This window comes from Pseudomonas sp. S2_H01 (assembly GCF_054668305.1).
Genome location: NZ_CP162756.1, coordinates 5,400,310 through 5,515,652, shown reverse-complemented (window position 1 = coordinate 5,515,652; position 115,343 = coordinate 5,400,310). Strand labels below are relative to the sequence as shown.

At 60.7% G+C, this 115,343-nt stretch carries 96 protein-coding genes and 1 tRNA gene (1 of these 97 running past the window's edge); 44 read left to right on the top strand and 53 right to left on the bottom strand.

Annotation, left to right across the window (positions count from 1 at the left end):
• The 3 genes from AB4N84_RS24525 to AB4N84_RS24515 form a co-directional block, all read right to left on the bottom strand.
• Nucleotides 1–2,171 carry the 5' portion of a translocation/assembly module TamB domain-containing protein gene (locus tag AB4N84_RS24525; protein WP_460047126.1) on the bottom strand. The gene continues 1,459 nt to the left of window position 1, outside the view, so 2,171 of the gene's 3,630 nt are visible here — the first part of the coding sequence; it begins with the start codon at nucleotides 2,169–2,171; the stop codon falls past the left edge of the window.
• Between the two features lie 59 nt (nucleotides 2,172–2,230).
• Entirely contained in the window at nucleotides 2,231–3,961 is a 1,731-nt protein-coding gene (locus AB4N84_RS24520; protein ID WP_460043614.1) for an autotransporter assembly complex protein TamA, read from the bottom strand.
• A gap of 67 nt (nucleotides 3,962–4,028) precedes the next feature.
• Entirely contained in the window at nucleotides 4,029–4,679 is a 651-nt protein-coding gene (locus AB4N84_RS24515; protein ID WP_460043613.1) for a GNAT family N-acetyltransferase, read from the bottom strand.
• 210 nt (nucleotides 4,680–4,889) lie between these two features.
• Here AB4N84_RS24515 and xthA point away from each other — a divergent pair, with 210 nt between their 5' ends.
• Both xthA and AB4N84_RS24505 read left to right on the top strand, forming a co-directional pair.
• Nucleotides 4,890–5,702 carry an exodeoxyribonuclease III gene (gene xthA / locus AB4N84_RS24510; protein ID WP_460043612.1) on the top strand — a complete coding sequence of 271 codons (813 nt, stop codon included), beginning with the start codon at nucleotides 4,890–4,892 and terminating at the stop codon, nucleotides 5,700–5,702.
• A 157-nt stretch (nucleotides 5,703–5,859) separates the two neighbouring features.
• Nucleotides 5,860–7,185 carry a substrate-binding domain-containing protein gene (locus AB4N84_RS24505; protein ID WP_460047124.1) on the top strand — a complete coding sequence of 442 codons (1,326 nt, stop codon included), beginning with the start codon at nucleotides 5,860–5,862 and terminating at the stop codon, nucleotides 7,183–7,185.
• 140 nt (nucleotides 7,186–7,325) lie between these two features.
• On the opposite strand, the gene AB4N84_RS24500 is transcribed toward AB4N84_RS24505, so the two are convergent.
• A complete protein-coding gene (locus AB4N84_RS24500) occupies nucleotides 7,326–8,558 on the bottom strand; it encodes an acyl-CoA dehydrogenase (RefSeq protein WP_460043611.1) in 1,233 nt (410 codons plus the stop codon).
• A 193-nt stretch (nucleotides 8,559–8,751) separates the two neighbouring features.
• On the opposite strand from AB4N84_RS24500, the gene AB4N84_RS24495 reads away from it, so the two are divergent.
• From AB4N84_RS24495 to AB4N84_RS24465, 7 genes are all read left to right on the top strand, one after another.
• Nucleotides 8,752–9,699, top strand: a complete 948-nt coding sequence (locus AB4N84_RS24495; RefSeq protein WP_074751172.1) for a LysR family transcriptional regulator — start codon at nucleotides 8,752–8,754, stop codon at nucleotides 9,697–9,699.
• A gap of 226 nt (nucleotides 9,700–9,925) precedes the next feature.
• Nucleotides 9,926–10,306: a MerR family transcriptional regulator gene (locus AB4N84_RS24490; protein WP_074751174.1), complete on the top strand. Its 381-nt coding sequence runs from the start codon at nucleotides 9,926–9,928 to the stop codon at nucleotides 10,304–10,306.
• Between the two features lie 54 nt (nucleotides 10,307–10,360).
• Complete coding sequence (locus AB4N84_RS24485; RefSeq protein ID WP_460043610.1) at nucleotides 10,361–11,260, top strand: hydroxymethylglutaryl-CoA lyase; 900 nt, start codon at nucleotides 10,361–10,363, stop codon at nucleotides 11,258–11,260.
• Between the two features lie 736 nt (nucleotides 11,261–11,996).
• On the top strand, nucleotides 11,997–13,160 hold the full coding sequence (locus tag AB4N84_RS24480; RefSeq protein ID WP_460043609.1) for an isovaleryl-CoA dehydrogenase: 1,164 nt from the start codon (nucleotides 11,997–11,999) through the stop codon (nucleotides 13,158–13,160).
• 16 nt (nucleotides 13,161–13,176) lie between these two features.
• Nucleotides 13,177–14,784 (top strand): carboxyl transferase domain-containing protein, encoded by a 1,608-nt coding sequence (locus tag AB4N84_RS24475; protein ID WP_460043608.1) that lies wholly within the window; start codon nucleotides 13,177–13,179, stop codon nucleotides 14,782–14,784.
• An 18-nt stretch (nucleotides 14,785–14,802) separates the two neighbouring features.
• Nucleotides 14,803–15,627, top strand: coding sequence for a gamma-carboxygeranoyl-CoA hydratase (locus tag AB4N84_RS24470; protein WP_460043607.1), 825 nt, complete (start codon nucleotides 14,803–14,805; stop codon nucleotides 15,625–15,627).
• Nucleotides 15,627–17,615: an acetyl/propionyl/methylcrotonyl-CoA carboxylase subunit alpha gene (locus AB4N84_RS24465; RefSeq protein WP_460043605.1), complete on the top strand. Its 1,989-nt coding sequence runs from the start codon at nucleotides 15,627–15,629 to the stop codon at nucleotides 17,613–17,615. Before AB4N84_RS24470 ends, AB4N84_RS24465 begins: the two co-directional genes overlap by 1 nt.
• 123 nt (nucleotides 17,616–17,738) lie before the next feature.
• On the opposite strand, the gene AB4N84_RS24460 is transcribed toward AB4N84_RS24465, so the two are convergent.
• A complete protein-coding gene (locus AB4N84_RS24460; protein ID WP_460043604.1) occupies nucleotides 17,739–21,224 on the bottom strand; it encodes an indolepyruvate ferredoxin oxidoreductase family protein in 3,486 nt (1,161 codons plus the stop codon).
• A 224-nt stretch (nucleotides 21,225–21,448) separates the two neighbouring features.
• Between AB4N84_RS24460 and AB4N84_RS24455 the strand changes: the two genes are divergently transcribed.
• The 3 genes from AB4N84_RS24455 to AB4N84_RS24445 all read left to right on the top strand — a co-directional run bounded on the left by AB4N84_RS24455 (nucleotide 21,449) and on the right by AB4N84_RS24445 (nucleotide 24,238).
• Nucleotides 21,449–21,916 carry an Lrp/AsnC family transcriptional regulator gene (locus AB4N84_RS24455; RefSeq protein ID WP_074751186.1) on the top strand — a complete coding sequence of 156 codons (468 nt, stop codon included), beginning with the start codon at nucleotides 21,449–21,451 and terminating at the stop codon, nucleotides 21,914–21,916.
• Nucleotides 21,917–22,389: 473 nt separating this feature from the next.
• On the top strand, nucleotides 22,390–22,929 hold the full coding sequence (locus tag AB4N84_RS24450; RefSeq protein WP_460043603.1) for a FecR/PupR family sigma factor regulator: 540 nt from the start codon (nucleotides 22,390–22,392) through the stop codon (nucleotides 22,927–22,929).
• Between the two features lie 166 nt (nucleotides 22,930–23,095).
• Entirely contained in the window at nucleotides 23,096–24,238 is a 1,143-nt protein-coding gene (locus AB4N84_RS24445) for a M14 family metallopeptidase (RefSeq protein WP_460043602.1), read from the top strand.
• Nucleotides 24,239–24,339: 101 nt separating this feature from the next.
• Here AB4N84_RS24445 and AB4N84_RS24440 read toward each other — a convergent pair whose 3' ends face one another.
• Both AB4N84_RS24440 and AB4N84_RS24435 read right to left on the bottom strand, forming a co-directional pair.
• On the bottom strand, nucleotides 24,340–24,876 hold the full coding sequence (locus AB4N84_RS24440; protein WP_074751192.1) for a cytochrome b: 537 nt from the start codon (nucleotides 24,874–24,876) through the stop codon (nucleotides 24,340–24,342).
• Nucleotides 24,873–25,958, bottom strand: a complete 1,086-nt coding sequence (locus AB4N84_RS24435; RefSeq protein WP_460043600.1) for a catalase family peroxidase — start codon at nucleotides 25,956–25,958, stop codon at nucleotides 24,873–24,875. Before AB4N84_RS24435 ends, AB4N84_RS24440 begins: the two co-directional genes overlap by 4 nt.
• Before the next feature lie 188 nt (nucleotides 25,959–26,146).
• On the opposite strand from AB4N84_RS24435, the gene AB4N84_RS24430 reads away from it, so the two are divergent.
• Together AB4N84_RS24430 and AB4N84_RS24425 are read left to right on the top strand one after the other, a co-directional pair.
• Nucleotides 26,147–26,659: an RNA polymerase sigma factor gene (locus tag AB4N84_RS24430; protein WP_460043598.1), complete on the top strand. Its 513-nt coding sequence runs from the start codon at nucleotides 26,147–26,149 to the stop codon at nucleotides 26,657–26,659.
• Complete coding sequence (locus AB4N84_RS24425; RefSeq protein ID WP_460043596.1) at nucleotides 26,656–27,414, top strand: anti-sigma factor family protein; 759 nt, start codon at nucleotides 26,656–26,658, stop codon at nucleotides 27,412–27,414. Before AB4N84_RS24430 ends, AB4N84_RS24425 begins: the two co-directional genes overlap by 4 nt.
• Before the next feature lie 581 nt (nucleotides 27,415–27,995).
• Here AB4N84_RS24425 and AB4N84_RS24420 read toward each other — a convergent pair.
• The 3 genes from AB4N84_RS24420 to AB4N84_RS24410 all read right to left on the bottom strand — a co-directional run bounded on the left by AB4N84_RS24420 (nucleotide 27,996) and on the right by AB4N84_RS24410 (nucleotide 32,937).
• Complete coding sequence (locus AB4N84_RS24420; protein ID WP_460043594.1) at nucleotides 27,996–29,594, bottom strand: lactate dehydrogenase; 1,599 nt, start codon at nucleotides 29,592–29,594, stop codon at nucleotides 27,996–27,998.
• Nucleotides 29,595–29,722: 128 nt separating this feature from the next.
• Entirely contained in the window at nucleotides 29,723–31,624 is a 1,902-nt protein-coding gene (locus AB4N84_RS24415) for a propionyl-CoA synthetase (RefSeq protein WP_460043593.1), read from the bottom strand.
• 107 nt (nucleotides 31,625–31,731) lie between these two features.
• Nucleotides 31,732–32,937, bottom strand: a complete 1,206-nt coding sequence (locus AB4N84_RS24410) for an MFS transporter (RefSeq protein WP_460043592.1) — start codon at nucleotides 32,935–32,937, stop codon at nucleotides 31,732–31,734.
• Nucleotides 32,938–33,043: 106 nt separating this feature from the next.
• Between AB4N84_RS24410 and AB4N84_RS24405 the strand changes: the two genes are divergently transcribed.
• Together AB4N84_RS24405 and AB4N84_RS24400 are read left to right on the top strand one after the other, a co-directional pair.
• The gene (locus tag AB4N84_RS24405) at nucleotides 33,044–33,592 is read left to right on the top strand and encodes a TetR/AcrR family transcriptional regulator (protein ID WP_074751204.1); all 549 of its coding nucleotides are present in this window, start codon (nucleotides 33,044–33,046) and stop codon (nucleotides 33,590–33,592) included.
• 59 nt (nucleotides 33,593–33,651) lie between these two features.
• Nucleotides 33,652–34,938 (top strand): leucine-rich repeat-containing protein kinase family protein, encoded by a 1,287-nt coding sequence (locus AB4N84_RS24400; protein WP_460043591.1) that lies wholly within the window; start codon nucleotides 33,652–33,654, stop codon nucleotides 34,936–34,938.
• Between the two features lie 150 nt (nucleotides 34,939–35,088).
• On the opposite strand, the gene AB4N84_RS24395 is transcribed toward AB4N84_RS24400, so the two are convergent.
• Nucleotides 35,089–35,790, bottom strand: a complete 702-nt coding sequence (locus AB4N84_RS24395; protein ID WP_460043590.1) for a YebC/PmpR family DNA-binding transcriptional regulator — start codon at nucleotides 35,788–35,790, stop codon at nucleotides 35,089–35,091.
• Between the two features lie 348 nt (nucleotides 35,791–36,138).
• Between AB4N84_RS24395 and AB4N84_RS24390 the strand changes: the two genes are divergently transcribed.
• On the top strand, nucleotides 36,139–38,061 hold the full coding sequence (locus AB4N84_RS24390) for a type VI secretion system Vgr family protein (RefSeq protein WP_460043588.1): 1,923 nt from the start codon (nucleotides 36,139–36,141) through the stop codon (nucleotides 38,059–38,061).
• Between the two features lie 41 nt (nucleotides 38,062–38,102).
• On the opposite strand, the gene AB4N84_RS24385 is transcribed toward AB4N84_RS24390, so the two are convergent.
• The 4 genes from AB4N84_RS24385 to AB4N84_RS24370 form a co-directional block, all read right to left on the bottom strand.
• Entirely contained in the window at nucleotides 38,103–38,876 is a 774-nt protein-coding gene (locus AB4N84_RS24385; RefSeq protein ID WP_460043587.1) for an enoyl-CoA hydratase, read from the bottom strand.
• 92 nt (nucleotides 38,877–38,968) lie between these two features.
• Nucleotides 38,969–40,150, bottom strand: coding sequence for an acetyl-CoA C-acyltransferase (locus AB4N84_RS24380; RefSeq protein WP_460047123.1), 1,182 nt, complete (start codon nucleotides 40,148–40,150; stop codon nucleotides 38,969–38,971).
• 42 nt (nucleotides 40,151–40,192) lie between these two features.
• Entirely contained in the window at nucleotides 40,193–40,960 is a 768-nt protein-coding gene (locus AB4N84_RS24375) for an SDR family NAD(P)-dependent oxidoreductase (protein ID WP_460043586.1), read from the bottom strand.
• Nucleotides 40,961–41,094: 134 nt separating this feature from the next.
• Nucleotides 41,095–42,489: a DHA2 family efflux MFS transporter permease subunit gene (locus AB4N84_RS24370; RefSeq protein WP_460043585.1), complete on the bottom strand. Its 1,395-nt coding sequence runs from the start codon at nucleotides 42,487–42,489 to the stop codon at nucleotides 41,095–41,097.
• A 243-nt stretch (nucleotides 42,490–42,732) separates the two neighbouring features.
• Here AB4N84_RS24370 and AB4N84_RS24365 point away from each other — a divergent pair, with 243 nt between their 5' ends.
• Nucleotides 42,733–43,596, top strand: a complete 864-nt coding sequence (locus tag AB4N84_RS24365; protein WP_460043584.1) for a shikimate dehydrogenase — start codon at nucleotides 42,733–42,735, stop codon at nucleotides 43,594–43,596.
• 31 nt (nucleotides 43,597–43,627) lie between these two features.
• Here the strand turns inward: AB4N84_RS24365 and AB4N84_RS24360 are convergent, their stop codons facing one another.
• Together AB4N84_RS24360 and quiC are read right to left on the bottom strand one after the other, a co-directional pair.
• Nucleotides 43,628–44,299: a TetR/AcrR family transcriptional regulator gene (locus AB4N84_RS24360; RefSeq protein WP_074751222.1), complete on the bottom strand. Its 672-nt coding sequence runs from the start codon at nucleotides 44,297–44,299 to the stop codon at nucleotides 43,628–43,630.
• A 90-nt stretch (nucleotides 44,300–44,389) separates the two neighbouring features.
• Nucleotides 44,390–46,297 carry a 3-dehydroshikimate dehydratase QuiC gene (quiC, locus tag AB4N84_RS24355; protein WP_460043583.1) on the bottom strand — a complete coding sequence of 636 codons (1,908 nt, stop codon included), beginning with the start codon at nucleotides 46,295–46,297 and terminating at the stop codon, nucleotides 44,390–44,392.
• 358 nt (nucleotides 46,298–46,655) lie between these two features.
• On the opposite strand from quiC, the gene AB4N84_RS24350 reads away from it, so the two are divergent.
• Nucleotides 46,656–47,945 carry an MFS transporter gene (locus AB4N84_RS24350; RefSeq protein WP_460043582.1) on the top strand — a complete coding sequence of 430 codons (1,290 nt, stop codon included), beginning with the start codon at nucleotides 46,656–46,658 and terminating at the stop codon, nucleotides 47,943–47,945.
• Between the two features lie 854 nt (nucleotides 47,946–48,799).
• Here the strand turns inward: AB4N84_RS24350 and AB4N84_RS24345 are convergent.
• From AB4N84_RS24345 to AB4N84_RS24300, 10 genes are all read right to left on the bottom strand, one after another.
• Nucleotides 48,800–49,687 carry a DMT family transporter gene (locus AB4N84_RS24345; RefSeq protein ID WP_074751226.1) on the bottom strand — a complete coding sequence of 296 codons (888 nt, stop codon included), beginning with the start codon at nucleotides 49,685–49,687 and terminating at the stop codon, nucleotides 48,800–48,802.
• 249 nt (nucleotides 49,688–49,936) lie between these two features.
• Nucleotides 49,937–50,332: a 4-carboxymuconolactone decarboxylase gene (gene pcaC, locus AB4N84_RS24340; RefSeq protein WP_460043580.1), complete on the bottom strand. Its 396-nt coding sequence runs from the start codon at nucleotides 50,330–50,332 to the stop codon at nucleotides 49,937–49,939.
• Nucleotides 50,333–50,348: 16 nt separating this feature from the next.
• The gene (locus tag AB4N84_RS24335) at nucleotides 50,349–51,662 is read right to left on the bottom strand and encodes a 3-carboxy-cis,cis-muconate cycloisomerase (RefSeq protein WP_460047122.1); all 1,314 of its coding nucleotides are present in this window, start codon (nucleotides 51,660–51,662) and stop codon (nucleotides 50,349–50,351) included.
• Between the two features lie 97 nt (nucleotides 51,663–51,759).
• Nucleotides 51,760–52,362, bottom strand: a complete 603-nt coding sequence (gene pcaG / locus AB4N84_RS24330; protein WP_074751232.1) for a protocatechuate 3,4-dioxygenase subunit alpha — start codon at nucleotides 52,360–52,362, stop codon at nucleotides 51,760–51,762.
• 12 nt (nucleotides 52,363–52,374) lie between these two features.
• On the bottom strand, nucleotides 52,375–53,094 hold the full coding sequence (gene pcaH, locus AB4N84_RS24325; RefSeq protein WP_460043579.1) for a protocatechuate 3,4-dioxygenase subunit beta: 720 nt from the start codon (nucleotides 53,092–53,094) through the stop codon (nucleotides 52,375–52,377).
• Nucleotides 53,095–53,239: 145 nt separating this feature from the next.
• A complete protein-coding gene (gene pcaQ, locus AB4N84_RS24320) occupies nucleotides 53,240–54,169 on the bottom strand; it encodes a pca operon transcription factor PcaQ (protein WP_460043577.1) in 930 nt (309 codons plus the stop codon).
• Nucleotides 54,166–56,385: an ATP-binding protein gene (locus AB4N84_RS24315; protein ID WP_460043575.1), complete on the bottom strand. Its 2,220-nt coding sequence runs from the start codon at nucleotides 56,383–56,385 to the stop codon at nucleotides 54,166–54,168. The genes pcaQ and AB4N84_RS24315 overlap by 4 nt, the downstream gene beginning before the upstream one ends.
• On the bottom strand, nucleotides 56,382–56,942 hold the full coding sequence (locus tag AB4N84_RS24310) for a biliverdin-producing heme oxygenase (RefSeq protein ID WP_074751415.1): 561 nt from the start codon (nucleotides 56,940–56,942) through the stop codon (nucleotides 56,382–56,384). The genes AB4N84_RS24315 and AB4N84_RS24310 overlap by 4 nt, the downstream gene beginning before the upstream one ends.
• Nucleotides 56,943–57,125: 183 nt before the next feature.
• Nucleotides 57,126–58,751: an NADP-dependent glyceraldehyde-3-phosphate dehydrogenase gene (locus AB4N84_RS24305; RefSeq protein ID WP_460043573.1), complete on the bottom strand. Its 1,626-nt coding sequence runs from the start codon at nucleotides 58,749–58,751 to the stop codon at nucleotides 57,126–57,128.
• Nucleotides 58,752–59,205: 454 nt separating this feature from the next.
• Nucleotides 59,206–60,360: a GGDEF domain-containing protein gene (locus AB4N84_RS24300; protein WP_460043572.1), complete on the bottom strand. Its 1,155-nt coding sequence runs from the start codon at nucleotides 60,358–60,360 to the stop codon at nucleotides 59,206–59,208.
• A gap of 328 nt (nucleotides 60,361–60,688) precedes the next feature.
• Here AB4N84_RS24300 and msrA point away from each other — a divergent pair, with 328 nt between their 5' ends.
• From msrA to AB4N84_RS24275, 5 genes are all read left to right on the top strand, one after another.
• A complete protein-coding gene (msrA, locus tag AB4N84_RS24295) occupies nucleotides 60,689–61,195 on the top strand; it encodes a peptide-methionine (S)-S-oxide reductase MsrA (RefSeq protein ID WP_460043570.1) in 507 nt (168 codons plus the stop codon).
• A gap of 384 nt (nucleotides 61,196–61,579) precedes the next feature.
• Nucleotides 61,580–62,557, top strand: a complete 978-nt coding sequence (locus AB4N84_RS24290) for a sensor histidine kinase (RefSeq protein WP_460043569.1) — start codon at nucleotides 61,580–61,582, stop codon at nucleotides 62,555–62,557.
• A gap of 580 nt (nucleotides 62,558–63,137) precedes the next feature.
• Nucleotides 63,138–64,112, top strand: coding sequence for a GlxA family transcriptional regulator (locus tag AB4N84_RS24285; protein ID WP_460043568.1), 975 nt, complete (start codon nucleotides 63,138–63,140; stop codon nucleotides 64,110–64,112).
• Between the two features lie 170 nt (nucleotides 64,113–64,282).
• Nucleotides 64,283–65,326 (top strand): alpha/beta fold hydrolase, encoded by a 1,044-nt coding sequence (locus AB4N84_RS24280; protein WP_074751248.1) that lies wholly within the window; start codon nucleotides 64,283–64,285, stop codon nucleotides 65,324–65,326.
• A gap of 213 nt (nucleotides 65,327–65,539) precedes the next feature.
• Nucleotides 65,540–66,502 (top strand): 3-hydroxyacyl-CoA dehydrogenase, encoded by a 963-nt coding sequence (locus AB4N84_RS24275; RefSeq protein ID WP_460043567.1) that lies wholly within the window; start codon nucleotides 65,540–65,542, stop codon nucleotides 66,500–66,502.
• A 46-nt stretch (nucleotides 66,503–66,548) separates the two neighbouring features.
• Here the strand turns inward: AB4N84_RS24275 and AB4N84_RS24270 are convergent, their stop codons facing one another.
• Together AB4N84_RS24270 and AB4N84_RS24265 are read right to left on the bottom strand one after the other, a co-directional pair.
• A complete protein-coding gene (locus tag AB4N84_RS24270; protein WP_460043566.1) occupies nucleotides 66,549–67,331 on the bottom strand; it encodes an SDR family NAD(P)-dependent oxidoreductase in 783 nt (260 codons plus the stop codon).
• A gap of 184 nt (nucleotides 67,332–67,515) precedes the next feature.
• Complete coding sequence (locus AB4N84_RS24265) at nucleotides 67,516–68,472, bottom strand: threonine dehydratase (RefSeq protein ID WP_460043565.1); 957 nt, start codon at nucleotides 68,470–68,472, stop codon at nucleotides 67,516–67,518.
• A 108-nt stretch (nucleotides 68,473–68,580) separates the two neighbouring features.
• Here AB4N84_RS24265 and AB4N84_RS24260 point away from each other — a divergent pair, with 108 nt between their 5' ends.
• A complete protein-coding gene (locus AB4N84_RS24260; protein ID WP_460043563.1) occupies nucleotides 68,581–69,378 on the top strand; it encodes an AraC family transcriptional regulator in 798 nt (265 codons plus the stop codon).
• 60 nt (nucleotides 69,379–69,438) lie between these two features.
• Here AB4N84_RS24260 and AB4N84_RS24255 read toward each other — a convergent pair whose 3' ends face one another.
• Together AB4N84_RS24255 and ydiJ are read right to left on the bottom strand one after the other, a co-directional pair.
• A complete protein-coding gene (locus AB4N84_RS24255; protein WP_460043562.1) occupies nucleotides 69,439–69,984 on the bottom strand; it encodes a GNAT family N-acetyltransferase in 546 nt (181 codons plus the stop codon).
• A 220-nt stretch (nucleotides 69,985–70,204) separates the two neighbouring features.
• Nucleotides 70,205–73,228, bottom strand: a complete 3,024-nt coding sequence (gene ydiJ, locus AB4N84_RS24250; RefSeq protein ID WP_460043561.1) for a D-2-hydroxyglutarate dehydrogenase YdiJ — start codon at nucleotides 73,226–73,228, stop codon at nucleotides 70,205–70,207.
• 158 nt (nucleotides 73,229–73,386) lie between these two features.
• Between ydiJ and AB4N84_RS24245 the strand changes: the two genes are divergently transcribed.
• Entirely contained in the window at nucleotides 73,387–74,271 is an 885-nt protein-coding gene (locus AB4N84_RS24245; RefSeq protein ID WP_460043560.1) for a LysR substrate-binding domain-containing protein, read from the top strand.
• 79 nt (nucleotides 74,272–74,350) lie between these two features.
• On the opposite strand, the gene cynS is transcribed toward AB4N84_RS24245, so the two are convergent.
• The 12 genes from cynS to AB4N84_RS24185 all read right to left on the bottom strand — a co-directional run bounded on the left by cynS (nucleotide 74,351) and on the right by AB4N84_RS24185 (nucleotide 86,451).
• The gene (gene cynS, locus AB4N84_RS24240; protein ID WP_074751263.1) at nucleotides 74,351–74,800 is read right to left on the bottom strand and encodes a cyanase; all 450 of its coding nucleotides are present in this window, start codon (nucleotides 74,798–74,800) and stop codon (nucleotides 74,351–74,353) included.
• Between the two features lie 47 nt (nucleotides 74,801–74,847).
• Entirely contained in the window at nucleotides 74,848–75,771 is a 924-nt protein-coding gene (locus AB4N84_RS24235) for an ABC transporter ATP-binding protein (protein ID WP_074751265.1), read from the bottom strand.
• A complete protein-coding gene (gene ntrB, locus AB4N84_RS24230) occupies nucleotides 75,761–76,612 on the bottom strand; it encodes a nitrate ABC transporter permease (RefSeq protein ID WP_460043559.1) in 852 nt (283 codons plus the stop codon). The genes AB4N84_RS24235 and ntrB overlap by 11 nt, the downstream gene beginning before the upstream one ends.
• 12 nt (nucleotides 76,613–76,624) lie before the next feature.
• Nucleotides 76,625–78,022 (bottom strand): CmpA/NrtA family ABC transporter substrate-binding protein, encoded by a 1,398-nt coding sequence (locus tag AB4N84_RS24225; protein WP_460043558.1) that lies wholly within the window; start codon nucleotides 78,020–78,022, stop codon nucleotides 76,625–76,627.
• 27 nt (nucleotides 78,023–78,049) lie between these two features.
• The gene (locus AB4N84_RS24220) at nucleotides 78,050–79,381 is read right to left on the bottom strand and encodes an FAD-dependent oxidoreductase (protein ID WP_460043557.1); all 1,332 of its coding nucleotides are present in this window, start codon (nucleotides 79,379–79,381) and stop codon (nucleotides 78,050–78,052) included.
• The gene (locus AB4N84_RS24215) at nucleotides 79,378–80,523 is read right to left on the bottom strand and encodes an acyl-CoA dehydrogenase (RefSeq protein ID WP_460043556.1); all 1,146 of its coding nucleotides are present in this window, start codon (nucleotides 80,521–80,523) and stop codon (nucleotides 79,378–79,380) included. The genes AB4N84_RS24220 and AB4N84_RS24215 overlap by 4 nt, the downstream gene beginning before the upstream one ends.
• A 60-nt stretch (nucleotides 80,524–80,583) precedes the next feature.
• Nucleotides 80,584–81,132, bottom strand: coding sequence for an OsmC family protein (locus AB4N84_RS24210; protein WP_460043554.1), 549 nt, complete (start codon nucleotides 81,130–81,132; stop codon nucleotides 80,584–80,586).
• Between the two features lie 251 nt (nucleotides 81,133–81,383).
• On the bottom strand, nucleotides 81,384–82,973 hold the full coding sequence (locus AB4N84_RS24205; protein ID WP_074751277.1) for a sigma-54 interaction domain-containing protein: 1,590 nt from the start codon (nucleotides 82,971–82,973) through the stop codon (nucleotides 81,384–81,386).
• Between the two features lie 196 nt (nucleotides 82,974–83,169).
• On the bottom strand, nucleotides 83,170–83,991 hold the full coding sequence (locus AB4N84_RS24200; RefSeq protein WP_460047120.1) for an alpha/beta fold hydrolase: 822 nt from the start codon (nucleotides 83,989–83,991) through the stop codon (nucleotides 83,170–83,172).
• A 207-nt stretch (nucleotides 83,992–84,198) separates the two neighbouring features.
• On the bottom strand, nucleotides 84,199–84,546 hold the full coding sequence (locus AB4N84_RS24195) for a hypothetical protein (protein WP_460043553.1): 348 nt from the start codon (nucleotides 84,544–84,546) through the stop codon (nucleotides 84,199–84,201).
• A gap of 280 nt (nucleotides 84,547–84,826) precedes the next feature.
• Nucleotides 84,827–84,902: transfer RNA gene (locus tag AB4N84_RS24190), tRNA-Asn, on the bottom strand.
• 157 nt (nucleotides 84,903–85,059) lie between these two features.
• Nucleotides 85,060–86,451 carry an aldehyde dehydrogenase family protein gene (locus tag AB4N84_RS24185; protein WP_460043552.1) on the bottom strand — a complete coding sequence of 464 codons (1,392 nt, stop codon included), beginning with the start codon at nucleotides 86,449–86,451 and terminating at the stop codon, nucleotides 85,060–85,062.
• Between the two features lie 152 nt (nucleotides 86,452–86,603).
• Here AB4N84_RS24185 and ptrR point away from each other — a divergent pair, with 152 nt between their 5' ends.
• Nucleotides 86,604–87,503, top strand: a complete 900-nt coding sequence (ptrR, locus tag AB4N84_RS24180) for a putrescine utilization regulator PtrR (protein ID WP_074751284.1) — start codon at nucleotides 86,604–86,606, stop codon at nucleotides 87,501–87,503.
• Between the two features lie 10 nt (nucleotides 87,504–87,513).
• Here the strand turns inward: ptrR and AB4N84_RS24175 are convergent, their stop codons facing one another.
• Nucleotides 87,514–87,714 (bottom strand): YbdD/YjiX family protein, encoded by a 201-nt coding sequence (locus AB4N84_RS24175; RefSeq protein WP_074751286.1) that lies wholly within the window; start codon nucleotides 87,712–87,714, stop codon nucleotides 87,514–87,516.
• A 236-nt stretch (nucleotides 87,715–87,950) separates the two neighbouring features.
• Here AB4N84_RS24175 and AB4N84_RS24170 point away from each other — a divergent pair, with 236 nt between their 5' ends.
• The gene (locus AB4N84_RS24170) at nucleotides 87,951–88,676 is read left to right on the top strand and encodes a ribonuclease T2 family protein (RefSeq protein ID WP_460043551.1); all 726 of its coding nucleotides are present in this window, start codon (nucleotides 87,951–87,953) and stop codon (nucleotides 88,674–88,676) included.
• 157 nt (nucleotides 88,677–88,833) lie between these two features.
• Here the strand turns inward: AB4N84_RS24170 and AB4N84_RS24165 are convergent, their stop codons facing one another.
• On the bottom strand, nucleotides 88,834–89,112 hold the full coding sequence (locus AB4N84_RS24165) for a DUF2790 domain-containing protein (protein WP_074751291.1): 279 nt from the start codon (nucleotides 89,110–89,112) through the stop codon (nucleotides 88,834–88,836).
• A 374-nt stretch (nucleotides 89,113–89,486) separates the two neighbouring features.
• On the opposite strand from AB4N84_RS24165, the gene AB4N84_RS24160 reads away from it, so the two are divergent.
• Nucleotides 89,487–90,413, top strand: coding sequence for a hypothetical protein (locus AB4N84_RS24160; protein WP_460043550.1), 927 nt, complete (start codon nucleotides 89,487–89,489; stop codon nucleotides 90,411–90,413).
• An 882-nt stretch (nucleotides 90,414–91,295) separates the two neighbouring features.
• Here AB4N84_RS24160 and AB4N84_RS24155 read toward each other — a convergent pair.
• From AB4N84_RS24155 to AB4N84_RS24145, 3 genes are all read right to left on the bottom strand, one after another.
• Complete coding sequence (locus tag AB4N84_RS24155; protein WP_460043548.1) at nucleotides 91,296–92,189, bottom strand: lytic transglycosylase domain-containing protein; 894 nt, start codon at nucleotides 92,187–92,189, stop codon at nucleotides 91,296–91,298.
• 124 nt (nucleotides 92,190–92,313) lie between these two features.
• Nucleotides 92,314–94,674 (bottom strand): type III effector HrpK domain-containing protein, encoded by a 2,361-nt coding sequence (locus tag AB4N84_RS24150; RefSeq protein WP_460043547.1) that lies wholly within the window; start codon nucleotides 94,672–94,674, stop codon nucleotides 92,314–92,316.
• A 437-nt stretch (nucleotides 94,675–95,111) separates the two neighbouring features.
• On the bottom strand, nucleotides 95,112–95,666 hold the full coding sequence (locus tag AB4N84_RS24145; protein WP_460043546.1) for an RNA polymerase sigma factor: 555 nt from the start codon (nucleotides 95,664–95,666) through the stop codon (nucleotides 95,112–95,114).
• 244 nt (nucleotides 95,667–95,910) lie between these two features.
• Between AB4N84_RS24145 and sctW the strand changes: the two genes are divergently transcribed.
• Genes sctW through sctU form a run of 12 tightly spaced genes read left to right on the top strand, consistent with a single transcriptional unit; the run spans nucleotide 95,911 to nucleotide 106,415 of the window.
• A complete protein-coding gene (gene sctW / locus AB4N84_RS24140) occupies nucleotides 95,911–97,023 on the top strand; it encodes a type III secretion system gatekeeper subunit SctW (protein ID WP_460043544.1) in 1,113 nt (370 codons plus the stop codon).
• Complete coding sequence (gene sctV / locus AB4N84_RS24135) at nucleotides 97,023–99,128, top strand: type III secretion system export apparatus subunit SctV (RefSeq protein WP_460043542.1); 2,106 nt, start codon at nucleotides 97,023–97,025, stop codon at nucleotides 99,126–99,128. The genes sctW and sctV overlap by 1 nt, the downstream gene beginning before the upstream one ends.
• Before the next feature lie 18 nt (nucleotides 99,129–99,146).
• The gene (sctD, locus tag AB4N84_RS24130) at nucleotides 99,147–100,103 is read left to right on the top strand and encodes a type III secretion system inner membrane ring subunit SctD (RefSeq protein WP_460043540.1); all 957 of its coding nucleotides are present in this window, start codon (nucleotides 99,147–99,149) and stop codon (nucleotides 100,101–100,103) included.
• Entirely contained in the window at nucleotides 100,100–101,449 is a 1,350-nt protein-coding gene (locus AB4N84_RS24125) for a FliI/YscN family ATPase (protein ID WP_074751301.1), read from the top strand. The genes sctD and AB4N84_RS24125 overlap by 4 nt, the downstream gene beginning before the upstream one ends.
• A 4-nt stretch (nucleotides 101,450–101,453) precedes the next feature.
• The gene (sctO, locus tag AB4N84_RS24120) at nucleotides 101,454–101,900 is read left to right on the top strand and encodes a type III secretion system stalk subunit SctO (RefSeq protein WP_460043539.1); all 447 of its coding nucleotides are present in this window, start codon (nucleotides 101,454–101,456) and stop codon (nucleotides 101,898–101,900) included.
• 22 nt (nucleotides 101,901–101,922) lie between these two features.
• The gene (locus AB4N84_RS24115; protein WP_460043538.1) at nucleotides 101,923–102,471 is read left to right on the top strand and encodes a type III secretion system HrpP C-terminal domain-containing protein; all 549 of its coding nucleotides are present in this window, start codon (nucleotides 101,923–101,925) and stop codon (nucleotides 102,469–102,471) included.
• The gene (locus AB4N84_RS24110; protein WP_460043537.1) at nucleotides 102,468–103,190 is read left to right on the top strand and encodes a type III secretion system protein; all 723 of its coding nucleotides are present in this window, start codon (nucleotides 102,468–102,470) and stop codon (nucleotides 103,188–103,190) included. Before AB4N84_RS24115 ends, AB4N84_RS24110 begins: the two co-directional genes overlap by 4 nt.
• Before the next feature lie 25 nt (nucleotides 103,191–103,215).
• Nucleotides 103,216–103,623, top strand: coding sequence for a FliM/FliN family flagellar motor switch protein (locus AB4N84_RS24105; RefSeq protein ID WP_460047118.1), 408 nt, complete (start codon nucleotides 103,216–103,218; stop codon nucleotides 103,621–103,623).
• Nucleotides 103,620–104,273 (top strand): type III secretion system export apparatus subunit SctR, encoded by a 654-nt coding sequence (gene sctR / locus AB4N84_RS24100; RefSeq protein ID WP_074751309.1) that lies wholly within the window; start codon nucleotides 103,620–103,622, stop codon nucleotides 104,271–104,273. The genes AB4N84_RS24105 and sctR overlap by 4 nt, the downstream gene beginning before the upstream one ends.
• A 7-nt stretch (nucleotides 104,274–104,280) precedes the next feature.
• Nucleotides 104,281–104,547 (top strand): type III secretion system export apparatus subunit SctS, encoded by a 267-nt coding sequence (gene sctS, locus AB4N84_RS24095; protein ID WP_062381833.1) that lies wholly within the window; start codon nucleotides 104,281–104,283, stop codon nucleotides 104,545–104,547.
• Entirely contained in the window at nucleotides 104,548–105,342 is a 795-nt protein-coding gene (gene sctT / locus AB4N84_RS24090; protein ID WP_460043536.1) for a type III secretion system export apparatus subunit SctT, read from the top strand.
• Entirely contained in the window at nucleotides 105,339–106,415 is a 1,077-nt protein-coding gene (sctU, locus tag AB4N84_RS24085; RefSeq protein WP_074751313.1) for a type III secretion system export apparatus subunit SctU, read from the top strand. The genes sctT and sctU overlap by 4 nt, the downstream gene beginning before the upstream one ends.
• A gap of 194 nt (nucleotides 106,416–106,609) precedes the next feature.
• On the opposite strand, the gene AB4N84_RS24080 is transcribed toward sctU, so the two are convergent.
• Nucleotides 106,610–107,530 carry a LysR family transcriptional regulator gene (locus AB4N84_RS24080; protein ID WP_074751315.1) on the bottom strand — a complete coding sequence of 307 codons (921 nt, stop codon included), beginning with the start codon at nucleotides 107,528–107,530 and terminating at the stop codon, nucleotides 106,610–106,612.
• A 251-nt stretch (nucleotides 107,531–107,781) separates the two neighbouring features.
• Here AB4N84_RS24080 and AB4N84_RS24075 point away from each other — a divergent pair, with 251 nt between their 5' ends.
• Nucleotides 107,782–109,104 carry an OprD family porin gene (locus AB4N84_RS24075; protein ID WP_460043535.1) on the top strand — a complete coding sequence of 441 codons (1,323 nt, stop codon included), beginning with the start codon at nucleotides 107,782–107,784 and terminating at the stop codon, nucleotides 109,102–109,104.
• A 92-nt stretch (nucleotides 109,105–109,196) separates the two neighbouring features.
• Here AB4N84_RS24075 and AB4N84_RS24070 read toward each other — a convergent pair whose 3' ends face one another.
• Nucleotides 109,197–109,709: a helix-turn-helix domain-containing protein gene (locus AB4N84_RS24070; RefSeq protein ID WP_460043533.1), complete on the bottom strand. Its 513-nt coding sequence runs from the start codon at nucleotides 109,707–109,709 to the stop codon at nucleotides 109,197–109,199.
• Between the two features lie 225 nt (nucleotides 109,710–109,934).
• Here AB4N84_RS24070 and AB4N84_RS24065 point away from each other — a divergent pair, with 225 nt between their 5' ends.
• A complete protein-coding gene (locus AB4N84_RS24065) occupies nucleotides 109,935–110,579 on the top strand; it encodes a phosphohydrolase (RefSeq protein ID WP_143024315.1) in 645 nt (214 codons plus the stop codon).
• 18 nt (nucleotides 110,580–110,597) lie between these two features.
• On the opposite strand, the gene AB4N84_RS24060 is transcribed toward AB4N84_RS24065, so the two are convergent.
• The gene (locus tag AB4N84_RS24060; protein ID WP_074751319.1) at nucleotides 110,598–112,880 is read right to left on the bottom strand and encodes an ATP-binding protein; all 2,283 of its coding nucleotides are present in this window, start codon (nucleotides 112,878–112,880) and stop codon (nucleotides 110,598–110,600) included.
• 11 nt (nucleotides 112,881–112,891) lie between these two features.
• On the opposite strand from AB4N84_RS24060, the gene AB4N84_RS24055 reads away from it, so the two are divergent.
• Nucleotides 112,892–113,092 (top strand): hypothetical protein, encoded by a 201-nt coding sequence (locus tag AB4N84_RS24055; RefSeq protein WP_074751321.1) that lies wholly within the window; start codon nucleotides 112,892–112,894, stop codon nucleotides 113,090–113,092.
• Here AB4N84_RS24055 and AB4N84_RS24050 read toward each other — a convergent pair.
• Together AB4N84_RS24050 and AB4N84_RS24045 are read right to left on the bottom strand one after the other, a co-directional pair.
• Complete coding sequence (locus AB4N84_RS24050; RefSeq protein ID WP_074751322.1) at nucleotides 113,086–113,703, bottom strand: response regulator transcription factor; 618 nt, start codon at nucleotides 113,701–113,703, stop codon at nucleotides 113,086–113,088. The two genes, AB4N84_RS24055 and AB4N84_RS24050, sit on opposite strands and share 7 nt — an antisense overlap.
• 16 nt (nucleotides 113,704–113,719) lie before the next feature.
• On the bottom strand, nucleotides 113,720–115,255 hold the full coding sequence (locus AB4N84_RS24045; protein WP_460047117.1) for an ATP-binding protein: 1,536 nt from the start codon (nucleotides 115,253–115,255) through the stop codon (nucleotides 113,720–113,722).
• Nucleotides 115,256–115,343 lie beyond the last annotated feature (88 nt).

Genomic DNA, 115,343 nt, shown 5'->3' with positions numbered 1-115,343 from the left:
AGGTCCAGTTGGACATCGGCGTTCAAGGCACCTTTCCACGCAAAGTCCTTGGGCAACCACTGCGCCAGACTGTCCAGCGGGAACTGTTTGAGGTGATAGCGCAAGCGCGGATCAGGCATCAGGCGCTGATCTTCGCCACAGAGGCTGGCAGGGCCCGACAGCCAGCAATGCGCACCAAAATTGATTTTGCCGTCAGCCAGACGCTCAAGTTTCGCCGGTTGCTGGAGCTTCCAGTCCTGCCCGCCCGTTTGCACATCACCACTGGCAAGGCGACCCCGCCAATTGCCTTTGTCGAGCGTGCCGTCCAGCCCCAGCGCCAGCTTGAGCAATGGCCCTTGCAGGTCAAGCTTGACCTGTTGACGCTTGATGTCGCCCTGGCCGTTCACAACGAGCGTGCCCAGTGCGGTGTCACCCACCTGAATGCCACTGGTTTTCACATCGAGGGTCGCGCGTTGCGCAGCGTCCAGCTTCGCCGACAGGTTCAGGCTTTGCAGCTTGTTATCCTCGTACGCCAGTTGCGTACCTTGCAAACCCAGTTGGCCCTGCGGCGCCTGTAGCGTGCCAGCCAGATCGACCCGGCCCTTGACCTGCCCCTGCAGCCGCGGCCAGAGCTGACCGAGACGCGGCAGGTTCAGGTCCAGTTTCGCGCTCAGCTTCTGTTGCAGGCTACCGGTGCCCTGAATACGGTTGTCACCCAGGCGAATGTCCAACGCGCTGACGTTCCACCTGTCCCCTGCTCCGTCCGCCTTGGCCTGCATCACCGCAGGCTGCCCGCGCAGGCGCCCTTTGAGGTCAAGGTCGGCATTCAGATTCAGCCGCTCATCCTTGAAGGATCCCTTGCTGCGCAGCGGACCCGCCAGGGATCCCGGCAGCTCCGCCACCCAGAACGAAGGGTCGATGGCGCTCAAATCGAGAGCCGTGTCCCAGGCGACTCCGTCGGCGAACTGCACGTCAAGGTGACCACTGGCCTTGCCTTGCCCCGCCACCAATTCAAGCTGCGGCAGGAAAATCTGCTGTAGATCACCGCTGAACGGACTTTTCAGGCTGAAAGGACCCGCCGGGCCTTTGAAGTCACCGACGAAGTTGCCCAGGTACTTGCCGTCGGTGTAGGAAATCTCGCCATTAAAGGTATGAACACTGACTTGTGGCTCGTCGATCACCGGATACAGGCGGTGCCAGGGGAAATCCAGCCAGTCGACCTTCGCGTCTGCACTCAAGCCCTTCTGCCAATCCAGCGATCCGCTGAGCTTCAGCCGCTGCTCGTCACTGGCAGTCAGGTCCAGGGTATTGATTTGCGCACCTTTGGCATCGACCCGTCCCTGCAACGCCAGCGTCACCGGCCCCTGCTCGGCAGGCAGGCTCGCATTGCCGACAATGGCGTACCCCTGCGCCAGATCACCCTTGGCGTTGAGCGTCACCTGGTTGAGTTGCAGCGTATCGGGCAAATCTTTGCTGGCTTTGAAACCGTCACTGGTGATCGCCACGTCCGCCGGCAGATTCTCCACCAGCGGTTGCAATTGCCCCACCAGCTTCGCCTCGATGTAGCCGCTCGTCTGGGCGTTCACATTGAGCGTTTTGAGCAGGTCGCCGGCCACATTCAACGCCAACGACAGTGGCTGACCACTGACAGCAGGCAGCTTGACCTGGCCTTGTGCAGTCAGCGGCCAGTCACCCACGGGTTTCAGCAACCCCGTGAGGTCCAGCACGATGTCGTCGCGCTGCGCGTGCATGGAATCGATCTTCAGACCGTCTGCCGTCCAATGGGCGGCGAGCTGGACGTCGCGCACCTGCTCGGTGCCGTCCAGGTGCAGGCTGCCGATTTGAACCTCGCCCAGTTCGATGGCCATCGGCAACTTGAGCGCAGGCAGCGTAATCGGGCCGCCGCTGCCTTCATCGGGGGAAGGTGCAAAGTGCAGGCGGATATCCGCTGTCTTCAGGGTGTCGATGCACAAGGTCATTCGCATCAGACACGACGGCGACCAGTCGAACGCCGGCGCGTCGACCTCGACCTTGCTCTCGCCTTGCTGCCAGACCAGCGAGTCGGCCTGCCACGCGCCACCCAGGTGGCCGGAGAAATGCTGGACCTGCAAGCCCGGCACCCACGTCAACACCCAACGACTTCCGGCTTGTGTCCCAAGCAACAGCCCCAATGCGCTCACGACCAGAACCATCAGGGTCAGAACACTTGCCACGAAAATAAGTGAAACACGCTTCAACAGTGCCGCCTTTGTCACAGTTCAGGCCCCATCGAGAAATGCAGGCGAATGCCGCCGTCATCATCCAGCGCGTGCGCGAGATCCAGACGCAGCGGTCCTACCGGTGAAACCCAACGAATACCGATACCGACACCGGTTTTGAGGCTCGGTAAATCCAGCGAGTTGAACGAGTTGCCCTGGTCGACAAAGGCCGCAATGCGCCACTTTTCAGCGATGGAGTACTGGTATTCGGCACTGCCGGCAATCATGTAGCGGCCGCCGATCTTGTCGCCGTCGGAGTTTTCCGGGGACAGTGACTGATAGTCGTAACCCCGAACGCTCTGGTCGCCACCGGCAAAGAATCGCAACGAAGGCGGAATGGACTTGTAACCGTTGGTGGCTGTACCGCCCACTTGTACGCGGCCCAAAAATCGGTGGTTCTGCGCAACCGTGGTCAGCCCTTTGATCAGTGCCGTGCCGTGCAGCACGTTGGCGTCCGAGCCCAGGCCTTCCTTCGCCACCTCGGTTTCGAACTGCAGACGGTAACCGTTGTGCGGGTCAATCCGGTTATCGCTGCGCAGATAGGAATAGCTGATGCCGGGCATCAACAACGTGCTCAATCCCTCATCGTTGCCCAGACGGTACTCTTCACGCTGCCATTTGAGGGAAATGACCCGTTCCCAGCCGCTGGGCAATTTGCTGTGCCACTCAGGACCTACCGTCAGCAGTTTGCTGAGGCTGTCGGTGTCGGCGATTTCTTCGTATTGATAGCCGCCCGCGAACCGCAGTTTATCGGTCAGCGGCGGGTCCAGCGGGATGTCATAAAACAGGCCGACGTTCTGGCGTGGCGCCGACAATTCGGATTCGAAGCCGTAGCTGTGGCCCTGCGCATTGGCCCAGTGACGTGTCCAGTTGGTTTTTACCCGAGGCCCGACGTCAGTCGAATAGCCCACACCCAGCCCCAGGGTGCGAGGCTTGCGGGTCTGCAACTGGACATCGACCGGGATCACCCGACCTTGTGCATCGGTGGGTGAAGCATCGACACGAACGCCTTCGAAGTATCCGCTCGATTGCATGGCCTGGTTGAGCTCGGCGATCAACTCGGAATCGTACGGCGTGTCCTCCTTGAAGGGCACCATGCGTTTGAGCAGGTCTTCATCGAACGGCGCATCACCGCTGAACGTCACTTTACCCAGCGAGAACCGGGGTCCGCTGTCGTAAACCAGCTCGATGTCGGCAACACCCGCCCGCGGGTCAACGGACAGGCGTTGAACCACAAATCGCCCCTTGAAAAAACCGTAACGGGCGGCCTGATTCTGGATCAGACGCTTGGCGTCTTCGTAACGACCATGGTTGAGCACGGCCCCCGACCTGAGCGCTTCGCTCTTGGGCACTTTGAAGGCCTTGAGCTGACGCGCGTCGCCTTCGATCCGAACCGTGACGTTACGCAAGTGCACCGGCTCGCCGGGCTCTACCGTGAGAACAAGGTGCAGGTCCTTATCGGTCCGCTTGACCTCGGTGTCGATCTGCGCCTGGTAATAACCCAGCGCCTGGGCCGCTTTCTGCGCCTGCTCGACAGCGCCCACGCTGAACCGCTCGAGCGCCTGTTCATCACGCTCGCCGAGGCTGCCCACGTACCCTTCAATGTTGGATTTGAGCTCGGAATTGGACGGTTTGATCCGCACATCCAGCTGAGCATCGGCGAACGCCGCACAGCTGGAAAACATCAGGATAAAACCACTGGTGAATCGACCGGGAAACTTCATAGGCGCGGATGCTAACACGAGCGGCGGGTGCTTCTGGAACCCGCAGGGGTGAACAAAAGATCCGCGGTCAAACCATGGAACCCATTGAAACCTGAGGACTTGGGTGAAAAAAGACGTGCTCTCGGATGGGTCCTACAGCCACCTCTCCAATCTCCTCATAACCCTGTCGTTTATAGAACTCCAGATAATGCTCATTGCCGGTGTCCAGCACGATGCCTTTTGAATGATCGTCCACGGCGCACCAGTCGTGCAGCGCTTGCAGCAACTGCTCACCGTAGTGTTTGCCCTGAAAATCGGGATGGATGCCCAGCAGCGGAAGGACGTGGACTTGATCGGAAGGCAGGCACGCCAATACGGCCTGGTAATACTCCAGATACCGTTGGGTACAACGAAGTCCGGTGCTCATCACCATGCGCAACCGCCACGCCCAGCTTTCGGTAATGCCCAAACGCCGTTGCGGCGGCGCGATAAGGGCAACGCCCACCAGCCGGTCCTCGACAAACAGCCCAAGCGCCGGCATGTCTTGCAGGAAGTGCTGCTTCACTAGTTCGCGAACCGTTGCGCGTACTCGATGCTCATAACCGGACCGGCCCGACTCGAACAAATAGCCGAAGCTCGGCTCATGCCGATACGCCTGGTACAGCAACGACCGAGCTTCGCGGGAGTAACCGCTGTCCAGTTGACGGATGTCGGCCGGTGCATTCGCTGAATCAGGCATGTGATCGTGTCCCTTTCGATAACCCGACTCGTTCGGACGGGTTGATGGTGTCAAGCGTTCGAGTGGCGGGCCTTGACGACAGTTCCGATGAGTTTCCCAAGCATTTCCCACAGCGTAGCAGCCGGTCGATGACCGAGATTGCCCTTGAGGCTGGCCGTTGGCAGGAAGGTCGGCTAGCATCGCGGTTTGTTTTTGCCAGGACTGCCGTCTATGAAAATTGTGTCTTTCAACATCAACGGCCTGCGCGCCCGCCCGCATCAATTGGCGGCGCTGATTGAAAAACACCAGCCTGACGTCATCGGCCTTCAGGAAACCAAGGTCTCGGACGAACAGTTCCCGCAGGCTGAAATCGAAGCGCTGGGCTATCACGTGCACTTCCACGGGCAGAAAGGTCACTACGGCGTTGCCCTGCTCTCTCGCCAGGCACCACTTTCGCTGCACAAAGGCTTTGACAGCGACGACGAAGAGGCTCAGCGGCGGTTTATCTGGGGCACCTTTGCCGACCGCAATGGCCTGCCGGTCACGATCATGAACGGCTACTTCCCGCAAGGCGAAAGTCGTGACCACCCCACCAAATTCCCGGCCAAAACCAAGTTCTACGCCGACCTTCAGCAACTGTTGGAAACCCGGTTCTCCAACGACCAGCCGTTGGTGATCATGGGCGACGTCAACATTTCGCCGGAAGACAGCGACATCGGCATCGGTCCGGACAACGCCAAGCGCTGGCTGAAAACCGGCAAGTGCAGCTTCCTTCCGGAAGAGCGCGAGTGGATGGCCAAACTCAAGAACTGGGGGCTGGTGGACAGCTTCCGTCATCTGTACCCGGAAGTGGTTGATCAGTTCAGCTGGTTCGATTACCGCAGCCGCGGCTTCGAAGACCAGCCCAAACGCGGCCTGCGCATCGACCTGATCCTGACCTCCCATGGTCTGCAGCCACGCATCCTCGCTGCGGGCGTGGATTACGATCTGCGCGGGATGGAAAAGCCCTCGGATCACGCGCCGATCTGGCTTGAATTGAGCTGATCCACGGCGGCTGCGCTGCCGCCAGCTGCCATTGTGAACAGCCACTGACGAACCCCTGTGGCTGTCACATCGCCGTCATGCATCTGTCTTATTCTCCGGCATCTCTCGCCCATAAGAAGATGCCGCACATGCAGCGCACTCGCTTTTTTTACACGCCATCGCGGTCTGCCTGCTGCCAGCGCTTGTGCTCCACGCGCGCGCGTCCACCCTGCCCGTCCCTGCAGATGGCACGCCCGCGCTGCGCATTCAGGGCTCCAACACCATCGGCGCGCAACTGGGCCCTGCGTTGGTCATCGGGCTGCTCAACCAGCAAGGCGCGCAGGCCATCCAGCAGCAACCCGGGATCAGACCCAACGAATCGCGGATTGTCGGCCAACTGCCTTCAGGCCAGGCGGTCGCTATTGATATCGCTGCTCATGGCTCAAGCACGGGATTCACCGCTCTCAAAAACGGTCAGGCGGACCTCGCCGCTTCCTCACGTCCCATCAAGGACGCTGAATTCAACGAGCTGTCCGGCCTCGGCGATCTGCGCAGTCATGATGCCGAACAGGTGATCGCCATCGACGGCGTTGCGGTCATACTGCACCCGGCCAATCCGTTGCGCGAACTGAGCACTGCGCAACTGGCGAAAGTCTTCTCCGGCGAGATTCATGACTGGGAGCAACTGGGCAGCACCGGCGGCCCCATCCATGTGTACGCCCGAGACCAGCAATCCGGCACCTTCGATACCTTCAATGAGCTGATACTGGCGAAATTCGGTAAGACACTGGCGCGTGACACCCGGCGTTTCGAATTCAGCGAAGCGCTGTCCGACGAGGTCAGTCATGACCGGCAAGGGATCGGCTTTATCGGCCTGCCTTATGTCCGGCAGGCCAAGGTGGTGGCGATCAGCGACGGGACGTCGAAGCCCATGCTGCCCAGCATCAGTCTGATCGCGACCGAGGACTACCCGTTGTCACGCCGGTTGTATTTCTACCTGCCGCCCGACGCCAGGCAGCGATGGGCCAAAGCGCTGGTGCGTTTCGCTCAAAGTCCGCAGGGGCAGTCCATCGTCGCGCAGAACGGTTTTGTCGCGCAGACTGTGCAGGCGGTGAAAGTACGGGCCACTTCGGAAATGCCCGCGGAGTACCAGAATTTGACCCGTGAAGCGGAACGGCTGTCGGTTAATTTCCGCTTCGCGCAGGGCAGCGCGACCCTCGACAACAAGGCTCGCCTGGACCTGAAACGGGTCGCCGACTACCTGAAAGTCCACGACCTGCTCAACCAGAAGGTCACGCTGGTCGGGTTTGGCGACGCGAAGAGCGACCCGGTACGGGCCCAGTTGCTCTCCAGACTCAGGGCCATGGCAGTGCGCCGGGAGTTGCTGAAAAGCGGCGTGATTCTGCGCGATGTGCGCGGTTTCGGCGACGAAATGCCCGTCGCTGCGAATGACGCCGATGAAGGCCGGATCAAGAACCGCCGCGTTGAGGTGTGGGTCGAGTGAACCGATCCTGAGGCAGGATGCCTGGATCACCACGCAAGCCGATGCTTGCGCAGGTTCCATGGAGAGGATCGGGTGCACCGCAGCCTTGGCGAACAGGCTGCTGGTGCTCAAGTGCTCCCTGGGTCATCGAGTCTGAACACTCAGCGCTGCTCGCTGCGCATCATCTCTTTGGGCACGTACTTGCCCACTTCGTATTTGCCGATGGCTGCGCGGTGCACTTCATCCGGGCCGTCGGCCAATCGCAGGGTGCGCTGCATCGCGTACATGTAGGCCAGCGGGAAATCGCCGGAAACCCCTGCTCCGCCGTGGATCTGGATCGCCCGATCGATGACCCGCAACGCCACGTTCGGCGCGACCACCTTGATCTGCGCGATTTCGCTTTTGGCCACCTTATTGCCGACCGTGTCCATCATGTACGCCGCTTTCAGCGTCAGCAGGCGTGCCATGTCGATTTCCATGCGCGAGTCGGCAATTTTGTCGATGTTACCGCCCAGGCGCGCCAAAGGTCGGCCGAACGCAGTGCGCTGTACCGAACGCTTGCACATCAGCTCCAGCGCACGCTCCGCCATCCCGATCGAACGCATGCAGTGGTGGATACGGCCAGGGCCAAGACGCCCTTGCGCGATCTCGAAACCACGGCCTTCGCCCAGGAGTACGTTTTCGTAGGGCACGCGTACGTTATCGAACAGCACTTCAGCGTGACCGTGAGGGGCATCGTCGTAGCCAAATACCGGCAGCGGCCGCACGATCTTAACGCCGGGCGCGTCGGTCGGCACCAGGATCATTGAGTGCTGTTGGTGACGCGGTCCGTCAGGGTTGCTCAAGCCCATGAAGATCATGATTTTGCAGCGCGGGTCACAGGCGCCTGACGTCCACCATTTGCGGCCATTGATGACCCACTCATCGCCGTCGCGCACCGCACGGGCAGCCATGTTGGTGGCGTCCGATGAGGCGACGTCCGGCTCGGTCATCGCGAAGGCAGAACGGATTTCGCCGCGCAGCAAAGGCTCCAGCCATTGCTGCTTCTGCGCTTCGCTGGCATAGCGCACCAACACTTCCATGTTGCCGGTATCGGGCGCCGAACAGTTGAACGGCTCCGGCCCTAACAAGGAGCGGCCCATGATTTCCGCCAGCGGCGCGTATTCGAGGTTGGTCAGGCCGGCGCCGAGCTCCGATTCGGGCAGAAACAGGTTCCACAACCCCTCGGCTTTGGCCCGCGCCTTGAGTTCCTCCATGATCGCCGTCGGCTGCCAACGATCCCCCTCTGCCACCTGCCGCTCAAACACGGGTTCGGCCGGGTACACGTAAGCATCCATGAACGCGGTCACGCGCTCGCGCAGTTCCTGGACCTTGGGGGAGTAAGCGAAATCCATGGGCAGCTACCTTCTGATGAGGTGGTTTCAAGTCATGGCACGATGCTAGAACAGGCCTTTCCATTTATCTAACCTATTCTCGGCGTGTATTAACATTCATAACCGATATATGATCAGGCCAGTTCCTGAACGACAGTACCAAGTCGGGCCGGACAACAGCCCTAATAACAAAAGCAGCGTGAGGCGCACAGCAATGAACCTGAGCAAGGTCGATCTCAATCTCTTTATTGTGTTTGACGCCATCTACACGGAAGCCAACCTGACCCGCGCCGGTCAGATCGTCGGCATCACCCAACCTGCGGTCTCCAACGCGCTGGCCCGTCTGCGGGAAACCTTCAACGACCCGCTGTTTGTCCGCACGGCTCAAGGCATGGTGCCCACGCCGATGGCGCAGAACATCATCGGCCCGGTGCGTAACGCACTCTCGCTGTTGCGCGTCTCGGTGCAGGAGAGTCGGATTTTCAACCCGCTCCAGGCCAACAAGAACTACCGCATCAGCATGACCGACCTGACCGAGGCCATTATTTTGCCCGCGCTGTTTCAACGGCTTCGCCGACTGGCGCCGGCAGTGACCATCGAAAGCTTCCTGTCCAAACGCAGGGAAACCACTAAAGAGCTGGCCGCTGGGCGGCTTGATTTTGCCGTGGACGCGCCGCTCAACACCGACCCTCAAGTGCGGCACGTGAAGTTGATGGAAGACAACTACGTGTGCGCCATGCGCCGGGGCCATCCGCTCGCCAACAAAGCCGCCATCAGCCTGGACGACTATTTGTCAGTGGCCCACATTCATATCTCCAGCCGCCGCAGCGGCTTGGGTTATGTGGACCTGGCGCTGGGGAAAATGGGCATTCAACGCAAAATCGCCCTGCGCTCGCAGCATTACCTGATGGCTTCACAAGTGCTGCAGCAGACCGACATGGTCATGACCGTTCCGGAACGCTTCGCGCGCCGCAACGACCTGCATTTCGTGTACCTGCCTGTCAACGATGTCCCCACCGTGGAGACCCACCTGTATTGGCATGAAAGCACCGACCAGGATCCAGCCAATCGCTGGATGCGCGAGCAGATCATTGAGCTCTGCCAACTGGTCACCGCTCAAGAACGCAAACTTGAGAAAGAACTTGAAGCGGCGGTTAAGTAATACAGATCAATAGGTTGTAACCCGTCATTAAGGCCGATTCGAGAAGATTGACGGTGGGAATTGCCTGGCTCGCGAATGCGTCGGATCAGTGAGGTCAACGTTCCAGACCTGACGCCTGCGCCAGCCAGTCGGCTCCTGCAGATCGAAGCGCGTCGCTCAGGCCAGCTTGACGTTTACGTCAAGGTCGCCGTACGTTAGCTCGACGCCTTCTCGCACGAGCCTTTTCATGACGAATCCGACTTACAGTATTTCCGACCTCGCACGCGAGCTGGACATCACCACGCGCACCATCCGCTTTTACGAAGAGCAAGGCATGCTGTGTCCTGAGCGTCGCGGCCTGGAGCGTGTCTATTCGGCCCGGGACAAAGTCACCCTCAAGCTGATCCTGCGCGGCAAGCGCATCGGCTTTTCCTTGGCTGAGTGCCGGGACTTGATCGGCCTTTACGACCCGACCGGTGATAACCAGAAACAACTCACCACGATGCTTACGAAGATTGCAGAGCGCCGCGCGCAGCTCGATCAACAGTTGCTGGACATCGAGCAAATGCAACTGGAGCTCGATACGGCTGAAGAGCGTTGCAAGGCTGCGCTGAGCAAATCCCTTTGATGACAGTGTGTTAAACGCTGTTTCTAGAAACTCGTTGATACAGGAATGCCTGCCATGTCCCTCCCCCAACGCGTACGCCTGGTAGAAGTCGGCCCACGAGACGGCCTGCAGAACGAAGCCCGCCCGATTGACGTTGCCGATAAAATCCGCCTGGTGGATGACTTGACCCACGCTGGCTTGGGTTACATCGAGGTCGGCAGCTTCGTCTCCCCCAAATGGGTGCCGCAAATGGCAGGTTCGGCAGAAGTGTTCGCCGGCATCCAGCGTAAGAAGGGTGTCACCTACGCGGCACTCGCGCCGAACCTTCGCGGTTTTGAAGACGCCTTGACCGCCGGGGTCAAGGAGGTCGCGGTGTTCGCCGCCGCTTCAGAATCGTTTTCCCAACGCAATATCAATTGCTCGATCAGCGAGAGCCTTGACCGGTTCCTGCCGATCATGGAGGCCGCTCGCCTGCACGGCATCCAGGTGCGCGGGTATGTCTCCTGTGTGCTGGGTTGCCCGTATGAAGGCGCGGTGTCGCCCAAACAGGTGGCGGCAGTGGCCAATGAACTGTTCGCCATGGGCTGTTACGAAGTGTCACTCGGCGACACCATCGGCACGGGCACGCCTGGCGCGACGCGCGAATTGTTCAATGAGGTGGCTGGCCAGATACCGCGCAGCAAACTGGCCGGGCACTTCCACGACACCTACGGCCAGGCGTTGGCCAATATCTATGCGGGCCTGCTGGAAGGCATCCAGGTCTTCGACAGCTCGGTCGCCGGGCTGGGTGGCTGCCCTTATGCCAAAGGCGCGACGGGCAATGTCGCCACTGAAGATGTGCTCTACATGCTGATGGGCCTGGGCATCGACACCGGCGTGGATCTGGACGCGTTGATTGCCGCCGGGCAACGCATCAGCGATGTGCTCGGCCGGGCCAACGGCTCGCGAGTGGCAAAAGCACGTTTGTCGGGCTAATGTGCGACAACTTGTCACACAGTGTTACCCTCACCGGCATTGAGACACAGAAAACGGGTAACACGGAAACACCGAGTCACGATTTTCATGACCCCTTGTTTTCAAGCTTTTCTGCGAAGCCCCGTTTTTCGGGGGCCTGCGCAAGATTCGAAAAAGTTGGCATGGCTTCTGCTATGTCTTACGTACAACAAAAATAACAAATAGCAGCAAACCAATAAAAACAAGACGTAACGGCTCTGACATAACAAGAACAACACGGACAGAGGCGTAGCTAACTGATTTTTTTGGAGTGGATCGCTTTGTGAGGCTTGTCCTCTCGACCGTACAGAGAACAATAAAACTACCTTCAGGTAGCGACCGAACGGGTTGAATCGCAAGATCGAAGCAGTATCAGCGCTCAAAAAAATACGTTTGCTCTTGACCCCGTATGGGGGTCGCTCAAAAAAGCAAAAAAGGTCTGGCCACCAAAAACAACAACAGGCCGCCTAAAAACAAAAAAGAGCATGCAACTGAACTTGGAGGGGAGCCTAGGCTCCCCTTCGTGCTGTCTGGCGTTTGAAAAACGCCCTGCCCCCTATCTCGCTAAAGCTCCTACTGAAACCTGAAGCCCGTCATCAGCCGCGTTGACATCGGCCTACCCAGAGGTTTACGTTAACGTAAAGGTGATACTGAATATTGCTATCTGACAGCCCCTCCAAAGACAGCCCCTCCAAAAACAATAAGGGAACGCAGGCTCATGAATTACCCCACGCTCAATTTCGGCCACGGCGAGACGCTGGACACGCTGCGCGATCAGGTGCAGGCATTCGTTGCCGCAGAACTCTCGCCTCGCGCCGCCCAGATCGACAAAGACAACCTGTTCCCGGCCGACATGTGGCGCAAGTTCGGAGACATGGGCCTGCTCGGCATCACCGTCGATGAACAGTACGGCGGCGCCGGACTGGGTTACCTGGCTCACGTCATTGCCATGGAAGAAATCAGCCGCGGCTCTGCGTCCGTCGCTCTTTCCTACGGCGCGCATTCGAATCTGTGCGTCAATCAGATCAATCGCAACGGCAATTCCGAACAGAAGGCCCGTTATCTTCCCAAGCTGATCAGCGGCGAACACATCGGCGCGCTCGCAATGAGCGAGCCCAACGCCGGTTCTGATGTGGTGTCGATGAAGCTGCGTGCCGACAAACGCGGCGATCGCTTCGTGCTCAACGGCAGCAAGACCTGGATCACCAACGGTCCGGACGCCAGCACGTACGTGATCTACGCCAAGACCGACCTTGAGAAAGGTGCGCATGGCATCAGCGCCTTCATCGTCGAGCGCGACTGGAAAGGTTTCTCTCGCAGCAACAAGTTCGACAAATTGGGCATGCGCGGCTCGAACACCTGCGAGCTGTTCTTCGACGACGTAGAAGTACCGGAAGAAAACCTGCTGGGTGCACTGAACGGTGGCGTCAAAGTGCTCATGAGCGGACTGGATTACGAGCGCGTCGTGCTCTCCGGCGGCCCGACAGGGATCATGCAGGCGTGCATGGATGTGGTGCTGCCTTACATCCATGACCGCAAACAGTTTGGCCAGAGCATCGGCGAGTTCCAGTTGATTCAAGGCAAGGTCGCCGATATGTACACCCAACTCAACGCCAGCCGCGCGTACCTGTACGCCGTGGCCCAGGCGTGTGAACGCGGGGAAACCACGCGCAAGGACGCTGCCGGGGTGATTCTCTACAGCGCGGAGCGCGCCACACAGATGGCGCTGGACACGATTCAGATCCTCGGGGGGAACGGCTACATCAACGAATTCCCCGCCGGTCGCCTGCTGCGTGACGCCAAGCTGTACGAAATCGGCGCCGGGACCAGCGAGATCCGTCGAATGCTGATCGGTCGCGAATTGTTCAACGAAACCCGCTGACAGCGCCGGAGGCAGCATGGCAATCCTGCACACCCGCATCAATCCGCGCTCGGCAGAGTTTTCCGCTAACCGCACGAGCCTGCAAAAACAGGTCGACGACTTGCGCCAGTTGCTGGCGCAGGTCCACGAAGGCGGTGGCGCCAAAGCGCAAGAGCGTCATACCTCACGGGGCAAGCTGTTGCCCCGCGACCGCATCGACCGACTGCTGGACACCGGCTCGGCGTTTCTTGAGATCAGCCAACTGGCCGCGTACGACGTCTACGGCGAAGAGGTGCCTTGCGCAGGCGTGATCGCTGGCATCGGCCGTGTCGAAGGCGTCGAGTGCATGATCATCGCCAACGACGCGACGGTCAAAGGCGGCTCGTACTACCCGCTGACCGTCAAAAAACACCTGCGAGCACAGTCCATCGCCCAGCAGAACCGTTTGCCGTGCATCTACCTGGTCGATTCCGGTGGCGCCAACCTGCCCCGCCAGGACGAAGTGTTTCCGGACCGAGAGCATTTCGGCCGCATCTTCTTCAATCAGGCCAACATGAGCGCCCAGGGAATCCCGCAGATCGCGGTGGTCATGGGCTCCTGTACCGCCGGCGGCGCGTACGTACCCGCCATGGCCGATGAAGCCATCATGGTTCGCCAACAGGCGACCATCTTTCTGGCGGGACCACCGCTGGTGAAAGCGGCCACCGGCGAAGTGGTGAGCGCCGAGGACCTAGGCGGTGCCGACGTGCACTGCAAGGTCTCCGGCGTCGCGGATCACTATGCCGACAGCGATGAACACGCGCTGGAACTGGCGCGCCGCAGCATCGCTCACCTCAACTGGCGCAAACAGGGTGACCTGCAACGGCAAACGCCACTGGCGCCGCTGTATGCCGGTGACGAACTGTACGGCGTGATTTCCGCCGATCCCAAACAGCCATTCGACGTGCGTGAAGTGATCGCCAGACTGGTCGACGGCTCGGTGTTCGATGAGTTCAAGGCCCTGTTCGGCACCACGCTGGTCTGTGGTTTCGCACACTTGAATGGCTACCCGATCGCGATTCTTGCCAACAACGGCATTCTGTTCGCCGAAGCGGCGCAGAAAGGCGCGCACTTCATCGAACTGGCCTGCCAACGCGGCATTCCCCTGCTCTTCCTGCAGAACATCACCGGATTCATGGTCGGCCAGAAATACGAAGCGGGCGGCATCGCCAAGCACGGGGCCAAGCTGGTCACGGCAGTAGCGTGCGCCAGGGTCCCCAAGTTCACCGTCATCATCGGCGGCAGCTTCGGCGCCGGGAACTACGGCATGTGCGGTCGTGCCTACGACCCGCGTTTCCTGTGGATGTGGCCCAACGCGCGGATCGGCGTCATGGGTGGCGAACAGGCCGCGGGCGTCCTGGTGCAGGTCAAGCGAGAGCAGGCGCAGCGCAGTGGCCAGACGTTCAGCGCCGAGCAGGAAGCCGAGTTGAAACAACCGATTCTTGACCAGTACGAACATCAGGGACACCCCTACTACTCCAGCGCCCGACTGTGGGACGACGGCGTGATCGATCCGGCGCAAACCCGCGAGATTCTGGCCCTGGCGATCAGCGCTGCACTCAACGCACCCATCGAGGCCACACGCTTCGGCGTGTTCCGCATGTGACGGAGGATGACGCCTTCCATGAACGTCAATGATTTCGACACGCTGGAACTTGAATTCGACCCCCGGGGTTTCGCCACGCTGTGGCTCAATCGGCCGGAAAAGAACAATGCCTTTAACGCGCAGATGATTCGCGAGCTGATCATCGCGCTCGAGCGGGTGCAGGGTGATGCCAGCGTGCGCTTCCTGGTGCTGCGGGCGCGGGGCAAACACTTCAGCGCCGGGGCTGACCTTGCCTGGATGCAGGAATCCGCCAACCTGGACTACAACACCAACCTGGGGGACGCCCGCGAACTCGGCGAGCTGATGTACAGCCTGGCCAAGTTGAAACTGCCGTCGTTGGCCGTGGTGCAAGGCTCAGCCTATGGTGGGGCCCTGGGCCTGATCAGTTGCTGTGACATGGCAATCGGTGCCGATGATGCCCAGTTTTGCCTGTCGGAAGTGAAAATCGGCCTGGCGCCTGCGGTCATCAGCCCATTCGTGATTCAAGCCATCGGTGAACGCCACGCCCGTCGCTACGCACTCACCGCCGAACGCTTCGACGGTTTGCGCGCGCGCGAGATCGGGCTCCTCGCCGAATCTTATCCTGCGTCAGAACTCGAACAGCAGGTTCAGCGCTGGATCGACAACCTGCTGCTCAACAGCCCACAGGCCATGCGCGTCAGCAAGGACCTGCTTCGCGAAGTCGGTCATGGTGAGCTAACGCCAGCACTGCGCCGTTACTGCGAAAACGCTATCGCCAGAATCAGGGTCAGCCCGGAGGGCCAGGAAGGCCTGCGCGCCTTCCTGCAAAAGCGTGAGCCTGCCTGGCGCGATGACAACAATAAGAACGGAGAGTCACGCTGATGGACGCAAATAAACGCATCGCTTTGACCTCGGTGCTGGTCGCCAATCGGGGTGAAATTGCCTGCCGGATCATGCGCACCGCCAAGGCCATGGGCTTGACCACGGTCGCGGTTCACAGCGAGATCGACCGTCTTGCCCGGCATGTGCGTGAAGCCGACGTTGCCGTGAACCTGGGCGGCAGCAAAGCAGCCGACAGCTACCTGCAGATCGACGCGTTGATTGCGGCAGCCAGAAGCAGCGGCGCGCAAGCGATACACCCCGGTTATGGATTCCTCTCGGAAAACGCAGGGTTTGCGCGCGCTGTCGAGCAGGCCGGCCTGGTGTTTCTGGGACCGCCGGCGTCGGCCATCGATGCCATGGGCAGCAAATCAGCGGCTAAATCGCTGATGGAAGCCGCAGGCGTTCCCCTCGTCCCCGGCTATCACGGCGAAGCACAAGACGCGGCAACCTTCCGCGAAGCGGCCGCACGCATCGGCTACCCCGTGCTGCTCAAAGCCACGGCGGGGGGCGGCGGTAAAGGCATGAAGGTCGTGGAGCGTGACGAAGACCTGGCCGACGCGCTGGCGTCCGCGCAACGAGAAGCACAATCGTCGTTTGGCGACTCGCGCATGCTGGTGGAGAAATATGTACTCCAGCCTCGCCATGTCGAAATCCAGGTGTTTGCCGATCAGCACGGTCACTGCCTGTACCTCAACGAACGGGATTGCTCGATCCAGCGCCGCCACCAAAAGGTGGTCGAAGAAGCGCCTGCGCCGGGACTCAGCCCGGCATTGCGGCGCGCGATGGGGCAAGCCGCCGTGCGGGCCGCGCAGGCCATCGGGTATGTCGGGGCTGGCACGGTGGAATTCCTGCTCGACGCCCGTGGCGAGTTCTTCTTCATGGAGATGAACACCCGTTTGCAGGTCGAGCACCCGGTGACCGAAGCCATCACGGGGCTGGACCTGGTTGCCTGGCAGCTCCGCGTCGCCCAAGGCGAGGCGCTGCCCATGACGCAGGATCAGGTGCCGTTGAATGGACATGCGATCGAGGTGCGCCTGTACGCCGAAGACCCGGCCAACGACTTTCTTCCCGCCACTGGCAGGCTGACGCTGTACCGGGAATCGGCGCCAGGTCCGGGACGCCGTGTGGACAGCGGCGTCAGCGAAGGCGATGACGTATCGCCCTTTTACGACCCGATGCTGGGCAAACTGATTGCCTGGGGCGAGGACCGTGAACAGGCGCGCTTGCGGCTGTTGTCGATGCTTGACGCGTTTGCCGTCGGCGGGGTACGCACCAACCTCGCGTTTCTGCGCCGGATCATTGCGCACCCGGCATTCGCCGACGCTGAACTGGACACCGGCTTCATTCCCCGCTACCAGACCGACCTGTTGCCACCTTCGGAGCCGTTGTCAGCCGAGTTCTGGCAAGCCGCCGCGCTAGCCTGGCACCTCAGCACGCCGGCCAGGGTGCGCCATGACGATCCGGATTCGCCTTGGTCGGGCGCAAGCGGCCTGCGTCTGGGGCTGCCCAGCGCGATGGTCCTGCACCTGAGCTGCGCCGCAGAGGACCGTGTGATTCGCCTGCGGGACGATGACCTGTGCAACGTTCAGTGGCTCGGCGAGCAACTCGTCAGCGAACAGCATGGCCTGCGGCGTCAAACGCGCGCGATCCGTCGCGACGACACGCTGTACCTCAGCTGGCAAGGCGAGCTGCACGCGATCAGACGCTACGATCCCATCGCAGCCGTGGAAGCCAGCCACACCCATCAAGGCGGGCTGACCGCCCCCATGAACGGCAGCATCGTTCGGGTCCTGGTCGAGGTCGGTCAGGCGGTCGAGGCAGGGACACCTCTGGTGGTGCTCGAAGCCATGAAAATGGAACACAGCATCCGTGCGAGCACGGCCGGAACGGTGTCGGCGTTGTACTGCACAGAGGGTGAAATGGTCAGCGAAGGGACGGTGCTGGTGGCGTTGACCGAGGTGACAGCCGTCACTGCCAAGGTGTCTTGAATCCCTTCGGGGATTGCCGCCTGAACACAAAATGCCGGTGGGAGCACAGGTATTGGCTCCCACCGGCATGGATGCTTCATCACCAAAGCAGCGCGGGCAAATGCCCCGCGCCACCCTGATTCCTTATGCCGCGACTTCAAACAGCTTCGGCAACTCCACTTCCCCGCTGATCAGGCTTTGACGCATCCGCGCAGCCTGCAACGCCGCTGCTTTCATCGCGGCCTCCTTGACGTGACCATACCCACGAATACGCTCGGGCAGACGCGCCAGGCTCAACGCCGTGTGGCGATTCCCGGCATTCAAATGCGTCAGAATCAATTCAACGTCGCTCACATAGTGGTCGATCAATTCCCGCTCCTGACGACGCTCCAGGCTGCGACCGAACGGATCAAACGCGGTGCCCCGCAGGAATTTGAACGTCGCCAGCACCTCGAACGCTTTCAACATCCAGGGCCCGAAGCTGCGCTTGCGCGGCGCCCCGCTGTTGGGGTCGCGTTTGGCAAGCCACGACGGTGCCAGATGAAACTCCAGCCGGTAGTCGCCTTCGAATTGCGCCTGCAATTGCCGCGTGAACTCGCCATTGCTGTAAAGCCGTGCGACTTCGTATTCGTCTTTGTAGGCCAACAGTTTGAAGTAATTGAACGCAACGGCTTCGGTCAGCACAGGAGGCTCACCCGGGAACAACCGCGCTTCGGTGTCACGCACCTTGTGGACCAACGCCAGATAGCGCTCCCCATAGGCACGGTTCTGGTAGTCGCCCAAGGTCTTCGCGTGATTGGCCAGGCGCTCGTCCAGACTCAACGCTTCCGGCGCCTGAACCGGCGCAACGTCCGGGTTGGCCGCCGACTGCACTGCGGGCAGATCGAACGCGGCACGACGGCCCCACAGGAACGCCTGCTGGTTCAAATTGACCGCCACACCGTTCAGCTCGATGGCTTTTTCAATGGCCGCAGAGGTCAGCGGAATCAGACCCAGCTGGAACGCATACCCCAGCATGAACAGGTTGCTGGCGATGCTGTCGCCCATCAGTTTGGTGGCCAGATCCGTTGCCTGAACAAAATGGGTTTTCCCTTCACCCACGGCTTCGATGATGGTCTGCATCATGGCGTCGGCCGGGAATTCGGCGTCCGGGTTGCGGGTGAATTCGGCCGTCGGCGTCTGCTGACTGTTGACCACCGCGTAGGACTTGGCGCTGTTGAGTTTGACAATCGCATCAGGCCCCGACGACACCAGCAGATCGCACCCGAGCAACAGATTGGCTTCACCGGCGGCGATACGCACGGCGAACAGGTCTTCCTGCCGCGCCGCGATACGGATATGACTGACCACGGGCCCGAATTTCTGCGCCAGGCCGGCCTGGTCGAGCACGCTGCAGCCCTTGCCTTCCAGGTTAGCCGCGTAACCGAGCATCGCACCCACGGTGGTGACGCCCGTGCCGCCGACACCCGGCAACAGGATGTTGAACGGCTGATCGAGGCTCGGCAGCGTCGGCTCAGGGAGCTCGGCAAACGCCTGCGCCTGCTTGGGCAGTTGTGGCTTGCGCAACTTGCCACCATGGACCGTTACGAAGCTTGGGCAAAAGCCTTCCACGCAGCTGAAATCCTTGTTACATGCGCTCTGATCGATCTCGCGCTTGCGCCCTTCGGCGGTTTCCTTCGGCAGAATCGACAGACAACCCGACTTCGCACCGCAATCGCCACAGCCTTCGCAGACGGCAGGGTTGATGATGGCGCGCTTGTCCAGGTCCAGCATCGTGCCACGCTTGCGACGACGACGTTTCTCGGTCGCGCAGGTCTGGTCGTAAATGATCACCGAAACCCCTTTGAATTCGCGCAACTCCCGCTGCACGCTGTCCAGGTCGCGGCGATGGTGAAAGGTGGTGATCGGCGCGAACTGTTCACGGCTCGGGTATTTGTCCGGATCGTCCGACACCAGCGCAATGCGCTGCACGCCTTCGTTGAACACCTGACGGCTGAGCTGATCGACGCGCAGCACGCCATCGATCGGTTGGCCGCCGGTCATGGCCACGGCGTCGTTGTAGAGAATCTTGTAGGTGATGTTGACCTTGGAAGCCACCGCCGCACGCAGTGCCAGATGCCCCGAATGAAAATAGGTGCCATCGCCCAGGTTCTGGAACACGTGCGGGGTTTCAGTGAACGGCGCCTGACCGATCCAGGTTACGCCCTCACCGCCCATCTGGGTAAAGGTGTCGGTTTCGCGGTCCATCCAGATGGTCATGTAATGGCAGCCAATGCCCGCCAGTGCGCGGCTGCCTTCGGGGACCTTGGTGGAGGTGTTGTGCGGGCAACCCGAGCAGAAATGCGGTGTGCGCTGGGTTTTGAACAACGGCGCGGCCAACGCTTTTTCCTTGTCTTGCAGAAACTGCAGGCGCGCTTCAATTTTTGGGCTGCTGTAGATCGGCGCGAGCCGTTTGGCGATGACACGGGCAATCATCGCCGGAGTCAATTCAGCCAGGTTTGGTAGCAGTGAGCGCCCTTCTTCGTCGAATTCGCCCACCACGCGCGGCCGCTGATCCACGGGCCAGTTGTACAACTGACCGGTCAGTTGGTCTTCGATCACGCTGCGTTTTTCTTCGACAACCAGAATCTCGTCGAGCCCTTCGGCGAAGTCATGCACCGACACCGGCTCCAGCGGCCAGCTCATGCCGACCTTGAGTACCCGAATGCCGACCGAGGCACACAGCGCCTCGTCGATGCCCAACTCTTCCAGTGCCTGACGAACGTCCAGGTAGGACTTGCCCGTGGTAATGATGCCCAGACGCGGCTGCGGCGAATCAATTACCACTTTGTTCAAATGATTGGCGCGGGCGAAGGCGCGGGCTGCATAAATCTTGTAGGTGTTCAGGCGGGCTTCCTGCGCCAGCGGCGGGTCTGGCCAGCGGATGTGCAAACCGTCTTTGGGCAACTGGAAGTCGTCAGGGATACGGGTCTGGATGCGCAGCGGATCAACTTCCACCACGGCAGAAGAATCAACGTTTTCAGCGATGGTTTTCATCGCCACCCAGCACCCGCTGTAGCGTGAAAGCTCCCAGCCGATGATGCCGTAGTCGAGAATCTCCTGAACGTTGCTGGGGTTGAGCACCGGAATCATCGAGGCGATAAACGCATGCTCGCTCTGGTGGGCGATGGTTGACGATTTGCAACCGTGATCGTCGCCCGCGAGGATCAGCACCCCGCCATTTTCCGCCACGCCGGCCGAGTTACCGTGCTTGAACACGTCACCACAGCGGTCGACACCCGGGCCCTTTCCGTACCAGAGCGCGAACACGCCGTCGTACTTGCCATGGGGGAACAGATTGACCTGCTGGCTGCCCCACACCGCAGTGGCGGCCAGTTCTTCGTTGACGCCGGGCTGGAAGTGAATGGCGTTTTGCTGAAGATAATCCTTCGCGTCCCACAGGCTTTTGTCCAGATTCCCCAGCGGCGAGCCGCGGTATCCGGAAATGAACCCTGCGGTGTTCAAACCGCGGGCCTCATCACGTTGCTTTTGCAGCATGGGCAGACGGGTCAACGCCTGGGTTCCGGTCAGGTACAGATTGCCGGTTGCGAGTCGGTATTTATCATCCAGACGAATATCAGCCAAAGACATTCAGGCACTCCTTTGTTTTTATTAGTGCGTTTTGAATGTGGCGAGCAATGGCATCAGCGGCCTTGTGAGCCAAGGGCCAGGTGCTCGGTCGTCGGGACGGTTCAACCCGACGCTCACACGCCAAATACTGCCTGTGCCGCGCAGGCTTTTTCTTTCTAAATTGGCCGAAATCTGCTCATATCCTGCATGCCTGTTTCATTTAAAGAATAAAAAAGGGTCAATTCATGCAGGTCAAACTCAGCCCCATCGATCGCAAAATTCTTCGCCTGCTGCAACATGATGCCGACCTCTCCGCCGCCGAGATTGCCGAGCGGGTGGAGTTGTCGCAGTCGCCGTGCTGGCGCCGGATCAACCGTCTGGAGGAGGAAGGCGTGATCGAGCGCAAGGTCGCCCTGCTCAACCCGGCCAAACTCGGGTTAACGATGACAGTGTTCGTCGACGTGAAATTGTCCGGGCATGGTCGGCGTTATCTGACCGAGTTCGAAGGGGCAATCATCGGTTACCCCGAGGTACTGGAGTGCTACACCATGGCGGGCGACATGGATTTCATGCTCAAGGTGGTGGTGCAGGACATCGCCAGCTACGAGCGTTTTCTGCGCGATCACCTGTTGCAGAGCCCACACGTTCAGGAGGCGCACTCGAACATCGCCATGAGCGTGGTCAAGCGCACAACCGAGTTGCCGATTGACTAGGGAATCGCAGGCGAACAGAAAAACTTCGCGAGAATGCGAAATAACATTTGACGTGCGAATGATAATGATTATTATTGAGCGCAACCGGTCGCGAGACCGGTGGGTAACCCAGAAGCCTTAGGTCGGCTTCCGGATTATCTCCTCATCAGGCTAATCACGGTTTTTGACCCGGCTTTTTGCCGGGTCTTTTTTTCTTGCCCTTGAAGGGTCTGGTTCGGTCGGGTGTTGCGTCTTCAGGCTAATGAAGAGGGTGTCCCGTGTTCGAGACTTGATGATGGCGCGCATCATACCAAAACAGAATGAGCGTAGGGCACGCTGCGCGGTCAAATGTGACACATTTGGTAAAAAACATCGCAAGACCCACTTAATAATTGAGAATGAATCTCACAAGCACTAACATCGAGCGGCATCATGGAGGATGCCCCCACTCCTTCCTCAAAGGACCACACGGATGACTCGCGAGTGAACATGCCATGACGAATCAGCTCACTTCTCTGTTCTCGCTTTCGATGCGCCAACCCGACGAACCTGTCAGCCAGGAAACCGACGGATACTGCCGTCGCATCCAGAAGCTGCCACGCAGAACTCAACAAGTCTTTTTGCTCAGCCGCCTCGACCAGATGAGCTACGCCGATATCGCGCAGTTACTCGAACTCGAGGTCAAGGCCGTCGAACGTTGCATGGTCCGTCTTCTCGACCAATGCAATGAGGGTCTTGTGGACTCGCAGGCGATGGATGCGATCAACCTGCAAGCACACCGCTGGTACGTTCATTTGCAAAGCCCTCAGGCCACGGCAAGTCAGCGTATTGAGTTCCGCCACTGGCTCGACGCCGATGCAAACCACCTCCGCGCATTCCAGGAGACCGAGCGACTCTGGTGTCGCCTCCAAGCCCCGGCAGCCATTCTGGGTGCCAACGGCTGGCACCGTCGCAAACGTCGGGTCTATCTGGGCTGGCTTTTGCTGACGGCTTTTCTGTGCAGCGTGCTGGTGACGGCCGAAGCCTTTACCTGAAGACCTACGCCCGCTGAGCATGGCCCAAAGACAGAACAATCTGTCGCTGTCCGCACACCTGATCCGTGTAAAGTACCTGTCATAACAGCCCAGCGCGGCCGTCGGGTTTGCCCGCGACTGCCGCCCGATGGCCTCGAGTTGGCATTAACGTACGCAGGACTTCTCCGTGACTCAGACCGCCCTTTCCATCACCTCTGATTTCGACAGCGGCAACATTGTCGTGCTCGACGCGAGCAACCCACAGAACGTGCAACTGGCTATCCGCCCCGATACCCGAAGCCCGCATTTTCAATGGTTCCACTTCAAGGTCGATGGCATGCAGCCTGGGCAGCCACACGCGTTCAGCCTGAACAACGCCAGTGAATCCAGCTACAACCGCGCGTGGACCGGTTATAACGCCGCGGCGTCTTACGATCAGAAAACCTGGTTCCGCGTGCCCAGCAGCTTTGACGGCAAGGCACTGAACTTCAGCCTGTCGCCTAAACACCCACAGATCTGGTTCGCCTATTTCGAACCCTACAGCCGCGAACGGCATGACTGGCTGATCGATCGAGCGCTTAACAAGGCCGGGACCGAATTGCTGGCCATGGGGAAAAGCGTCGAAGGTCGAGACATTCCACTGCTGCGCAAAGGTGACGGTGCGCAGGGCAAACGCAAGATCTGGGTCATCGCGCAGCAACATCCCGGCGAGCACATGGCCGAATGGTTCATGGAAGGCGTGATCGAGCGCCTGCAAGCCAACGATGCCGAGTTGCAAGCGCTCCTCGCCTCGGCCGACCTCTATCTGGTGCCGCACATGAACCCGGACGGTTCGTTCCACGGCCACCTGCGCACCAACGCACAAGGCAAGGACCTCAACCGTGCCTGGCAGGACTCCACGCCGGAGTTGAGCCCCGAGGTGTTCTTCGTCAAGGAGCAGATGGAGAAATACGGCGTGGACATGTTTCTCGACGTGCACGGCGACGAGGAAATTCCTTACGTGTTCACGGCGGCGTGCGAAGGCAACCCTGGGTACACCGATAAACAAAAGGAACTGGAAACTGACTTCCGCGCCCGATTGAGCGGCATGACCCAGGATTTCCAGACCCGCTACGGCTACCCGAAAGCGGCACCGGGCCAGGCCAATATGAATCTGGCGTGCAACAGCGTCGGCGAGCGTTACAAATGCCTGGCATTGACGCTGGAAATGCCGTTCAAGGATAACGACGACGCACCGGACGCCCTCACCGGCTGGTCGGGCAAGCGCTCCATGCAACTGGCGCACGATGTCCTGACGACGTTGGGGCAGATGGTGTCGGTGCTGCGCTGATCAATAGGTAAAACCTGATCGGCTGGTTCAACGCCGATAGTCTGCAGCGTATGCGGTGAGTCAATGACGATTGACGTCCAGACCCACCGCAACCCCTTCTGCTATTTCCCCCGCAGCATGCTGTCCAGCACCTCGTCCCTTCTGACCCATCCATGAAACAGTGCCGCCGCCAGATGCATGAGGATGGTCAGGAAAAACAGATACGCCAGATACCGATGCGCCTTGCGCAAGAACGCGAAGGTTTCTGCGTGCGCGGCGACAATTGACGGCAGGCGCACTGAACTGCCGAGCATCACCGGATCCCCTGCCGCGGAAATCATCGCCCAGCCAATCAACGGCATCGCCAGCATCAAGGCGTACAGCAGATAGTGCGATAGCTTGGCCGCGAGCGCCTGCCAACCCGGCAGATCCGCTGGCAACGGCGGCGTCTGTGTGCTGAAACGCACGATCAATCGCACGATGACCAACACGAGGATCGCAATGCCCAGCGGCTTATGCAGGTTCAACAACCATTCGTGCCGCTCAGAGATTGAGGCGACCATGCCAGCGCCGATGAACAGCATCGCGATGACCATCACCGCCATCAACCAGTGAAGCGCACGGGCCAGAGGCGCGAAATGGGAAGTGGGCGTACTCATGGCTGTTTCTCCTGTGCGGGCGCTGCTTTCAACTGATCGACTTCACTGGTGCGACGCATGTACGAAGACGCGTACGCCGCCGAGCGTGCGGCCAGCAAGGGATCGTCGGAGCCTTCTATGCCGCTGGGCAGGATCAATGGGTCGAAGTTGATGTCCCGACAGTTGCCATCGAGCTGCGAGCTGTCGCCGTCAATGACCAGAGTCCCCGCATTGACCGTCTTGTGATCGCCTGTCCAGGCTTTCGAGGCGTCGTTGGTCGGGTCTTGAGCGTTAGCCAGCGTCAACACCAGATTCCAGCGCTGAGGACCGCTCGCCAGTTTCTGACTCAGGTCCTGTTGCAGATAGTCCTTGGCATCCGGCGCGGGTGCATCGCCCTTGGCCTCCGGCACCAGGCTCCAACGCACCGCCTGACGCTTGCCGGCGGCGTCCACCAGCACGAACGCGTTCACGCTGTTGTAGGTTTCGGTCACAAAGCTCGCCGACGGTTTTGCTGTCTTGACCCACGCCAGGAAGGGTTGGGCTTCGGGGTGAGCGGCGAAAAATGCCGGAGGCTTCGCGGGATCCGGCTTGCCGGTCTTCGGATCGGGCGAGGTGGCTTTCAACAGATCGACAAAGGCCTCAGGCGTGCCCACCGGAAACACCGGCATGCTGTTCATACCGGTGCGCCATTGCTGGCCATCGGGCTGCGTGAACTGCACGGCGAAACTGCGAATGGGTGCCGCGCTGTCCGGCGAATAGGGATTGCCGGTGGGCAGCGCCAGACGGCCGATCACCGGCGTGCGACCACTGGCGAAGACCTGCGCTCTGGACAACGCGGCCGCTGCGCCATTGCTTTCAAAGTAACCCGCGACGCAAACCCCTTTTGGGTGGTTGCGGCGATAACCCGGGTGTACGCCATTGCTCTGTTCGAACACGTTAACGACGCGAGCCGGTGTCAGGCGCTGGGGATCCAGGCTGCCATTGACGTAGGCAAACGCGCCAGCGGCGATCAATACCACGAGGCCGATACCGGCCATGCGGGCGAGTTTCTCGGCGTTGCCCAATGGTGGTTTTCGGGGATACGGTGGCTCACGGTCAATCATCAGTCACACTCCGGGCCTTGGGCCTCTATAAATTGCAGATGGACAAGCGGTACGGTCCGACGCGTCTGGCGCGGGTTTATTCCACAGAACAATATTTATTTTTCAGGCAGTGGAATAACCTGCACGGGCATGCGTCTGTCTGGTCACACGATCTGAAAACGATCCCGCTGATCGATCTGGAAGCCCCCATGAATGATGTCGACGACCAATTACGAGAGTTGCTGCCGCGAATGCGTCGATTTGCGGTGTCGCTGACCCGTGATTACAGCAGCGCTGATGACCTCGTGCAGTCAACGCTGGAAAAGGCCCTGTCTGCCTGGTCCAGCAAACGACCAGAGGGCGACCTGCGCGCCTGGCTGTTCTCCATTCTTTATAGGCAATTTTTGGACGCTCATCGACGTTCGCGTCGCTACAGCCGAATGCTTGAACTGTTCACCGGTGGGAAAGAGGATCACTTCGAACCTTCCGTGGAACGCACAGTGGTGGCGCAAACCACCTTGCAGGCGTTCGAACGCCTGAATCCCGAACAACGCGCCCTGCTGCTGTGGGTGTCGGTCGAGGGCCTGAGTTACAACGAAGTGGCGGCCATTCTCGATGTCCCCGTGGGCACCGTCATGTCCCGCTTGTCGCGCGCGCGTCAGGCTTTACGCCTGCTCAGCGAAGGCGAAATCACCACCCCTGCCTTGCGGATACTGAAATGATTACCTTGCCTCCCAGCGAACGTGATGTACACGCCTACGTCGACGGCCAGCTCAACGACGCCGATCAGCAGACGATGGAAACCTATCTGGCCGCCAACCCTGAACTGGCAAAACAGGTGCTGGCCTGGCAACTTGACGTGCAGAACCTGCGCGCCGGTCTGAGCGGCGATCTGCACCGCCCCATGAACCCGGAACTGGACCCTGCTTATGTTCGCCAGCGGCTGCGCCGTAACCGCACCCGTCATTTTGCGACCGCAGCGGTGTTGCTGATTGCCGTCAGCATCGGTGGCCTCAGCGGTTGGCAAGCCCGCGAGATGACCCTCGCCAGTGGCACACCCCCGATGGCAGACGCCGTCCAGGCTTACCGGATGTTTGCGGTCAACGACAACATGGCCAGCGACTGGAACACTGGCAAACCGAATAACGTACAAGTGTGGCTGGACAAGAACTTTGCCCAGGCCAATCGCCTGCCGGACCTCGAATCCGCCGGGTTCAAACCGGTCAGCGGCCGTTTGACCAGCACCGAACAGGGCGCTGCGGCCATGGTGGTGTACAAGGATGAGCAGGGACGCACCCTGAGTTTTTATATCCGGCCACCGGCCGAGCGCAATCATCTGCTGCCACGCGGCACCCGCCGTGACGGCGAATTGCAGGCCGATTACTGGTCAGGCGCGGGTTACAACTACGCCATGGTCGGCCCGGCAGACGACCCTGCGGCGCAGGCAGCACGACAGGCGTTGAAGCAGCCCATTTGAGCCTGGGCTCGATTGGGACGCCTCGGTTGCTCGCGAATGTGGTGGGTCAGCGACATCAATGCTGAATGACACGCCGCATTCGCTGCCCTCGTAACCTCGGACGTCTCCTACAGGGATCGAGTCAATGCGCACATCGAGGGGCAATCCCATCTGTAGGCGAGAGCTTGGTCTGGGCGGCATTCCGACGAATTTGGTGGGACAGCGACATCAATGCTGAATGACACGCCGCGTTCGCTGCCCTCGTAACCTCGGACGTCTTACAGGGATCGAGTCAATGCGCACATCGAGGGGCAATCCCATCTGTAGGCGAGAGCTTGGTCTGGGCGGCATTCCGACGAATTTGGTGGGACAGCGACATCAATGCTGAATGACACGCCGCGTTCGCTGCCCTCGTAACCTCGGACGTCTTACAGGGATCGAGTCAATACGCACATCGAGGGGCAATCCCATCTGTAGGCGAGAGCTTGGTCTGGGCGGCATTCCGACGAATGCGGTGGGTCAGCGACATTGAAGTCGAATGACACTCCGCATTCGTTAGCAAGCTGACGCCCGCAGGATTCAGGCCAAGCCGGCCAAAACTGTCAGCTTCTCAGCCTGGCCGGATCGCTTTGCAGCAACACTTTGTCCTGAATGCTGGACAGCGTGTCTTTCAGCCAGGAAACGCCGCGGCCCAGCTTCGCTTGCTTGTCCTGCTGCAGTGCCTGATTCAGTGTGCCGAGCAAATTCTGCGTCTTGGAGGATTTGAGCGGTGTGGTTTTGTCCTCTTCCAGGTGACCCAGCACGTATTTGGAAATGCGCGTGGACTGGCTCGCCGACTGGCTGATCGACGCGTTAACCAGTGCGCCCTTCTCATACCCGATGCTGGTCTTGCTGCTTGCCTGATCATTGACCTGGTAATACTGGTAATTCTGCGATTTCGGGTCAGTCGTCAGGTCCAGCTTCTGGCCTGCGTTCAAGGGCTTGTGGTAGCTGGCGACCAGGTGCGATTGCTGGTCCTGCACGAGGGTGCGGTTGAGCGGGTCGCGGCCTTTGGATTGTGTCGACTGCGACACGTCATACGCGAAAGAATCCAGTTCGCCCGGACGCGCCGGGTTGCCTTCCTTGCTTTTCTCGCTGACCGACGCACTGAAATCGGCAAGGCCGGTGAGCAGGCTGTGGTCGGTGTCAGTCAGTTTGATTGAATTGACGGTCTCGGGTGCCGTCGCCGCGCGCGCCCCGGGATAGTGACTGTGCAGCGTCGTGAAGGCGTCCTCGAACAGTGACAGCAATTGCTGATCGCCGTCGCCGCGTTTGCGCGCCGCTTCGATCTGGTTCATGTAACTCTTGAGTGCCTTGGCCTGCTGATTGCTGTCGCCAAGGATCGCCGCGTTCTTGAGGTCGACGGACATGTTCAGATCGCCTGCCGCGCCGCTCATGCGCACCGAGCGCCCGTCGGCGTCGGCGTGCAGCTCCAGGGTCTGCGTGCTGTCATCATTGAGTTTCAGGCGCGTGCTCAGATCGACCGAAGCAAATACGTTGGCGTCGAACTGGGTCAGGGCGTCGAGTTTGAGTGTTGGCGGATTCTGGGTCAGGCCGTCGATCGCGGATTGAAAACCGTCGGCCATCTTGCCCAGCGCCGCAAGTTCATCATTGCTGAGCTCACCACCGCTCACCTGCGCCTGCACCGCGAGCCCGTTGTCCTGACTGGTCAGGGTCAGCTGCACGGTTTTCCCACTGGCGGTTTTCAGCGTCAGGCTGATCGAGTTGTCCGCCGCGGTGCTGTGCAGTTTCGCCTGCGCCGCCGCCAATGCAGCGGGTTCGAGGGCCCGGCCGGTGGTCGATCGGATCACTGACTGTGAAATGCCCTGGTTGGTCTGCGCCAACTGATTGAGCAGCGATGCGCCCAAGCCCTGAAAACGACTGGCACTGGAGGAACTGCCGAAATTGCCCGTCATGTTCAGCGACACATTGTCCTGCTGCGTGTATTCCCAGACCGGCGCAATGTCAGGGTCGGCAATCTGGCCGCGTGCGGTATAGGTCTGTGCATCGATAACACTCGCGTCTTGCCCCAACGACACGACCGATGACGGGGAAGACGGGATGTTGATCGAGTCGGCCACGTTGCTGATGGCCGGTGTGCTGGTCACCGCTTTGGCAACCACCAGCGGCTGCGTGGCCGAAACCGAAGAAATCGCTGTCATGGCAGCTCCATGCTCAAGTGGGTCATAGTGTCCTACCACCTGTGTCGGCTGCCGCAATTGTAACTTTAGCGATACAAAGCAGAGCACCCTTACGGCGCCCTGCCCTTATGCCTCCTCTCGACTTTTGCTCAGCTCAGCCTTTCAGCAATTTCAGCCAGAATCGAGGGATCATCGATGGTCGCCGGCATGCTGTAGGGCTCGGCATCGGCAATCTTGCGTAACACCGCGCGCAAGGTTTTGCCTGAGCGGGTCTTGGGCAGGCGTTTGACCACCACCACTCGATTGAAACAGGCCAATGCGCCGATGTGCTCACGAACGCGCGCGATCAATTCGCGCTGAACCTGTTCAGTGCCTTGCTGAACCCCGTCCTTGAGGACGACGAGTGCCAGTGGCACCTGTCCTTTGATCTCGTCATGCACACCAATGACCGCACTTTCCGCCACGGCCGGATGCTGGCCGACCAGGTCCTCCATTTCGCCGGTCGACAGTCGATGACCGGACACGTTAATCACGTCGTCCGTACGACCCATGATGTAAACGAAGCCCTCCTCGTCGACATAACCGCCGTCGCCGGTGTTGTAGTAGCCGGGAAAGGTCTGCAGATACGCCTGCAGGTAACGCCCGTGATCGCCCCACAAGGTCTGGCTGCACCCTGGCGGCAGCGGCAACGCGATCACAATCGAACCCTGCTCGCCGGGTTTGAGCAGATGCCCTTCTTCGTCCATGACATGGACCGCATAACCGGGAACGCCGCGATTACTTGAACCTGGCGCGGGATGATGACCCGCAAGCCCCAGGCACGGCGCGGTGACCGGCCAACCGGTCTCGGTCTGCCACCAGTGGTCAAGCACCGGTTTGCCGGTCAGGCGTTCCAGCCACTGGTGGGTACTGGAATCGAGTTTTTCGCCCGCCAGAAACAACTGCCGGATACAGCTCAGGTCGCGGCCCTTCAGCAGCAGGCCTTCAGGGTCTTCCTTGCGAATCGCGCGGATGGCCGTCGGGGCGCAAAACAGCGCATTCACCCGGTATTGCTCGACGATACGCCAGTACGCCCCGGCGTCGGGTGTCCGAATCGGCTTGCCTTCATAGAACACCGTCGTGCACCCGGCCATCAGCGGGCCGTAGACGATGAGCGTGTGCCCCACCACCCAACCGACATCGGAAATACCCCACCACACATCGCCTGCCCGCATGCCATACACCTGATTCATGGTGTAAAGCATTGCCACGGCATGGCCACCGTTTTCTCGAACGATGCCCTTGGGTTTTCCGGTCGTGCCGGAGGTGTAGAGGATATAAAGCGGATCAAGGCTCGACACCGGGACCGGCTCAACCGCCTCAACACCTTGCAGCGCGACCTCCCAGTCCAGATCGCGCCCTTCGTGCAGCGACGCGACCGCCTGCGGCCGTTGCCAGACCAGCACCTGCTCGGGCTGGTGTTGAGCCAGCGCGAGGGCTTTGTCCACCAAGGGTTTGTAGGGAATGACCCGGTCGAACTCCAGACCGCAAGACGCCGTCAGCAGCAGCCTTGGCTTCACGTCGTCGATCCGCAACGCCAGCTCGTGGGGCGCGAAGCCCCCGAAGACCACCGAATGCACCGCGCCAATCCGCGCGCAGGCCAGCATCGCCATGGCCGCTTGCGGGACCATCGGCATGTAAATGATGACGCCATCGCCCCTCGTGACACCCAACTGGCGCAGCAAGCCGGCGAGGCGAGCCACCTCGTCATGCAACTGATTGAAGGTGTAGATCGCCTGTTGGCCGGTGACGGGAGAATCGTAAATCAGCGCTCGTTGCTCGCCCCGTCCCCGTTCAATCTGGTAATCCAGCGCCAGATAACAGGTATTGAGCTGGCCATCGGCAAACCAGCGGTGGGTGCCGTCGGGCAAGGTTTGAAGCACGTTTTCCGGCGGGCGAAACCAGGCCACCTGTTGCGCCTGCTCCGCCCAATACTGCGCAGGTTCGGCGATGGAACGCCGATGATGCTCGGTGTAGTGCGCACTCGCGCAGCTGCCTTGACTGTCATTCATCCGTGGATCCCTGTGATTGTTCTTATGAGGGCTGACACACAGGAATGAAATTAGCAGAAGCGCGAAGGGTCGCCATCAGGGGCTACGCTCCCACGGGATAAAGCACGTCAGGCCGCGTTGGCTTTACCCGCCCGCTGTACCAAAAGCCCCGCCAGCGCCAGCAATGCGAGCACCACCACCATCGAGCCGTATACATTCGTGGTGACGATCAGGCCCTCGGTTTTGACCGCAAGCCCCGCAATCAACGACGGCACGCAGAACGCCAGGTAACTGAGGGCGAGAAAGGCCGACATCAAACCTGCCCGCTCATGGGCGTGGGCCAACGGCAGCAACAAACGTAAGGCGCCGAGAAAACTCGCACCGAAGCCAATGCCCGCCACCACGGCACCGGTGAAAAACAGCCAGAGCCAGCCCAGGTTCACCGCGAGCAAAATGACCGACACGCCCACCGCCAGGAAGCTGCAACCCACCAGCAACGCCAGCTGAGGCGCTCTCAAGCGCAGGTTCAGAATTGAAACCGCACCGCTGATGGTCAATGCAGCCACCGCCAGCCCGCCGTTGATCACCGACGTTGATCCGGTGGCCGCCGCCAGCAGCGACGGCGCCAGTGACAGGAAAAACCCGCCCAGCGCCCACGCCGCGATGTCCGCCGGCAATACCAGCAGCAACGTCCCGCGCGCTCGCTGAGGCACAAACAACGTCGGCCTGAGCGTCTTGAGCACACCCGGCTGCGGCGTCACCGTTTCCCCGACACGCAGCAAATACACCGCCTGAGCCACGAATGCCGCGAGCAGCAGCGCGTACGCCAATAACAGCGGCATCGGCGCGAATTCGACCAGCACACTGGTTCCCAACGCACCCAGCGCCATGCCAAACATTGGCGCGATACTGTTGATCAGGGGGCCTTGATTCGGGTTGGTGTCGAGCATGGCGGCACCCAGCGCACTGGTGGCGATACCGGTCGCGATGCCCTGTAGTATTCGCGCGGCGATCAGCCAGCCGACATCACCGGCGCCCATGAACAGCAGCATCGACACACTTTCCAGCAGCAACGCGACGAAGATCACCGGGCGACGCCCGAGGTAGTCCGACAGCGAGCCAAACACCAGCAGTGTGCCGAGCAAACTCAGGGCATACACGGCAAAAATCAGCGTCAGCAACGCGGAGGAAAACCCCCAGGCTTGCTGATACACGTGGTACAGCGGCGTCGGCGCGCTGGACGCGGCGAAAAAGCACAGCATCACAAAGGCGAGGTAACCCAGGTGTCCCTGCTTCCGACCATCGACTTGCGGGTTCTGCAAAGAATCAGACACGGGTACACTCTCCCCAAAAAGCACGCCACAAAAGCTACGAGTTAGCGTTAGTGAGTGTGCGAGCAGAATCCGCTTAAAGCAAATACTTTGTGTTAAGGTCCGCTCCATGGCTATCAAAGAAGGCATTCGCACCGGCGGCCGCAGTGCCCGGGTGCAGACATCGATTCACGCAGCGGTTCGCGACCTGCTGCAAGAACAGGAACGCTCTGCGCTGAGCGTGCCGATGATCGCAGCACGCGCCGGTGTCACACCCTCGACCATCTACCGTCGCTGGGGCGACCTCACGTCCCTGCTGGCTGACGCTGCGGTGGAGCGTTTGCGCCCGGATGAGCCCGTAGACTGCGGCAACCTGCGTGACGATCTGCGCACGTGGGTCGAGGTCTATCTGGAGGAAACCAACTCGGCCCCCGGTCGCGAGATGATGCGCGACGTGGTCGCCAGCAGCGCGACGCTATGCTCCGGCAAATGCCTGAACATCGTGCGCGATCAGTTGCAGATCATCATTGATCGTGCCCAGGCTCGCGGCGAACGTAGCCCCGATGCGGACGAACTGATCGACGCGGTCGTCGCACCGATGGTCTATCGCATCCTCTACGCCGAATCAGCGCCGACCCTTGCACGCATGCATCAATTGCTGGATCGCTGTCTGGGATAAGCATCCCGCGCGGCAAATCGTTATGATGGCGGGCCCTCGGTCATTGGTGTCTTACCTCCATGCACACTCTTGCAGACCTGCGCGCCGGCAAGCTGGCGGGCATCAAGCGGCTGGACCTCAGCTGCGGCCTCACTGAATTTCCCGATGACATTTTCAGCCTCAGCAATTCGCTTGAGGTGCTGAACCTCTCCGGCAACCAGTTGAGCGAGCTGCCAGCGGACCTGTACCGACTCAAGCACCTGAAAATCCTGTTCTGCTCCGACAACCTCTTCACCCGGTTGCCCGAAGCACTGGGTCAGTGCCAGCAGTTGTTCTTCGTGGGTTTCAAAGCCTGTCGCATTCGCGACGTGTCGCCACGTTCGCTGCCCCCTCACCTGCGTTCGCTGGTGCTGACCGGCAACTGCATCGAGTCGTTGCCCGAGGAATTGGGACACCATCCGCACCTGCAAAAGCTGATGCTGGCGGGCAATCGCCTGCAGAGCCTTCCTGCCTCGCTGGCGGCGTGCCAGCGCCTGGAACTGGTGCGTCTGGCCGCCAACGACCTTCACCAGCTGCCGGCGTGGCTGCTGCAGATGCCCAAACTGGCATGGCTGGCCTTTTCCGGAAATCCACTGAGCGACATCCATGTCGAGGAACCGATCCGCCCGATTCCATGGCACCAGTTGACGTTGCATCACGTGCTGGGCGAAGGCGCATCGGGGGTGATCCAGCAGGCCGAATGGCGCGATGAAGACGGGACCGTCCACGATGTCGCGGTCAAACTGTACAAAGGCGACTTGACCAGCGATGGCTCGCCGCTGAAAGAAATGGCCGCCTGTATCGCTGCGGGCCAGCACCCCAACCTGATTCCCGTGCTCGGGCAGATCTGCGGTCATCCGCAGCAGGCGCACGGGCTGGTAATGAAGCTTATCTCCCCACGTTTCAGCACCCTCGCCCGCCCGCCGAGCCTTGAGTCCTGCACCCGCGACGTCTACAACGGAACGCGACTGGCCTTGACTACCCTGATGCGCATGGCGGCTGGCATCGCCTCTGCGTGCCGCCACTTGCACGCCCGCGGGATCAACCACGGCGACCTGTACGCGCATAACATCCTCTGGGACGAAGACGGCAACAGTTTGCTGGGCGACTTTGGCGCTGCCGCGTTTTATCCGGACGAACGGACCGGCGATCGGCTCGAACGCATCGAAGTTCAGGCCTTCGGGATATTACTCGGGGAGTTATTGGCACGTTGCGATGCGGGTGCTGAACACACCGCCGAATTGAGCGCACTTCAAGCGCGTTGTGTACAGACCGACCTGAGCCGTCGCCCTGTTTTTGCAGAAATCGAGCGATGCCTTCTGGCCTGAGGATTCAGCCGGGCAGTAATCTGGCCATCATTCAAGCCTGTGGGAGCAGAAGCCGTTCGCGATACAGCATTTCAAACGACACGTGATATCGCCTGAAAAGCCCTCTCGCGAATGAATTCGCTCCCACACGCTTCAGAGGCAAATCGATAATTAACCCGCCAACCCGACGTACACGTTCTGCACGTCGTCATGGCTGTCGATCGCTTCCAGGAACGCTTCGACTTCTGCCATGTGCTCGTCGCTCAGGCCTTCCACCGGGTTTTTCGGGCGATAGCCGATCTTCGCCGACTCGACGGTGAAACCGTATTCCGGAAGCTTCTTGCACACGGCGTCCAGGTCGGTCGGCTCGGTGTAGAACAGGGTGACGCCTTCATCGCCGGCCTCAACGTCCTGCGCACCCGCCTCGATGGCGGCCTCTTCCGGGTCGGCCTTGCCATCACCGGCGGCTTCAATCATGCCCAGATGATCGAAGTCCCAAGTGATCGAACCTGCAGCCCCCATCTGACCTTTGCGAAACAGCACACGGATCTCGGCGACGGTGCGGTTGACGTTGTCGGTCAGGCATTCGACGATCACCGGCACCTTGTGCGGTGCGAAACCTTCGTACGTCACCTTCTCGAAATGCACGTGCTCACCGGTCAGACCGGCGCCTTTCTTGATCGCGCGCTCGAGGGTTTCACGGGGCATCGAGGCTTTTTTCGCCTGCTCGACGACCAGGCGCAACCGGGCGTTCATCTCGGGATCAGCGCCGGAACGCGCGGCAATCATGATTTCCTTGGACAGCTTGCCGAAAATACGCCCTTTGGCGTTGGCTGCTGCTTCTTTGTGTTTGACCTTCCACTGTGCGCCCATGATTGCTCTCTTGTTCCGATGGCGATTGACCGTCGCGGTCAGCCCGGCATGGCGCGCCGGACCGATAACGGTCAATGCTGAAAAGGGTGACCGATGATGACACGCCGATGCAGGAGCATGGCGACCGGCGCATTTTATACGCGATGGCGACAGATGAAACCCCCGGCGTGCTGCTGTCGATCAAACCGGGGTCAATAAGTTTCAGAGAAAACGCCACTAGTTCCCTCAGGATATTCAAGCGCGGCGTGTAGTCCGCTTCCGAAAATTTGGAAGCCGCCCTGCAGTCACCCTATTGTTCTGCCTGTTTTCGTACCCTCTGCACCTCGAATTTTCAAGGTGACACAGCCGATGCGCGAAGACCCGCACGTGACAATGACCCTGGCCATCGCCAATGGCCCGAGCGATCTGCAGGTCATCGGCGTCAACGGTCGGGACCGGTTGAATGCCCCTTTCTGCTTTGATGTCGACGTGGTCAGCCCTGATCCCGGACTCGACTGCACCGCCCTCCTGCAGAACGACGCCTGGTTGCAACTCGGCCTGATCGCGGGTAATTCCCACGGTGTACACGGGCAGATTCACACGGCTCACCCTCTTTATCGGGGCCAGGCCCTCAGCCTGTATCGCCTGCGCTTGATGCCCGCCATCCAGCGGCTTGAACGCGCAGTCCGTCGCCGGACGTTCAACGGTTTGACCGTGCCGCAGATCATTGCCCGCATACTGGGGAGCCATGGTCTGGGGGACGACCACAGCCGTTTCGATCACCTGCTTGGCGTCTACCCCACCCGCGAGCACTGCGTGCAATACGACGAGAGCGACCTGCACCTCCTGCGCAGGCTCTGCGAGGAAGAAGGCATCAGCTTTCGCTTCGAGCACCACCCGCAGGGGCATACCGTGGTGTTTTCCGATGACCCGGCCGGCTTCCCCGAGTGGCCACGGGCAGTCGAGATCGATGACCTGGCCGAGCAACTGTCCGTGCACACGTGTTACAGCAGCCAGGCTGGCGAGCTTTACGTCCCTCAAACCTTTCCCGGCGCTGGCGGCCCCATCCAGGCCGACAACCAACCCCTGTGGATGCCCTTCGAGTCAGCCGTATTCCACGGGCAAATCCAGCAGCTCAGTGGCCGCCAATTGGAGCGTGTACGCTGTGAGCGGCGGGAAATCATGGGGAGCAGTCGTCACCCGTGGTTGCGCAGCGGCGGTGTCATGCGAGTCGATGGGCAGGCAGAAGCCATGCTCAACGACCAATGGTTGATCACGGACGTGCAGCATTCAGGCAAACAGCTGGCCCCTCTGCAGCATTGCCCGACCGGCAACGTCATCCAGATCCTTCATGCCGTCGCCGCCGCGCAGTCTTGCGCCCCCATCAGCGCAGCCCGGATGCGTGAGACAGCCCTGGAGCAGCCGGCGCTCGCCCGGTATTTCAACGCGTTTCAGGTAATTCCCTGGGCCATGCCGTTTCGCCCCTCGCTGGAGCATGACAAACCCTGCCTGATGGGCGCACACCCTGCCACGCAGACCATGGACGGTGCCGACAGGATGGGTCGCGTCAAGGTTCGCTACGACTGGCAACCCAGTGACGTAAAACAGGGCGGCGAGGACAGCTGGGCGCGCATCACCCACGACCTCGGGCTTCTTGCGGCGGGTACGCGGCTGAACGTCATGTTTTTCGACGGCGACCCGGATCAGCCCGTGGTGTGCAGCACCCTCGCCGCTGCCTCACCCGAAACGCAGTTGACCCGAACGCTGCTGTTGGACGGCATCGGCTGTGACAGGCCCGATTCGGTCGTTCAGCTGCGTGCCGATCAACACCTGCGGGTTAGCAGTCAAACCTCGCTCATCCTGCGAAGCTCGCACGCGACACTCAGCCTCTCGGAAGCCGGTATCCACCTTGTGCCCCTCGCTGCGACCGATGTCTCGCCCCCGTCCACGTCCGAGGAGCAGATTGAAGTGACCCACGATCTGCGACTGGTGGAGCCCGCCGCCCCGATGCGTCCGTTGCCGCACTGTCAGTGGTACATCGTGCGAATGCCGACGCCGGATCTGGCGCACCTGGCGCGCATTGCCCCCGAAGACATCCTCTTCGAAGGCACCACCGACCTGAACGGCTGGCTGGGCTTGAGTCCGACCGAGTTCTCGCGCCTGCTGGACCTCTATGGTCAGGCGGACACACCGCTGTGTCTGGTTCATCCAGGGCATTGCCGAACGCTGCGCAGTTGCTTTCATCTAACGCCCACTGCGCAGACGAGCGACGCGGCGCAGGGTCACTCGTAGGGCGTTGCTGGGTCCGTGCTCAGCCGAGAGCCGTTTGACCGTCAGCGATGCTTGAACGTCGGCTCACGTTTTTCAATGAACGCCGCCATGCCTTCCTTCTGATCCTCGCTGGCAAAGGCGGCGTGGAACACCCGCCGCTCGAAGCGAATGCCTTCGGCCAGACTGACTTCAAAGGCGCGGTTTACGCTTTCCTTGACCATCATCGCCACCGGCAATGACTTGGCGGCGATGGTCTGGGCGACCTTCAATGCCTCTTCGAGCAGTTGCGCTTGCGGCACGATGCGCGCCACCAACCCTGCACGTTCGGCTTCAACGGCGTCGATCAAACGTCCCGTGAGGCACATCTCCATGGCTTTCGCTTTGCCAACCGCGCGGGTCAGCCGTTGAGTACCGCCCATGCCGGGCAGGACGCCCAACTTGATTTCAGGCTGACCAAACCGAGCGTTGTCGGCCGCCAGGATGAAGTCGCACATCAATGCCAGCTCACAGCCCCCACCCAGCGCAAAACCCGCAACGGCCGCGATGATCGGCTTGCGTCGATTGGCCACGCGGTCACTGTCACTGAACAGGTCGTCGAGGTAAATCTGCGGGTATTTGAGCTCGGCCATTTCCTTGATATCAGCGCCCGCCGCGAATGCCTTGGCAGAACCTGTGAGGACAATGCAGCCGATATCCCGGTTGCTCTCCAGCTCGTCCAGCGCATGGTTAAGTTCGCTGATCAATGTTGAATTCAGGGCATTCAACGCCTCAGGGCGGTTAAGCGTGATGAGCGCAACCCGACCTTGAATCTCTTTGAGGATAGTTGTGTAACTCATTGTTCTTAATCCACTTTATGATTTTTGCGGAAGCTCGAATAAACCTCATCGAACTTTAAGTATCTTCTACAAGCTATTGATAAATAAAGGTTTTATACGATTTCAAGCGCCATCGCCGTGGCCTCTCCACCGCCGATGCAAATCGCGGCAACACCGCGCTGCAATCCCCGCTGTTTCAATGCATTAAGCAGCGTCACGAGGATCCTCGCGCCCGACGCACCGATGGGGTGACCCAATGCACAGGCGCCGCCATTAACGTTGACCTTTTCGTGGGGCAACTCAAGTTTGCTCATGGTGACCAACGCCACCACGGCGAAGGCTTCGTTGATCTCGAACAGATCAATCTCCCCCAATGACCATCCGGTTTTGCTCATGAGCGCTTCAATGGCCCCGATCGGCGCCGTCGGAAACAGTCCCGGCTGGTTCGCGTAACCGGAATGTCCACGGATCACCGCCAACGGCTTCAAGCCCCGGCGCGTGGCTTCAGACTGGCGCATCAGGGTCAACGCCGCTGCGCCATCGGAAATCGAACTGGAGTTGGCGGCAGTGACGGTGCCGCCTTCGCGGAAGGCCGGCTTCAGTTCAGGAATCTTGTCGAGTCGTGCCTTGGGCGGCTGCTCATCCTGGCTGATGGTCTTCTGCTCTTTGCCGACCGTGACCTGGACGGGAACGATCTCCGCCTCAAAGCGGCCCTGCTTCATGGCGTCCTGAGCGCGCGTCAACGACGCGACGGCAAACGCATCCTGCGCCTGGCGGCTGAACCCTTCGAACGACGCGCACGCTTCGGCGAAGGTGCCCATCAGCCGTCCACGCTCATAGGCGTCTTCGAGGCCGTCGAAAAACATGTGATCGATAATCTGGCCGTGGCCCATGCGGTAGCCGCTTCGGGCTTTGTCCAATAGATACGGCGCGTTGGACATGCTTTCCATGCCGCCTGCGACCACCACGTCGGCGCTGCCCGCGAGCAACAGGTCATGGGCCATGATTGCGGCCTGCATCCCGGACCCGCACATCTTGTTCAGTGTCGTACACAGCGTTCCGTTGCCCAGGCCCGCGCCCAATGCCGCTTGCCTGGCCGGTGCCTGTCCCAGCCCTGCGGGCAACACGCAACCGAAGAGCACCTGCTCGACGTCCGCTGCGCCGATCCCGGCCCGCTCGACCGCCGCGCGGATCGCGGCCGAACCCAGCTGCGGCGCGGTGAGGCTCTTCAAATCACCCTGGAAACCGCCCATGGGCGTACGAACGGCACTGACGATGACCACCGGGTCTTCGATCAGCGTCTGGCGTTTGTTCAGTGACATGGGATATCTCCTCGATTAGCGCGCCGCCATCCGCAGGGCGCCGTCAAGACGGATCACCTCGCCATTGAGCATGCTGTTTTCGATGATGTGACGGGCGAGCGCAGCGTATTCATCCGGCCGACCCAGTCGTGGCGGGAATGGAACACCGGCCGACAGGCTTTCACGCACTTGTGGGGTCATGCCCGCCATCATCGGGGTTTCAAAAATACCGGGCGCGATGGTCATGACCCGGATGCCAAACCGCGCCAGTTCCCGCGCGGCGGGCAGTGTCAGGCTGGCGATGGCGCCTTTGGAGGCCGCGTACGCTGCCTGGCCGATCTGCCCGTCGTAGGCCGCCACCGACGCGGTATTGATGATAACGCCGCGTTCTGCGCCCTCGTCAGGAGTGCCTTCGGCAATGGCTGCCGCCGTGAGGCGCAAGAGATTGAAGCTACCGATGAGGTTGACGTTGATGACACGGCTGAAACTGTCGAGACCGTGAGGGCCTGCCTTGCCGAGGATTTTTTCCGCACCGACGATGCCGGCGCAATTGATCAGGCCGTTGACCTGACCGAATTCAGCCATAGCGTTATCGACCGCCGCTTTGGCGGCGCTTTCCTGAGTAATGTCGGTGACACTGGCGCGCGCATTGGCACCCAGTTTCTGGATCTGGCTGTCGAGCGCCTGGGCGTTGATGTCGACCAGCATGACCCTGGCGCCTGCGTCGATCAGCATCTGTGCCGAGGCCGCGCCCAAGCCGGATGCGCCGCCGCTGACCAGAAATACCTTGCCTTCGATCTGCATGATGGTGTCTTCCCTACACTGTTTTTATTTTGGTTTTTAGCCGGAGCAGGGAAATACTCCGCTCTGTCGCCCCGATGGGCAATAGTCAAAGCGCGCAACGGCGGTGGTGCTTTTAGACAGTCGTCCGTGCCGCGCTATGCCTTGCGCTGCAGTACCGCAGCGCCGGACTGTGCCGACAAACGCCGGTTGTCCAGCAATGCCAACAGCGCAATTATCGCCACCCCGATAAAGGTCAGTTGGAAATCCGGCGTGTGCGCCTGCCCTTCGTTCCCGTGCAGGTACATCGCGCCGCGCAGCAACAGTGCGGCAATCGCGACGCCCAAGCCCATGCTCAGCTGAAAGAACATGCTGAACATCGTCGAGGCGTCGCTCATCTGTGCTTTGGGCACGTCGGCAAACCCCAAGGTGTTGAACGCGGTGAACTGCATGGACCGCGACAGCCCGCCCACGAACAGGATCAGCAGGATCAACGGCCAACCCATGTGTTGATCGAGCAGCGCGCAGGCGGCGATGGCCAACACGCCGATCACGCCGTTGATCATCAGCACGGGCCGGAATCCCCAACGCTGCATGATCGCCGTGGTAAACGGCTTCATCGCCAGGTTACCCGCGAACACGCCCAGCACCAGCAGGCCGGAATCAAAGGCCGACAGGCCAAACCCGAGTTGAAACATCAGGGGCAACAGAAACGGCAACGTGCTGATGGCGATGCGAAACAGCGAGCCGCCGAACAGGCTGACGCTGAACGTGCGGATGCCGATCACCGAGACGTTCATCAGCGGCTGTTCGCGCTTGCGCATATGGGCCCACGCCAAAGCGCCGCTGGTTAGGCCCAACGCGGTCACGAGCAGTCCCGGCCATTGGCTGGAACGTCCTTGGCCGAGCATTTCCATACCGTACAGCAAGGCCGTACAGGCGACGCCCAACAACACAAAACCACCGACATCGAAGGTGCGCTGGCTGACCTCGTTGCGCCGGGGAATCAGCACCCACGTGGCGATCAAGGCAAGCACGCCCAGCGGCAGGTTCAGGTAAAAGATCCATGGCCAGGACGCATGGGTCACGATGAAACCGCCCAGCGGCGGACCCAGCACGGGCGCCACCAGACCCGGCCAGGTAATGAGTGAAATGACCCGCACCAGGTCCTTCTTTTCGGTCGCGCGCATTACCGCGAGGCGTCCAACTGGCACCATCATGGCGCCACTGATGCCCTGCAACACGCGCGCCGCGACGAAGCTTTCCAGTCCGGTGCTGATGCCGCACAGCAGCGACGACACCGTAAACAACACGATCGCACCACCAAACACCCGTCGGGACCCGAAGCGGTCGGCCAGCCACCCACTGATCGGGATGAATGCGGCAATGGCGAGCATGTAGGCGCTCATGCCGATATTGAGGTCCACCGCCGCTACGCCAAAGGTCCTGGCCATTTCCGGCAACGCGGTGGCGATGACGGTGGCGTCGAGGTTTTCCATGAAAAACGTGACCGCCACCAGCAGAGCGATCAGCGTCGATTGGCGTTGAGACATCAATACGGTCCTCGAATAGCGAAGGCAGGCGGCGCCTTAGAGTATCTGCTTCGCCGGCTTTCGCGCAGACCGAAATGACCTTAGATCGACATCACCTCAGACCGTCACGAATCGGTATTGGGCGATTATCGAACGCATTGCTGTGCATGGGACTGTTCAGCACTTCTGCAAAAGTAACTATCTGGTACATTTCGCGTACGCACGCGTCTTCTGACGCACAGCCAATAACAAGAGCGGACTGTCATGACCCCGAACGCTAAACACCCTTCCATCCTCGCAGGCCTCATCGGGGCTGGTATCCAGGCGTCGCGCACGCCGTCGCTGCACGAATGCGAAGGCGATGCGCAAGGCATGCGTTATCTGTACCGGCTTATCGATCTGGACGCACTCGGACTGGACATCACGGCCTTGCCCGAACTGTTGACCGGGGCTCAGCGCAGCGGCTTCACCGGGCTCAACATAACGTTCCCGTGCAAGCAGGCGGTCTTACCATTGCTCGACGCCTTGTCGGACGAAGCGCGCTGCATCGGCGCGGTGAACACCGTGGTGTTCCGCGACGGCCAGCGGATCGGCCACAACACGGACTGCTCAGGATTTGCCGAGGGGTTTCGGCGCGGGTTAGGTGACGTCGAACGGGACTGCGTCGTGCAAATGGGCGCGGGTGGCGCCGGGGCAGCCGTTGCTCATGCACTGTTGAGTGAAGGCGTTGGACAATTGCGCCTCTTCGATGTGGACCCCGAACGCGCGCAAAGCCTGGTCGATAACCTCACCGCGCATTTTGGTGCCGGGTGCGCACGCGTCGGGCATGACCTGCCCAGCGCCATGGCGCAGGCCGATGGCCTGGTCAACACGACACCCGTCGGCATGGCCAAGCTACCGGGCACGCCACTGCCGCTGCAATGGCTGCGCGCAGAACAATGGGTCGCGGAGATCATCTATTTCCCGCTGGAAACCGAGCTGCTGGCTTACGCTCGACGCCTGGGTTGCCGCACGCTGGACGGAAGCGCCATGGCCGTGTTTCAGGCGGTCAAGGCGTTCGAGTTGTTCACCGGCCAGACCGCCGACGTGGGTCGCATGCAAACGGCTTTTCGCTCGCTTGACGCCTGACCCCGCCGCAGCGTCGCGCCCCGACACCTGCTTACGGCATCAGATAACGCGTCACCGAGTCACTGATCATCGCTTTGTGTCGCGCCTTGACGTCCTGATCTTCCAGCTCGATCTGGAAGATCTCCGAAAACGTATGGCGGTTGGACACCCGATAGAAACAGAACGAACTGATCAGCATGTGCAGGTCCACCGCCTGCACGCCTTTGCGGAAAACCCCTTCCTGCTCGCCCCGACGCAGCGTTTCATCCAGCGCCTGCAACACGTGCTGGCTCAACGCACGAATCGTCGATGACTGCTTGACGTTGTCGCCATTGTGAATGTTCTCGATGCACACGATGCGCACGAAGTCGACGTTACGATCATGGTGATCGAAGGTGAATTCCACCAGACGCTGGATCGCCGCCATGGGCTCCAGCACGTCGAGCTCCAGGCTGCTCTCGGTAAGACGGATGTCGCCGTACAGTTTCTCCAATACTTCGGTGTACAGCTGTTCCTTGCTGTTGAAGTAGTAGTAGATCATGCGTTTTGAGGTTTGCGTCCGTTCGGCGATGGCATCAACCCGAGCGCCCGAAAGTCCTTGGGCCACAAACTCGGCGACGGCCGCCTGAAGGATGCCGTCGCGGGTTTTTTCCGGATTGTTTTTGCGGCTCTTGCGTGGGGCCTCTACGGGCGCTTCGGCAAGGATGTCGTCGACAGTTTTCATGCTTGGCTCACGACCACGGTGGAATCGCGCGATTATGAGCCGCACCGCCGCGTTACGGAAGTGGCATATGCCAGCATGCCATCCGAACCCTCACAACCGCGCCTGCCGTGCGCTGCTGCTGCGCGACTTGGCCATGGCCGCCAACCGCACGGCCACGTTGGCTGCGCCGTAACCGACATAGCCGTTTTTGCGTTGCAGGATTTCGAAGAAAAACCGGTCGTCGAACGCCTCGGTGTATACGTGGAACAGCTCGCCACCGTTGGCATCCCGGTCATAGAGGACGTTGTAGTAGGCCAGTTCGCTCAGGAACTCGTCGTCGAAATCGAAACGGGCCGCCAGATCGTCGTAATAGTTGAGTGGAATGTCCAGCAACTGCACGCCGGCCTCTTTCGCCCGCGCAACCTGCGCAAAGATGTCGTCGCACGCGAAGGCAATGTGATGCACGCCAGAGCCTCGGTAGCTGGACAGCGCGTGAGAAATCGCGGTGTTGCGATTCTCCGAAATGTTCAACGGCAAGCGCACGCTGCTGCAACGGCTGCGTAACGCGCGGCTCTTCACCAGACCGTACGGGTCAGGCAGCACCACTTCGTCGTCGGCTTCGAAATCCAGCAGGGTTTTATAGAACAGCACCCAGCTGTCGAGGCTGTCGGCGGGCAACGCCATCGCCATGTGATCGATGCGTTGCAGACCGCCTCCGCCCGCTGCCTGGGCGTCGATATTGAAGTCACTGTCGTAGATCGACTGCCCGGCTGCGGCAGGTTCCACCAGATAGATCAGACTGCCGTCCGGTGCGCGCACCGCCGGGATTTCCCGTTCATTAGGCCCGACCAGACCACGATACGGCTGGCCTTTATACTGCCGCGCGCGTTCGAGCGCCCCATGCCCGTTCTCGACCCGCAAGGCCGTGGCGCACAACGACGGACCGTGGGATTCGAAGAAACTGTGCGCGAACGAATAGGGTTCGGCATTCAACACGATCTTGATATCGCCGTGCCCCAGCAAGCTCACCGCCTTGGACCGATGCTGGCCAAGCCTGGCAAAACCGAGCTTTTCCAACCAACCGGCAAGGCGCGCACCCTGCGCGTCGTCAACGGCGAATTCGAGAAAATCGACCCCGTCATACCGGCCAGCCTCGGGCGGACTGAACAACAATTGCGGCGCAACCGGTCGAGCCTCCCGGTCCAGCAACTCACGGGTTTTCTCTTCCAGGTACAACAGCGAACGCAGGCCGTCGGCAGCGTTGGCGCGCGGCGGCGCAGCGCGAAAACCGTCGTTGAAAATCTCCAGCGACAGCGGGCCGGTGTAACCACTTTTCAAAATCGGCGCAAGGAACCCCGGCAAGTCGAATTCACCCTGCCCCGGGAAACAGCGGAAGTGGCGACTCCACTCCAGCACGTCCATCGCCAGCACAGGCGCGTCAGCCATCTGCACAAAGAAGATTTTGTTGCCGGGAATCTCGGCGATACCCGCCGGATCGCCCTTGAGCGAGAGCGTATGAAAGCTGTCGAGCAATACGCCGAGGGCGGGATGATCGACCTGACGCACCAGATTCCACACCTGTTGCCAGGTGTTGACGTGACGCCCCCAAGCCAGGGCCTCGTAACCGATTCGCAGGTCGCGGGCGCCAGCGCGATCGGCCAGCAGCGCCAGGTCGTCCAGCAGCATGCGCTCATCGCCCAGCGAATCACTGGCGGTGTTACTGCACACCAGCACCAGGTCAGTGCCGAGCTCTTGCATCAGGTCGAATTTGCGCTCTGCCCGGTCGACGTTACGTTGCAGGCGGTCGCGGCGGCAGCCTTCAAAGTCGCGAAACGGTTGAAACAGCGTGATCGCAATGCCCAGATCAGCGCACATCTGGCGCACGTTGCGCGGGCTGCCGTCGTAGTACAGAAGGTCGTTTTCGAATATCTCAACACCGTCGAAACCCGCGGCGGCAATGGCTTCGAGCTTTTCTGGCAGGGTTCCGCTCAAAGAAACGGTGGCAATCGAGCGCTGCATGTTCTGACTCCTCGGTTATTTCACCTGACGGTCAGTTCTCCAGCCGGTGTTCAGGTGTTAAACCGATTATTCTCCCGGTATCCTGTTACGGCAATTTAAATGTACGGACCGGTTAGTTTTGTGTTCGATAATCGCCCAAAAGAGCCCTCAGTCAATTGACGCTTCTGCCCATGCGCTCCACCATCATCTCCACATTGTCGGACAAGGTTCAGCTTCAACCGATGCCGCGTCACTGTTCTGCCTTGCATCGGCTCAGCGTCACCCAGACAAAACCATAACAATTCCAAGACAGGTTAAATGCTCATGCGCTCATACCCTGCTTCCCCTGCGCCGGTCGCAGCCACACCCGTGCATCCTCATGCCGGGATCGGAGAAAAAGATCCGCGGCGCGCTCGCGATCGGCAAAACACGGTGGGGCATGCTGGCCCTGGTCTTCTTCGCAACCACCCTGAATTACATCGACCGCGCGGCGCTCGGGGTCATGCAGCCGATCCTGGCCAAACAGATGAGCTGGTCGGCGATGGATTACGCCAACATCAACTTCTGGTTCCAGGTCGGTTATGCGATTGGCTTTTTGCTTCAAGGACGGTTCATCGACCGGGTGGGCGTCAAGCGAGCGTTCTTTCTCGCGGTATTGCTCTGGAGCTTCGCGACCGGCGCCCATGGCCTTGCCACTTCCGCTGCGGGCTTCATGGTGTGTCGCTTCATTCTCGGCATGACGGAAGCCGCCAACTACCCGGCGTGCGTCAAGACCACCCGGTTGTGGTTCCCGGCCGGCGAACGCGCGGTCGCCACCGGCATCTTCAATGCCGGCACCAATGTCGGGGCAATGGTCACTCCCGCTCTGTTGCCCCTGATCCTCACCGTGTGGGGCTGGCAGGCGGCGTTTATCTGCATGGGCGCACTGGGGTTGACCTGGGTCGTGATCTGGCGCTTGAAGTACTTCAACCCTGAAGACCACCCCACCGTTCGCCAAAGCGAACTGGATTACATCAACCAAGGCAGTGAAGCTGAACCCGTTCCCGCCAAAGTGCCTTTCTCGCAGATTCTGAAAATGCGCGGCACCTGGGCGTTCGCGCTGGCCTATGCGCTGACAGCACCGGTGTTCTGGTTTTACCTGTACTGGCTGCCGCCGTTCCTGAATCAGCAATACAACCTGGGCATCAACGTCACCCAGATGGGCATTCCGCTGATCCTCATCTGGCTGACGGCCGACTTCGGCAGCATCGGTGGCGGCATCCTGTCATCGTGGTTGATCGGCCGTGGCATGCGCCCGACGACGTCGCGCCTGCTGTCGATGCTGGTGTTCGCACTGACGATCATCAGTGTGGTGTTCGCTGCCAACGCCAGCGGGTTGTGGGTGGCGGTTCTGGCCATCGCGCTGGCGGTCGGCGCGCATCAGGCCTGGACCGCGAACATCTGGAGCCTGGTGATGGACTACACGCCGAAACACATGATGAGCACGGTGTTTGGCTTTGGCGGCATGTGCGCGGCGATTGGCGGGATGTTCATGACCCAGATCGTCGGCGCCGTGCTGACGGCCACGCACAACAACTACAACGTGTTGTTCACGATGATCCCGGCGATGTATTTCATTGCGCTGGTGTGGATGTACTTCATGGCGCCTCGCACGGTTGAGAACGCGTAGGTTTGGCCTAACGGCCAACTGTTCCGCCTTCGGCGGGTTACTTGAAGACACCAGGTAACCAAGTGTTTTGCTCCTGGTTTGGCCCTCCTGCGTCGGGTTCATTCACTTCGGCGACGCTCCGTGGGCCCGCGCCGAACGCACATCCATGTCCTGACGGCGCTCTCGCGGCATCCATGCCGCTCGGCCCACTGCGCATCACCTGCGTTCAGCCTGCACCCAAGTCGCGAGTTGTGGTGTCTGGACTCTCTGTTCGAAAAAGCAGATCAAGAGCAGCTTGCTGGCGTGCTTTTGATTCTGCCGAAGGCGTAGGAGTCCGGCTTGTCCGACGATCTGCTGCGAAGCAGGAGTAAAACCCAACACCTCGGCAGTGTCAGGCGGTCCGCGTTCACAGAGTTTACTGCCCGTTCCCGGCAGATCGCGGGACAAGCCACGCTCCTACAGTAAAGAGCGGCGCAAAGAAGATTGATGCACAAATCAAGACGCGAAGAGCGTTAGCTCCAGCCCGCGTTCCTCTTGTACGCGATAGTCCAGACACCACAACTCGCGACTTGGGTGCAGGCTGAACGCAGGCGGCAATCCGTGGGCCGAGCGGCATGGATGCCGCGAGAGCGCTGCTAGGACATGGATGTCCGTTCAGCGCGGGCCCAAGGAGCGTCGCCGGAGTGAAGGTACGACGACGAAGGAGTCGCCAAACCAGGAGCACACCCTTGGTTACTTTGGGATGGTGCGGCAACCCGACTTTTCCAAGTAACCCGCCGATGAACGGAACAGTTTGGCCGTTAGGCCGAACCCAAACGTCGGCGCCGACACCTTCTAACGGCCATACGCCCTAACGCAGTGCCCCACCAAAAAAGCTAGCCGCCCTTCTTACGCTGCTGCCACGCTGCCGCCAACCCACTCAGACAAATGATCGCGATCCCCGCCTGGGCGGTCAGTGACGGCGCATGGTTGAACACGATAAAGCCCCACAGCCCGGCAAACACGATCTGGCAATACCCGAACGGCGCCAACAAAGCAGGCGCCGCGAAGCGGAACGCCTGGGTCAGCATCAGGTGCGCAACCATCCCGCACGTGCCCAATGCCAGCATGAACGGAATGTGCTTCCACTCTGGCGACTGCCAGAAGAACGGCACGATGGCGCTCATCAACAGGCTGTTGAACAACCCGGCGAAGAAGTTGCTGGTGGTCGGGCTGTCATGCGCCGCCACCAGCCGCGTAAGCAACTGGTAGCAGGCAAAGCACAACGCAGACCCCAGCGGCAGCAGCACGGCAGGCGTAAACAATTCCCCGCCGGGGTGCACGATCACCATGACCCCGCTGAAGCCCACCAGCACCGCAATCCACTGTCCGCGGCTGACCTGCTCCTTGAGCAACGGCACCGACAACGCCGTGACCAGCAGCGGCGCAAGAAAGTTGACCGCGGTCGCCTCAGCGATCGGGATGAACATCAACCCACTGGTGAACAACAAACTGGTTCCCAGCAAGCAGGCCGCGCGCAGCGCCTGTAAGCCGGGACGCTTGGTGCGCAAGACCCGCAGGCCCGAGGACGGCATGAAGATGCAGGCCATCAGCGCGGTGTGCACCACATAACGCACCCAGACCACCATCATGATCGGGTAAATGCCGGAAAGGTATTTGGACAAGGTGTCGTGACTGGAAAACAGGAAAGTCGCCAGGAGAATCAGTGCGATGCCCTTGAGCGGCTGGTTGACGCCGGAGAGCGGCGTGCTGGTGGTACTCATCAGCTTTCCTTTGGCCTTGCGTGAATGCGTGGTCGCGCCGTTGCTGTTCAGAGCATCGGGGTAGACGAGGAAAGAATATAGAAGGCGTCGTCAGATAACCAAACATTCATGAACATTCAGTTGTTTTTTTGAATACGTAGTCGCGTTTGATCCTACGGTGGACGTCAGATGCGTTGAAGGGAAAAACAGCATGACGAATCCGGCGGGCGCCGGACTCGTTTCTCAAAGGCATTTGAGACGCTTCGCAGCTCAGTCCTGCAACGACTCAACGCCCAACTCGCTCCACACCTCTTCCGCCAGGTGAAACGACGCATTGGCGGCAGGGATGCCGCAGTAGATCGCGCTCTGCATCAGCACTTCCTTGATCTCGTCGCGTGTCACGCCGTTGTTTTTCGCGGCACGCAGGTGCAGGCGCAGTTCGCCTTCGCGGTTCATGCCGATGAGCATGGCGATGGTGATCAGGCTGCGGGTGTGGCGCGGCAAACCCGGCCGGGTCCAGATGTCGCCCCAGGCGTGGCGGGTGATCATTTCCTGAAACTCGCCGTTGAAGGGCGTGAGCTTCTCCAGACTGCGGTCGACGTGCGCGTCGCCCAGTACAGCCCGACGGACGTTCATGCCCGCCTCGTAACGTTGTTTTTCGTCCATTTTGCTCTCGTCGGATTTAACGAAGATTGAAGGCCTGATGCTCAGCCACCGCGCGTTTGACCCAGCGCTTCGATTGCCCCAGGTATTGCGCGGGATTCAGCAGATTGTCCAGCGCCTGTGCTGACAGCTGCGCCGTGACCTCAGGCTCGTCGCCCAAGATTGCCCGCAGGTGCCTGCCCTGCTCGACAGCGCGGCGGCAGCATTGCTCGATCAGATGGTGGGCTGCGTCGCGACCGATCCGCTGTGCGAGCGCAATGCTCACCGCTTCGGCCAGCACCAGCCCGTGGGTCAGGTCCAGGTTCTGGCGCATGCGCCCGGCGTCGACTTCAAGGCCGGGAATCACCGCCAGTGCCTGCTGCAACGACCCCGATACCAGGCAGCACAACTCCGGCAGGGTGTCCCATTCCGCATGCCACAACCCCAGGCTGCGTTCGTGTTCCTGTGGCATGGCGCTGAACATGGTGGCGACCAGACCCGGCGCCCGGGTGGCGGCGCCGATCATCACGGCGGCCCCGACCGGATTGCGCTTGTGCGGCATGGTCGATGAACCGCCCTTGCCCGCCGCTGCGGGCTCGAACACCTCACCGGCTTCAGTCTGCATCATCAAGCTGATGTCTCGACCGATCTTGCCCAGCCCTCCGGCCACCAGGCCCAGCCAACTGGCGAACTCCACCAGTCGGTCGCGCTGGGTGTGCCACGGCTGGTCCGGCAGGTTCAGTTTCAACTCCCGCGCCAGCGCTTCGGCAATCGGAAACGCCATTTCACCCAGCGCCGCCAGGCTGCCCGACGCGCCACCGAACTGCAGGCACAGCAGACGAGGCTTGAGTTCCCTGAGCCGTTGCCGATGCCGAGTGATTGCGCCCAGCCACCCGGCGATTTTCGCGCCGAGGGTAATCGGAGTCGCCTGCTGCAACCAGGTGCGGCCCGGCATGGGCACACCGGCATGCCGCTGAGCCTGTTGCGCCAGCGCGTCGGCCAGATGCTCCAGGTCCTTGTCCAACAGAGTGATCGCGCTGCGCAGTTGCACCACCAGCCCACTGTCCATGGCGTCCTGGCTGGTCGCGCCCATGTGGACGTATCGCTCGGCTTTCTCGTTGCGCGCGGCAATCTGTCGACCGAGGGCCTTGACCAAGGGAATCGCCGAATTGCCGGCATTGCCAATGGCAACCGCCAGCGCATCGAAGTCGTAAAGCGACGCGTCGCATGCCGCGACGATGTCGTTCACCGCCTCGGCCGGGATCGCGCCGATGGAAGCCTCGGCACGCGCCAAGGCGGCTTCGAAATCCAGCATGCCCTGCACGCGTCCTCGGTCAGAGAACACCTCCCGCATGCCCTCTTGAGTGAAATAGTGGTCGAAAAGTTGATTGCCGGGTCTGTTCAACGTACTGCTCCTGACGGATCGTCCCTACCTTTGATGTCGCCTGCGATCAGAAATCGAAGAATACGGTTTCGTCTTCACCCTGAACGCGGATGTCAAAACGATAGGCTAACTGGCCATCGACGCTGCACCGTTTAGCGATCAGTGTCTGGCGTCGCTGCGGTTGCTCGATCAGATTGAGCACCGGATCCGCTGCGTTACTCGGGGCTTCGTCATCAAAGTACAGGCGCGTCTGCAGATGGATGTTGATGCCCCTGGCGAACAGGGAAACGTTGACGTGGGGCGCCATCGGTACGCCAGCAGCGTTCAGGACAACGCCAGGTTTAACGGTCTTGACCTGCCATTCACCCTCATCGGTGGTGGCTGTGCGGCCAAAGCTGTTGAACGTTTTGCTCAGGTCGTAATCGCTGTGGTAACGCCCCTCGGCATCGGCCTGCCACAGTTCCAGAAACGAGTCCCGAATCAGGTGGCCATTGCCGTCGTAGACGTGCCCCAGCAACACAATGTGCTCGCCGGTCGCGCCCGGACGGGCCATTTCGTTCCAGATTTCCTGTTCCCGTGCCGGGTTGCCTGCGGCTTCGAGTGCCAGACCGATGTGCACGTAGGGCCCTGCAGTCTGTGATGGGGTTTCCGGCAATATTTGAACGGGCATGGGCAACCCTCCTCAGACGTTTTCGAAGTGTGTCTTGCGCTGACCGCGCAGGACGATATCAAAGCGGTAGGCCAGGCAATCCATCGGATTGGCCATGCTCATGTCGAGTTTGGCAATCAGGCTTTGCACCGCGTCCGCATTGGCGATGGACTTGACGATCGGGCACATCCCGATCAGCGGGTCGCCTTCGAAATACAGTTGCGTAATCAAGCGGGTCGAGATTGATGGACCGCTGACGGACACATGAATGTGCGCGGGGCGCCAATCGTTCGGGCCGTTACGCCATGGGTACGGGCCGGGCTTCACGGTGCGAAAGCTGTAGTTGCCCTCGCGGTCCGTCAGGCAGCGACCTACGCCACCGAAATTGGGGTCCAGCGGCGCCAGATACGCGTCTTTTTTGTGCCGATAACGGCCGCCAGCATTGGCTTGCCACATTTCCACCAGCGTGTGAGGCACTGGCTTGCCGTACTGATCGACGACCCGGCCAGCCACGATGATGCGTTCACCGATCGGCAAACCACCGTTGTTGAAATTCAACAACAGGTCGGCGTCATGACGGCCGAATTGCAGGTGGGAGAAATCGGGGCCGCTGGTCTCGGAAATCGATTGCGGAATACTGACCAGTGCCTGCTGTGGAGAGCGCAGGATCGAGGTCTTGTAATCAGGGGTCAGGGCTTTCGGGTGCCAATTACGGTCGCGGATGGCGAAGCGGCTGTCGAGTGCGTCGGACATGCCAGTCTCCTGTTTCTAGTTATTGGAGGTCTGCGCCTGCTCGTGCCCACCGGTAAACGGTGCGGCCATGCAGGCGATGACGCAGTGTCCCGCGCCATCGACCTCGGCAACACTGAAAATAACGCCGACATCCATAACCAAACGGTTATGGATAGGTCCCCTCGCGATAGGCCTGCCCGACTTCCCGCAACGTCTCGACACACCACTGCGCGGGAATCGACAGCGGCAACGCCGGGTTACTGCACAGGCCCACCGAGCCGCCCGGCTCGCGAATTCCGAGCTCGAGCTCGACCAACTCACCCGCTTGCAGATCCTGGCGCACCGCATCGTATGGCGCGATCCAGACCGCATCACTGCATTGCACGTAGCGGCGGCTGAGGGTCAGGGACAGCGTTTCAAGCCGCTGGCGTGGAGGATCGATACCGTGCTGGACAAACAGGCTGTCGGCAAACTGGCGGATGGTGGTCCCCGCCAGCGGCAACACGACCGGGAAGTCTTCAAGCGTCAGCGAACCCTCGCCTGTGGTCAGCAACGGATGCCCCTCGCGCACCACCAACGTCATCGATTCGCTGTACAGGTGCTCGAAACTCAAGCCGAGGATCTGTGGGCTGTCGGTCATGCGCCCCACCACCAGATCCAGTTCGCCCAGGCGCAACTGCGACAGCAGATACGCGCTCGGACCTGTCGCGACGCTGACCACCAATGCCGGGTGTCTGGCATGTAAGCGACAGATGACCTCGGGCACCAGCAGGCTCTCCACGGTCGACAACACCCCGAGTCGCACCGCCACCGGCGCATGCTCCCCCGAACGCAGACTGTTCACCCCTTCGCGCAACGCCTGGACGCAGGGCCCGGCGTACCGCATGAAGGCCACGCCCGACTCGGTGAGTGCCGCCCCGCGCTTGCTGCGCACGAACAGGCTGGCGTTGAGCAGGCCTTCCAGCTCCTTCAGGGTTTTGGACAATGCCGGCTGACTGATCGCCAGTTTGTCCGAGGCTTTGGCCAGGCTGCCTTGGCGCGCCACTTCAAGGAAACACACCAAGTGTCGGAATTTGATCCGCGTATCGATGTTCACGAAGGTTTTGCCACCGGCACGGTAAAACGGAACACGCTGCCCACGCCCAACGCACTGGACGCGGTCAACTCACCGCCATGGGCTTTGACGATCCCCTGCGAGATGTACAGCCCCAAGCCGGTACCGCTCGGATTGCCTTCCCGTATGCGCCAGTAACGCTCGAAGACATGAGGCAGTTGATCCGGGGCAATGCCAGCACCGGAGTCGACGATGCTCACGGCGACGAAATCGCCCTCCAGGGTCGCCGTCACGCTGATCAATCCTTCCTTTGGGGTGAACTTGATGGCGTTCCCCACCAGATTGGACAGCACCTGAAACATCCGCTCAGGGTCGGCCATGACCTTTAGCTCAGGCTCGCCTGAGAACGTCAAGTCGATGAACTTGTTCAGCGCCAGCGGCGTCAGCAGCGACCAGGCGTCCTCGAAGAGCTGGCTGATCTCCACTGCCTGCGGAGCGATGGAATAACGGCCAGCCTCGATCTTCGCGGTGTCGAGCAGGTCCTCCAGCAGGTTGGTCATGCGCGCCGTGGCTCGCTGCAACGTATCGATTGCCGAGTTCAAGCGTTTGGACGCCGGACTCACATCGGCAGCGATCAACCGTTGCATCATCCCGCACTGCATGACGATCGCGGTCAACGGACTGCGCAAGTCGTGGGACACCACCGCCACCAGTTCGTCTCGTGCGCGCACGGCGTCTTTCTCGCGCAATACCTGCCGCGACAAATCCGATTCCAGTGCAGACCGCCGCAAGTCGGACACCGCATAAACGTCGCCGACATCCCACTGCCGGGCTGTGCCATCGACCTGTTGCTTCCAGACTTCAAACGATTCACGCGGCTGCAAGCGGTTGCCTACCACGACCTTCGACATGTCCGGGTTGCCGCTCCACTGCACGCTGTCCTTCTGCTCGGGGCGAAACCACAAGACGGCGTTGTCCACCGGCTTTGGCAAACTGAACGCCAGCAGACCACTGGCAACCCGCGAGTACGCCCGTGCAGGCTCATAAAGCGCACCCAGACTGTCCGTGGTCACAACGCTGTCCGACGCCTGCACCCAGGTTTGCAGTGCCTTCACTTGTTCAGCCGATGGGCATTTACCAAACAGATGCACCTGATCCTCGATGACGACCGCCAGGCCACCGGCGTCGACGAGGGCCAGGACGTCTTCAGCTTGCTCGATCAAGCCGTGATACACATCGCCTTCAGCTTCGGCCATTGCTGTGGCGAGCATGTTGAGCAGACCGCCCTTCGCCTGACGCTGGCGCTGTGCGTTCAGTTCTTCGAGCGCGCTGATCTGCATCGAGAGCACTTGGCCGATGGTCTCGCAGGCCACCCGCAAGGCAGGCGGCACTCGCAACGGCTGGCGATTGCCGCAGCTGATCAGGCCCCACAGCCGATCATCCTTAAGCAGCGAAATGCTCATGGACGAACGCACGCCCATGTTCTGCATGTACTGACAATGGATTGGCGACACGCTGCGCAACACTGCATACGCCATGTCCAGCGGCTGGCCCGTGTCTGGCCGCAGCGCTGGCACCATGGGCACAGGGACGTAAGCGGCATCGGGAATGATCCGCAGCCAGTTCAGGCGATACAGTTCGCGCGCCTGCTCGGGAATGTCGCTGGCAGGGAAAAACAGGCCTTGATAGGCGTCCAGTTCAGAGGTGGCGGACTCGGCGATGACCTGACCGTGGCCCGCCTCCTGAAAACGGTAGATCAGCACGCGGTCGTAGCCGGTCAGCGCACGAATCTCGGTGACGCTGATCTCGTAGAGTGCCGACAGGGTTTTCGCCGATTGAAGGCGTCGCAGCGTGCGGGTGAGGCGTTGATCAAGCGAGCGCCCGACAGCGGCAGGGTCGGCCTGAACCGGCTCAAGCTCGATGAACAGCAGGCCGTCGTGGCGATGGATCAGCCCGTCGACCGTCTGGTCGCCGATCCGCAGCGACATGGGGTTGATCTCGTCCAGTGACTCGGATAGCAAGCGTTCCCGCAAGCGCTCGGAGGGTTCGTTGCCGAGCCAGCCGGACAGCGGCTGGCCTGACTGCGGCGCGGGAGCATCGGCCAGCAACGATTGAGCGTTGGCGCTGACTTGCTGAACCGTCCACGTGGCTTCGTCCACTGTCAGCAACACGCCATGGGGCTGAATCGCGCCCGGAATCCGGATCGGCTCGTCAGCGCAGTTCTTCAGCAACGTCTGCAAATCGTGTTCAGAGGTCATCGCAGCACTCCTTTGCATTCCAGCCAGCAGGCGAACGAAGCAAACGTGGCGCAGGCCGAATCCACCACTTGCTGGTTGTCGTCGGGATGATCGAAGCCTGCCAACTGTTTGAGGAACGCCTTCCACAAGCGTCCTGTGTCCCGGCCGTAGACATCAAGGAATTCGCCGCCGCTGTCGGCGCCGATCGACAGTCGCTCGGCGATGATGCGGCGCAGGACTTGCCCACCCAGCGTGGCGCCTTCCATGACGTACATCACGCCGAGCAGATCGGCCTCGCCGTTAATAGGCGGCAGGTCGGCGCACAACGGCAACGCCTCGATCTGAGCGTCGTTCAGCCCCAGTGCACGCAGGTCTTTCACCAACGCCGGGACCTTTTGCCGATCGGGCTGAACGAGGTGCGGGGCATGAAACCGCTCGATTTGCCCTTGCAGCGGCGCATGAAAACCGTAATACGCCTGGATAATGCGCTGATAGGCATCCCGATCAAGGTCGGGGTGCGTCAGCGGCAATCGGGCCTCCAGCGCCTTGTGTTGCGCCGCAGTGGCGGCACGCAGCATCTGCAGCACGCAAGGTGCCTGGGTTGCAGCGCTGGAGAGCGTTAATTCGGGGGTAGCTTCAACCAAGGGCGGTGGCGTCCAGTCAGGATGGAAATGGCTTGGAGTACAGCGACATCCGCAGGTTCAAGGCAGATGGCTACCGCGCACACTAAGGGGCGCGGCGCCAAGGTGCAAACCTCTCGATCAAAAGATGTAATCAGTGGTCAGGAAGCTTGATTCGCGGTTGTGAATAATGTCGCTGATCAGTGCCTTGTTACTCTCCTGGAACTTGGTGGCCACCAAGGTCCGGATCGAGAACACACGCAGTGCGTCATGGACCGACAAGGTGCCTTCTGCCGAGTTTTTGCGGCCATTGAACGGGAAGCTGTCAGGGCCACGCTGGCATTGGGCGTTGATGTTGATCCGGCCGACCTGATTGGCGAACGCATCGACCAGACGTCCGACCTGCTTGGAGTCGTTGCCGAAAATACTCAGTTGCTGGCCGAAGTCCGAGTCGAGCACGTATTCGATGACCGTTTCCAGATCACTGTACGCCACCACGGGCACCACCGGTCCGAACTGCTCTTCGTGGTAAACGCGCATGTCCGGGGTCACCGGGTAGAGCACAGCCGGGTAGAAGAACTGCTGATGGGTCTCGCCACCGCCTTCGTTGACCACTTTTGCGCCTTTGCTCACGGCGTCGTCGACCAAGCCCTGCAGGTAGTCGGTCTTGCCGGGTTCTGGCAGCGGTGTCAGCGAAACGCCCGGTTCCCACGGCATGCCCGGTTTGAGCTGCGCCAGCTTCTCTTCGAATTTCTCGAGGAAGCTGCCAACGACGTTCTCATGCACGAACAGGATCTTCAGCGCGGTGCAGCGCTGGCCGTTGAACGACAGCGAGCCGGTGATGGCTTCACTGACCGCATTGTCCAGGTTGACATCGGGTAAGACGATGCCCGGGTTCTTGGCGTCCAGACCCAAGGCTGCGCGCAGACGGTGAGGTTTTGGGTGCAGCTTCTTCAAGGCGCTGGCGGCCTTGTTGGTGCCGATGAACGCAAACACGTCGATCTTGCCGCTGGCCATCAGCGCGCTCACGGTTTCACGGCCGCTGCCGTAAATCACGTTGATGACGCCCGCCGGGAAGCTGTCGCGGAAGGCTTCGAGCAGCGGACGGATCAGCAATACCCCGAACTTGGCGGGCTTGAACACCACGGTGTTGCCCATGATCAGCGCGGGAATCAGCGTGGTGAAGGTTTCGTTCAACGGGTAGTTGTAGGGACCCATGCACAAGGTGACGCCCAGCGGAACGCGACGGATCTGGCCCAGCGTGTCCTGTTCGAGCTCGAAACGGCTGGAACGGCGGTCCAGCTCCTTCAGTGCGTTGATGGTGTCGACGATGTAATCGCAGGTGCGGTCGAACTCTTTCTGCGAGTCCTTGAGGTTCTTGCCGATCTCCCACATCAGCAGGGTGACCACGGCATCGCGCTGTTCGCGCATGCGCTTGAGGAAGGTTTCGACATGATGGATGCGGTCAACGACGCGCATCGTCGGCCAGGCGCCCTGCCCGCGATCATAGGCTTTGACGGCAGCGTCCAGCGCGGTCATCGAGGTGTCTGCGTCCATCAGCGGTGTGCTGCCCAGCACCACGGACTCAAGGCCCGCGTCGGTTTTCAACGACACCGGACTGAGCACCGGTGCCAGCGGTCCTTGCCACTGACGCAGCTCGCCATCCACCAGGTACTCACGCTGCTCGATGGCAGGCCCTGCGCGGAACTGCTCAGGAATCTCATCGGCCCTTGGGTACAGGTTGTCCAGGCGGTTTTGCAGGGTCATCTCTCTCTACCTCTTCCAGTCGGTAATCGTGCGAAACACACTACGCCACAGGTCGAAGGGAATGAAAAGACTTGCGACGAATGTCACGGTGGCGTGACAGAGGATGCGACCTTTAGAAACAGCCGTTCATCCGCGGACGGGGCTTGCCAGAGCTGGTATCGCAGCGTCGGAGGAAAGTGCGTCAGACACCGTATTGGTGGGAGCCGGCTTGGTGCGGGCCGCGTTCGGACGAATGCGGTGGGTCCTCTGACATTTTCGCCACTGACCCACCGCGTTCGCTGCCCTCGTAACCTCGGACGTCTCCTACCGGTATGGCGGCGTCGGAGGAAAGTGCGTCAGACACCGTATGGGTGGGAGCCGGCTTGGTGCGGGCCGCGTTCGGACGAATGCGGTGGGTCCTCTGACATTTACGCCACTGACCCGCTCGGACGTCTCCTACCGGTATGGCGGCGGTTCAGGCCACCGCCGTCTGGTTCCGACCCTGCGCCTTGGCCCGGAACAATGCTTTATCAGCATCGTTGAGCAGCATGTGCACGTCACGGTCAGCGCCGTTCATCGAAGCGACCCCGATGCTGGCGGTGATACCTTCGACGTGCTCGCATGCCAGCTTCGCGATGGCCTGACGCAGCTGCTCGGCCGTGGCCTCGGCGTCGTCGATTGAGGTGTCGGTGAGCAGTATCGCGAACTCTTCGCCGCCCAGTCGACCGCAGAGGTCGACATCGCGGATGGACTCGCAAATGACGCCGCCGATCTGTCGCAGCACCTTGTCGCCCGCCTGATGGCCGTACGAGTCGTTGATGCGTTTGAAATGATCGATGTCCAACATCAATACCGACAGCGGCACCCGGTTGCGCTTGCAGTGCTCGTAGGTCTGCTCGGCCTGTCTGAAGAACGCCCGACGGTTCTTCAACCCGGTCAGTTCATCGGTTTGCGCGGCATGGTTGGCGATGCTGTGCGCGTATTCCATTTCCCGCGTCAGCCGAAACGCCGTTTCCATGGCCTCGGACAGTTTGCGGGTTGCGCTGATCACGAACGAGACAAACACCAGTGTGGCAGCGGCCATGCCGATCTGCGTCGGCGCGGGCTGGAACAGCAGCCAAAACGAACAGGGCAACAACACCAGCGAGATCGACACGATGGTCATCGAACGGTAAGCGGAATAGCAGGACACTGCGCTCACTGACATCCCCACCGTAAACAGCAACACCAGACTCTGCGTCACCAGGTCATTCAGATGCATCAGTGCCAGCGCGCCACCACCCCAGATGGCAGCCGACAGTGCCAGTGTCAGCCAGTAGCGGCGCTCCCAGCGTTGCGGCGTGCGGGTTTCGACCGGGCTTCGAAAATACGTCACCAACAACACGATGCGCAGCGAGGTGGACGCACACAGCAGGCCCAGCCAGACCAGAATCACCTCGTGACCGACACGATCCCAACACAGCCAGCTCAACATCAGCGCAGCCAGAAAGCTTCCCAACACAGAGAAAAACGTCTGGCGAAACAATAAGTGCAGACGATCGGTTCGCACCTGCGCCCGTATCAGGGCATCGCGTTCGTGCTGATGCTCAAAGAGGTACATCGGATGTGCCTGCCCAACCCACGGTGACATGGCCGGATTGTGGCACCCGGCCATGAGGCAGCACAACTCACGCTCGCCTAAACGGTGGAGAATTCCAGCCTGCGCACTGAAAAACAGTGGGCATTGACCAAAACGGCCAGTCCAGAGCCGTTAATCGGTCCGGGACCGAACGTTCAGTTCCAGTCAACGAATCGGTTTGCCGACCGTGACACCCGACATGGAGCCTGAGAGGTCGCTCGCCTGATCGGGCGATTCGGCAGGACGATCAAGCGGGTGTGCTTGCATGGCCCGACGACCCGCGAGCACACTGGGCGCGAGATCGATATCAACGCACTGTTTTAAACAGGAAGGATGAATAATGACCACGCACACCGAAACCGCTCTGCTGGCTGGCGGCTGCTTCTGGGGCATGCAGGATCTGCTGCGCCGCTACCCTGGCGTCCTGTCCACGCGCGTGGGCTACTCGGGCGGCGACGTTGAGAACGCCACGTACCGCAACCATGGCACCCATGCCGAAGCCATCGAAATCGTGTTCGATCCGAATGTGATCAGCTATCGGCAGATCCTGGAATTCTTTTTCCAGATCCACGACCCGTCCACGGCCAATCGCCAGGGCAATGACATCGGCGTGAGTTACCGCTCCGCGATCTTCTACCTCAGCGAAGAACAGAAACGCGTCGCGCTGGACACCGTCGAGGACGTCAACGCGTCGGGTCTCTGGCCGGGTAAAGTGGTCACTGAGCTGGCGCCGGCTGGCGCGTTCTGGGAGGCAGAACCTGAGCACCAGGATTATCTCGAACGCATTCCCAACGGTTACACCTGCCACTTCATCCGCCCGGACTGGAAGCTCCCGAAACGCGCTTGAGGCTCAGTGACAGACCCGTGGGCTTGCTCACGAAGAGGCCGGCATGAACGCCACCGATCCGCTGGATTCGCCGACGCCTTCGTGAGCAAGCTCACTCCCACAAAGAACTCCTTAAAACGCGCGGCTCAGCGGAGACGACCACGCGGTGAAACAGGCTGTGGATTCGGCGTGGCGTGAGCGCGTTACCGCGCCTCATCGCGCCCCGTGCTTCCGGGCGCGATGGGTTTGCGCAAGCGTTTGGGCTGCCGCGTCAGAACGGAGCGGAATGTGACGGCCATCCGGGTGCCCGATTCTGCCAAAGCAGGCCCTCTGCGGTTGTGCGCCGGTCTGGCTGCGTATACTCCGGGCAGCGACAAAGCGGCAGGCTTTGAATCCGGAGGCCCCATGTCAGAAAAACGTCTTACTCAGCGCCGGTCCGGCACGTACGAGGCTTCGGACCCGGCATGGTCCCACCACTACGACATGTCGCTGCTGCGGCGCGACGTCGATGCGACCTACCGTCTGCTGCCCGACCCGGCCAGCGGCGTCACCATCAGCCCTCTTCTCCCGCCTGCTCCTGCGCACCGGCTCGCCATGCTTGAACTCTGGGCGCCGAGCATCACGCCCGCGTCTCAAAGCGTCATCACCCAACATACGCCGCCAAACGATCCGCAAGCCGACTTTGCCAGCAACGCTCACTTGCAGGTCATGGGCGAGCTGACGGCCTCCATCGCCCACGAAATCTGCCAGCCGCTCTTGGCTATCGCCTCTAACGCCGCAGCATGCCTGCGTTGGCTGCAACGGGAAAAACCAGTGGTGAGTGAAGCGATTGAAGGGCTCAGGGATATTCGCGCCGAGTGCGAGCGCGCTGCCAATATCGTCGCCGCCCTGCGTGCACTGACCCGGCAGTCGCCCTGCAATCCGCAACGTGTGAACGTCAATGACGTGATCCTTGAAGCGGTGAGGCTTCACGGGCCCGCGCTGGCGGCGGGCAATGTCGCGTTGGTGATCGACTTGCGCGCCGATCAGCCTGTGAATGCCGATCCTGTGCAGGTTCAGCAACTGGTGTTCAATCTGATTGCCAATGCCATGGAAGCGATGGCCGGCGTGGAATCGCCGGGCCCGATTGTGCGGCTGTCGTCCAACACGCTGCAGGACGGTGTGCAGGTGTCGGTGGAGGACAATGGTCCGGGGATACCGGTTGAGGACAGGCAGCGGATTTTCGAGGCGTTTCACACCACCAAGGAAAGCGGGCTGGGGATGGGGCTGACCATTTGCCGTTCGGTGGTGGAGGCGCATAAGGGTAATTTGTATGCCGAGGGCTCGGAGTTGGGGGGTGCGATGATTCGGTTTCAATTGCCGACGGGGTGCAGGAATCACTGATTTCCTGCACGGAGGTCGGGTTGGGTTGGGTTGGGGTGTATATCCGTTTCTTGCGGCGGCCCTGCTAGAGTCTGGCTAACGCCAGACCTGTTTCGCCTCCGGCGAGTTACTTGAAAACCGGAATGCCGGACCATCCCCAAGTAGCCAAGGTCCAGCTCCCGGTTGGGCCCGACTTCGTCGGGTTGCTTCTCTCCGGCGACGCTCCGTGGGCCCGCCGCCATCGGCCATCCATGGCCGGGGGCGGCTCTCGCGGCATCCATGCCGCTCGGCCCCCTACGCGCCACCTGCGTTCAGCCTGCACCCAAGTCGCGATGTGTGGTGTCTGGAGTGTCGAGGCAGGAAAATCAAAAGCAAAAGCAGTCGCAAAATAAGTGTTTTGGATTTCCGCTGTGCTTTTGATTCTGCCAAAGGCGTAGGAGCGACCGGGGTGGCGAATGGAGTGATGCAGGGGGGGATCTGATCCGGTGACCCGTGAGTCAGCTGTACCGGAAATTCCTTGAATTGGCCTAAACTGCCGCCTTGAAAGGCTTGTACCCCGTTGGCATCCGCTGATCGGGGTCGCGATGAAGGCGGTTGAGGCATGCAAGACCCTAATGTTCATAAAACCGTGGTGATGGTGCTGTTCAACGACGTGCTGATGCTCGACGTGACCGGCCCAATGGACGTTTTTTCGATTTCAAATCGCCTGCTGCCGAAGGAGAAGCAGTATCGGCTGCTTACGGTGTCGGACCGGTCCGGGCTGGTGCGCAGTTCTTGCGGTCTCAAGGTCCACGCCGATCTGCGACTGCAGGACTGTCCCGCTGACGTTGACCTGCTGCTGGTCCCCGGTGGCCCGGGCGCTTACGGCTTCACCCACCCGGAATTGACCGCCTGGTTGCCGGCTGCCGCAAAAAGCGCTCGACGCTTTGGCGCGATCTGTACAGGGATCTTCCTGCTCGGCGAAGCCGGTTTGATTGATGGCTATCGCTGTACCACCCACTGGAACTATGTCGAGCGCTTGGCTCAGCGTTTTCCCGAGGCGCGGGTGGAAACCGAGCAGATTTACGTCATGGACCGCAACCTGATCACCTCAGGCGGTATTACGGCGGGTATCGACATGGCGCTGGCCGTGGTCGCCGAAGATCACGGCAAGGACATCGCGCTGGAAGTCGCCAAGGTGCTGCTGGTGGTGATGAAACGCCAGGGCGGTCAAACCCCTTATGGTCCACTGCTGGCTGCGGTACCTCGTGACGGCAGTGCCATCGCCAAAGTCCAGGCGCACGTCGTGGATCATATCGAGTCGCCCTACACCATTGATCGAATGGCCGAAATCGCGGCCATGAGCCCGCGCAATTTCGCCCGTGCGTTCCAGCGCGACGTCGGCATGACGCCCATGCAGTACGTGCAAAACGCGCGCATCGATCACGCCCGCAAGCTGCTGGAATCCTGCGACGTCCCGCTTAAGGTGCTGGCCTCGCGCTGCGGTTTCGGCAGTGCGCGACACATGCGCAAAGTGTTCAGCGAGCGTATTGGACTGTCGCCGAATCAGTACCGGCAGCAGTTCGGCGGCGAATGACCGAGGGCTGGTTTTGTATCACTGTGTATCTGGATCGCGCCGGGATACGCAGGCATTCATCCGCCGGATGATTCGACACACGGCAGATACGTCGTCGCGTTGAAATGCACGCACGGTTTGAAGGGGCCCCGCCGGGTCCCCTGGCCATGAACGTGTATGGAGACATCCCCATGAAGCTGGCATTGCAGAACACCACCACCGGCCGTCTGTTCACCGCATCCCTGCTCGCGGCAAGCCTGTTTGGCGTGCTGGGCACGGCCCAGGCGCAGGACACTGCCACGACGTCCGCCAATGCTGTCAGCCATGCGGCGCCCTCGCCGTTCGGCCCACTCAAGCACGTCAAGGCTGGCCTGCTGGATGTGGCGTATGCCGAAACCGGCCCGGCAGACGGGCAAGTGGTGATTCTCCTGCACGGCTGGCCGTACGATATTCACAGCTATGACGACGTCGCGCCTCTGCTCGCTGCAAAAGGCTATCGCGTGCTGATGCCGTATGCCCGTGGCTATGGCGATACGCATTTCCTGTCCGACAAAACCCTGCGTAACGGCCAGCCGGCTGCGCTGGCCAGCGATGTCATCGACTTCATGGACGCGCTCAAGATCAAGCAGGCCGTGCTCGGCGGTTATGACTGGGGCGCGCGCTCCGCTGACATCGTCTCCGCACTGTGGCCGGAACGCGTGAAAGCGCTGGTGTCGGTCAGCGGCTACCTGATCGGCAACCAGGCAGCCGGCAAGAACCCACTGCCACCCAAGGCCGAACTGCAATGGTGGTATCAGTTCTATTTCGCCACCGACCGCGGCCGCGCCGGCTATGAGAAGAACACCCACGATTTCGCCAAACTGATCTGGCAGACCGCTTCGCCGAAATGGGCATTCGACGACGCCACCTATGATCGCAGTGCCAAGGCGCTGGAAAACCCCGACCATGTCGACATCACCGTGTTCAACTACCGCTGGCGACTGGGCCTGGTTGCCGGTGAGTCACGCTACGAGGCGCTGGAACAGAAACTCGCCACGGCCCCGTCCATCGGCGTGCCGACCATCACCCTGGAAGGCGACGCAAACGGCGCCCCTCACCCGGCACCCGAGGATTACGCCAAGCGCTTCACAGGCAAATACGAATTCCGGCTGATCAACGGCGGCATCGGTCACAACCTGCCGCAAGAAGCGCCGCAGGCGTTCGCGCAAGCGGTGATCGATGCGGATCATTTGTAATGCTTGACGATTGACGTCGGCAAGGTGTGGCGAGGTGAGGATCGGGCCGGTAGGCTTGGCATCAGGCAGCCAGACCGATCCAGTGCTGGCGACCGGGCAGATGCCCAGGGTCGTCAGCGCTTGAAAGACCTGCTCCCGGCAAGGCTGACTGCCCAGAGACTCCAGGTAACGGTCATTTGCCTGAGCGATCATCAAACCTCAAAGGTGGCCACAATGCATGAACTTGATTCCCTGACCCAGGGCCGGCCCATTGCAATCGTCGGCGCGGGTCTGGTCGGCGCGGGCTGGGCACTGGTCTTCGCCCGGGCAGGACTCGCCGTACGGATCTATGACGCAAACCCGGCGATCTCGAACGCCTCGATCCCGCTAATCGAACGGCAGATCGCAGACCTCACCGAATTCGGGCTTTTATCGGAATCTGCCGAGTCCATCCTTGCGCGCCTCACGGTGTGCGACACGCTGCAACAGGCCGTCAACGGTGCAGCGTATGTTCAGGAATCGATTCTGGAGCGCACCGATGTCAAACGGGCGCTCATGCTCGAACTGGACGCCATCGCCGGCCCCGACCTGATCATCGGCAGCTCCACGTCAGGCATCCCCGCCTCGGCGTTTGCATCGGAGTTGAGCATTTCGTCGCGCGTCATCATTGCTCATCCGGTGAACCCGCCGTACCTCGTTCCCGTGGTTGAAATCGTGCCCTCGCCGTTCACCTCGTCCTCGGTCATTGCTTTTACGGCGGCACTGATGGAGGCCGTGGGTCAAAGCGTTGTACACGTGCGTAAAGAAGTGCCCGGCTTCGTGCTCAATCGCCTTCAGGCCGTGCTGTTGCGCGAAGCGTGGGCGTTGGTGGAAGAAGGCGTCGCGACCTGTGAGGACATCGACAAAACCGTGCGCGACGGGCTGGGTTGGCGGTGGTCGTTCATGGGGCCGTTCGAGACGATCGATCTCAATGCCGTCGGCGGTGTGGCTGATTATGCGCAACGTCTCGGGCCGCTCTATCGCGGCATTGCCGACTCGCGCTCCCACACCGAAGAATGGAGCCCGGAGCTGATCAAAACCGTAGAAGACCAGCGCCGCGGGTTCCTGGCGTTCGATGAACTGGAAAAACGCCGTGCATGGCGCGACCGTCAGCTCATGGCCTTCAGCGCGCAGCGGCGCAAGGACGATCAGCGCTGATCAACTGACCCTCTAAAAGGCGGCCCTCACCTGAGGGCCGCTTCGGTTATTGCGCTGTCCAGCCACCGTCGATCTTCAACGCGGTGCCGGTGACCATCCTTGCAGCAGGCCCTGCGAGGTAAAGCGCCCCGCCGACGATGTCTTCCATCGTCGCCATGTGCCCCATCGGAATCTTCGACACCAGAAAGGCTTCCTTCTCAGGCGTGTCGACGATCTTGCGCACCAGCGGCGTATCAACGAACGTCGGGCACAGCGTGTTGACCCGAATGCCCTGCCCGGCCAGTTCGACCGCCATCGCTTTGGTCAGGCCTTCGATGGCGTGCTTGGTCATGCAATACACCGTGCGATTGGGTGAACCGACATGCCCCATCTGGGAAGACACATTAATGATGACGCCGACGTCAGGCCCGGTATTGGTCAGCATCTTCTGCACCGCCGCTTGCGCGGTGACGAAGCAGGCCCGTACGTTCAGGTTGAGCATTGAGTCCAAGTGTTCATCCGTGACCTCAACCATAGGCTCGGGGTAATTGATGCCTGCGTTATTCACCAGGATGTCCAGCTGTGGAAGATCATCGATCACCGCACGAATGGCGGCGCTGTCGGTGACATCGCAAACCACCGTGCTGACGCTGCCGCCTCGCCCGCGAATCACGTCGGCGACCTGATCCAGATTGGATTGGGTGCGGGCGACCAGCACCACATCAGCTCCTGCGGCACTGAAAGCCAGTGCGACGCCCGCGCCAATACCGGATCCGGCGCCCGTGATCAGGGCGACCTTGCCATCCAGTCGAAAAGAAGGCATCCCCAAAGTGTCGTATTCGCCTGCCAAGTCACTCTCCTCTCACGGTGTCAGATGTCGTTCGCTCATCCGGGCTGACCCAGTCGGCGTTGCCGGCCGTCGGTCCATCATTCTGCGCTATGCATACGCATGCAAGCACATCATAGAACGCCACACAACGTTTTCAAAGGGATGACGCGAACGATCGTGACATGATTTCAGGCGGGCGCTGCCTTCAGCCAATCACCTCGGCGTAGACGTTTCGATCAATGTTGGCACCTGACAGGATGACGCCAACGTTCTTGCCTTTCATCGCCTCACGCTCCTGCATCAACGCCGCCAACGCTGCAGCGCCTGCGCCTTCTGCCAGGTTGTGGGTGTCGGCGTAGTACACGCGCATGGCCTCGGCAATCTCCTCATCGGCGACGGAGACGATCCGTTGCGCACCTTCTTTGTAGATAGTAAACGCTTCCGGAATCGGACCGCGAACCGCCAACCCGTCGGCAAACGTATTGGCCGACGCCGTCTCGCGTAACACCCCCGCTTCGAACGATTGCCTGGCAGCGTCCGCTTCAGTGGACACCACGCCGACCACATGGGTGTTCAGTTGCAATGCGTCGCGCACGGCGATCACGCCGCAAATGCCCGACCCGCAACCAATGGGCACATAGACGGTGTGCAGGTCAGGCGCGGCGGTGAACAATTCCAGCGCATAGCTCGCCACGCCTTTGACCAACGCCGGGTGGTAAGGCGGAACCAGAAAAAGGCCATGGGTTTTCGCCAGCCGCGCGGCTTCGCCACGGGCTTCGTCGAAGTCCCGGCCGTACTCCACGACTTCGCCACCAAAACCGCGCATGGCGTTGTTCTTCTCCACGGAGTTGCCGACCGGCACCACGATCAACGCCCGCATACCCGCTGCACGGGCCGCCATCGCGAGGCTCTGCCCGTGGTTGCCGCGAGTGGCCGTGACGATGCCCTCGACGTCCGGGTGCGCGTTTTTCAGCCACTGCATGAAGGTGATACCGCCGCGCACCTTGAAAGCACCCGTGGGCGTGTGATTTTCGTGCTTGACCCACACGGTGCAACCCAGTCGCTCAGCGAGCAAAGGCCACGCATATTGGGGCGTTGCAGGCATCACGCGGTACACCTGCCGGGCGGCGTCTTCGAGGTCTTCGCGAGTCAGTCGGTGCATGGTTTCCTCCAGCGTTCTGTTTGGTCGCAGTCTAGGCACCGAGCGGTGTCGCTGGCTTTCAAAAAACCCACCTGACCTTTTGCCGGATTCTTGAGTACTATCGCGCTCATGAGCCGTCCACACCGCGTCACCTCATCGCCAGTTGCCGAGCCGGTCCGCCGCGCCGATGCAGGGCCGTGGACGATCGAATTGCTGCCCGCGTCCCCTTACGAAGCGCGCTATGTCGCCACGCAGTCCAGCGTCGGCTTTGCGTTCGACAGCCAGCGGGGTACTCACGCCATTGGCAGCGATCGCCTGCGTCCTTTCGCTGCCGTGCCCAACGGGCTGGCGTTTGTGCCCGCGGGCTGCGACGTGTTTTCAGCGTCTCCCGACGGCGGTGAATACCTGTTGCTCAAACGCAACGACGGGGGTTCGTTGAATGGCGAGCGAGCGTTCAACAACCTGATCGACGCTCAGGCCATTCGCCTCGCACACCGCATGCGCAATGCATTGCTGCGTGCATCGGTCGCCGATGACTGGGAGGCATGGGCCATCGCTCTTGCCGAACGGACGGCTCAATCGCTCCCGAACTCGGTCCGTTCAAGCACCTCAATGACCAGCAAGCGATTACGTTTACTCGATGAGTACATCGACGCGGGCCTTGATCGCCCTATAAGCGTTCAAGCGATGGCGAATCTGCTGGAACTGTCAGAAGGCTACTTCATGCGCGCCTTCACCCACGCGACCGGGAAAACCCCACACAGCTACCTCATCGACCGACGCGTGGCCCGCGCCCGCGCACTGCTGCGCGACGCCCGCGTCAGTGTCGCGGACGTCGCTCAGGCATGTGGTTTCTCGTCCCAGGCGCACCTGGCGACGACGTTCAGGCAGCGGCTGGGTGTGAGTCCGTCGCAATTACGGAGGTAAGCTCAAAAACGCGTTCAAACCTGGTCAGGACGTGTAGCTGTAGAGCCAGGTTCCGCCCGGTCAGCTGCGCTGTAACCATTGCTCCCGGCTCAGCTCCCAGACCTCCTTGCCCAGCGCGCCGCTAACGAAATGCCCTTCGGTGACCTCAATCAACCGCATGCCTTCGCGTTCGGATACCCGTCGGGAGGCTGCGTTTCCAATCGCCTTAGGGACCTGCATCAGAGGACGATCCAAGGTTTCGAACCAGTATCGGTTGATGACCTTGCAGGCCTCCTGCATGTAACCCTTTCCCTGCCAGGCCGGTGAAAGCCAGAAGCCTCGATGGTTGCCCGGCTGGTCATACAGGCTGATGCTGCCGATGCATTGCTCGGGTGTCTGATTGAGACGAATCATCCAGTGCCACTCGTTTCCGGCGGCTATCGCGGGCAAGGCATGACCGCGCACGTATTGCTCCGCGCCGTTTTCCGGGTAAGGCCAAGGCACGCGACGGTCGAGGTAGCGAACCACCTCCCAATGGGGAAACAGATGCTGAATGGCCGGAATGTCCGTCTCGGCAAGCGGGGTGAGAAGGAGTCGATCAGTTCGAAAAACGGGGACGCTGTCCATGGCAGGCACTCGCTGTCAGTCGACGGGCATCGTATCAAACAGGTGACGGAGCCCGCACAGCTCCGTCACTGCAGGCGTAAGCTTGCTCTGGGTTGCACAGGCAATGCCGATGTGGCTACCTGCACCGGCCTGTTGGTGAGCACGCTCACTCCCACACTCCGAATCTCGCCGGGCGCCTATCGCAAACAACACGACGGGCGCTGATCCGGCTTTCTCACCCTTACCGCGCCAGGTGACGCTCAAGCACCACTTCCAGCGGATGACGCAGCTGTCGATCAGCCAGACGCTTCACCTGGCTGCGACATGAATACCCCGTCGCCAAGGCTTCGCCCTGTTTGTCCAGTTTGGTCGCCCAGGATTGCTCGAAGATGGTCCGGGAGGTGTCCTGATTGCGCGCCTCGTGGCCGTAGGTGCCGGACATGCCGCAGCAGCCAGTGGCTTCTGTGACCAGCGTGAGGCCCATGCGCGCGAAGACTTTTTCCCATTGGGACGTGCTGGCCGGGACGTTGGTTTTCTCGGTGCAGTGCGCCATCAAACGGTATGCCTGGGTCGCCGGCTGCGGATTTTCCGGCAGCACGTCGATCAGCCATTCCTGTGGCAACAACACCTTCGGGCAATCGCTTAGCCCCGGCACCTTCTGGTATTCCTGGCGATAGACCAGGGTCATCGCAGGGTCCAGGCCCACCAGCGGCACGCCGCAATCGGCCAGTGCCTTGAGCTGAGTGCCATTGCGCACCGCCGCCTTGGCGAACGCGCCCAGAAAACCTTGCACGTGCAGCGGCTTGCCATTGGCGCTGTATGGCGCCAGGAACACGCGATAACCCAGTTGATGCACCAATTGAATGAGCGACGCCAGCAACGGGGTTTCGAAGTATCGGGTGAAGGCGTCCTGCACCAGCACCACGCTGCGTTCCCGCTGCGCCGGGGTCAGTTCACGCAGCGCCGGGACGCTGGCAACCTCGACTTTGCAGGCGCGCAGCGTCGATTGCAGGTTGTAGCGATGGATCAACGGGCTGTCGAGCATGCCCACGTGGCGCTCCAGCAAACCGCTGACCCACTTGGAGCCCATCACCGCGTTGTACAGGCCTGGCGCATACGCCATGTAGGGAATGGTGAATTCCAGCGATCCGATCAGGTAGTCACGCAGTGGACGCTGGTACCGGCCGTGGTACAGCTCCAGAAAACGCGAGCGGAAATCCGGCACGTTGACCTTGATCGGGCATTGCCCCGCGCAGGATTTACACGCCAGGCAACCGGCCATGGCGTCATAGACCTCGTGAGAGAAGTCCGGCTCGCCACGCTGGCGCGACAGGTTGTTACGCAGGCGTTCAGGCAGGCCCTTGATCCACGACATCTTGCCCCGCGCCGCTTCCAGCACATCAATGTTGGCTGCACCTTGCAGGCGCAGCCACTCGCGAATCAACGACGCGCGCCCTTTCGGCGAATGCTGACGCTCACGGGTGGCTTTCCACGAGGGGCACATCGCGTCGTTCGGGTCGAAGTTGTAGCAGGCGCCGTTACCGTTGCAATGCACCGCGCTGCCGAAACTCTGCCAGACGCGCTCGTCGATGGTGCGGTCCAGATCGCCACGCAGGGTGACTTCGTTGACCTTGAGCAAGCCTTCGGTGGCGTCGGGCGGCGTGCAGATCTTGCCCGGGTTGAGCTGGTTGTGGGGATCGAACGCGCCTTTGAGTGATTGCAGCGCCGGGTACAGCTCACCAAAGAACGCCGGGACGTATTCCGAGCGCAGGCCCTTGCCATGCTCGCCCCATAACAGGCCGCCATAGCGTTGCGTCAGTTCAGCGACGGCGTCGGAAATCGGCTTGACCAGCGCGGCCTGTGCCGGGTCTTTCATGTCCAGCGCCGGCCGGACGTGCAGCACGCCGGCATCAACGTGGCCGAACATCCCGTACGCCAGGCCATGGCCATCCAGCAGCGCGCGGAATTCGGCGATGTAATCAGCCAGTTTCTCCGGCGGCACGGCGGTGTCTTCCACGAAAGGCTGCGGACGAACCTCGCCCTCGACGTTACCCAGCAACCCCACAGAACGCTTGCGCATGGTGTACACCCGCGTCACCGCCTCGGCGCCTTCGGCCAGCGTGTGACCCAGGCGTTCGATGGTGGTGTCGGCTTGCAGGTGTTCGACGAACGCCGCGACCCGCGCATTGACCTCATCAATTTCATCCCCGCTGAACTCCACCAGGTTAATGCCCAGCGTCGGGCGCTCGGCATCGGCGGGAAAATATTCAGCGACGCTGTGCCAGACGATGTCTTTCATCGCCAGCATCAGGACTTTGGAGTCCACGGTTTCGATGGACAGCGGCTTTTTCGCGAGCAAGGCATTGGCGTCACGCAAGGCGTCCATGAAGCTGCTGTAGCGCACGTTCACCAGCACCGAGTATTTCGGAATCGGCAACACATTGAGCTTGGCTTCGACGATGTAACCCAACGAGCCTTCAGCGCCGCACAGCACGCTATTCAAGTTGAACTGCCCTTGCTCGTCACGCAGGTGCGCCAGGTCGTAACCGGTCAGGCATCGGTTGAGCTTGGGGAAGATCGATTCGATCAGGTCGCCCTGAGTCTCCTGAATCTGCCGGGCGGTGCGATACACCTCACCGATACGGCCAGGTTGAGCGCATGCAACCTCCAGGTCCGCATCCGACAATGGGTGACTGTGAAGACGCTCCCCGCCCAGCAACACGCTGTGCAATTCCAGGACGTGGTCGCGGGTCTTGCCGTAGGTGCAACTGCCCTGCCCGCTGGCATCGGTGTTGATCATCCCGCCAACGGTGGCGCGGTTGGAAGTCGACAGTTCCGGAGCGAAGAACAGACCGTGAGGTTTGAGCGCGGCGTTGAGCTGATCCTTGACCACGCCCGCCTCCACGCGCACCCAACGCTCGGCGACGTTGATTTCGAGAATGGTGTTCATGTGCCGCGACAGGTCGACGACGATCCCGTCCGTCAGTGACTGGCCGTTGGTGCCGGTGCCGCCGCCGCGCGGTGTCAGCCTGATCTGCCGGAAGCGCGGCTCGGCCATCAACGTCGCAATACGCGCCACATCATCGGCGTCCATTGGGAACACCGCTGCTTGGGGCAGGCGCTGGTAAATCGAGTTGTCAGTCGCCAGCACCGTGCGGGTGGCGTAGTCGGCACTGAGCTGGCCGCGGAAACCGCTGGCGCGCAGGGCGTCGAGGAATTCAGGGTACTGGGCCGCAGGTAACGCGGTGGGCAGCCGGGCGATCATCGTGGGATGGCCTCTTGTCGGTCTATTCACGGGGAACATCAAAATACTTGTCGCCTGAGCATTAATCGGTCAGCCTCAGGTCGTTATGCTGCCAATGATCCTGCAGGTTCCAGCGAGACACAAACGCAAATTCCTGCCGCTATCGATGACTTTTGTGAATGAATTACCGTCACCTTACCCCTTCTATGTCACTGCTGCTGGCCTTTGAGGCCGCTGCGCGCCATGAAAGCTACACCCGCGCCGCTGTCGAGTTGTCCCTGACGCAAAGCGCTGTCAGCCGCCAGGTTCAGGCCCTTGAGCAGCAACTCGGCCTGACGCTGTTTCGGCGCGAAGGCCGACAGGTGCAGCTGACCGACGTCGGGCGCCTGTATCAGCGTGAAATGAGCGAAGCCCTGGGCCGCATTCGCAGCGCCACCTTGCAGGCCATGGCGTATCAGTCCGGTGGCGGTACGCTTCGGCTGGCCACCTTGCCGACCTTTGGTTCGAAGTGGTTACTGCCGCGTCTGCATGATTTCTACAAGACTCACCCCGGCATGCTGGTGCACATCAATTCGCGCATCGACGCCATCGACTTCGAAACCAGCGGCATCGACGCGGCCATCGTGGTCGGCACCCGCGATCTGCCGGGCCTGATCAGCCACCGCCTGCACGCCGAAGAACTGGTGGTGATCGTCTCTGCCCACGTTGCCGACACCCATGCCATCTGGACACCCACGCTGATTGCCGAACAGCGGCTGCTCACGGTCGCCAATAACCCCAACGTCTGGGGCGACTGGTTCAGCCATCACCATCTGCCCCATCGCATGATGCGCCTGGGCGCCAGCTTCGAGCTGACGTCACACCTGATTCAGGCGGTCAGGGCGGGCATCGGCATGGGCCTGGTGCCACGCATTCTGGTTGCAGAAGAGCTGGCGAGTGGGGAGCTGATCAGCCTGGACTTGCCCTTCGCCAGCCAGCGCAACTACTACCTGACGTACCCGCCACGCAACGAGATGCTGCCTTCTCTGCAGGCGTTTCGCGCGTGGCTCTTGGAGCAGATCTGAGTGGGTGAGAGATACGTAACGACGCGCTCTACCCGCTACTGCCAGCGATTAAGCCATCGCGCCCCGAACCAGTCTGCCGTCAGTAACTTTTGTACGGCAAAAACTTGCCCGACAAGACGACATTGACCCGGTCGCCCTTCGGGTCCTGTTCGCGCTGGATATCCATCGAAAAGTCGATCGCACTCATGATGCCGTCACCGAACTCTTCGTGGATCAGCTCCTTGATCGTGGTGCCATAGACGTTGACCATCTCGTACCAGCGATAGATCAGCGGGTCGGTTGGCACCGCAGTCGGCAAAGAGCCCTTGTAGGGAACGACCTGCAACCAGGCCACCGCCTCATCCGAAAGCTCAAACACCTTACCGAGTGTCTCGGCCTGCGCTTTGTCGAACTTCATCTGCCCCAGGCAACCGGCAGTCGTCCACTCTTTGGACAGGCCGATGGTCTCTGCAACGTCACACCACTTCAGGCCCTTGCGAACCTTGGCGGCGAGGATCAATTGGGTGACTTGGTCGCGATTGGAAATCATGGAAAACCTCTCTGATTGAGTTGTGCAGCTAAAGGGTTAAACGGTGCTCAGGCGACAATTCGCAGTTTCGAATCCGACGGGTTATCAGGCCCTGGAGGCGGACTGTCGTCGGGCAAGCCGGGATAAACGATCAATGGGTCAGTCAACGTACCGGATTGCGCGTTTTGCTCCTGAATCGTTTTGGAACGACGCACCAGGAAATCCACCAGGTGGTTACGGATGCGATAGAACTGCGGGTCATGGTGGATGGTTTCGCGTGAGCGATCACGTGGAAGGGTATTGACCACGATCTCCGCGATACGGGCGTGAGGGCCATTGCTCATGAGCATGATCTTGTCGGCCAGAAGAATCGCCTCGTCCACATCATGGGTGATCATGTAAACGGTCTGCTGGGTAGCCGAACAGATGCTCAGCAATTCGTCCTGAATGACACCGCGGGTCAACGCATCAAGGGCGCCGAAGGGCTCATCGAGCAGCAGCATCTGGGGTTCGACCGAGAACGCACGGGCAATGCCGACACGCTGCTTCATGCCACCGGACAGTTCGCTGGGCTTCTTCTGCCCTGCCCCTTTAAGCCCGACCATCTCCAGGAAGCGTTTGCCATGTTCGGCCACTTGGGCCTTGGACCAATCGGGATGACGGGAGCGCACGGCGAATGCAATGTTCTGATCCACGGTCATCCAGGGCAGCAGCGCGTGATTCTGAAACACTACGCCACGGTCCAGACTGGGGCCGAAAATCTCGCGACCGCCCATCACCACGGTGCCGCTGCTGGCCTCATCAAGGCCGGCGAGGATGTTCAGGATGGTGCTCTTGCCGCAGCCGGAGTGGCCGATCACACAGACGAACTCGCCACGCTGGATCGAGAAACTGATGTCTTCGAACACCGGGGGAAGGTCAGGCCGATAACGCTTGGTGAGCCCTTCGACCTTGACGAACGCAGGCGTGCGGCTGGTGGTTTCATTCAGCATAAGTCACCTTCTTTTGCAGGGTGGCGAACAGCAAATCCAGGAGCATGCCCATCACCCCGATCATGAGGACCGCGAAGATCACGTTGGACAGCGACAGGTTGTTCCACTCGTTCCAGACGAAGTAGCCGATGCCAGTGCCACCGATCAGCATCTCGGCGGCGACGATCACCAGCCACGCAATGCCCATGGAAATCCGCATGCCGGTGATGATCGTCGGCGCGGCGGCAGGCAGCACGACCATGAAGGCTTTTCTGAGCGGGCTGACTTCCAGGGTGCGCGCCACGTTGAGCCAGTCCTTGCGCACCGCTGCCACGCCGAATGCGGTGTTGATCAACATCGGCCAGACCGAGCAGATGAAAATCACGAAGATGGCCGAGATCGACGAGTCCTTGATCGTGTAAAGGGCGATGGGCATCCAGGCCAGCGGCGAGATCGGCTTGAGCACTTGTATGAACGGGTCGAGCGCGCGATACAGCAGTGGCGACATACCGATGGCAAAGCCCAGCGGTATCGCCACGAGCAGAGCAATCAGATAACCCACCGCCACCCGTCCCAGCGAATAGGCCAGTTGAATACCAATACCCTTCTCGTTAGGGCCTCGGTCATAGAACGGATCGCTCAGTTGCTTGAACGCCAGCGTCGAAAACTGCACAGGCGTCGGAAACCCGCTGACTTTGCGCTGCTCGCTGCTGACGCTTTTGCCCATCAGCACGGCGTATTCTTCATCCATCGCCACCTTTGCCGACTTGGCCACCGGCAACGTTGCCATCTGCCAGACCAGTAACAACATCGCGAGCATCGCCAGTGACAACAGAGCAGCCCTGAACCTTAGTGTTTTCATCGAAAGCTCCTCTTACGCGCGCTTGATGGCGAAACCATCGAGATAGGCCTTGGGTTGAGTAGGATCGAACGGGCGGCCCATGACCGAAAACGCCTTGTAGCCCGACAACGGTTCGGCGCTGGCCTCTCGCATATCCAGCTCGTGCATCTGGCGGCGAGCGTCAGTCATCAGGAACACCTGCTCGGCGATGCCGTTGAAATCCATATCGCCCTTGATATAGCCCCAGCGCTTGAGCTGGGTGAGCATCCAGGTCGCCATCGAATACCAGGGCATCGGATCGAAGTCAGAGCGCCGCGGATCGTCCTGCACCACACCCAACCCATCGGCAAAGCGACCGGTGAGCCCTTGGCGAATGACGATTTCCGGCTGGTTCAGGTAATTCGGCGTGGAGATGGTTTGCGCGATCATCGTGCGATTGGCCGGGTCGCGTGCCATCGCGGCAGCGTTAAGAATGGCCCGGTACAAGGCAGCAAAGGTATTCGGGTTCTCTTCGATGAATTTCTGTGACGTGCCAAACGAGCAGCAAGGGTGACCGTCCCAGATTTCCTTCGAGAGGATGTGGATGAAGCCAATCTCGTCGTACACCGCCCGCTGATTGAAAGGGTCGGGGCCCAAAAATCCATCGATGTTGCCCGCGCGCAGGTTGGCGATCATTTCCGCAGGCGGAGTGACTCGAAGCTGCACGTCGCGGTCAGGGTCGAGGCCATGTTCGGCCAGGTAATAGCGCAACAGGAAGTTGTGCATCGAGAACTCGAACGGAATGGCAAACTTGAAACCCTTCCAGTTACGCGGATCGCGGTTGTCCTTGTGTTTGAGCGCCAGGGTGATCGCCTGACCGTTGGTGTTCTGAATGCTCGCAACGCGCATCGGTTGAGCGTTGGAGCCAAGACCGAGCGAGATGGTCAGCGGCATCGGTGCGAGGAAGTGCGAGGCGTCCAATTCACCGTTGAGCATGTTGTCGCGAACCAGCGCCCAGCCTGCGGTTTTTTGCAGCGTGACGTTGAGGCCCTGCGCCTTATACAAGCCCAGCGGGTCAGCCATGATCAGCGGCGTCGCGCAGTTGATCGGGATAAAGCCGATCTTCAGGTTTTTCTTTTCCAGCGCGCCGGGCTTGTCTTCTGCCATGGCCTGCATTGCTTGAATCGGCAACAGACTGTTGATGGCTGCCATTGCTGCGCCGATGCCCACGGCCTTCAGAAATCGGCGACGGGCGTTGTCGTTGGGAAACAAGGCGCGGATCGCGGCGGCCTCAACGAAATCCCGAGACAAGGCTTCTGCATCTTGCCCGCGTGCCATGCGGGCACTTTCGGCACCGGCATCGTGCGCCTGTTGGCTGGCGTGCTGTCCGCAGGTGCAGCCCGACAAGGTCGAATCGGTGCCGTACGGGCGGTAAAAGTTGTCGTCGCTCATGCCCAGTGTCCTTGTGGAAAGTGAGGGTCAGGCCGCTGCCTGTCCAACTTGCAATGTGGAGGCCATGAGGCCGTCGAGGTCCTGCTCCATCCGAAGATGCCCCTCGCCTTGCTCGACGACACGCCACGTCCCGGCAGCTGACGGCAGGCCGCGCAGTACGATGGGCAAAGAACGTGTTTTCAGACGGATCACCGGTTGCACGTGGACGTAGCCCGCGTGTGCCTTACCCAGCAGCGCATGGGCAATTACGTTGGCCTGCAATGAAATCGGCTCCACGAATCGGCACGGCAGACCCGCCAGGCTGATGCAATCGCCCAAAGCGTGAATATCAGGATCGCTGGTCATCAGGGTGGTTGGATCGACCTGAATGCCCCGGTCGAATGCCAGTCCGGCGTTGTGTGCCAACCGGCCATCAGTGATCAAGCCCGTCGCAGCCACTACCTGATCGAATTCGAATTGGCGACCGCACTCCGTTGCCAGCCTCTTCACACCGTTCGATGTGCCCTCGATACCTGCCACTTGCACACTGCCGACGAACATGATGCCCAGGCGTTGCTGGCTGCTCAGCAACAGCTCCGCGGCGAGGTCAGGCAACAGCCCTGTCAGTGGCAACGGATTGCGATCGATCAGGGTAACGCTGTGCCCTGCCCGGGCGAAATCTTCCGCCAGTTCACACCCCACCATGCCGGCGCCGACGATGGCAACACGCTGAGAACGCTGGCTCAAAAGGTTCTGCAATCCCGACCATTCGTTGAGGTTGTTGACGCGCCAGCACAAGCTTGGTGGCAAGGCGGCCGGCAGTGCCGGGCGAGCGCCCTGCGCCAACACCAGCTTGGTGTAATTGAGGGTGCCGCGGGTGGTGCGCAACTGATGCAACGCGGGTGTAAGCCCCACCACCGACGTTTCGGTGTACAACCGCACGCCCAGCCGAGCGGCAGCGTCATGGGCGGTCTCACGCACCAGGGATTGCGCGGTCTGGCCACGACTGACCGCCAGTGACAGCTCCGGCTTGTGATAACGGTTGCCGTTGCAGGCGCTGATCAGAGTAACGGGCACCGAACCGTCCAGTTCGCGAATGGCCTCGACCATCGCCCAGCCCGACAGACCGCCGCCGACCACGACAATCCCGGTGCCGCGATGGGCGCTCGGAACGTGGCTCACTGCCTCGACTTCACGTTTGACGAACAGCTCAAAATCAGTCTTGGTCACGCCACACAGCGGACATTCCCAATCGTCCGGTATGTCTTCGAAACGGGTGCCCGGCGGCAGGCCGCTGTCCGGATCACCCAGTTCCTCGTCGTAGATCAGCCCGCAGGCGCGGCAGATGAATTGCAGCCAGGGTTTGGTCAGCGCGCTCATGCTGGCAGCTCCTCTTTCATCAACCGCGCCATTTCCCAGCGCAGGTGCTTGATGGCGGGCGTGACGATGGCGACGAAATGGGCTTCACGGATTCTGCGCTGCGGGGCGGCACTCATCCGGTAGCCACGAGCGCCCTGGTGCAGCAAGGCCGACTGCGAGGCCTTGAGGGCCAGCTCAGCGCCTTGCACCCGCGCATCGAGTACGTCGAGCAAATAATCCTTGCTGGTTTCGTACGGCGTCCGGCATAGCTTCAGCACCCGGCTGTTGAGATCGTCGAGTTCAAACTGCAACTCGTCCGGGCCGTTGTGCAGGAACTGATTGACGTGGCCAAGCGTCGATTCGACCTCACGTATCGAGTCGATGCTGCCTTGGGTCACGCCGGTGGCCATCCCTGACTGAAGCAGGATGAACGCGCCACGGATGCGCTGAATGAAAGGTCGCGCAGGATCGGCAATCAGGTTGTCCTGCGCAACAAAGTAATCGACCAGCCGGATACCAAAGGTGCTGGTGCCTTCCATGCCGGAAAACTCCGGGCAGGTCTTGAGTTCGACACGCTCATCGATGTCGAGCATGAACATGATCTCGTGGGAGATCGAACCGTCGTCTCGTTCCACACCCGCGATAGCGCCGCAGTATTGGCCACGGTTGATGTGACTGACCCACGGCAAGGCGCCGTTCACCACATAACCCCCAGCGACTTTGCGGGCCCGCAGGATGAGGGTTTCAATACCCGCCAGGGCCTTCATGGGATTGGAGAGCGCCGTACCACCGAAAGTGAGGCCTTCGGTATGCGCCTCCAGGCGGCCACGAAGCGCTGTGTTGTCCGACTGATCCATGTACAGGCCGCAAACGTCATGGCACCACATCAAAAAACCAGTCGAGCCGCAGCTGCGACTGGCCTCGTGCATGCTGCCAATGGCGACGTCGAAGCGATTGCCTTGCTGCTTCAGATGCGCCGCAAACGCGCCTGCCTGTCCGAGGGTTGCCATGATATCCAGCGGGTAATGACCTTCATCGATCCGGTGTGCCGCCTGCGCCAGCGGGCCAGCCGCAATGCGACTGACTTCACTAAGCACCTGTGCGTCGTCGCTCCAGTCTGCGGTGCGTCCCGCAGCGGCGAAAGCAACAGCAATGTTGTTCATGGCAACTCCTCCCTCAGTGGTGTACGTCAACCGTGGTGCGCTTGATCCAATAGCCGACGATCACTCAGCCAGGCTGATGCTGAACGGAATCGGATTGCGCAAGGTGTTGGCCATTGGCGAGGCGAAGTTCGCCAGACGGACGATTTCATCGAGGGTTTCGCGGGAAGCATCGCCTTCCACCAGCACCTTCACGCGGATGTCCTGGAAGCCCATTTCCAGCGGCTGTTTTTCCGCACCACCGGCACCCCACGCGGAGGGGTTGCCGATGTCGCCTTCCAGAAACACTTCGAGTTTGCTGAGTTTGACGTTCATCCAGGTGGCAACAGCGGTGATGCCCACGGCGAGGCAACCGCCGAGGCCGGACAAGATGATTTCGCCAGGCGCCGGCGCCGTGTTTTCGCCAAACAGATGCAGCGGCTCATCGACCACGACGGGGGTGTGATCGCCCACATAGCTGAGGGTGCGGAACATGCCTTGAGTGACCGTATGAACCTTGTTGGTGCCACGCATCTGAGGATTGTTGCGGCCCTTCTCCGCGAAAGCCTCAAGACCTGTGCGATCGATTGGCTTCAGGTAGGTGGTGACGGTTTGGGCGGTTGCAGTGGACATGTTTGATCTCCATTGGACTTGAACAGTGAGCCTGCCGGGAACGCAGTGCTCTTTCGCCAATGGACTATCGCAACGGCTGTGCCAATGCTCGGCAGCGCGATTAAAATAAATTATTTATTTTATAAATCATGAGCTTGAAGTTGATCAATTATTTAACTGGCGCAGATGAAGTCTTTAAAAGCCAACTTCAATCCACCTACAAATTGTCGACATTGTTAACAATGTCGACAATTTGTAGGCCGGGCTCGCTTCTAGAAACCCGCTCTTTTCCAGCGGTAATTGAATTGCCGGGCGGTCATCCCCAGCACTTGCGCCGCGCGGGATTTATTCCCGCCACAACGCTCGACGGCCTTGCGCAGTTCATCGGGCGAGTGGGAACTGGCGGACACATAAGGCCGTATCAGATCATGCTGATGAGGCGCGTTCGGCGGACCGCTTGCGTCACCCGGAGAGGAACTGACCTGTTCGAGCGTCGGCAGAAAACGCTCCACATCCGCTGCGCTCAATACAGCCCTGTCGGCCAGCAACACCATGCGTTCGATCAGGTTCGAAAGCTCGCGAATATTGCCTGGCCAGTCGTGTAGCTGCAGACGCTCAATGGCCGTGGCATCGAAGCTAACGTTGCGTTGATTGGCCTGATTTATCCGGTTGAGGAACTGCAACGCCAGCGCGGGGATGTCGCCTCGCCGACCGGCCAGGGTCGGCAGCAGAATGGGGATAACGTTGAGGCGATAGTACAAATCCTGTCGAAAAACGCCTTGGCTCACCTCGATGGCCAGGTCGCGGTTGGTCGCGGCCACCAGCCTTACGTTGACCTTGACCTCTCGTTTTCCACCCAGGCGGGTGATCGTGCCTTCCTGAAGTGTGCGCAGCAGCTTGGACTGCATCGACAACGGCAACTCTCCGATCTCATCCAGAAAAATCGTGCCGCCGTCCGCCTGTTCAAACCACCCGGCTCGGGCACTGTTCGCGCCCGTGAAGGCTCCGCGTTCGTAGCCAAACAACTCGGATTCGAAAAGCGTGTCGGGTATGGCCGCGCAATTGATCTTGATGAACGGTTTGTCCTGCCGGGGGCTTGCGAGATGCAAGGCCCGCGCAAACAGCTCTTTGCCTGTGCCCGACTCGCCCAGCAGCAACACACTGGCGGTCGAGTTAGACACGCGTTCCAACTCCGAAACGGCCCTGAGAAGCTCAGGGGAAGTCCCGACAATGCCGTATCGATTGGTACGGATTTCCAGAGCGCGCGCCAGTTGTTGATTGCGCATCTCCAGGGCCTCGGTTTTCTCTTTGACGTAGGTCCGAAGATGCAGAATCTGCCCGGCCATGGTCGCCAGGATTCGCAGAATGCTTAGATCATCGGTTAGCGGTCTTGCACGCATACGGATCCGGTGCGTGGCCAAAACGCCTATCACCTTCTGCCCGATCATGATCGGCAGTGCAATGTAGGAAACAGGGCCCGGTGGCAGCTTCGAGCGCTCGACCACACGGCCAAGGAAAGACGGTTCTTTGTCGATGTCCTGCACGATGATCAACTGCCCACGCGCCAGTACGCGCCCGGTGATCCCTTCCTCCAGCGCGTAAACCCCTCGCTTGATTTCATCGCGCGTCAATCCGTAGGCATAGCGAATGCACGCCTGCCCCGCCGCTTCGTCAAAGAGCACGATACGGCCGCGATTCAGGCCCAGAAGTTCGGAGAGCAGGTGCAGCATTTCGTTGAGCACTGTGTCAGACGCCAGCTCCTTGCCCATCAACCCCGTGACCTGTTGCAGCAGGAGCATTTCCTGTGAACGCCAGAACGACGGTGATGCTTCGAAGTCCTGCTCAGCAGTGGCGTTGTCCAATCACGTATCCCCGATTTCGGCCTTCATCTGCGTCGATGATGACGCCGAATATCGCATCTGACCATGGCAGATTTATCAGGCTCGTTGCTTCGCCAGCCAACATCCTCTCCCCGTCAGTCTCATCGCCCGCCAGTAACGACAGCGATCGAGAACGTGAATGAGCCCTTCAGCAACACTGCGAAGGGCTCGTGGTGGCTTAGCGTTTGATAAACGCCAGGAGATCCTCGTTGATGACCTCAGGATGAGTGGTGCACATCCCGTGGGGATACCCTTTGTAAACCTTGAGTGTCCCGTTTTTGACCAGCTTGATGGACAGCTCGGCAGAGTCAGCGATGGGGACGATTTGATCGTCATCGCCGTGAAGGATCAGTACCGGCACGGTAATCTTCTTCAAGTCTTCGGTGAAGTCGGTTTCCGAAAACGCCTTGATGCAGTCATATTGGGCTTTCGCTCCACCGATCATTCCCTGGCGCCACCAGTTGCCTTTCACCCCTTCCGAAACCTTGGCACCCTCGCGGTTGTAGCCATAAAACGGTATCGGCACCTCTGTGTAGAACTGGGCGCGATTGGCGGCCAGCGCCGAGCGAAAGCCATCGAACACTTCCATCGGCAGACCGCCAGGGTTTGCAGCCGACTTGACCATGATCGGAGGCACTGCGCCGATTAACACCGCTTTCGCCACGCGGCCAGCACCGTGCCGGGCGACATAACGCGCCACCTCGCCACCGCCGGTGGAATGACCGATATGCACGGCGTTGGTCAGCTTCAGATGAGCCACCAACTCAGCCACGTCCGCAGCGTAGGTGTCCATGTCATTACCGGTGGCGGTTTGCGTGGAGCGTCCATGCCCTCTGCGGTCATGGGCGATCACACGGTAGCCCTTGGAGACGAAAAACAGCATCTGGGCATCCCAGTCATCGGCACTGAGCGGCCAGCCATGGTGGAACACGATCGGCTGACCCGACCCCCAATCCTTGTAGAAAATTTTAGTGCCGTCAGTCGTGGTAAAGCTTGTCATGTCGGTGGGTTCTCCAGCGGTGTGCGAGGCTGTTGCGGCTTGAGCGACACTGCCGCCCACCACCATTCCAGAAAGCGAGCTCGCGGCCAGTACGGTCGCACTCACCTTCAACATTTGTCGGCGTGAACTCGATGGCGTTTCATGGGTGTCAGACACACTACCTCCCTCTTTCGGCGATGCACGAAAGTCAGACTAAGAATGCGGGTTCTAGAAAAAGGTGCTGAAGGCGGCGTGATTCGGCTTGTCTTCAAACACACCAGCCGTATGTTCGTCCTGGCACACGCGAATGGATAAAAGCGCGTTGCTGGCAATCAACCCATCGAACAAAGGCTGAAATACCCGCTCGACGCTCATGCGCATGGAATCCTCGCTCAGCCACACGCCCTGAATGATCCAGCGACCCAGCCCGGGGGCGTCGCTGTGAAGCTGACAGTCCACGCAGCCAGCGTCGTTGTTTGCCAGGTCTACCGAGTCTCTGAGCAGCTGGCCGCAATCGGCCAGGAGGTGTTCATGCGTGTGAACCAGAACGACTCGGGATGCGGATTGAACGTTCATAGAGCTCTCCAGGTAACGGCTGCGCTTCCACCGACTGCTGAGCGGCGTGTGGATGTGATTGGCCTGCTGGGTATCATCGGTCGCACGGTCGGTGGCCGCTATCGTCGATTCGGATACCGGGCCTAAACCTTCGTATGACGCACAGGCGCTCGTTCTCGCCCGGGAAAGACGATGGCGCGGGAGATTTCGGGATCAGGAGAGGCCGGCACAGCGCATGAACGGCTGGCTGACAGAAACAAAAAAGGCCAGCGCAATGCGCTGGCCTTTTCAGTGTTTCGTTTGGCTCCACGACCTGGACTCGAACCAGGGACCCAGTGATTAACAGTCACTTGCTCTACCAACTGAGCTATCGCGGAATGCCGGCTATCTTACTGTCTGAAAAACAGATGTCAAGCAACGAAGTGAAAAAATTAGCAGGATAATCAGGTGTTTAATGGATCAAGCGCCTGTCAGACGACGACGCCCCGTGCGGCACTCACCGCACGGGGCGATCATTCATCGGATCAGTCCGGCTTAACGACGATCCAGCCAGACGGTCTGCGCGTTGCAGAATTCGCGGATGCCGAAGTGCGACAACTCGCGACCGAAACCGCTTTTCTTCACGCCGCCAATCGGCACGCGGGCATCGGACGCTGTGTAGCCGTTGATGAACACGCCGCCCGTTTCCAGGCGAGAGGCAATGTCGCGCGCTTTTTGCTCGTCCGCGGTCCAGACGCTGCCCGCCAGGCCGAACTCACTGTCATTGGCCAGTTCGACGGCATGCTCGGCGTCCTGGGCGACGATCAGCGACGCGACCGGGCCGAACAACTCTTCCTTGAAGGACGTCATGTCGGGGGTCACATTTGCCAGGATGGTCGGCGCGTAATAGTTGCCCTCACCTGCCAGCTTTTCGCCGCCGAACAGCAAAGTGGCGCCTTCGCTCACGGTTTTCTGTACCTGAGCGTGGAGCTCATCGCGCAGGTCATAACGGGCCATCGGCCCGATGTAATGTGCTTCGACCAAGGGATCGCCGACCTTCAGTGCCTTGACCGCCGCCACGAATTTCTCGGTGAACGCTGGCAATACGCTCTCTTCGACGATGATGCGCTTGGCGGCCACGCAGATCTGACCGCTGTTCTGATAACGCCCGACCGTTGCCGCTTTGACGGCCTCGTCGAGGTCCGCATCGCCCAGCACGATGAACGGATCGGAGCCGCCCAGTTCCAGTACGCACTTCTTCAGCGCTGCGCCCGCCTGAGCGGCGATCGCAGAGCCTGCACGCACGCTGCCGGTGACCGCGACCGCCGCAATGCGCGGGTCGGCAATGGCCGTGGACACGCCTTCGTTGGTGACGTTGATGACCTCAAAGACACCTTCCGGCAGTCCGGCTTCCACCCAGGCATCGCGCAACAGGTACGCGCAGCCCATCACGTTCGGCGCGTGCTTGAGCACGTAGGTGTTGCCTGCAAGGATCATCGGAATCGCGCCGCGGAGCACTTGCCAGATCGGGAAGTTCCACGGCATCACGGTCAGGATGGGGCCCAGCGGCAGATAGTCGATGTACGCCTTGTCATTTTCTACCGGGGTCTTTTCCGGCGTCAGCATCGCGGGGCCGTTTTCGGCGTACCACTCGCAGGTGACGGCGCACTTTTCGACTTCACCACGGGCCTGACTGATTGGCTTGCCCATTTCGGCGGTGATCATCTGTGCCATTGCCTCGGCGTTGTGACGCAGGGCCGTGGCCATCTTGCGCAATTGTTCGGCGCGCGCACTGACCGGCTGTTTGCGCCAGAATTTGAAACCTGCGGCGCTGCGTGCCAAGGACTGCTCAAGCTCGGCGGCTGTTTCGAACGGGTATTGGGCGAAGACCACACCCGTGGCAGGGTTCAGCGAAATGGCGTGGGTCGCAGAGGCGTGTTTGGACATAACGAAATCCTGTTGAATGGGCGTGATCTTCACCGTCAGGCGAGCACCCGTTGCTGAAGTCTTGAGACCACGATAGGCTCTCGATCGAATTTCCGATAATGAATAATTATCAAAAATACATTCTCGATTTGAGAAAGACTGAGGCTTCGCTTATGGACCTGACCCAACTCGAGCTGTTCAAGGCCATCGCCGAAGAAGGCAGCATCACCGCCGCCGCGCAGCGTTTGCACCGCGTGCCTTCGAACCTGACCACGCGCATCAAGCAACTGGAGCAGGAACTGGGCGTCGATCTGTTCATTCGAGAGAAGCTGCGCTTGCGGCTCTCGCCCACCGGCTGGACGTTTCTCGATTACGCGCGGCGCATTCTGGAACTGGTCGACGAAGCCAGACAGGCGACCTCGGGTTCGGAGCCGCAAGGTGTGTTTTCGCTGGGTTCGATGGAAAGTACGGCAGCGGTGCGTATCCCTTCCCTGCTGGCTGAGTTTCATCAACGTTATCCGAAGGTCGAACTGGACCTGTCGACCGGACCTTCAGGCGACATGATCGACGGCGTGCTGTCAGGTCGGCTCAGCGCGGCGTTCGTCGACGGACCGTTGCGGCATCCGGAGCTGGAAGGAATCGAATTGTTCGAGGAGGAAATGCTGCTGATCACGGCCGCAAGCCATGAACCGGTGACGCGTGCGCGGGATGTGAGCAGCAAGACGGTCTATGCGTTTCGCCAGAACTGCTCCTACAGACGCCATTTCGAAGCCTGGTTCAAAGCGGACCTGGCAACACCGGGCAAGATCTTCGAGATGGAGTCCTATCACGGCATGCTCGCCTGCGTGACCGCCGGCGCCGGTGTGGCGATGATCCCGCGCAGCATGCTGGAAAGCATGCCGGGCAGCCGCAATGTGAACGCGTACCCGTTAAGCGAAGCGTTTCGTTACCTGAATATCTGGCTGACGTGGAGGCGCGGCGTACGCTCACCCGCATTGAATGCCTTCATCGATCTGGTGCAGACGGCCGTACACGAAACATCACCGCCCGTCCCTCCATCAATCCCGGCTTGACGTCCGGTCCTCAGCAGCAACGCGCATTGCATTGGCGCTGACTGTAACGGGCCTTCTCGCGTTCACGGAAGAACGCTTCGTAAGCCATCACGGGCTCATCCGGGTGATGCGTGGCCATGAACGCAAGGTACCCGTCGTAGTCGGGCATGCCCAACATCAAACGCGCAGCGCGACTGACACGTGCAACGGCAGCAAAGGTTTTAGTGAACATGGGGAGACCTCGTGAAAGCGATGCCACCAGAATGCGCTCGATCACGGGATTTTGCACGGAGCAGAACGCACTCATCTTTGCCGTATCAGAACGCAGCAGCCTCTGCACGCTGCCTACCGGTAATCGCGACGGCTTATCGCCATATAGCCTAACGGACTGTCATTTTTGACAGGTTCGCCCTTCAGTGATCAGGGGTAGGCTGAATCACGGACTGGAATGACGCGAGGAAGCGGACGATGAAGCTGAAGACAATGCTAGGGGCTTTTGGCATAGGGCTATTCTTTTCGGCCACGGCCTTCGCGCTCGACGTGAATGAGGAAACACCGATTCTCGAAAGCGGTGCCGACCACTACGATTATCTTGTCTACGCCATGACCTGGCAGCCAACCTACTGCCTGCTAAATGCCTGCAAGACGACACCCAGGTCCGAGTTTTACACACACGGCATCTGGCCTTATCTGAAGACAAACCCCTCCAGCCAGAACCGACATCCTGATTCATGTACCCAATCAATCGGCTGTACGCAAGACACAGCGTGCGCACTCACAGAGGCGAACATTGCCGACGCGAAAGCTATTCCGGGATTCATTCAAATCGTGACCGACAACCCGGAAGGATTGATGAAGCACGAATGGCAGAAACACGGCACTTGCTATGGAGGTTCCTCGCTGGACTACTTTAAAGACTTCATCAATCTTCGAACATTCGCGACCTTTGATGAACATGCGTTCGGAGCACTCATCGGCGTCGAGGGTGGAACGACGCTATCGGACATACAGACATTGTTCCCGCCCAATACGTCCTATCGGTGTGCAACGTACAAAAATGAGCAGTACCTGTTTGAAGTGTTCTATCTGTTGAATAAGGACAGGACCGGGGCACCTTACATCGACCAGGGCCTACAGATTGGCACCGCCTGCGATCCTGCAAGGAAGATTGTCATCCCGACTGCGCCCAGTTGATCATCTGAGGCACCTTTACTCTCTCAGACTCAAGAGTGGAGACCGGATCTTTCACCTATACCGTTGAAGTCTCAGCGATTGCGCGGGCATAAAAAAACGCTGCATTAAATGCAGCGTTTTTGTGTGCGGCTATCAGCATAAATCACTACCAGATCGTTTAGCCGTTCTGACGGCCGTAACCCATGGTGGTGTATTCCAGGCTGTGAGTGACGCCCGAACCGTCCACGTAGATCATGGTGGATTTAACCAGGCCGTCGACTTTTTCAGGGTCTTGAGCGGTTTTAACGCTGGTGACCTTGGCAACGTCGATGCCTTTGTGACGGTTGTACTGCTCAACCTGAGTCAGAGGCTGTGCGCTGGACTGGGTGTCAGCGAAGGCGCTTACGGAAGCGAATGCAGTGAAGACGGACAAGGCTGCGAAGGCTAAAGTTTTCATTTTAAATCTCCAGAAGTGGGTGTGATTCTTAAGTAAGCAAAGCGTATGTTCGTTTGCTTGTGGCTGATTCTTCACCATTGTTCTCGAGAGGGTAAATATTTACGGTCGATAAGACACATTAGCGGCGTTGATATAAGAAGATTGTTTCATTCCGAGTAACAGACTGTTGTTGTAAATGATGGCAACGCTTTAACTGACGTGCGCACATCACTGCACTGCACTGCACTGCACTGCACTGCACTGCAGGTGCGCACCGTAAATACATGACTGTTTACAACGATATCGAGCAGTATTGAGCCCGCTACCATTACTTATGACGTCGAAAATGCCAGGCAAAGAAAAAGCGATCACCCTGCGCAGGATGATCGCTTCAGGTGTTGCTATTTGGTGAGTCGGTCGTAGTCCATCTCACCGGCCACTTCACGGAAGTTCATGTGGTCCAGCGGACTGGCTGCGGTACGCCCGGCACCGACCTTGTCGGAACCGTCAGACGCCAGCCCTCGCTCAGGCTTGCCGTTGGCGGCAACCGCATTGGCGCCGACATGATCGGCACCATCTGCCGCGACACGGTTAGCGCCGACACGATCTGCGCCATCAGCCGCTACACGGTTAGCGCCGACACGATCTGCACCGTCGGCCGCAACACGGTTAGCGCCCACGCGATCTGCGCCGTCAGCCGCTACACGGTTAGCGCCCACGCGGTCTGCGCCATCAGCCGCTACACGGTTAGCGCCAACGCGGTCTGCGCCATCAGCCGCTACACGGTTGGCGCCAACACGGTCTGCACCGTCAGCTGCGACACGGTTAGCGCCCACGCGATCTGCGCCATCAGCCGCTACACGGTTTGCGCCAACGCGATCTGCGCCGTCGGCAGCCACACGGTTAGCGCCCACGCGATCTGCGCCATTGGCCGCAACACGGTTGGCACCGACACGATCTGCACCGTCGGCCGCAACACGGTTGGCACCGACACGATCTGCACCGTCGGCCGCAACACGGTTGGCACCGACACGATCTGCACCGTCGGCCGCAACACGGTTAGCGCCAACGCGGTCTGCGCCATCAGCCGCTACACGGTTAGCGCCAACGCGATCTGCGCCGTCAGCTGCGACACGGTTAGCGCCAACGCGGTCTGCGCCATCAGCTGCGACACGGTTAGCGCCAACGCGGTCTGCGCCGTCGGCGGCGAGTTTCGCGGCACCCACATGATCCGCGCCGTCAGATGCTGTGGCATTGGCGCCAACATGATCGGCGCCGTCGGCTGCTACACGATTAGCCCCCACACGGTCTGCGCCATCTGAGGCGAGTTTGCTGGCACCTACGTGGTCAGCGCCATCGGCGGCTGTCGCGTTTGCCCCGACATGATCCGCGCCATCTGAGGCTGTTCTATTAGGGCCGACTTTCTCGGAACCGTATTCCGCAACCGTCTTGCCCTCGTTCACATCTGAGGCTGCATACGCAGCCGACACGCCCAAGGCCAGCACGGAAACCGTCAGGCCCCAAATCATTTGTCTCTTCATAACCGATTGCTCCAAGTGTCATGTCGGTTGATGTGAGCAAGATGCTCGGATGGTTGCCTACCTCGGCACTGTTGTCTTCCTGGACCTTCCATAACTTACTCTTTTAATAAAGAACGCCGAAAATGGCTCAACTGCCTGCTTAACGAGACAGTCACCCAATCCAGTTGAACCGAACGGTTAAATAAAAACAGCGATCACGCCTTCAGAACAGGATAGTCCTCGTCGGGCCGTCACGCCCGTCTTTACAGGACGATCCGCCGGATGGCTGCTGATCATATCCTTTGCAGTTCGATCCAGTGCCGGGTTATTAGTTCGCCAGTTATCAATAAAAGCACGATCAGGCAAGTTCAGCCAATAACACCAAAGTATGGAATGACGAGCAAGAGAACATCGGAGCGGGGAAACGGAAACCTGCGATATCGCACCGAATAAGGGCATGACAGAACGAACTAAACGAAGGGCCGTCACACGTCAGTGGCAAGTACTTGATTCGTGAAGAACTTTATAAAAACCTGTCGGGATTCGGAGCTAGGCGTTGAACACGCGGCAGCGGGCAACAATAGGGCATGGAATGGAAACGGCCGAAAACTTGAAGCCGTCGTAACGTTGTACTCAGCGCACAGGCTGAACGCGACGTCAGACGGCTTCAAGGCAGTGAATCGATCAGCCCGGCAATTGCCCCTGACCGCTCTCGATGATTTTTGCGAAATTCATGACGTTATCCACGTACTGGGGATCGCCTACGCCGCCTGCGTCGGAGAGGTTGCTGCTGACTTTGTCAGGCCCCGAGTTATAGGCCCGCAGCGCTGCCCCCCAATCGCCAAAGGCTTTCTGTTGATCACGCATGTACAAGGCGCCCACCATGATGTTGTCGTGGGCGTTGTTCACGTCAGCGTTGCCGAGCAGCTCAGGATTTTCTTTCTTGAGACCCGCAAAGGTGTCGGCGTTGACCTGCATCAGGCCGGCATCGGTCTTGCCGTTGACGTTGGTGGTGTCCTGACCCAATTGCCCGCGTGATTCGGCCCAGATCTGTCCGGCAAGAATGCTCGGTGGTACGCCGGTCGCCTTGGAAGCGTCCAAGATGTCGGCGCGGTACGGCTCCAATTGCTTCGGCAAATGCAGATCGCCCGACCCCGAGAGCGACGTATCACCCGGGACCGCGCTGGCGGCGTTGCTGGACGGAGCGCCTACGCCCCCGCTCCCGCCATTGCCGCCACCGCCGCCCGCGCCATCAACGCCACCGTTGCCACCACCGCCTTGAGCCGCCAGATTTTGGGGATTGGGCTGATTGCTGTTGTTCTGCGTGAGCATCTGCAACAGCGCCATCAACAGACTCATGATCTGTTGAACCATGCCAGTCTGGCTGTTATTCCCCGCCAGCGGGCTGGCCGCGTTGGCCTGGGGATCCTGACTGTTGGGCGGCGCGAAGTTGACTTGGGACTGGGTGGGGTTGGCGAAGAGCAACGTGCTTGGGTCAATAGAGTGTTGGCCGCCGCCACCGCTCAGTGCACTTGGCTGCCCATGTTTGCCGCTCAGGGACGAGAAGTCCGTGGGCATGGCATTCGGATCCTGTAACGGGCGAAGCGACGAAACACCGATACTCATGATCGTTTACCTCTTTCAGGTCAGGGTTATGAATCAGCGTGTTGCAAGTGGAGAGCCGTATCTACACGCCCCCCCATCAATGCGCCTTGGGAATGCCGAACTGCGCAAGCGTCGGATCGACGTTGTGGTCGAAAGCTTTCTGCGCTTTGTGTTTTTTCACCGCTTCGATAATCGCGGAGATGCCGAAGCCCAGGCTCATGGCAGCGTCGGCGATCCAGCCCACTACCGGGATAGAGGCGCCGATTGCGGCGCCTGCCGCCATACCGACCGCTTCACCGGCGACCATGCCCGCCACTCGACCACCAACTTTTGCGGCCACTTCACCCAGCCCCGCGCGGCCGGCTGATTTGGCCACAGCGTCATAGCCTTGCTTGGCCGCCGACAAGCCGGATTTGGTGCTGTCGTAAATGGTTTTGGCCGCATCGGTTTTGTCGCCACGGGCGAGCATGTCCGAGACCGAAGCGAAACCTGCGACCGAGCGTAACGCCCCGGGCCCCATTTGCGCGGCGACCTGCAGGGCCATCGAAGGCGCGTGATCCTTGTCGCCTTGGGCATCGTCAAGCAGCTTGCGTCCGCTTTTGGACGCCTGCAGTTGCGCGAACGTCGCATCGACGTAGTGCGCTTGCTGCCTCTGGACAAAGCCTTGGGGCAGGACGCTGTCGTAGGCCGCCTTCTGTGCGTCGGCAGCGTTGAGGGCGTCGGTGGCGTCGGCTTTTTTCTGATTGAGCAACTGCTTTACCGCGCCGCCTTCGCTGAAGTTGCGCACGTATGAGTCCTGCAACTGTCCCTGAAGATCAGGCCGATTGCCGAGCACCTGGTCGGCGGTCGGGACTTTCGCGTCGTCGCCCAGCAGGTCTTTCTGCATCTGCAATTGCGCCGACAACCCACCGATTGCGCTGCTGTAATCCGCGTTCGGCTTGTCTTTGCTGGTCGCCTTGTCGGCGGCGGCCATGTCAGTCTGCAAGGCCTGGCCACTGTTGACCTTTTGCATCTGCTCGTTGACTGCTTTTTGCAACTGCGGCGTGCTGCCAACCAACGCTCGCGACTGCAGTGGAATCTGTTTGTCGAGAAACGCCTGGACATCAGGATCGGCCTGCAGTTGGCCGATTTTTTCGTTCAGCGCATCTTCGGTTTTCTCGGTCTTGCGCAGATCATGACCGGCCACCACGCTCTGCCGGGTCTGTTGCAACTTGACCATCACCGCGGCTTTCTGCTCACCGGTGTAGGCCGAGGGGTTGTCGAACACGTCCTTGTCCAATTTACTGATGTCGGTGTTGGCGACCGAATTCAGCGTGGCTGCGTCGCTGAGCACACTGGCGAATTCGCCTCCGTTGGTGGGCGCCTGCTTCTTGATCCAGTCGCTGATATTACTGGCGCTGAACAGTTTGTCCGGGCTGTGAGCGGCCAGAGAGCGCCCCTCGAGACCGCCTTGGTCAATTTGCGTCAGGAAGCCGGGTTGCGACCAGGTTTTTGCCGACTGCCTGAGCGCGCCTGCCAACCCGGGGTTGTCGTCCTGGATCGCCTTGAGGCCATCGGCACTGGTGAGCCCATCGACTTTCGTCTTGCCGTCAGCGCCCTGCGCATGTTTCGGATCGGCCGCTTTGGTCAACGGTTCATTGGCGCGCATCAACGCTGCGCTGCGCACCAGTTCCAGCGACTGGGGATCAGCGTCGGGATGATCTTTCTGATAGTTGGCGACGTCTTTGTCTGCGCTGTCGGCGGCTTTTTGCATGTTTTTGGCGAACGCATTGAGGTCGCCGTCGGTGATCTTGCCATCGGCCTTGCCGCCATGTTTTCCGGTGTCGACGGCGGTTTTCAATGCCGGGTTGGCGTTGATGAAGCCCATCGCCTTGGCCCCATCGGAGCCTCCCTGCGCCGCCATGCGTGCAGCGGCGATGGGTCGGTTGAGCTCCTTGGCGGCCTGTTCTCGCTGGTCAGGCGGCAGATTCGCGACCATGGGTGCCCAACGCTTCAGTTCCTTGGGCGAGGAGTACTTCGAGTCATCCAGAAAACTGGCCTCTGAGGCTTTGGGTGCGCCAGCAGGCTGTGTGGCATCGGCGGGTTTGCTCGCGTCGGCCGGTGTGGCTGCGCTCACATCGTTGACGGTGCTGGGTTGTCCCGGCGTTGTCGTGCCCTGAGCGGGCGTCTTCGCAGGCAACGTCTGGTTGCCAGGGGCCTCCGTGCCGGGTTGTGTCTGGGCGTTGCCCTTGAACAATTGAATCAGCAGCGACAGCAACTGCGTATCCGTGGACTGGGCCGGGCTCTGCGGTGGCGTGCCGGTGGCGCCGAACTGCACATTGGGGTTGGCGGCTCCGCCCTGGGCCAGCAGCATCTTGGGTGCGTTGAGGGCTGCGTTGCCGAGGGTCGAGTGCTGGATCGAATCACCGCTGTCGGGTTGAGGCGCGATACCGCTGTAGGGACTGTTCGAAATACGCATGGGGGTCGCCATCCGGGAATGAAGGATGGCAACTGTGTGGTCGTTGACGGCGGGCGGTTCCGCTCAATGTTTCGATCTATGTCCATCTTGAGACTGCCGGCAGTGCCCTGTCGCAGATGCCGTGCCTGCGAAACCACCGCGCCAGAGCACTGCAACGCCTCCATCATTCTGGTTAATGAAGACCATGAAGACGATTGTCTTCAGGTTTGCGGGCCGTCACGTAACATCGCCCCATCACTTGCCGCCCCACTCTTCACTTGAAGGACTCACGACCATGACTATCCATCTAATCAACGCCGTCGCCCTCACCGCCGTCACCGTGTTCCTGGTCAACCGCGCCTTCGCCCTGTACGACCTGGTCAATGCCGCCACCGTCTCCGAGCACATCTGAAACGGCCCGTGCCGTTTGAGCTGTGCTCGGCGCACGCCGGCCGGCTTCAGGCGAACGGATCCATTTGCCGCTTCAGTTGCTCCCTCGCCCGAGACAGACGCGAACGCACCGTGCCGATCGGCACCCCCAGCGACGTAGCCGTCTCTTGATAATTGCCGTCCATTTCCAGTGACACCTCGATCACTCGCTGCATGTTCGAAGGCAGCGTGCCGATCGCTTTGACGACGCGCACCAATTGCCGATGGCCGTCAACCTGGTGGCCGATATCGCCTTGCGCCTCAATTTCGGTATGGGCGTGGTCTTCCCAGCTTTCCTGATACGGCTGACGATACATTTTGCGGAAATGATTGCGGATCAAGTTCAACGCGATGCCGCACAGCCATGTCTGCGGTTTGCTCGCATTCTGGAATTTGTGCTCGCTGCGCAGCGCCTCGAGAAAGGTGCATTGAAGGATGTCGTCGGCGTCGTCCGGGTTCATGACGCGCTTCTGAATGAACGCACGAATCATCTTCACCTGATCGCTGCTCAACTGACGAATGCCGGTTGATGGCTGACGACGGGTCGGGGATTCAATATCGAGTATCGAGAGGCTGGGAAACATCAGGGCTCTTCCTTGTTTGGAGTGTGTTAGCCCTATAGCGATATGCATGCCACTCAAATAACTATCGCAACCTACTGATAAATATAGATAGATAAACAGATGACTTTTCACGCCGTGCAAAATCTTGCGCGAGTGCGCTGATTCCCTTACAGGTTTTGGCACAAAGTGATCGATTGCCCGGTGAATGGAACCGGGCGGGCAGGACGACCCACTCAGAGCGCATGACCACGCTCAGAACCTGCCCATGAAGATCGCCGCCCCCTCTGCGCCACCTGCGTTGCACACCCCTGCCCCCGCTGCCGCGAGCAACGCGTCTTCGCAGGTCACGGCGCTGCGCACGAACACCCCGAACATGGGCGGGACGTCGCCGCAACAGGTCTCCCGATTTGCCGCTGCGCTGGTGCAACAAAGCCGTGGGCTGAGCCAGCGCGAATTGATTGCCAGCAGCAATGCGCTGCAATCGCGCGCGGTGAAGCTGGGCGAGCTGTATTCGCTGCTGATGGGGAGTCAGGACACGGGCCTCGACGACGCAGCGCGCAACCTGCGCAAGCAGTTGCAAAAGCAACGTGCAGCCAGCCTCGCGCAGGTGTTGAGTTTCGCAGGCGGGGACCCGGCCAAAGCCCAGGTGGTCTTGCAGGCCGCGCGAAAGCAGGCGCAGGCCGACGGCGCCACGGGTGAGCATGTCGTGCTGACCCAGCAACTCAAACTGCTGCGCCGCCAATACGGCCAACGCGCCCGCGCGGGCATCAACAGTGCGAAGGCATTCGCCAAGTCCGGTACCGACAGCAAACGCCGTGGCGCCCTGCGTAACCTCTATGGGGTCGCAGTCTCAGGGCAGCAGAACATCACGGGGCTGATCGATGCTCTCCTGAGTGAGCAAGAAGAGGCCGGTGAATTCGAGCTCAACTTGCGCGACATGCGCAGCGCCATTGCCGACGACCTGTCGGCCCTGACACCCTCAACCTCCCACCAGCAATTGCGCACCTTGATGCATGGCCTGAATACCGCGCGCCATGTCGCGACATTGCTGCAAGGGTGCGAACACCTGCTGGGCCGCATGCGCAACAAGAACCCCGGGCTGCAAGTCGACTCGGCGGCCTTCCTCAAGCACCTGCTGGCGCTGTCGGGCAAAGGCATGAGCCTCAATGAAACACTGCAGCTGACCCAACACATCGGCGGCAAGCACCTCAAACATCAGCTGGCCTTTCTCAACGGCCTGCGCCCGATGCTGCAACAACTGCCGATTCTGCTCTGGCGCGACATGAAAAGCCGTCAAACCGCACTGGGCAACCTGCTCATCCTCATGGCCGAACTGACTCGGCAGGAACAGAACCAGCTCCAGGGGGGCATTGCCTGATGGATCGTGTCATCAACCTGCTCAACCAACTCGCCCTGGCGGCGATGCGTCGCTCGGAAATCGTCGGTGCGTTCGTGGTCATCGCCATCGTGTTCATGATGATCACGCCCCTGCCCACGGGGCTGGTGGATGTATTGATCGCCATCAACATCTGTATTTCCTGCCTGCTGATCATGCTCGCCATGCACCTGCCACGGCCGCTGGCGTTCTCCACGTTTCCGGCGGTACTGTTATTGACCACCATGTTCCGCCTGGCCCTGTCGATTTCCACCACGCGCCTGATTCTGTTGAACCAGGACGCCGGGCACATCGTCGAGGCCTTCGGTCAGTTCGTGGTGGGCGGCAACCTGGCCGTGGGCATGGTGATTTTCCTGATCCTCACCGTGGTCAACTTTCTGGTGATCACCAAGGGCTCGGAACGGGTGGCCGAAGTCGGGGCGCGCTTCACCCTCGACGCCATGCCCGGCAAACAGATGTCGATCGACAGCGACTTGCGGGCCAACCTGATCAGTGTGTTCGAGGCGCGCAAACGGCGGGCCGAACTGGGCAAGGAAAGCCAGCTCTTCGGTGCCATGGACGGTGCGATGAAGTTCGTCAACGGTGACGCCATCGCCAGCCTGATCATCGTCGCCATCAACATGATCGGCGGCATCGCCATCGGTGTGGTGCAGCACAACATGAGCGCAGGCGATGCCTTGCAGGTCTACACCGTGTTGACCATCGGCGACGGCCTGATCGCGCAGATTCCCGCACTGCTGATCTCCGTGACCTGCGGCATGATCATCACCCGCGTGCCCGATGAAGACAGGGCCGAGGCCAATATCGGCCGGCAAATTGCCGAGCAGATCACCAGTCAGCCCAAGGCCTGGATCATCGCGGCGGTGGCGATGCTCGGGTTCGCCGCCCTGCCCGGCATGCCAACGGCGGTTTTCATCGTCATCGCGATCATCTGTGGCAGCGGCGGCCTGTTGCAGTTGCAACGCGCCAGACCAAAAGCCGAGCAGGCGCAGGCCACCGTGGTAGCGCCTGAAATGAACGGGCGCGAAGACCTGCGCACGTTCTCGCCGAGCCGGCAGTTCGTGCTGCAGTTTCACCCCGGTCAGAACCCGGCGCACGTCGACGCGCTGGTCAGCGAGATCCGGCAACGACGCAACCGGCTGGTGGTGCAATACGGCCTGACCCTGCCCTCGTTCATCATCGAACAGGTCGAGCAGCTGCCACCGGACGAGTTCCGCTTTTCGGTGTACGAGGTGCCGCTGCTCAAAGCCACGTTTACCCAGAGCCATGTCGCGGTGGACGCACGCATGCTTGAGCAATCGCCTGACGCGGCGGTGTACGGCAGCACCGATCGCCAGGAAGGCCAATGGCTGTGGTTACCCGCCGATGCGCCGCAACTGCAGGACCCGCACGTTGAACGGGTGGATGCCATGACCTTGATCATCGAGCGCATGGAGCGCGCGCTGCAATCCTGCGGGCCGCAATTCATCGGTCTTCAGGAGACCAAGGCGATCCTGGGCTGGCTCGAAAGCGAGCAACCGGAACTCGCTCAGGAAATGCAGCGGGTCTTGCCACTGGCGCGATTCTCGGCGGTCTTGCAACGTCTGGCTTCCGAATGCGTACCGCTGCGGGCGATCCGCGTGATCGCCGAAACCCTTATCGAACACGGGCAGCACGAACGTGAAGTGACCGTGCTCGCCGACTACGTGCGCATTGCGCTGAAGTCGCAGATCTATCACCAGTACTGCGGCGCCGAAGGCCTGTTGGTCTGGGTCCTGACGCCTGAAAGCGAAGGCATCCTGCGCGATGGCCTGCGCCAGACCCAGACTGAAACCTTCTTTGCACTGGACAACGAGACCAGCCAGTTGCTGGTGCAACAACTGCACATTGCCTTCCCGCTGCGCGCCGCCGAGCAAGCCGTTCTGCTGGTCGCACAGGACCTGCGCAGCCCGCTGCGGACCTTGCTGCAGGAAGAGTTCTACCACGTGCCAGTGCTGTCTTTCGCCGAGATCAACAATGCCGCACAGGTCAAGGTGTTGGGCCGGTTCGACCTGGAAGACGACCTGAATGACGATCTCGATGAATTGGATAACGAGCACGCCGCTTGAGTACCTGGAGAATCTCGCATGTTTGAATTACGGGTATTGACCGGCCTGCACCAAGGCGCGGCGCTACCGCTGGTGGGCGAACAATGGGCGATCGGGTCTGATGCAGAACAGGACCTGGCGCTGCACGATCCCGGCGTGAAGCAAATGCATTGTCGTCTTCAACGACAAGGCGACCGCTGGGTACTGGACGCCGCCGACGGCGCGGTCTGCGACGAAGAAGGCCATCGCCACGCAACCACTGAACTGACGCCCGACACCGCGTTCGTGCTGGGCTCGGTGTGGCTGTGCGTCTCCGCCGCCGAGGACCCATGGCCGTCGGTGCCTGCGCTGATCCAGACGCCACCACCGGCCCCGGAACCCGAGCCCGTCGCCGGCACGCCGCCACTGGAAAAGGTCGAATCCCGCGCTCGCGTGCTCAATCGCACCACCGGCATCGTGATCGGCGTGTTGCTGGGGATTGCGGGCAGCGCGTGGAGCCTCACGCGCAGCAGCACAGCCACTGACTCACTCGCGGTCGCCACGGTCGCGCCCGCGCTCGAGCAACCCGGCGTCCAGCGCAAACCGGCCGCACCCCACAAGCGCACATCACTGACCAGCGTCGACGACACCCGCCGCCAGCTCAATACCATGCTCAGCGACCGGCTGCTCAGCGACGTGAACGTGCAGCAGACGCCGGAAGGTCTGACCCTGAGCGGCCACCTCAAGCCCGAGGCGCAGCTGGTCTATCAGCGCATGCTGCAACGGTTCAACGATCGCTACGATTCGCCCGTGGCCTTGATCGATAACGTCACGGCTTCCGGCAGCGGCCTGCCCTTCACCATCGTGCAGATCATGTCCGGGCCCCACGCCCATCTGGTCACCGCTGACGGCCATCGGTTGTACATCGGCGACGAACTCGCCGGGCTGCGCCTGACCCGCATTGACGACAACCGCATCCAGTTCGACGGCGACCGGCATTACGAGGTGAACTGGTGAACGCAGCCCTGGATCAATGGAAGACCGGGCACGCCCGGCGCTTGAGCGGGTTTTCGGCGGTGCAGGTCAGCGGCCGGGTGAGTGCTGTCAGCGGGATCCTGCTGGAGTGCCAGATACCGGCGGCCAAGGTCGGCGACTTGTGTGAAGTCAGCAAAGCAGACGGCAGTGTCATGCTGGCGGAAATCGTCGGTTTCACGCGTGACTGCACGTTGCTGAGCGCCCTTGGCACGCCCGACGGCATTCAGGTCGGGGCCCGTATTCGCCCGCTCGGCATGGCGCATCGCATTGGCGTTGACGACGGTCTGCTCGGCAGCGTGCTTGACGGCTTCGGCAGGCCCTTGCTGGGAGACTCACAGGGCGCGTTCGCCGGCCCCGGCGATCGCCGGGTGACGCTGCCGGTCATCGCGGACGCGCTGCCGCCGACTCAACGCCCGCGCATCACCAATGCGCTGCCAACCGGTGTGCGTGCCATCGACAGCGCCATCTTGCTGGGTGAAGGCCAACGGGTCGGGCTGTTTGCCGGGGCGGGTTGCGGCAAGACCACGCTGATGGCTGAACTGGCGCGGAACATGGCCTGCGACGTTATCGTTTTCGGCCTGATCGGCGAGCGGGGTCGCGAACTGCGCGAATTCCTCGACCACGAACTGGACGCCACCCTGCGCAGCCGCTCGGTGCTGGTGTGCGCGACCTCCGACCGCTCCAGCATGGAACGTGCACGCGCAGCCTTCACCGCCACTGCCATTGCCGAGGCGTATCGCGAGCGCGGGATGAAAGTGCTGTTGCTGCTGGATTCGCTGACGCGTTTTGCCCGCGCCCAGCGCGAAATCGGCATTGCGGCGGGCGAGCCGCTCGGACGCGGCGGCCTGCCACCCTCGGTGTACACCTTGTTACCGCGGCTCGTGGAGCGCGCCGGGATGAGCGAAACCGGCTCGATCACCGCCCTCTATACCGTGCTGATCGAACAGGACTCCATGAACGACCCGGTGGCCGACGAGGTGCGTTCGCTGCTCGATGGTCACATCGTCCTGTCACGCAAACTCGCCGAGCGCGGCCATTACCCCGCTATCGATGTGCAGGCCAGCATCAGCCGGATTCTCAGCAACGTCACCGGTCGCGAACACCAACAGGCCAACAACCGCCTCAGACGCCTGATGGCCGCCTACCGACAGGTGGAGATGCTGTTGCGCCTGGGCGAATACCAGCCCGGAGGGGATCCCGTGACCGACTGCGCGGTGCAATTGAACGAGCCGATCAACGCCTTTCTCCGCCAGGACCTGCGCGAACCCGTGCCGCTGCAGGACACCCTCGACGGGTTGATGCAGCTGACCTCGCAGTTGCCGGAGTGAGCCCTTGGAAGAACAGCTCGACATTGACCCGCAGCGCCTGATGCTGGAACACGTCATCTGCGTGCTCACGCCATTGCGACAGCACCGACAGGCCAGCGCCGAGCGTGCGCAACGCCGGGCTCAGAAGGCACTGGAAGACATGCAGGTGCATTTGCAGCAGACCCGCGAATCGTTGACGCAAGAGCGCGACAACCAGCGCGAGCGGCGACAGGGGCTGAGCGTTGCGCACCTGAACAAACAGATGTCGCTGAATGACCTTGATCGCTGGCACGAGAAGGAGCACCGCATGCTCGATCGTCTGGCCTATATCCGGCAGGACGTGCAGCGGCAACGGTTGGGCATCGACGAACAGCAACGGCAACTGGTGCAGGCCAGGGACGCGGCAAAGGCGGCTCAACGAGCCGTGGAAAAGCTGGCCTGCCTGGCTGAAGCCCTCAATGAACCCGATTAAGCCTCAACTAAAAAGGTGAACCATGAGCACGCCCGTTCAATCCGCGCCTCGCGCCCACCCTCAGCCGCAGGTACGGCCGACGCCAGACACACCGTCTACTTCAACCGATACACGCCCTGCCCTCGGCGTGCGGCGTGGCGACACGGACCGCGTGCGTGCGGCCTGGAAACCGTCGACTCAGCCAGAAACCACCAACGCCGACGGTCTGTTCTTCTCACAGCTACTCATCCCGACCGTCAGCGAAGAGCCCGATCACTCAGGGTTTTCCGGCAGCGGCCTGAGCCTGCTACCACCCGCAGACGGCGTGCCGACTCAACTGATCGACGAGCTCGCGCACCGACTACCCTTGCATCCGGACGGCCCGTTCAACGTCACGCTGCTGATGCCCTATCTGGGCAAAGTGCAGGTCAACGCCAGCAAACGCGAGAATCACTGGAGCGTCGAACTGGGCTTCGCGAAGAAGGGCGTGCTCAAACGCCTGAACCCTCATCAGCGTGCCTGTGAGGGCGCCCTCGCCGCGGCCTTAGGACAGGATGTCGACTTGTCCTTTCATGAAGCGCTGCCGGCATGAGCGCCCTGTCACTGCGCAAAGTCGATTCCACGACCGCACACCTCAGCCGTAGCCTCGGCTTGGGGGTCAGCCTGCATTTCAACGTTCAGGGCGAACACGGCACGGTGAGTCTGATCCCTCTCATTGCCGACCCTGTGGCTGAACCCCGGCTCCATTGGTTCAACAGTGCATCGGGCCCCTTCGGGCTGAGCGATGCCGAGGCCATGTTGAGTCTGCTGGGTGAACTGCCCGTCACCCTCGCGGGCGATTTTCAACCGTGGTACTGGCAGGTGCTCAATCAGCGAATGAGCCCTGCGGTGGCGGAACTGTTTTGTCCTCTTGCGCCACTCAGCGATATCACTGCACTGCCTGTCGCTGTGATGACGTGCCGGATACAGGTGCAAGGGGAGGATCAGTCACTGCATGGACTGTTCCGGGCAGACGCCGCAACGCTGTTGCGATTGCTGCAGTCCGCGCCTTGGCGCGCCCATCGACAGACGCTCGATGAAGCGTGGTTGATCACTCAACCGCTTGAACTCGGACACCTGTCGTTGACCCTGGCACAACTGGCTTCGCTGCAACCCGGCGATGTGTTGCTGCCCTCGCTGTGTCACTTCGACAGCGACGGCAATGGGCGCCTGCAACTGGGCGGCCGGCAGTGGGCAGTGCAAACCGACAGTCACCAAGGGCGACTGTCTGTGCAGCTCAGTCACGAGGAACCCCTGGAACATGGCCAATGAAACGCTGTACGACGAAGCACTGGAGATGTCACCTGACGATGAATACGAAACGCCGCGGGTAGATGACGAGGGCTACGACGACCCGGCACAGCCGATGCACGCCGAATCCGACTGGCAGGCCCACGAGGATGAACAGCCCGTCGACGCGCCGTACCTTCTTGACGATGGGGCTGATGATGCGACGATTCACGCCTCGCTGACGCTTGACCCTCTCGACCAGTTGCCCATGGCGCTCACCCTGCGCTGCGGCGTCTTGTCGATAAACCTCGGCGATCTGCGCCGAGTCGCTGCCGGCACCATCCTTGAAGTCAGCGGCGTCACGCCAGGTCACGCCACGCTGTGTCACGGCGAGCGTGTGGTGGCCGAGGGCGAACTGGTGGATGTCGAGGGGCGGCTGGGCCTGCAAATCACCCGGATGGCGTCGCCCGCATGATCACGGACGGGATGAACCCGGTATTGCTGGCGCTGTTTCTCGGCGCCTTGTCGCTGATTCCGTTCTTGCTGATCGTCTGCACGGCCTTTCTGAAAATCGCGATGACGTTGTTGATCACCCGCAACGCCATCGGTGTGCAGCAAGTGCCACCGAACATGGCGATGTACGGCATCGCGCTGGCGGCCACGATGTTCGTCATGGCACCGGTGGCCCACGACATCCAGCAACGGGTGCATGACCACCCGCTGGAGATGGGCAGTAGCGACAAACTGCAGGCCAGCGCCATGACGGTCATCGAACCGCTGCAACGCTTCATGACCCGCAATACTGACCCCGATGTCAGCGCCCACTTGCTCGACAACACGCAGCGCATGTGGCCCAAGGACATGGCCGATCAAGCGACCAAAAACGACCTGCTGCTGGCGGTCCCGGCGTTCGTGCTTTCGGAGTTGCAGGCCGGGTTTCAGATCGGCTTTCTGATCTATATCCCGTTCATCGTGATTGACCTGATCGTCTCCAACCTGCTGCTCGCGCTGGGCATGCAGATGGTGTCGCCGATGACCATCTCCCTGCCGCTCAAGCTGCTGCTGTTCGTCCTGGTACAGGGTTGGACGCGCCTGCTCGACAGCCTGTTCTACTCGTATATGTGAGGCGGTCATGGAAGCGTTGGCGTTGTTCAAGCAAGGCATGTTTCTGGTGGTCATCCTCACGGCGCCGCCGCTGGGTGTCGCTGTACTGGTGGGCGTGATCACCTCGCTGGTGCAGGCATTGATGCAGATCCAGGACCAGACCCTGCCCTTCGGCATCAAACTCGCGGCGGTCGGCCTGACCCTTGCGATGACTGGACGCTGGATCGGCGTCGAGCTGATCCAGTTCATCAACATGGCGTTCGACCTCATCGCCCGTTCCGGGGGCGTGCACTAGATGCCTTTCGACGCACAGGGGCTGTTCGAACTGATGCTGGGCATGGGTCTTGCGGCGGCTCGGCTGTTGCCGTGCATGATTCTGGTGCCCGCCTTTTGCTTCAAGTATCTCAAAGGCCCGTTGCGCTACGCGGTGGTGCTGGTGGTCTCGATGGTCCCGGCGCCGGCGATCAGCCGCGCGCTGTCTGCACTCAATGACGACTGGTTTTCGATCGGCGCGCTGCTGCTCAAGGAAGCGGTGCTCGGAACGCTGCTGGGCCTGCTGCTGTATGCGCCGTTCTGGATGTTCGCCTCGGTCGGCGCCCTGCTGGACAGCCAGCGGGGTGCGTTGAGTGGCGGCCAGCTCAACCCCGCGCTCGGCCCGGACGCCACACCGCTGGGCGAGCTGTTTCAGGAAACCCTGATCATGCTGGTGATCCTCTCGGGCGGCCTGTCATTGATCACCCAGGTGATCTGGGACAGCTATCAGGTCTGGCCGCCCACCGCGTGGTTGCCGGGCATGACCGTCGATGGACTGGACCTCTTCCTTGAGCAACTGAATCAGACGCTGCAACACATGATGCTGTACGCCGCGCCGTTCATTGGGCTGTTGCTGTTGATCGAGGCTGCGTTGGCGATCATCGGTCTGTACGCGCAGCAGCTGAACGTGTCGATCCTGGCCATGCCGGCGAAAAGCATGGCGGGCATCGCTTTTCTGCTGATCTACCTGCCCACCTTGTTGGAATTGGGTAACGGTCAGATCCTGCAACTGGCCGACCTCAAGCATCTATTGATCCAACTGGTGCCGGTGCCGTGAGCGAAAAAACAGAAAAAGCCACGCCCAAACAGCTGCGCGACGCGCGGGAAAAGGGTCAGGTCGGGCAGAGCCAGGATCTGAGTAAACTGCTGGTGCTGCTGGTGGTCAGCGAAGTCACCTTGGGTCTTGCGGATGAAAGCGTGGCGCGTTTGCAGCACCTGATGTCACTCTCGTTTGAGGGAATCGGCCAGCCTTTCATGCACACCCTTGAGCAGGTGGCGAGCGAGGGCCTGACGACACTGATCGGCTTTATCCTCAGCAGCGTGGGCGTGGCGGTCTTGATGCGACTGGTCGGCAGCTGGATGCAGATCGGTTTCCTCTTCGCCCCCAAGGCCCTGAAGATGGACATCAACAAGATCAACCCCTTCTCCCATGCCAAACAAATGTTCTCGGCGCAGAACCTGACGAACCTGTTGCTCAGCGTGCTTAAGGCGACCGCGATTGCGGCAACCTTGTACGCCGTGGTGAAACCGTCGCTCGGCGCTCTGATTCTGCTCTCCAACACTGACCTGACGACCTACTGGCATTCGCTGCTGCAACTGTTCCGGCACATCCTGCGGGCGACACTGGGGTTGCTGCTGGTGATCGGCGGCGTCGACTTTGCCCTGCAAAAGTATTTCCATGCAAAGAAGTTGCGGATGAGCCATGAGGACATCAAAAAGGAATACAAGCAGTCCGAGGGCGACCCGCACGTCAAAGGCCATCGTCGACAGCTGGCGCACGAACTGCTGAACCAGGCCCCAACCGCACCGCCGAAACCGGTTGAGGACGCCGACATGCTGGTGGTGAACCCGACGCACTATGCGGTCGCCCTGTACTACCGACCGGGGCAGACGCCGCTGCCGCTGATTCATTGCAAAGGCGAAGACGACGACGCGCTGGCGCTGATTGCCCGCGCCAAAAAAGCCGGCATACCCGTGGTGCAAAGCATCTGGCTGGCACGCACGCTGTACAAGGTCAGACCCGGCAAACACATCCCGCGTCCGACCTTGCTGGCGGTGGCGCATATCTACCAGGTCGTGCGCCAGCTTGAGGAAGTGACCGATGAGGTGATCCGGATTGAGGATGCGTGATGTCGCCGTGAGTCCAGGGAGGCGGTGGGCCTGAAAGAGCTGGGGTTGTGTGGTGTGACTGCTGCTGCGCAGCAGATCTCGGGACAAGCCACGCGCCTACGCCCTGCGGGCAGAATCAACCTGCCATCCGCCGCTGTGCCTCTGCCAAAAGCGTAGGAGCGCCCTGCGGGAGGCTAATCTGCGAACACCGCGTCTTACGGCATGGGCCGGGTTTCCTGGGACATGAATTCGGTGATGCGTGAACGCAGCCAGCGCTCGGCGGGGTCGTTGTCGTGGACGCCGCTCCAGACCATCGACAGCTCAGCCGGCTCGATCGGGAACGGCGGGTCTTCGGCACGTAGAGCACAGCCTTCCACCAACGCACACGCGGCGTAATCCGGAACCGTGGCGATCAGTTCGGTGCCGGCCAGCAATGCCCGCAGACCACTGAATTGCGGCACGGCCACCACCACCCTTCTCGCCCGGCCGACTTTGGCCAGGTCGATGTCAATGTTGCCGGTCAGATCCCCCGAGAACGACACCATGGTGTGTGGACGCTCGCAGTAATCGTCCAGCGTCAAGGTGCCGGGGCGTTTGTCGCCGCGCAGCACCTTGCAACCAATGTCGCGCAGCTTCTTGCGCTTGGCGTTGGCGGGCAACTCGGTGGTGTAACTGATCCCGACCGAGATTTCGCCCGACGCCAGCAACGCCGGCATGAGCAGAAAGTTGGCCCGACGCACCACGACGATGATGCCCGGTGCTTCTTCACGCAGCTGGGTGAGCAACGGCGGAAACAACCCGAACTCTGCATCGTCGGACAAGCCGATGCGGAATACGTCGCAACTGGTGCTCGGGTCGAACTCCTTCGCACGGCTCACTGCGCCGGAGATAGTGTCCAGCGCCGGTTGCAGCTCTTTGAGGATGTCCAGCGCGCGGGCGGTCGGCTCCATCGCCCGACCGTTGCGCAACAGCAAAGGATCATCGAAAAGATCGCGCAAACGCGCCAGCGCCGCACTGATTGCCGGTTGCCCCATGAACAGCTTCTCGGCCACACGGGTCAGGTTTCGTTCGAACATCAAAGCTTCGAAGATCACCAGCAAGTTCATGTCGACGCGACGCAGATCGTTGCGATTCATTGAGCGGTTCCGGTTGTCAGGGAGGGAGGCGTGAACAAATGCCTGCGCGAGACAGAAGTTTGCCAGATATACACCGCCATTCCGCCAGGGAATTGAACAAATGTGCTCTTGACGCGAACAGGCGCGTTTTTGGATCGGCAACCGCCTGCAGAGCACCGCCGGACTAAAAAGCGCACAGCGCAACAATCCGCTCTGCTATGCACCTGTCAGATTGCTCGCCTGTTTCCGATTTACCTCTAGAAGGCCGATTCATGGCAAGCCGATTGTCGCTGCTCACCCTGGCATTACTCGCATGTTCCACCGACCTGATGGCGGCCACCGACGACACAGAGCACGGCTTCCTGGCCGACACCTCGTTAAACGTGCTGGCGCGTAACTTCTTTCTGCAGAACGACTACCGCACCGGGCATCCCGATCAGAGCTACCGGCAGGAATGGGCGCAAGGCTTCATCGCCAACCTGCAGTCAGGCTTCACCCAGGGCACGCTGGGTGTGGGCGTCGATGCCCATGGATTTTATGGGTTGAAACTCGACAGCGGGCGCGGACGTGCAGGAACCGGCCTGCTGCCGCTGGACAGCGACGGCCGCGCCGAGGACGACTACTCGGATGCAGGTGGCGCGCTGAAACTGCGCCTGTCGAAAACCACCCTGAAGATCGGCGAGATGGAGGTGGAAACGCCGGTGCTCGACACCGGTGACAAACGCTTGCAGCCGGAGTACGCCAGTGGGTTGTTTCTCGACAGCCGTGACGTTGAAGGCCTGAAGCTGGTGGCGGGGCATTTCACCTCCTTCAAGAACGAAAACGCGTCCACCTCGCGGGGCGACTTCGATGGCTACGGCGCCACCACCCGTGGTCGCGCGATCAGCCTGGCAGGCGTGGAAACCACCGACAGCACGCCGGTCGGCGGTTCCGTCTACGCGTCACAGCTTACCGACACCTGGCGCCAGTACTACGGCAATCTGCACTACATCGACGTGCTGTCGGACAACAGCTCGCTGCTGCTGGACAGCAATCTCTACCGCACGCTGGATCAGGGCAGCGCGCGTGCCGGGGCCATCGATAACACCGCCTACAGCCTGTCCGCCAAGTACAGCCTCGGTGCCCAGGCGTTTACCCTGGCTTGGCAGAAGATCGATGGCGACACGCCCTTCGACTTCGTCGGCGGTGACTCGATCTACCTCGCCAACTCGATCAAGTACGCCGACTTCAATGGCGCACACGAGCAATCGTGGCAGGTGCGCTACGACCTGGATGCGGCGTTGTTCGGTCTGCCAGGCCTGAAATTCATGACCCGCTACGTGCGCGGCAGCCAGATCGACGGCACCCATGCACCACAAGGCGCGGCGTACCAACCGTTCGACGAGGCGTCAGGTCGTTATCAGCCCATTCAGGGCAAAGGCGGACGTCATTGGGAACGCGATATCGACCTCAAGTACGTGGTGCAGTCCGGTCCGGCCAAGGACCTGTCGCTGGACGTGTCTCACGTCTCGCACCGCAGCAACGATGCTCAAGGCGGCGATGACATTGATCGCTTGTACATCGTCGTGCAGTACCCGCTCGACCTGCTCAAATGATCGGTATTCGCACGGCGGGTAAACGTCAATGCGCATCGTTGTGCAAGCGCGCCGGCTCGCAAACAGGCGCGCACAGGCTCAGCGATCAGGCTTCACTCGGCGCAGCACAAGGGCGCCGTGGCCATCGAGCGTCGCCAGTTGAACGGCGTGACGCCGGTCATACGACTGAACACTCGAGTGAAGTGCGACTGATCGGCAAACCCGCAATCCAGGCTGATCTGCGAAATGGTCAGCCCGGAATCGCTGAGCAGCCCCCTCGCCTTGTCCAGACGCATCTGCAGATACCAGTCACGTGGCGAAAGCCCGGTGTTTTTCTTGAAGGCCCTGGAGAAATGGCTGCGGGACAAGGAACATTCGCTGGCGATGCGGGCGATGGACAAGCCCTTGTCCATCTGGCTGGACATCAGTTCCTTGGCGCGGCGTTCCTGCCAGGGCGAAAGCGCCACCCGATCGCACGGAGGATGCGGTTGTTGCTGGGCGGCCTCCGGGACCCAATGTGCCGAGAGTTCGCGCATCACCTGTTCGAGCGCGGCGTGCTCGTCATCTGGCAGGGAACGCAGGGACGCCAGTAGCGAACGAAACAGTAACGGGTTGATTGCGTTCATTCCGGGCTCTCCAGGTCATCGTGGACGATTTCTGGAGTCTGGTCGGGCACCGCCTTAAAGTCCTTCTCGGGGTATTAAACGTTCTGAAGGGTTAATAAGGCAGCGTGCTCAAACCTCTGGACGCAGACGTCTTAAGAACAATTAAGGGCGACCGCCAATGACGCTGCCGGTGGAGGGGTTTATCGTCACTCTCCTCAGAGGTTCGGTTCGCTGCGAGGGACGCAAGTGACCACTCGATACGTTGCAGGAATCCCGATCCCCGACAGCGCGATGGCACGCGCGGCGACCGAGCTGATGCGCGACACACAATCCAGGCTGCTGTTCGATGCGGCCAGGCGTACGTTCGTGTTTGCCCGGCTGTTGGGCAACAGCCGTGAACTGCGCCATGACCCCGAGCTGCTCTACATTGGCGCGCTGTTCCTGCGGATCGGTGTCACGGCGCTGTACCGTCATTCCCAGCAACGCTATGAGATCGACAGCGCCGACGCCGCAGCGGAATTTCTCAGCGGCTACGGCCGCTCCCGCGAGGACATTGCCCAGGTCTGGGATGCCGTCGCGCTGCACACCACACCCGGGATTCCAGAGCACAAGCCACCGATCACCGCACTACTCTCCGCCGCCGTGGACACCGACATGCTCGGCACGTACGGTCAGGCGCTGTGTCCCGGCGCAATCAGCCGCATCCTCCGCGAATTCCCCCGTGAGCCGGGGTTCAAGATCAAGTTTTTGCACACGCTCGCACTGGGACAACTGCATCGACCGCACAGCACCTTCGGCACAATCAACGCGGACGTGCTGGCATTCCATGACCGGCACATGCAGGTCGGCGGCTTTTGCGAGCAGTTGCTGGCGTCGAAATGGCCGTATTGAACCCGGTGTCGGACAGCCCTACACGGCAGCAGGCAAGGTGAAGACGAAGGTCGTGCCGCCATACCTCGCTGGCATCACATACAACTGCCCGCCGTGGGCATGGATGATCGAGCGACAGATCGCCAGCCCCATGCCCATGCCTTTATCCTTGGTGGTGAAAAAGGCATTGAACACCTTGTCCTGGTTCTCGTGATCGATGCCCGGCCCCGTGTCTTCAACGCTGACCACCAGACAATCACTGCCCACCACGTCGCTGGTGATCGACAGCCGGCGCAGCACGTGATCGCCTGCACTCATGGCGTCCACCGCATTGAGAATCAGGTTCAGCACCACTTGCTGCAACTGCACGCCCGAACCGATGACCTGCAATGGCGAAGGTGTGAGGTGCGTGGTCATCAGCACGCGCTGCTGCTCGACTTCCACCAGCGTCAGTGTCACCACATGGCGAATCACGTCATTGATCAGCAGACGCCGCCGCTGATGGGTGCCCTGGCGCGCCAGCGACTGCAGCGCGTTGACGATTTCACCCGCCCGACGGCCTTCCTGAACAATGTCCCGTAGTCCCGACATCGCTTCGCCGATCTGCGGTGTCGCGCGGTTCAGCCAGCGCAGACTCGCCGCGGCGTTGGACACCATCGATGCCAGTGGCTGATTGATTTCGTGGGCAATCGAAGCCGCCAGTTCACCCATCACCGTGACCTGTGACACCTGCGCCAGCTTGGCGCGGGCATTGTGCAGCGCGGTTTCGATGTCCTGGCGACGGGCGTTTTCTTCCTTGAGCTGATGGTGCAGCCTGGCAGTTTCCAGTGAGATGGCCGCTTGCCCGGCGAGCAACTCCAACACCCCGGTGCGCCCGACGGTAAACACCCCGGCGGCCAGGTTGTTTTCCAGGTAGAGCACGCCAATCAACTGCCCTTGCTGGAGCAACGGCAGGCACAGCGCGGAACGGACAGGCGCCTTGGCAAGGTATTCGTCATCGCCAAAGTAATCGTCGACACTGACGTCGTCGACCACCAGCCGCTGGTGGGTGCGCATGACCCGATACAGGATCGACAAGGGCAGATGGTGCTTGCCGGGAGCATGCTGCACTAACTGAACTTCCAGCCCGGTGGCACAGCTCTGCCCGGTGGCACAGATGATCGGGGCGTCGTTTTTGACCAACAATAGCAACGCTCGCTGCGCGCCAGCGTGCATGATCGTGGTGCTCATGAGCATTTCGATCAACCGGTCCTGATCGGTTTCCTCGGACAACGCCTGCGCGGCCTTCATCACCGACGTCAGGTCCAGCGTATCCTGGCCTCCGGGAATAACGACCGACGTACGCGAAGCCAGCATCGCTTCCTGGTGGCGGGTCTGCGCCGTGCGGTCCTGGCCCCAGGCCGAGCCACGGTGCTTGTCGGGATCCAGCCCCAGATCGGGGATGTCCTTGAACTGCCGCCATTGGCATTTGCACGAACGCAAATCCGCCAGCAGGCTTCCTGCGCTCTGATAGCGATCATCCGGGTTCTTTGCGATCAGCTTCAGTACCAGTTGCGACAAGGGCTGCGGAATGTCGCCACGAAATTCAGTCAGCGCCGGCGGCTGACGCGCCACATGGCAATAGACCCACTCCACTGCATCAAGGGCCTCGAACGGCAGGCGCCCCGCCAGCCACTCGTAGAACGTCATACCCAGCGCATAAAGGTCGCTGCGCTGATCGGCATGGCGTTCGACCCTGCGTGCCTGCTCAGGAGACATATAGGCCAGCGTTCCGCAGATCGAGTCAGAAATGGGCAAAGCCGCTGCCGTGTAAGCGTCTACGCTCAGACCGAAACCGCTCAGGCGCACGACCCCGTCAGCGCCTTCTATCAGGTTGCAGGGTTTGATGTCCCGGTGCAGCAGGCCATTGGCATGGGTTTCGAAGAGCGCAGTGGCGGCGCCTATCGCCAAGTGCAAAAAACGTTCGATGGACACCGGTTGATCGGCCAGTTCGTGAAGCGACTGCCCACCCGGATCGCTCAACACCAGCAACGGGCCGGTCTCTGAGGAGAGCAGCGCCAGGGGTTGCAGTGACCACCCCGGCAGAAGCCTGTCGGCAAGGCCGAACTCATGGACAAGGCGACGGGCTATGTCGTCCGTCGCACCGCCAACCGCTCTGACGATTCGCCAATGTTGCTGCGGATCCGCGGCAAGCCGGACCCTGTAGTGAGAAAGCGCGCCGTCCGTGAGCAACAATGTCCAGACAAGCTGATCCTGCCACCCGGGCCCGAACGGTCCCGAGCCCGACATCAGCCCGACTGGCGCATTGTAAGCACTGCTCATGAAAATCCTTGATGACGTTCACGGTATTGGCCATGCACATTGCAGCGTTCACCTGCTGCAAAAAGAACCGGCAGAACGGCATCACCCTGCGCAGTAATGAAGAGGATCATAAACCGAACTTTGTGGTGTTGATAATTGGCACAAGTTGCATGTCACGTGACATACCAACTACCTTCTTTACGCACATGGATATTTGTGCGGTGAGTTATTGAGGCAATACAGCGATACGCTCGTGCATCTTCAGAAGTTCGATGACATTGCGAGCATTCATTTTTGTCATCACGTGCTTTTTATGAACTTTGGCTGTGACTTCACTGGTGCCCAACTCCACCGCGATCTGTTTATTCATTTTGCCGGTAATCAACAAACCCATGACCTGTTTCTCTCTCGGCGTCAGGCTGTTGAAACGCGCTTTGACATTACAGGTCAGGCAACGCTCGGTCAGATTCAGCGCGTCGTTGGTCAACGCTTCACGGACCAGATCGAGCAGTTGCTCAGGCTCGAACGGCTTGGTCAAAAATTCATGGGCGCCGGCCTTGATGGCTTTCACCGACATGGCGATGGTGCCGTAACCGGTCATGAAAATAATCGGGAATTGCTGGCCTCGAACCGTCAGTTCAGCCTGCAGGTCGAAGCCGGTGCCCTGGGCCAGATTCACATCCAGCAGCAGGCACGTCGGAGCCTCCTCCAACGGATGGGCGAGAAAGGCTTCGGCGCTGTCGAAAACGCTGCAGGCAATGTCCTCGGAGCTGAGCAACCGCTGCAATGCGGTGCGGATGGCTGCATCGTCGTCCACCACGTATACCCTGGGTGTTGCTCTCATACGTTCTTCCGTCAATTCAGCGGCCGACCGCCAGCGCTCTCTGATGTCGAGCATGATACCCGTCGGGCCCGACGGAAACAGCCCTGGCGGCGTGCAGGTTCGCCAGCGACGACGGGAGATCCGGGGCACGGGGGTCAGGGTTGAGCGCGTCGCTTGCCCGTTCCGCGCCAAGGCCTAGCCGCAGGCAGGTGCGGGTCGCGGCCAGCATCCGGTAAAACCGGAACGGCCCCTGCGCCGACACCATCAGCAACGACTTGGTCGCCAGCCTGACCATGCAGTCCATCACGCAGCTGCGGGACAGGGTCGCGCGCTGCAGAGCATTGCAAGCCTGCTCCAGGGTAAAGCGTCCGTCCAGATCGGCCAATTGCCTGAGCACGGTGCGCTCGTCGCGACTCAACAGGCGGTAACTCCAGGACAGGGACGCCTGCAGGGTCTGCTGACGAGGCGGCGCCGTTCGCAGACTGGCAGACAGCAGGTGCATGCTCTCGTCCAGACTTCCGACCAACTGGTACAAACCCAACGCACACGCCCGGGCGGCGGCCATTTCGAGCGCCAGCGGGACACCGTCGAGACGCCGACAGACCTCACCCACCAGATCGATGCTGTAGTCATCCAGCTCGGCATCGGGGGTGCTTGCAACCTGACAATCCAGCGCTCTCCAGTGCCGCAAAAACAGCTGTGCCGAGTCGCTGCGCAGAATGGCATCACGGGTGGCGTCCGGCTCCGGCGAGGTCAGCGGCGGCACCTGAAGACTGCGCTCGCCGCCGATACGCAGCGGTTCACGGCTGGTCGCCAGGATCCGCACACCCGGCGCACCCCGCAGGATCGCCTCCACCAGCGCAGCCACCTGATCGATCAGGTGTTCACAGTTGTCCAGGATGAGCAGGCCGGAGCGCTGAGCCAGCTGTTGAATCAGAAACACCAGCGGATCAGCGGGCCAAACGTCGATTCCCAATGCCTGGAAGAATGCATCTAGCAGACTTTCAGAGTGTTCCAACTCGGCCAGCGCAACGAAATACACCGCAGACGACTGGCCCTCCAGCCGCTGCCGTCCCAATTCCACCGCCAGGCTGGTCTTGCCGACACCGCCCGGACCGATGAGCGTGATCAGCGCATGGTGGTCGCTCAATGCCGCGTTGACCTCACCCAGCAAAGACGCGCGTCCAACCAGCTCGACACCCGCCGGCAACCGGTTGCCAAGCACGCCTTGATGCCACTGCGCCGTGCGGACCTCTTCCGGCCCCACGTCCTCGACGAATCCACCCTCGCCGCCCAGCAACAGGTAGCCGCGCCCGGGAATCGTACGAATCAGGTCACGATCGCTGCCCAGCGCCTTGCGCAATGCAGAGATGTGCACTTGGAGGTTATTTTCTTCGACGACCGTGTCAGGCCAGACCCGCTGGAGGATCTGCTCCTTGCTCACCAATTGCCCCTGATGACGGATCAGCAGCTCGAGAATATCGAACGCGCGAGTGCCAATGCGCAGAGCAACGCCGTCTTTGAAAAGGTCCCTGAGGTCCAGGGACACCATAGCCTGACCGAGACTTATCATCGTATTCACGCAGTCCTTAGATTGGATTCGCACGCCCTGAGATCGCCGAACGCAGGCACGAAGTCATTTGCCCGTGCACACGTACAAC

Bases quoted from the DNA above. Each gene is read 5' to 3' on its own strand.
- AB4N84_RS24170 (WP_460043551.1), top strand. From the start codon at position 87,951: ATGAAGCTGAAGACAATGCTAGGGGCTTTTGGCATAGGGCTATTCTTT.
- AB4N84_RS24315 (WP_460043575.1), bottom strand. From the start codon at position 56,385: ATGACCTCTGAACACGATTTGCAGACGTTGCTGAAGAACTGCGCTGAC.
- AB4N84_RS24365 (WP_460043584.1), top strand. From the start codon at position 42,733: ATGACCCCGAACGCTAAACACCCTTCCATCCTCGCAGGCCTCATCGGG.
- AB4N84_RS24215 (WP_460043556.1), bottom strand. From the start codon at position 80,523: ATGAACAACATTGCTGTTGCTTTCGCCGCTGCGGGACGCACCGCAGAC.
- AB4N84_RS24045 (WP_460047117.1), bottom strand. From the start codon at position 115,255: ATGATAAGTCTCGGTCAGGCTATGGTGTCCCTGGACCTCAGGGACCTT.
- AB4N84_RS24490 (WP_074751174.1), top strand. From the start codon at position 9,926: ATGACGAATCCGACTTACAGTATTTCCGACCTCGCACGCGAGCTGGAC.
- AB4N84_RS24280 (WP_074751248.1), top strand. From the start codon at position 64,283: ATGAAGCTGGCATTGCAGAACACCACCACCGGCCGTCTGTTCACCGCA.
- AB4N84_RS24255 (WP_460043562.1), bottom strand. From the start codon at position 69,984: ATGGACAGCGTCCCCGTTTTTCGAACTGATCGACTCCTTCTCACCCCG.
- AB4N84_RS24290 (WP_460043569.1), top strand. From the start codon at position 61,580: ATGTCAGAAAAACGTCTTACTCAGCGCCGGTCCGGCACGTACGAGGCT.
- AB4N84_RS24165 (WP_074751291.1), bottom strand. From the start codon at position 89,112: ATGAAAACTTTAGCCTTCGCAGCCTTGTCCGTCTTCACTGCATTCGCT.
- AB4N84_RS24070 (WP_460043533.1), bottom strand. From the start codon at position 109,709: ATGAACGCAATCAACCCGTTACTGTTTCGTTCGCTACTGGCGTCCCTG.
- AB4N84_RS24305 (WP_460043573.1), bottom strand. From the start codon at position 58,751: ATGACCCTGCAAAACCGCCTGGACAACCTGTACCCAAGGGCCGATGAG.
- AB4N84_RS24275 (WP_460043567.1), top strand. From the start codon at position 65,540: ATGCATGAACTTGATTCCCTGACCCAGGGCCGGCCCATTGCAATCGTC.
- AB4N84_RS24475 (WP_460043608.1), top strand. From the start codon at position 13,177: ATGGCAATCCTGCACACCCGCATCAATCCGCGCTCGGCAGAGTTTTCC.
- ptrR (WP_074751284.1), top strand. From the start codon at position 86,604: ATGGACCTGACCCAACTCGAGCTGTTCAAGGCCATCGCCGAAGAAGGC.
- AB4N84_RS24515 (WP_460043613.1), bottom strand. From the start codon at position 4,679: ATGCCTGATTCAGCGAATGCACCGGCCGACATCCGTCAACTGGACAGC.
- AB4N84_RS24245 (WP_460043560.1), top strand. From the start codon at position 73,387: ATGAATTACCGTCACCTTACCCCTTCTATGTCACTGCTGCTGGCCTTT.
- AB4N84_RS24200 (WP_460047120.1), bottom strand. From the start codon at position 83,991: ATGACAAGCTTTACCACGACTGACGGCACTAAAATTTTCTACAAGGAT.
- AB4N84_RS24080 (WP_074751315.1), bottom strand. From the start codon at position 107,530: ATGAATCGCAACGATCTGCGTCGCGTCGACATGAACTTGCTGGTGATC.
- AB4N84_RS24060 (WP_074751319.1), bottom strand. From the start codon at position 112,880: ATGAGCAGTGCTTACAATGCGCCAGTCGGGCTGATGTCGGGCTCGGGA.
- sctV (WP_460043542.1), top strand. From the start codon at position 97,023: ATGGATCGTGTCATCAACCTGCTCAACCAACTCGCCCTGGCGGCGATG.
- ntrB (WP_460043559.1), bottom strand. From the start codon at position 76,612: ATGAAAACACTAAGGTTCAGGGCTGCTCTGTTGTCACTGGCGATGCTC.
- AB4N84_RS24175 (WP_074751286.1), bottom strand. From the start codon at position 87,714: ATGTTCACTAAAACCTTTGCTGCCGTTGCACGTGTCAGTCGCGCTGCG.
- sctR (WP_074751309.1), top strand. From the start codon at position 103,620: ATGATCACGGACGGGATGAACCCGGTATTGCTGGCGCTGTTTCTCGGC.
- AB4N84_RS24265 (WP_460043565.1), bottom strand. From the start codon at position 68,472: ATGCACCGACTGACTCGCGAAGACCTCGAAGACGCCGCCCGGCAGGTG.
- AB4N84_RS24480 (WP_460043609.1), top strand. From the start codon at position 11,997: ATGAATTACCCCACGCTCAATTTCGGCCACGGCGAGACGCTGGACACG.
- AB4N84_RS24335 (WP_460047122.1), bottom strand. From the start codon at position 51,662: ATGCGGGAGGTGTTCTCTGACCGAGGACGCGTGCAGGGCATGCTGGAT.
- AB4N84_RS24440 (WP_074751192.1), bottom strand. From the start codon at position 24,876: ATGAGTACGCCCACTTCCCATTTCGCGCCTCTGGCCCGTGCGCTTCAC.
- pcaC (WP_460043580.1), bottom strand. From the start codon at position 50,332: ATGGACGAAAAACAACGTTACGAGGCGGGCATGAACGTCCGTCGGGCT.
- AB4N84_RS24485 (WP_460043610.1), top strand. From the start codon at position 10,361: ATGTCCCTCCCCCAACGCGTACGCCTGGTAGAAGTCGGCCCACGAGAC.
- pcaH (WP_460043579.1), bottom strand. From the start codon at position 53,094: ATGTCCGACGCACTCGACAGCCGCTTCGCCATCCGCGACCGTAATTGG.
- pcaG (WP_074751232.1), bottom strand. From the start codon at position 52,362: ATGCCCGTTCAAATATTGCCGGAAACCCCATCACAGACTGCAGGGCCC.
- AB4N84_RS24495 (WP_074751172.1), top strand. From the start codon at position 8,752: ATGAACCTGAGCAAGGTCGATCTCAATCTCTTTATTGTGTTTGACGCC.
- AB4N84_RS24460 (WP_460043604.1), bottom strand. From the start codon at position 21,224: ATGTCTTTGGCTGATATTCGTCTGGATGATAAATACCGACTCGCAACC.
- sctT (WP_460043536.1), top strand. From the start codon at position 104,548: ATGCCTTTCGACGCACAGGGGCTGTTCGAACTGATGCTGGGCATGGGT.
- AB4N84_RS24210 (WP_460043554.1), bottom strand. From the start codon at position 81,132: ATGTCCACTGCAACCGCCCAAACCGTCACCACCTACCTGAAGCCAATC.
- sctD (WP_460043540.1), top strand. From the start codon at position 99,147: ATGTTTGAATTACGGGTATTGACCGGCCTGCACCAAGGCGCGGCGCTA.
- AB4N84_RS24350 (WP_460043582.1), top strand. From the start codon at position 46,656: ATGCCGGGATCGGAGAAAAAGATCCGCGGCGCGCTCGCGATCGGCAAA.
- AB4N84_RS24430 (WP_460043598.1), top strand. From the start codon at position 26,147: ATGAATGATGTCGACGACCAATTACGAGAGTTGCTGCCGCGAATGCGT.
- AB4N84_RS24455 (WP_074751186.1), top strand. From the start codon at position 21,449: ATGCAGGTCAAACTCAGCCCCATCGATCGCAAAATTCTTCGCCTGCTG.
- AB4N84_RS24420 (WP_460043594.1), bottom strand. From the start codon at position 29,594: ATGACAGCGATTTCTTCGGTTTCGGCCACGCAGCCGCTGGTGGTTGCC.
- AB4N84_RS24375 (WP_460043586.1), bottom strand. From the start codon at position 40,960: ATGCAGATCGAAGGCAAGGTATTTCTGGTCAGCGGCGGCGCATCCGGC.
- AB4N84_RS24105 (WP_460047118.1), top strand. From the start codon at position 103,216: ATGTCACCTGACGATGAATACGAAACGCCGCGGGTAGATGACGAGGGC.
- AB4N84_RS24145 (WP_460043546.1), bottom strand. From the start codon at position 95,666: ATGTTTCCCAGCCTCTCGATACTCGATATTGAATCCCCGACCCGTCGT.
- AB4N84_RS24110 (WP_460043537.1), top strand. From the start codon at position 102,468: ATGAGCGCCCTGTCACTGCGCAAAGTCGATTCCACGACCGCACACCTC.
- AB4N84_RS24400 (WP_460043591.1), top strand. From the start codon at position 33,652: ATGCACACTCTTGCAGACCTGCGCGCCGGCAAGCTGGCGGGCATCAAG.
- AB4N84_RS24345 (WP_074751226.1), bottom strand. From the start codon at position 49,687: ATGAGTACCACCAGCACGCCGCTCTCCGGCGTCAACCAGCCGCTCAAG.
- AB4N84_RS24285 (WP_460043568.1), top strand. From the start codon at position 63,138: ATGCAAGACCCTAATGTTCATAAAACCGTGGTGATGGTGCTGTTCAAC.
- AB4N84_RS24055 (WP_074751321.1), top strand. From the start codon at position 112,892: ATGACGTTCACGGTATTGGCCATGCACATTGCAGCGTTCACCTGCTGC.
- AB4N84_RS24395 (WP_460043590.1), bottom strand. From the start codon at position 35,790: ATGGGCGCACAGTGGAAGGTCAAACACAAAGAAGCAGCAGCCAACGCC.
- AB4N84_RS24435 (WP_460043600.1), bottom strand. From the start codon at position 25,958: ATGATTGACCGTGAGCCACCGTATCCCCGAAAACCACCATTGGGCAAC.
- AB4N84_RS24465 (WP_460043605.1), top strand. From the start codon at position 15,627: ATGGACGCAAATAAACGCATCGCTTTGACCTCGGTGCTGGTCGCCAAT.
- AB4N84_RS24195 (WP_460043553.1), bottom strand. From the start codon at position 84,546: ATGAACGTTCAATCCGCATCCCGAGTCGTTCTGGTTCACACGCATGAA.
- ydiJ (WP_460043561.1), bottom strand. From the start codon at position 73,228: ATGATCGCCCGGCTGCCCACCGCGTTACCTGCGGCCCAGTACCCTGAA.
- AB4N84_RS24185 (WP_460043552.1), bottom strand. From the start codon at position 86,451: ATGTCCAAACACGCCTCTGCGACCCACGCCATTTCGCTGAACCCTGCC.
- AB4N84_RS24115 (WP_460043538.1), top strand. From the start codon at position 101,923: ATGAGCACGCCCGTTCAATCCGCGCCTCGCGCCCACCCTCAGCCGCAG.
- quiC (WP_460043583.1), bottom strand. From the start codon at position 46,297: ATGCAGCGCTCGATTGCCACCGTTTCTTTGAGCGGAACCCTGCCAGAA.
- AB4N84_RS24300 (WP_460043572.1), bottom strand. From the start codon at position 60,360: ATGTCACCGTGGGTTGGGCAGGCACATCCGATGTACCTCTTTGAGCAT.
- AB4N84_RS24405 (WP_074751204.1), top strand. From the start codon at position 33,044: ATGGCTATCAAAGAAGGCATTCGCACCGGCGGCCGCAGTGCCCGGGTG.
- AB4N84_RS24385 (WP_460043587.1), bottom strand. From the start codon at position 38,876: ATGAGTTACACAACTATCCTCAAAGAGATTCAAGGTCGGGTTGCGCTC.
- AB4N84_RS24310 (WP_074751415.1), bottom strand. From the start codon at position 56,942: ATGCTGCGTGCCGCCACTGCGGCGCAACACAAGGCGCTGGAGGCCCGA.
- AB4N84_RS24360 (WP_074751222.1), bottom strand. From the start codon at position 44,299: ATGAAAACTGTCGACGACATCCTTGCCGAAGCGCCCGTAGAGGCCCCA.
- cynS (WP_074751263.1), bottom strand. From the start codon at position 74,800: ATGATTTCCAATCGCGACCAAGTCACCCAATTGATCCTCGCCGCCAAG.
- AB4N84_RS24390 (WP_460043588.1), top strand. From the start codon at position 36,139: ATGCGCGAAGACCCGCACGTGACAATGACCCTGGCCATCGCCAATGGC.
- AB4N84_RS24150 (WP_460043547.1), bottom strand. From the start codon at position 94,674: ATGCGTATTTCGAACAGTCCCTACAGCGGTATCGCGCCTCAACCCGAC.
- AB4N84_RS24260 (WP_460043563.1), top strand. From the start codon at position 68,581: ATGAGCCGTCCACACCGCGTCACCTCATCGCCAGTTGCCGAGCCGGTC.
- AB4N84_RS24370 (WP_460043585.1), bottom strand. From the start codon at position 42,489: ATGTCTCAACGCCAATCGACGCTGATCGCTCTGCTGGTGGCGGTCACG.
- sctS (WP_062381833.1), top strand. From the start codon at position 104,281: ATGGAAGCGTTGGCGTTGTTCAAGCAAGGCATGTTTCTGGTGGTCATC.
- AB4N84_RS24500 (WP_460043611.1), bottom strand. From the start codon at position 8,558: ATGGATTTCGCTTACTCCCCCAAGGTCCAGGAACTGCGCGAGCGCGTG.
- AB4N84_RS24470 (WP_460043607.1), top strand. From the start codon at position 14,803: ATGAACGTCAATGATTTCGACACGCTGGAACTTGAATTCGACCCCCGG.
- msrA (WP_460043570.1), top strand. From the start codon at position 60,689: ATGACCACGCACACCGAAACCGCTCTGCTGGCTGGCGGCTGCTTCTGG.
- AB4N84_RS24225 (WP_460043558.1), bottom strand. From the start codon at position 78,022: ATGAGCGACGACAACTTTTACCGCCCGTACGGCACCGATTCGACCTTG.
- AB4N84_RS24235 (WP_074751265.1), bottom strand. From the start codon at position 75,771: ATGCTGAATGAAACCACCAGCCGCACGCCTGCGTTCGTCAAGGTCGAA.
- AB4N84_RS24220 (WP_460043557.1), bottom strand. From the start codon at position 79,381: ATGAGCGCGCTGACCAAACCCTGGCTGCAATTCATCTGCCGCGCCTGC.
- AB4N84_RS24425 (WP_460043596.1), top strand. From the start codon at position 26,656: ATGATTACCTTGCCTCCCAGCGAACGTGATGTACACGCCTACGTCGAC.
- AB4N84_RS24415 (WP_460043593.1), bottom strand. From the start codon at position 31,624: ATGAATGACAGTCAAGGCAGCTGCGCGAGTGCGCACTACACCGAGCAT.
- AB4N84_RS24075 (WP_460043535.1), top strand. From the start codon at position 107,782: ATGGCAAGCCGATTGTCGCTGCTCACCCTGGCATTACTCGCATGTTCC.
- AB4N84_RS24450 (WP_460043603.1), top strand. From the start codon at position 22,390: ATGACGAATCAGCTCACTTCTCTGTTCTCGCTTTCGATGCGCCAACCC.
- AB4N84_RS24520 (WP_460043614.1), bottom strand. From the start codon at position 3,961: ATGAAGTTTCCCGGTCGATTCACCAGTGGTTTTATCCTGATGTTTTCC.
- xthA (WP_460043612.1), top strand. From the start codon at position 4,890: ATGAAAATTGTGTCTTTCAACATCAACGGCCTGCGCGCCCGCCCGCAT.
- sctW (WP_460043544.1), top strand. From the start codon at position 95,911: ATGAAGATCGCCGCCCCCTCTGCGCCACCTGCGTTGCACACCCCTGCC.
- AB4N84_RS24155 (WP_460043548.1), bottom strand. From the start codon at position 92,189: ATGCCCACGGACTTCTCGTCCCTGAGCGGCAAACATGGGCAGCCAAGT.
- AB4N84_RS24050 (WP_074751322.1), bottom strand. From the start codon at position 113,703: ATGAGAGCAACACCCAGGGTATACGTGGTGGACGACGATGCAGCCATC.